The organism is Pseudomonas sp. MN1F (assembly GCF_009391885.1).
Taxonomy (GTDB): domain Bacteria; phylum Pseudomonadota; class Gammaproteobacteria; order Pseudomonadales; family Pseudomonadaceae; genus Aquipseudomonas.
The window spans coordinates 56,635-168,069 of the sequence record NZ_VZII01000041.1; the positions used below are offsets into that span (position 1 = coordinate 56,635).

107 protein-coding genes and 3 pseudogenes (2 of these 110 cut by a window edge) are annotated in these 111,435 nt (G+C 63.9%); 50 read left to right on the forward strand and 60 right to left on the reverse strand.

Going from position 1 to position 111,435, the window contains the following annotated elements:
• Together hemB and proP are read left to right on the forward strand one after the other, a co-directional pair.
• Positions 1–28, forward strand: partial view of a porphobilinogen synthase gene (gene hemB, locus F6X59_RS20330; RefSeq protein WP_060507473.1) — the final stretch only. It extends 947 nt beyond the left edge of the window; 28 of the gene's 975 nt are visible here — the last part of the coding sequence; its start codon lies beyond the left edge, outside the window; the stop codon is at positions 26–28.
• A 182-nt stretch (positions 29–210) separates the two neighbouring features.
• Complete coding sequence (gene proP, locus F6X59_RS20335; RefSeq protein WP_152957814.1) at positions 211–1,713, forward strand: glycine betaine/L-proline transporter ProP; 1,503 nt, start codon at positions 211–213, stop codon at positions 1,711–1,713.
• 3 nt (positions 1,714–1,716) lie between these two features.
• Here proP and F6X59_RS20340 read toward each other — a convergent pair.
• The 4 genes and pseudogenes from F6X59_RS20340 to F6X59_RS20355 form a co-directional block, all read right to left on the reverse strand.
• A pseudogene (locus F6X59_RS20340) lies at positions 1,717–2,398 on the reverse strand (YoaK family protein).
• 9 nt (positions 2,399–2,407) lie between these two features.
• A complete protein-coding gene (locus F6X59_RS20345) occupies positions 2,408–3,034 on the reverse strand; it encodes a riboflavin synthase subunit alpha (RefSeq protein ID WP_152957815.1) in 627 nt (208 codons plus the stop codon).
• An 81-nt stretch (positions 3,035–3,115) separates the two neighbouring features.
• Positions 3,116–5,182 (reverse strand): maltose alpha-D-glucosyltransferase, encoded by a 2,067-nt coding sequence (gene treS, locus F6X59_RS20350; RefSeq protein WP_152957816.1) that lies wholly within the window; start codon positions 5,180–5,182, stop codon positions 3,116–3,118.
• A gap of 88 nt (positions 5,183–5,270) precedes the next feature.
• Entirely contained in the window at positions 5,271–6,074 is an 804-nt protein-coding gene (locus F6X59_RS20355) for a DNA-binding transcriptional regulator (RefSeq protein ID WP_346653098.1), read from the reverse strand.
• 316 nt (positions 6,075–6,390) lie between these two features.
• Between F6X59_RS20355 and F6X59_RS20360 the strand changes: the two genes are divergently transcribed.
• From F6X59_RS20360 to F6X59_RS20395, 8 genes and pseudogenes are all read left to right on the forward strand, one after another.
• Positions 6,391–8,058, forward strand: a complete 1,668-nt coding sequence (locus F6X59_RS20360; RefSeq protein WP_152957817.1) for a bifunctional 3-(3-hydroxy-phenyl)propionate/3-hydroxycinnamic acid hydroxylase — start codon at positions 6,391–6,393, stop codon at positions 8,056–8,058.
• Position 8,059: 1 nt separating this feature from the next.
• Complete coding sequence (mhpB, locus tag F6X59_RS20365) at positions 8,060–9,004, forward strand: 3-carboxyethylcatechol 2,3-dioxygenase (RefSeq protein WP_152957818.1); 945 nt, start codon at positions 8,060–8,062, stop codon at positions 9,002–9,004.
• 19 nt (positions 9,005–9,023) lie between these two features.
• Positions 9,024–9,887, forward strand: a complete 864-nt coding sequence (locus F6X59_RS20370) for an alpha/beta fold hydrolase (RefSeq protein WP_152957819.1) — start codon at positions 9,024–9,026, stop codon at positions 9,885–9,887.
• Between the two features lie 15 nt (positions 9,888–9,902).
• On the forward strand, positions 9,903–10,697 hold the full coding sequence (gene mhpD / locus F6X59_RS20375) for a 2-keto-4-pentenoate hydratase (protein WP_152957820.1): 795 nt from the start codon (positions 9,903–9,905) through the stop codon (positions 10,695–10,697).
• Positions 10,698–10,708: 11 nt separating this feature from the next.
• Positions 10,709–11,641 (forward strand): acetaldehyde dehydrogenase (acetylating), encoded by a 933-nt coding sequence (locus F6X59_RS20380; protein WP_152957821.1) that lies wholly within the window; start codon positions 10,709–10,711, stop codon positions 11,639–11,641.
• Positions 11,638–12,648 carry a 4-hydroxy-2-oxovalerate aldolase gene (mhpE, locus tag F6X59_RS20385; protein WP_152957822.1) on the forward strand — a complete coding sequence of 337 codons (1,011 nt, stop codon included), beginning with the start codon at positions 11,638–11,640 and terminating at the stop codon, positions 12,646–12,648. The genes F6X59_RS20380 and mhpE overlap by 4 nt, the downstream gene beginning before the upstream one ends.
• Before the next feature lie 66 nt (positions 12,649–12,714).
• Positions 12,715–13,893, forward strand: a pseudogene (mhpT, locus tag F6X59_RS20390) (3-(3-hydroxy-phenyl)propionate transporter MhpT).
• 80 nt (positions 13,894–13,973) lie between these two features.
• Positions 13,974–15,239 (forward strand): OprD family porin, encoded by a 1,266-nt coding sequence (locus tag F6X59_RS20395; protein WP_152957823.1) that lies wholly within the window; start codon positions 13,974–13,976, stop codon positions 15,237–15,239.
• A 96-nt stretch (positions 15,240–15,335) separates the two neighbouring features.
• Here the strand turns inward: F6X59_RS20395 and F6X59_RS20400 are convergent, their stop codons facing one another.
• The 9 genes from F6X59_RS20400 to F6X59_RS20440 all read right to left on the reverse strand — a co-directional run bounded on the left by F6X59_RS20400 (position 15,336) and on the right by F6X59_RS20440 (position 25,614).
• On the reverse strand, positions 15,336–17,438 hold the full coding sequence (locus F6X59_RS20400; RefSeq protein WP_372240473.1) for a TonB-dependent siderophore receptor: 2,103 nt from the start codon (positions 17,436–17,438) through the stop codon (positions 15,336–15,338).
• Positions 17,439–17,615: 177 nt separating this feature from the next.
• A complete protein-coding gene (locus F6X59_RS20405; protein ID WP_372240462.1) occupies positions 17,616–18,455 on the reverse strand; it encodes a TIGR03915 family putative DNA repair protein in 840 nt (279 codons plus the stop codon).
• Positions 18,446–19,666: a putative DNA modification/repair radical SAM protein gene (locus F6X59_RS28745; RefSeq protein ID WP_152957826.1), complete on the reverse strand. Its 1,221-nt coding sequence runs from the start codon at positions 19,664–19,666 to the stop codon at positions 18,446–18,448. Before F6X59_RS28745 ends, F6X59_RS20405 begins: the two co-directional genes overlap by 10 nt.
• An 82-nt stretch (positions 19,667–19,748) precedes the next feature.
• Entirely contained in the window at positions 19,749–20,711 is a 963-nt protein-coding gene (locus F6X59_RS20415) for an SdiA-regulated domain-containing protein (RefSeq protein WP_152957827.1), read from the reverse strand.
• Complete coding sequence (locus F6X59_RS20420; protein WP_152957828.1) at positions 20,708–22,264, reverse strand: glycosyltransferase family 39 protein; 1,557 nt, start codon at positions 22,262–22,264, stop codon at positions 20,708–20,710. The genes F6X59_RS20415 and F6X59_RS20420 overlap by 4 nt, the downstream gene beginning before the upstream one ends.
• A gap of 3 nt (positions 22,265–22,267) precedes the next feature.
• Positions 22,268–22,540 carry a lipid-A-disaccharide synthase N-terminal domain-containing protein gene (locus F6X59_RS20425; protein WP_152957829.1) on the reverse strand — a complete coding sequence of 91 codons (273 nt, stop codon included), beginning with the start codon at positions 22,538–22,540 and terminating at the stop codon, positions 22,268–22,270.
• Positions 22,537–23,280 carry a glycosyltransferase family 2 protein gene (locus F6X59_RS20430; RefSeq protein ID WP_152957830.1) on the reverse strand — a complete coding sequence of 248 codons (744 nt, stop codon included), beginning with the start codon at positions 23,278–23,280 and terminating at the stop codon, positions 22,537–22,539. The genes F6X59_RS20425 and F6X59_RS20430 overlap by 4 nt, the downstream gene beginning before the upstream one ends.
• The gene (locus tag F6X59_RS20435; protein WP_152957831.1) at positions 23,273–24,289 is read right to left on the reverse strand and encodes an NAD-dependent epimerase; all 1,017 of its coding nucleotides are present in this window, start codon (positions 24,287–24,289) and stop codon (positions 23,273–23,275) included. The genes F6X59_RS20430 and F6X59_RS20435 overlap by 8 nt, the downstream gene beginning before the upstream one ends.
• 2 nt (positions 24,290–24,291) lie before the next feature.
• The gene (locus F6X59_RS20440; protein ID WP_152957832.1) at positions 24,292–25,614 is read right to left on the reverse strand and encodes a UDP-glucose/GDP-mannose dehydrogenase family protein; all 1,323 of its coding nucleotides are present in this window, start codon (positions 25,612–25,614) and stop codon (positions 24,292–24,294) included.
• A 580-nt stretch (positions 25,615–26,194) separates the two neighbouring features.
• Between F6X59_RS20440 and F6X59_RS20445 the strand changes: the two genes are divergently transcribed.
• Positions 26,195–27,241 carry a class I SAM-dependent methyltransferase gene (locus tag F6X59_RS20445; protein ID WP_152957833.1) on the forward strand — a complete coding sequence of 349 codons (1,047 nt, stop codon included), beginning with the start codon at positions 26,195–26,197 and terminating at the stop codon, positions 27,239–27,241.
• A 95-nt stretch (positions 27,242–27,336) separates the two neighbouring features.
• Here the strand turns inward: F6X59_RS20445 and F6X59_RS20450 are convergent, their stop codons facing one another.
• From F6X59_RS20450 to F6X59_RS20495, 10 genes are all read right to left on the reverse strand, one after another.
• Positions 27,337–27,816, reverse strand: a complete 480-nt coding sequence (locus F6X59_RS20450) for a hypothetical protein (RefSeq protein ID WP_152957834.1) — start codon at positions 27,814–27,816, stop codon at positions 27,337–27,339.
• 74 nt (positions 27,817–27,890) lie between these two features.
• Positions 27,891–28,397 (reverse strand): hypothetical protein, encoded by a 507-nt coding sequence (locus tag F6X59_RS20455; RefSeq protein WP_152957835.1) that lies wholly within the window; start codon positions 28,395–28,397, stop codon positions 27,891–27,893.
• 188 nt (positions 28,398–28,585) lie between these two features.
• Entirely contained in the window at positions 28,586–29,830 is a 1,245-nt protein-coding gene (locus tag F6X59_RS20460) for a saccharopine dehydrogenase family protein (RefSeq protein WP_054887353.1), read from the reverse strand.
• Between the two features lie 33 nt (positions 29,831–29,863).
• Positions 29,864–30,961, reverse strand: coding sequence for a carboxynorspermidine decarboxylase (locus tag F6X59_RS20465; protein ID WP_152957836.1), 1,098 nt, complete (start codon positions 30,959–30,961; stop codon positions 29,864–29,866).
• Positions 30,962–31,172: 211 nt separating this feature from the next.
• The gene (locus F6X59_RS20470; protein ID WP_152957837.1) at positions 31,173–32,090 is read right to left on the reverse strand and encodes a pyridoxal-phosphate dependent enzyme; all 918 of its coding nucleotides are present in this window, start codon (positions 32,088–32,090) and stop codon (positions 31,173–31,175) included.
• Between the two features lie 86 nt (positions 32,091–32,176).
• Positions 32,177–33,880, reverse strand: coding sequence for an amidase (locus F6X59_RS20475; protein ID WP_152957838.1), 1,704 nt, complete (start codon positions 33,878–33,880; stop codon positions 32,177–32,179).
• 136 nt (positions 33,881–34,016) lie between these two features.
• Positions 34,017–34,856, reverse strand: coding sequence for a glutathione-dependent disulfide-bond oxidoreductase (gene yghU / locus F6X59_RS20480; protein WP_152957839.1), 840 nt, complete (start codon positions 34,854–34,856; stop codon positions 34,017–34,019).
• A 132-nt stretch (positions 34,857–34,988) separates the two neighbouring features.
• Positions 34,989–35,273 (reverse strand): hypothetical protein, encoded by a 285-nt coding sequence (locus tag F6X59_RS20485; RefSeq protein WP_152957840.1) that lies wholly within the window; start codon positions 35,271–35,273, stop codon positions 34,989–34,991.
• Positions 35,274–35,355: 82 nt separating this feature from the next.
• A complete protein-coding gene (locus tag F6X59_RS20490) occupies positions 35,356–35,958 on the reverse strand; it encodes a helix-turn-helix domain-containing protein (protein WP_152957841.1) in 603 nt (200 codons plus the stop codon).
• 39 nt (positions 35,959–35,997) lie between these two features.
• Positions 35,998–37,950 (reverse strand): FAD-dependent oxidoreductase, encoded by a 1,953-nt coding sequence (locus F6X59_RS20495; protein ID WP_152957842.1) that lies wholly within the window; start codon positions 37,948–37,950, stop codon positions 35,998–36,000.
• 188 nt (positions 37,951–38,138) lie between these two features.
• Between F6X59_RS20495 and F6X59_RS20500 the strand changes: the two genes are divergently transcribed.
• Together F6X59_RS20500 and F6X59_RS20505 are read left to right on the forward strand one after the other, a co-directional pair.
• The gene (locus F6X59_RS20500) at positions 38,139–39,182 is read left to right on the forward strand and encodes an ABC transporter substrate-binding protein (protein WP_152957843.1); all 1,044 of its coding nucleotides are present in this window, start codon (positions 38,139–38,141) and stop codon (positions 39,180–39,182) included.
• The gene (locus F6X59_RS20505) at positions 39,163–39,990 is read left to right on the forward strand and encodes a class II aldolase/adducin family protein (protein WP_372240463.1); all 828 of its coding nucleotides are present in this window, start codon (positions 39,163–39,165) and stop codon (positions 39,988–39,990) included. Before F6X59_RS20500 ends, F6X59_RS20505 begins: the two co-directional genes overlap by 20 nt.
• Positions 39,991–40,011: 21 nt before the next feature.
• Here F6X59_RS20505 and F6X59_RS20510 read toward each other — a convergent pair whose 3' ends face one another.
• The gene (locus F6X59_RS20510; protein ID WP_152957845.1) at positions 40,012–41,409 is read right to left on the reverse strand and encodes a cytosine permease; all 1,398 of its coding nucleotides are present in this window, start codon (positions 41,407–41,409) and stop codon (positions 40,012–40,014) included.
• A 233-nt stretch (positions 41,410–41,642) separates the two neighbouring features.
• Between F6X59_RS20510 and F6X59_RS20515 the strand changes: the two genes are divergently transcribed.
• The 3 genes from F6X59_RS20515 to F6X59_RS20525 all read left to right on the forward strand — a co-directional run bounded on the left by F6X59_RS20515 (position 41,643) and on the right by F6X59_RS20525 (position 43,236).
• Positions 41,643–42,530, forward strand: coding sequence for an EamA family transporter (locus tag F6X59_RS20515; RefSeq protein WP_152957846.1), 888 nt, complete (start codon positions 41,643–41,645; stop codon positions 42,528–42,530).
• 59 nt (positions 42,531–42,589) lie between these two features.
• The gene (locus F6X59_RS20520; protein ID WP_152957847.1) at positions 42,590–42,910 is read left to right on the forward strand and encodes a YbjQ family protein; all 321 of its coding nucleotides are present in this window, start codon (positions 42,590–42,592) and stop codon (positions 42,908–42,910) included.
• Between the two features lie 137 nt (positions 42,911–43,047).
• Positions 43,048–43,236 carry a hypothetical protein gene (locus F6X59_RS20525; RefSeq protein WP_152957848.1) on the forward strand — a complete coding sequence of 63 codons (189 nt, stop codon included), beginning with the start codon at positions 43,048–43,050 and terminating at the stop codon, positions 43,234–43,236.
• A 277-nt stretch (positions 43,237–43,513) separates the two neighbouring features.
• Here F6X59_RS20525 and F6X59_RS20530 read toward each other — a convergent pair whose 3' ends face one another.
• Genes F6X59_RS20530 through F6X59_RS20540 form a run of 3 tightly spaced genes read right to left on the reverse strand, consistent with a single transcriptional unit; the run spans position 43,514 to position 45,174 of the window.
• On the reverse strand, positions 43,514–43,813 hold the full coding sequence (locus F6X59_RS20530; RefSeq protein ID WP_256669383.1) for a hypothetical protein: 300 nt from the start codon (positions 43,811–43,813) through the stop codon (positions 43,514–43,516).
• Between the two features lie 10 nt (positions 43,814–43,823).
• A complete protein-coding gene (locus F6X59_RS20535) occupies positions 43,824–44,669 on the reverse strand; it encodes an RNase A-like domain-containing protein (RefSeq protein ID WP_152957849.1) in 846 nt (281 codons plus the stop codon).
• Between the two features lie 10 nt (positions 44,670–44,679).
• Positions 44,680–45,174, reverse strand: a complete 495-nt coding sequence (locus tag F6X59_RS20540) for a type VI secretion system tube protein Hcp (RefSeq protein ID WP_152957850.1) — start codon at positions 45,172–45,174, stop codon at positions 44,680–44,682.
• Positions 45,175–45,433: 259 nt separating this feature from the next.
• Between F6X59_RS20540 and F6X59_RS20545 the strand changes: the two genes are divergently transcribed.
• Positions 45,434–45,658 (forward strand): hypothetical protein, encoded by a 225-nt coding sequence (locus F6X59_RS20545; protein ID WP_152957851.1) that lies wholly within the window; start codon positions 45,434–45,436, stop codon positions 45,656–45,658.
• A 92-nt stretch (positions 45,659–45,750) separates the two neighbouring features.
• On the forward strand, positions 45,751–46,053 hold the full coding sequence (locus F6X59_RS20550) for a hypothetical protein (protein ID WP_152957852.1): 303 nt from the start codon (positions 45,751–45,753) through the stop codon (positions 46,051–46,053).
• On the opposite strand, the gene F6X59_RS20555 is transcribed toward F6X59_RS20550, so the two are convergent.
• From F6X59_RS20555 to ampC, 3 genes are all read right to left on the reverse strand, one after another.
• The gene (locus tag F6X59_RS20555; RefSeq protein WP_152957853.1) at positions 46,044–46,466 is read right to left on the reverse strand and encodes a group II truncated hemoglobin; all 423 of its coding nucleotides are present in this window, start codon (positions 46,464–46,466) and stop codon (positions 46,044–46,046) included. The two genes, F6X59_RS20550 and F6X59_RS20555, sit on opposite strands and share 10 nt — an antisense overlap.
• A gap of 89 nt (positions 46,467–46,555) precedes the next feature.
• Complete coding sequence (locus F6X59_RS20560; protein WP_027916800.1) at positions 46,556–46,888, reverse strand: hypothetical protein; 333 nt, start codon at positions 46,886–46,888, stop codon at positions 46,556–46,558.
• A 304-nt stretch (positions 46,889–47,192) separates the two neighbouring features.
• Positions 47,193–48,329 (reverse strand): class C beta-lactamase, encoded by a 1,137-nt coding sequence (ampC, locus tag F6X59_RS20565; RefSeq protein ID WP_152957854.1) that lies wholly within the window; start codon positions 48,327–48,329, stop codon positions 47,193–47,195.
• A gap of 118 nt (positions 48,330–48,447) precedes the next feature.
• Between ampC and F6X59_RS20570 the strand changes: the two genes are divergently transcribed.
• Entirely contained in the window at positions 48,448–49,440 is a 993-nt protein-coding gene (locus tag F6X59_RS20570; protein ID WP_372240464.1) for a bile acid:sodium symporter family protein, read from the forward strand.
• A gap of 48 nt (positions 49,441–49,488) precedes the next feature.
• Here the strand turns inward: F6X59_RS20570 and F6X59_RS20575 are convergent, their stop codons facing one another.
• On the reverse strand, positions 49,489–50,079 hold the full coding sequence (locus F6X59_RS20575; protein WP_152957856.1) for a DUF4157 domain-containing protein: 591 nt from the start codon (positions 50,077–50,079) through the stop codon (positions 49,489–49,491).
• Positions 50,080–50,174: 95 nt separating this feature from the next.
• Between F6X59_RS20575 and F6X59_RS20580 the strand changes: the two genes are divergently transcribed.
• Together F6X59_RS20580 and F6X59_RS20585 are read left to right on the forward strand one after the other, a co-directional pair.
• Positions 50,175–50,906, forward strand: a complete 732-nt coding sequence (locus F6X59_RS20580; RefSeq protein WP_152957857.1) for an SDR family oxidoreductase — start codon at positions 50,175–50,177, stop codon at positions 50,904–50,906.
• 26 nt (positions 50,907–50,932) lie between these two features.
• The gene (locus tag F6X59_RS20585) at positions 50,933–51,526 is read left to right on the forward strand and encodes a 2-hydroxychromene-2-carboxylate isomerase (RefSeq protein ID WP_152957858.1); all 594 of its coding nucleotides are present in this window, start codon (positions 50,933–50,935) and stop codon (positions 51,524–51,526) included.
• Positions 51,527–51,564: 38 nt separating this feature from the next.
• On the opposite strand, the gene F6X59_RS20590 is transcribed toward F6X59_RS20585, so the two are convergent.
• The 4 genes from F6X59_RS20590 to F6X59_RS20605 all read right to left on the reverse strand — a co-directional run bounded on the left by F6X59_RS20590 (position 51,565) and on the right by F6X59_RS20605 (position 55,058).
• Positions 51,565–52,110 carry a cupin domain-containing protein gene (locus F6X59_RS20590; protein WP_012314247.1) on the reverse strand — a complete coding sequence of 182 codons (546 nt, stop codon included), beginning with the start codon at positions 52,108–52,110 and terminating at the stop codon, positions 51,565–51,567.
• 78 nt (positions 52,111–52,188) lie between these two features.
• Positions 52,189–53,394: an MFS transporter gene (locus F6X59_RS20595; protein WP_152957859.1), complete on the reverse strand. Its 1,206-nt coding sequence runs from the start codon at positions 53,392–53,394 to the stop codon at positions 52,189–52,191.
• Between the two features lie 87 nt (positions 53,395–53,481).
• Positions 53,482–54,015 carry a cytochrome b gene (locus F6X59_RS20600; protein WP_152957860.1) on the reverse strand — a complete coding sequence of 178 codons (534 nt, stop codon included), beginning with the start codon at positions 54,013–54,015 and terminating at the stop codon, positions 53,482–53,484.
• Positions 54,012–55,058 (reverse strand): catalase family peroxidase, encoded by a 1,047-nt coding sequence (locus F6X59_RS20605; protein ID WP_152957861.1) that lies wholly within the window; start codon positions 55,056–55,058, stop codon positions 54,012–54,014. The genes F6X59_RS20600 and F6X59_RS20605 overlap by 4 nt, the downstream gene beginning before the upstream one ends.
• Positions 55,059–55,188: 130 nt before the next feature.
• Between F6X59_RS20605 and F6X59_RS20610 the strand changes: the two genes are divergently transcribed.
• On the forward strand, positions 55,189–55,710 hold the full coding sequence (locus F6X59_RS20610; protein WP_152957862.1) for a sigma-70 family RNA polymerase sigma factor: 522 nt from the start codon (positions 55,189–55,191) through the stop codon (positions 55,708–55,710).
• A complete protein-coding gene (locus F6X59_RS20615; RefSeq protein ID WP_152957863.1) occupies positions 55,707–56,459 on the forward strand; it encodes an anti-sigma factor in 753 nt (250 codons plus the stop codon). The genes F6X59_RS20610 and F6X59_RS20615 overlap by 4 nt, the downstream gene beginning before the upstream one ends.
• A 107-nt stretch (positions 56,460–56,566) precedes the next feature.
• Here F6X59_RS20615 and xthA read toward each other — a convergent pair whose 3' ends face one another.
• Positions 56,567–57,379: an exodeoxyribonuclease III gene (xthA, locus tag F6X59_RS20620; RefSeq protein ID WP_152957864.1), complete on the reverse strand. Its 813-nt coding sequence runs from the start codon at positions 57,377–57,379 to the stop codon at positions 56,567–56,569.
• A 163-nt stretch (positions 57,380–57,542) separates the two neighbouring features.
• Here xthA and F6X59_RS20625 point away from each other — a divergent pair, with 163 nt between their 5' ends.
• Genes F6X59_RS20625 through F6X59_RS20635 form a run of 3 tightly spaced genes read left to right on the forward strand, consistent with a single transcriptional unit; the run spans position 57,543 to position 63,660 of the window.
• Positions 57,543–58,193, forward strand: coding sequence for an N-acetyltransferase (locus F6X59_RS20625; RefSeq protein WP_152957865.1), 651 nt, complete (start codon positions 57,543–57,545; stop codon positions 58,191–58,193).
• A gap of 53 nt (positions 58,194–58,246) precedes the next feature.
• Positions 58,247–59,989, forward strand: coding sequence for an autotransporter assembly complex family protein (locus tag F6X59_RS20630; RefSeq protein WP_152957929.1), 1,743 nt, complete (start codon positions 58,247–58,249; stop codon positions 59,987–59,989).
• The gene (locus tag F6X59_RS20635; protein WP_372240465.1) at positions 59,986–63,660 is read left to right on the forward strand and encodes a translocation/assembly module TamB domain-containing protein; all 3,675 of its coding nucleotides are present in this window, start codon (positions 59,986–59,988) and stop codon (positions 63,658–63,660) included. The genes F6X59_RS20630 and F6X59_RS20635 overlap by 4 nt, the downstream gene beginning before the upstream one ends.
• 7 nt (positions 63,661–63,667) lie before the next feature.
• Here the strand turns inward: F6X59_RS20635 and F6X59_RS20640 are convergent, their stop codons facing one another.
• The 4 genes from F6X59_RS20640 to F6X59_RS20655 all read right to left on the reverse strand — a co-directional run bounded on the left by F6X59_RS20640 (position 63,668) and on the right by F6X59_RS20655 (position 66,092).
• Positions 63,668–64,225, reverse strand: a complete 558-nt coding sequence (locus F6X59_RS20640) for a DUF2589 domain-containing protein (protein WP_256669384.1) — start codon at positions 64,223–64,225, stop codon at positions 63,668–63,670.
• Positions 64,226–64,298: 73 nt separating this feature from the next.
• Positions 64,299–64,961 (reverse strand): DUF2589 domain-containing protein, encoded by a 663-nt coding sequence (locus F6X59_RS20645; RefSeq protein WP_152957867.1) that lies wholly within the window; start codon positions 64,959–64,961, stop codon positions 64,299–64,301.
• Between the two features lie 62 nt (positions 64,962–65,023).
• On the reverse strand, positions 65,024–65,404 hold the full coding sequence (locus tag F6X59_RS20650) for a Mor transcription activator family protein (RefSeq protein ID WP_152957868.1): 381 nt from the start codon (positions 65,402–65,404) through the stop codon (positions 65,024–65,026).
• A gap of 232 nt (positions 65,405–65,636) precedes the next feature.
• Entirely contained in the window at positions 65,637–66,092 is a 456-nt protein-coding gene (locus F6X59_RS20655) for a hypothetical protein (RefSeq protein ID WP_152957869.1), read from the reverse strand.
• A gap of 148 nt (positions 66,093–66,240) precedes the next feature.
• Here F6X59_RS20655 and F6X59_RS20660 point away from each other — a divergent pair, with 148 nt between their 5' ends.
• The gene (locus F6X59_RS20660; protein ID WP_003248064.1) at positions 66,241–66,429 is read left to right on the forward strand and encodes a hypothetical protein; all 189 of its coding nucleotides are present in this window, start codon (positions 66,241–66,243) and stop codon (positions 66,427–66,429) included.
• Positions 66,430–66,464: 35 nt separating this feature from the next.
• Here F6X59_RS20660 and F6X59_RS20665 read toward each other — a convergent pair whose 3' ends face one another.
• Positions 66,465–66,839 carry a fe2+ zn2+ uptake regulation protein gene (locus F6X59_RS20665; RefSeq protein ID WP_152957870.1) on the reverse strand — a complete coding sequence of 125 codons (375 nt, stop codon included), beginning with the start codon at positions 66,837–66,839 and terminating at the stop codon, positions 66,465–66,467.
• A gap of 200 nt (positions 66,840–67,039) precedes the next feature.
• On the opposite strand from F6X59_RS20665, the gene F6X59_RS20670 reads away from it, so the two are divergent.
• Positions 67,040–69,352, forward strand: a complete 2,313-nt coding sequence (locus tag F6X59_RS20670; protein WP_372240466.1) for an acylase — start codon at positions 67,040–67,042, stop codon at positions 69,350–69,352.
• Positions 69,353–69,473: 121 nt separating this feature from the next.
• Here the strand turns inward: F6X59_RS20670 and F6X59_RS20675 are convergent, their stop codons facing one another.
• Together F6X59_RS20675 and F6X59_RS20680 are read right to left on the reverse strand one after the other, a co-directional pair.
• The gene (locus F6X59_RS20675; protein WP_372240467.1) at positions 69,474–70,196 is read right to left on the reverse strand and encodes a UDP-2,3-diacylglucosamine diphosphatase; all 723 of its coding nucleotides are present in this window, start codon (positions 70,194–70,196) and stop codon (positions 69,474–69,476) included.
• On the reverse strand, positions 70,193–70,696 hold the full coding sequence (locus tag F6X59_RS20680; RefSeq protein WP_152957872.1) for a peptidylprolyl isomerase: 504 nt from the start codon (positions 70,694–70,696) through the stop codon (positions 70,193–70,195). Before F6X59_RS20680 ends, F6X59_RS20675 begins: the two co-directional genes overlap by 4 nt.
• Before the next feature lie 248 nt (positions 70,697–70,944).
• Between F6X59_RS20680 and F6X59_RS20685 the strand changes: the two genes are divergently transcribed.
• Positions 70,945–72,648 carry a glutamine--tRNA ligase/YqeY domain fusion protein gene (locus tag F6X59_RS20685; protein WP_152957873.1) on the forward strand — a complete coding sequence of 568 codons (1,704 nt, stop codon included), beginning with the start codon at positions 70,945–70,947 and terminating at the stop codon, positions 72,646–72,648.
• 9 nt (positions 72,649–72,657) lie between these two features.
• Positions 72,658–74,040: a cysteine--tRNA ligase gene (cysS, locus tag F6X59_RS20690; protein WP_372240468.1), complete on the forward strand. Its 1,383-nt coding sequence runs from the start codon at positions 72,658–72,660 to the stop codon at positions 74,038–74,040.
• Between the two features lie 34 nt (positions 74,041–74,074).
• Here the strand turns inward: cysS and F6X59_RS20695 are convergent, their stop codons facing one another.
• The 4 genes from F6X59_RS20695 to F6X59_RS20710 form a co-directional block, all read right to left on the reverse strand.
• Positions 74,075–75,466, reverse strand: a complete 1,392-nt coding sequence (locus F6X59_RS20695) for a HAMP domain-containing sensor histidine kinase (RefSeq protein ID WP_152957874.1) — start codon at positions 75,464–75,466, stop codon at positions 74,075–74,077.
• A complete protein-coding gene (locus F6X59_RS20700) occupies positions 75,444–76,124 on the reverse strand; it encodes a response regulator transcription factor (protein WP_152957875.1) in 681 nt (226 codons plus the stop codon). Before F6X59_RS20700 ends, F6X59_RS20695 begins: the two co-directional genes overlap by 23 nt.
• Before the next feature lie 145 nt (positions 76,125–76,269).
• Positions 76,270–77,289 carry a branched-chain amino acid aminotransferase gene (locus F6X59_RS20705; RefSeq protein WP_060507415.1) on the reverse strand — a complete coding sequence of 340 codons (1,020 nt, stop codon included), beginning with the start codon at positions 77,287–77,289 and terminating at the stop codon, positions 76,270–76,272.
• Between the two features lie 202 nt (positions 77,290–77,491).
• Positions 77,492–77,842, reverse strand: a complete 351-nt coding sequence (locus F6X59_RS20710) for a hypothetical protein (protein ID WP_372240469.1) — start codon at positions 77,840–77,842, stop codon at positions 77,492–77,494.
• Positions 77,843–78,124: 282 nt separating this feature from the next.
• On the opposite strand from F6X59_RS20710, the gene F6X59_RS20715 reads away from it, so the two are divergent.
• The 8 genes from F6X59_RS20715 to ureG are packed head-to-tail and all read left to right on the forward strand — an operon-like array spanning position 78,125 to position 83,687.
• On the forward strand, positions 78,125–78,958 hold the full coding sequence (locus F6X59_RS20715; protein WP_152957877.1) for an urease accessory protein UreD: 834 nt from the start codon (positions 78,125–78,127) through the stop codon (positions 78,956–78,958).
• Positions 78,959–78,967: 9 nt separating this feature from the next.
• Positions 78,968–79,270 carry an urease subunit gamma gene (locus F6X59_RS20720; RefSeq protein ID WP_027916767.1) on the forward strand — a complete coding sequence of 101 codons (303 nt, stop codon included), beginning with the start codon at positions 78,968–78,970 and terminating at the stop codon, positions 79,268–79,270.
• A gap of 19 nt (positions 79,271–79,289) precedes the next feature.
• On the forward strand, positions 79,290–79,607 hold the full coding sequence (locus F6X59_RS20725) for an urease subunit beta (RefSeq protein ID WP_099813958.1): 318 nt from the start codon (positions 79,290–79,292) through the stop codon (positions 79,605–79,607).
• Positions 79,604–81,307, forward strand: a complete 1,704-nt coding sequence (gene ureC, locus F6X59_RS20730) for an urease subunit alpha (protein ID WP_152957878.1) — start codon at positions 79,604–79,606, stop codon at positions 81,305–81,307. The genes F6X59_RS20725 and ureC overlap by 4 nt, the downstream gene beginning before the upstream one ends.
• Positions 81,308–81,317: 10 nt before the next feature.
• Positions 81,318–81,809: an urease accessory protein UreE gene (gene ureE / locus F6X59_RS20735; protein WP_152957879.1), complete on the forward strand. Its 492-nt coding sequence runs from the start codon at positions 81,318–81,320 to the stop codon at positions 81,807–81,809.
• A 23-nt stretch (positions 81,810–81,832) separates the two neighbouring features.
• Complete coding sequence (locus F6X59_RS20740; protein ID WP_152957880.1) at positions 81,833–82,378, forward strand: HupE/UreJ family protein; 546 nt, start codon at positions 81,833–81,835, stop codon at positions 82,376–82,378.
• On the forward strand, positions 82,378–83,052 hold the full coding sequence (locus F6X59_RS20745) for an urease accessory protein UreF (protein WP_152957881.1): 675 nt from the start codon (positions 82,378–82,380) through the stop codon (positions 83,050–83,052). The genes F6X59_RS20740 and F6X59_RS20745 overlap by 1 nt, the downstream gene beginning before the upstream one ends.
• 11 nt (positions 83,053–83,063) lie before the next feature.
• Entirely contained in the window at positions 83,064–83,687 is a 624-nt protein-coding gene (gene ureG / locus F6X59_RS20750; protein WP_027916761.1) for an urease accessory protein UreG, read from the forward strand.
• Here the strand turns inward: ureG and F6X59_RS20755 are convergent.
• The 3 genes from F6X59_RS20755 to F6X59_RS20765 all read right to left on the reverse strand — a co-directional run bounded on the left by F6X59_RS20755 (position 83,650) and on the right by F6X59_RS20765 (position 86,936).
• The gene (locus tag F6X59_RS20755) at positions 83,650–85,230 is read right to left on the reverse strand and encodes a sensor domain-containing diguanylate cyclase (RefSeq protein WP_256669385.1); all 1,581 of its coding nucleotides are present in this window, start codon (positions 85,228–85,230) and stop codon (positions 83,650–83,652) included. The genes ureG and F6X59_RS20755 overlap by 38 nt on opposite strands.
• 123 nt (positions 85,231–85,353) lie before the next feature.
• Entirely contained in the window at positions 85,354–86,082 is a 729-nt protein-coding gene (locus F6X59_RS20760; protein WP_152957883.1) for a thioredoxin family protein, read from the reverse strand.
• A 194-nt stretch (positions 86,083–86,276) separates the two neighbouring features.
• Positions 86,277–86,936 (reverse strand): HAD family phosphatase, encoded by a 660-nt coding sequence (locus F6X59_RS20765; protein WP_152957884.1) that lies wholly within the window; start codon positions 86,934–86,936, stop codon positions 86,277–86,279.
• 95 nt (positions 86,937–87,031) lie between these two features.
• On the opposite strand from F6X59_RS20765, the gene lexA reads away from it, so the two are divergent.
• The 4 genes from lexA to F6X59_RS20785 are packed head-to-tail and all read left to right on the forward strand — an operon-like array spanning position 87,032 to position 92,771.
• On the forward strand, positions 87,032–87,649 hold the full coding sequence (lexA, locus tag F6X59_RS20770; RefSeq protein ID WP_178120119.1) for a transcriptional repressor LexA: 618 nt from the start codon (positions 87,032–87,034) through the stop codon (positions 87,647–87,649).
• A complete protein-coding gene (imuA, locus tag F6X59_RS20775; RefSeq protein WP_152957886.1) occupies positions 87,649–88,269 on the forward strand; it encodes a translesion DNA synthesis-associated protein ImuA in 621 nt (206 codons plus the stop codon). Before lexA ends, imuA begins: the two co-directional genes overlap by 1 nt.
• 6 nt (positions 88,270–88,275) lie before the next feature.
• Complete coding sequence (locus F6X59_RS20780) at positions 88,276–89,694, forward strand: DNA polymerase Y family protein (RefSeq protein WP_152957887.1); 1,419 nt, start codon at positions 88,276–88,278, stop codon at positions 89,692–89,694.
• A complete protein-coding gene (locus F6X59_RS20785; protein ID WP_152957888.1) occupies positions 89,691–92,771 on the forward strand; it encodes an error-prone DNA polymerase in 3,081 nt (1,026 codons plus the stop codon). The genes F6X59_RS20780 and F6X59_RS20785 overlap by 4 nt, the downstream gene beginning before the upstream one ends.
• A 13-nt stretch (positions 92,772–92,784) precedes the next feature.
• Here F6X59_RS20785 and F6X59_RS20790 read toward each other — a convergent pair whose 3' ends face one another.
• Positions 92,785–93,606 carry an aldo/keto reductase gene (locus F6X59_RS20790; RefSeq protein ID WP_152957889.1) on the reverse strand — a complete coding sequence of 274 codons (822 nt, stop codon included), beginning with the start codon at positions 93,604–93,606 and terminating at the stop codon, positions 92,785–92,787.
• Positions 93,594–94,499, reverse strand: a complete 906-nt coding sequence (locus F6X59_RS20795; protein WP_152957890.1) for a LysR family transcriptional regulator — start codon at positions 94,497–94,499, stop codon at positions 93,594–93,596. Before F6X59_RS20795 ends, F6X59_RS20790 begins: the two co-directional genes overlap by 13 nt.
• Before the next feature lie 140 nt (positions 94,500–94,639).
• Here F6X59_RS20795 and F6X59_RS20800 point away from each other — a divergent pair, with 140 nt between their 5' ends.
• The 3 genes from F6X59_RS20800 to F6X59_RS20810 all read left to right on the forward strand — a co-directional run bounded on the left by F6X59_RS20800 (position 94,640) and on the right by F6X59_RS20810 (position 97,598).
• Complete coding sequence (locus F6X59_RS20800; RefSeq protein WP_110635257.1) at positions 94,640–95,338, forward strand: CoA transferase subunit A; 699 nt, start codon at positions 94,640–94,642, stop codon at positions 95,336–95,338.
• A 35-nt stretch (positions 95,339–95,373) separates the two neighbouring features.
• A complete protein-coding gene (locus F6X59_RS20805; RefSeq protein ID WP_152957891.1) occupies positions 95,374–96,030 on the forward strand; it encodes a CoA transferase subunit B in 657 nt (218 codons plus the stop codon).
• A 149-nt stretch (positions 96,031–96,179) separates the two neighbouring features.
• Entirely contained in the window at positions 96,180–97,598 is a 1,419-nt protein-coding gene (locus tag F6X59_RS20810; protein ID WP_346653871.1) for a TIGR00366 family protein, read from the forward strand.
• A 64-nt stretch (positions 97,599–97,662) separates the two neighbouring features.
• Here F6X59_RS20810 and F6X59_RS20815 read toward each other — a convergent pair whose 3' ends face one another.
• Both F6X59_RS20815 and F6X59_RS20820 read right to left on the reverse strand, forming a co-directional pair.
• On the reverse strand, positions 97,663–98,550 hold the full coding sequence (locus F6X59_RS20815; RefSeq protein WP_152957892.1) for a dihydrodipicolinate synthase family protein: 888 nt from the start codon (positions 98,548–98,550) through the stop codon (positions 97,663–97,665).
• 33 nt (positions 98,551–98,583) lie between these two features.
• Positions 98,584–99,366 (reverse strand): aldolase, encoded by a 783-nt coding sequence (locus F6X59_RS20820; RefSeq protein WP_152957893.1) that lies wholly within the window; start codon positions 99,364–99,366, stop codon positions 98,584–98,586.
• Between the two features lie 152 nt (positions 99,367–99,518).
• On the opposite strand from F6X59_RS20820, the gene F6X59_RS20825 reads away from it, so the two are divergent.
• Both F6X59_RS20825 and F6X59_RS20830 read left to right on the forward strand, forming a co-directional pair.
• Positions 99,519–100,061, forward strand: coding sequence for a helix-turn-helix domain-containing protein (locus tag F6X59_RS20825; RefSeq protein WP_152957894.1), 543 nt, complete (start codon positions 99,519–99,521; stop codon positions 100,059–100,061).
• Positions 100,062–100,070: 9 nt separating this feature from the next.
• Complete coding sequence (locus tag F6X59_RS20830) at positions 100,071–100,850, forward strand: AraC family transcriptional regulator (protein ID WP_152957895.1); 780 nt, start codon at positions 100,071–100,073, stop codon at positions 100,848–100,850.
• Here F6X59_RS20830 and F6X59_RS20835 read toward each other — a convergent pair.
• Positions 100,835–101,416: a LysE family translocator gene (locus F6X59_RS20835; protein WP_152957896.1), complete on the reverse strand. Its 582-nt coding sequence runs from the start codon at positions 101,414–101,416 to the stop codon at positions 100,835–100,837. The two genes, F6X59_RS20830 and F6X59_RS20835, sit on opposite strands and share 16 nt — an antisense overlap.
• A gap of 260 nt (positions 101,417–101,676) precedes the next feature.
• Here F6X59_RS20835 and F6X59_RS20840 point away from each other — a divergent pair, with 260 nt between their 5' ends.
• The gene (locus tag F6X59_RS20840; protein ID WP_152957897.1) at positions 101,677–103,248 is read left to right on the forward strand and encodes a TerC family protein; all 1,572 of its coding nucleotides are present in this window, start codon (positions 101,677–101,679) and stop codon (positions 103,246–103,248) included.
• On the opposite strand, the gene rarD is transcribed toward F6X59_RS20840, so the two are convergent.
• Positions 103,211–104,098 (reverse strand): EamA family transporter RarD, encoded by an 888-nt coding sequence (gene rarD, locus F6X59_RS20845; RefSeq protein WP_346653875.1) that lies wholly within the window; start codon positions 104,096–104,098, stop codon positions 103,211–103,213. The two genes, F6X59_RS20840 and rarD, sit on opposite strands and share 38 nt — an antisense overlap.
• A gap of 32 nt (positions 104,099–104,130) precedes the next feature.
• Positions 104,131–105,717, reverse strand: a complete 1,587-nt coding sequence (locus F6X59_RS20850) for a cyclic diguanylate phosphodiesterase (RefSeq protein ID WP_152957899.1) — start codon at positions 105,715–105,717, stop codon at positions 104,131–104,133.
• A 301-nt stretch (positions 105,718–106,018) separates the two neighbouring features.
• Between F6X59_RS20850 and hppD the strand changes: the two genes are divergently transcribed.
• Entirely contained in the window at positions 106,019–107,095 is a 1,077-nt protein-coding gene (hppD, locus tag F6X59_RS20855; RefSeq protein ID WP_152957900.1) for a 4-hydroxyphenylpyruvate dioxygenase, read from the forward strand.
• 16 nt (positions 107,096–107,111) lie between these two features.
• Here the strand turns inward: hppD and F6X59_RS20860 are convergent, their stop codons facing one another.
• Positions 107,112–107,888 (reverse strand): CSS-motif domain-containing protein, encoded by a 777-nt coding sequence (locus F6X59_RS20860; protein WP_256669386.1) that lies wholly within the window; start codon positions 107,886–107,888, stop codon positions 107,112–107,114.
• A 162-nt stretch (positions 107,889–108,050) separates the two neighbouring features.
• Positions 108,051–108,737 carry a type 1 glutamine amidotransferase domain-containing protein gene (locus F6X59_RS20865; protein ID WP_152957902.1) on the reverse strand — a complete coding sequence of 229 codons (687 nt, stop codon included), beginning with the start codon at positions 108,735–108,737 and terminating at the stop codon, positions 108,051–108,053.
• A gap of 275 nt (positions 108,738–109,012) precedes the next feature.
• Between F6X59_RS20865 and F6X59_RS20870 the strand changes: the two are divergent.
• Positions 109,013–111,038: pseudogene (locus tag F6X59_RS20870) on the forward strand (response regulator).
• Between the two features lie 6 nt (positions 111,039–111,044).
• Here F6X59_RS20870 and F6X59_RS20875 read toward each other — a convergent pair.
• Positions 111,045–111,435, reverse strand: partial view of a response regulator gene (locus F6X59_RS20875; RefSeq protein ID WP_152957903.1) — the final stretch only. 1,214 nt of this gene lie beyond the right edge of the window; only the last 391 of its 1,605 coding nucleotides appear in the window; its start codon lies beyond the right edge, outside the window; it ends in the stop codon at positions 111,045–111,047.

Genomic DNA, 111,435 nt, shown 5'->3' on the forward strand with positions numbered 1-111,435 from the left:
CATGGACCTGGCCCGTGAAGGGATCTGATCGCCTCTAGAGGTTTGTCGCCGGTGAGATCGAGCGCCGCCCGCGCGGCGCTCGATTTCCGCATCGCCACAACACTCAAGACAGGCCCCCCTCAAATGTCGAGAAAAAATCAGTAAGCGCTGAATTATTTAGTGTCCCGTTGTATCTGATCCCTTAGAGCCTTCAGCGACAGGGATACGGGCATGAAATCTCGCAAGAAAAACGTCCAGCCGATCGGCCTCAAGGACATCACCATCGTCGACGACGCCAAGATGCGCAAGGCGATCACCGCCGCCGCACTGGGCAACGCCATGGAGTGGTTCGACTTCGGAGTGTATGGCTTCGTCGCCTTCGCCCTGGGCAAGGTGTTCTTCCCCAACGCAGACCCAAGCGTGCAGATGATCGCGGCGCTGGCCACGTTCTCGGTGCCGTTCCTGATCCGCCCGCTGGGCGGGCTGTTCTTCGGCGCCTTGGGCGACCGCTTCGGGCGGCAGAAGATTCTCGCCGCGACCATCGTGATCATGTCGCTCAGCACCTTTGCCATCGGCCTGATACCGTCCTACGCCTCGATCGGCATCTGGGCGCCGATCCTGCTGTTGCTGGCGAAGATGGCCCAGGGCTTCTCGGTGGGCGGGGAGTACACCGGGGCGTCGATCTTCGTTGCCGAGTACGCCCCGGACCGCAAGCGCGGCTTCCTCGGCAGCTGGCTGGACTTTGGCTCGATTGCCGGCTTCGTGCTGGGCGCGGGGGTGGTGGTGCTGATTTCCACCGTCCTCGGCGAACAGCAGTTCCTCGAATGGGGCTGGCGCCTGCCGTTCTTCCTGGCCTTGCCGCTGGGCATCATCGGCCTCTACCTGCGCCACGCGCTGGAGGAAACCCCGGCGTTCCAGCAGCATGTCGACCAGCTCGAACAGGGCGACCGCGAGGGCCTGGCCTCGGGGCCGAAAGTGTCGTTCAAGGAGGTCGCTACCCAGCACTGGCGCAGCCTGGTGACCTGCATTGGCGTGGTAATCGCCACCAACGTCACCTACTACATGCTGCTCACCTACATGCCCAGCTACCTGTCACACAACCTGCACTACAGCGAAGACCACGGCGTGCTGATCATCATCGCGATCATGGTCGGCATGCTGTTCGTGCAACCGATCATCGGCCTGCTGAGCGACAAGTACGGCCGCCGCCCGTTCATCGTCGTGGGCAGTGTCGGGCTGTTTGCCCTGGCCATCCCGGCGTTCATGCTGATCAACAGCGGCGCGCTCGGGCTGATCTTCTCCGGCCTGTTGATCATCGCCGTGCTGTTGAACTTCTTCATCGGCGTGATGGCCTCGACCTTGCCGGCAATGTTCCCCACGCACATCCGCTACAGCGCCCTGGCCAGCGCCTTCAATATTTCGGTGCTGATCGCTGGCCTGACCCCGACCCTCGCCGCCTGGCTGGTGGAGACCAGCGGCAACCTGTACATGCCGGCGTACTACCTGATGGTGATCGCCGTGGTCGGCCTGGCCACTGGCCTGACCATGAAGGAAACCGCCAACAAGCCGCTGCGTGGCGCCGCGCCTGCAGCGTCAGATATCGAAGAAGCACGCGAACTGTTGCAAGAGCACCACGACAACATCGAGCAGAAGATCGAAGACATTGACGCGCAGATCGCCGAACTTGAGGCCAAGCGCCAGGTGCTGGCACAGCAGCACCCGCGCATCGAGTGAGGCTCAGCGCGGCATGTAGCCGCGCTGCCACGAACGTGGAATGAACCGCGACACCAACGCCAGCAGGCAGGCCAGGGCGCAACCCCAGGCGCTGTTGCAGCCAGGCGCCGAGGGCGGCGCCCAGCAGCATGCCGGCCCAGGGCACCAGTTGCACCCGCCAGCCGTTGCGCCGCTCGCCCAGCAGCCAGCGGCCCAGGCCGCGACCGAAGCGCGACAGGGCGCCAGTGACGTAGGTCAGGCCGATGGGCAGGCCGTTTACCTGTTCCACCACCGCATTGATCATGCCCATCGCCAGGGTGGCCGCCAGCAGTGCCGGGAAGGTTGCGGCAAACGGCCACAACGCGGCGCCGGCAAGCAGGGCCGCGACCACCAGCAACACTGGCCAGGCCCGGCGTCGGAAACCGCGGGCCAGCAGCACGCCCAGCGCGTTGCCCGCGACAAAGCCCAGCACGGCACCGCTCAAGCGCAGCACCATGGCCAGGTCCGCCTCACTGATGGCCACGGCCAGGCGCGTGGTGTTTCCGCTCATGAACGAGACGAAATCGCCCAGCGCCAGCAGGCCGATGGCGTCGGTCATGCCGGCCAGCACCGACAACCCGGCCACCAGGCCAAGGCCGACGCGGCCACGCAGGACTTGCAGGCGCAAGCGCCTGGCCGTGCGCGCGGGGAGGGCGTTGGGCAGCATGGGCAGGCTTCAGCGCGGCATTTCGCGGGCGAGGGTGCTCTTGATCGTGCGCTCCACCACGTCCACCAGCACCATGGTCTGGTGGTCCACCTCGATGTTCAGCAGTTCGCCGGCCTGGTAGCGAGCGAAGGTGGTCTGGCGCAGGGTTTCCGGGATCAGGTTGATGGTCACCACGTTGTCCTCGACATCGGCCACGGTCAGGCTGCAGCCGTTGACCCCGATAAAGCCACGCGGGAACACGTACTTGCCCCATGGCGGTGGCATGCGGAAGGTGATGAAGGCGCCGGTTTCCTTGATCGACAGCTCGACGACCTCGGCGGTGGTGGCGATGTGGCCAGCCATCAGGTGGCCACCGACCTCGGCGTTCATTTTCGCCGAGCGCTCGATGTTAACCCCCTGGCCAGCCTTGAAACAGCGCAGGTTGGTGCGTTCGAGGGTGGCAGTCATGGCGTCGAACTTCACCTGGGTGCCGTCGATTTCGGTCACCGACAGGCAGGTGCCCTCGACACTGACGCTGGCGCCGATCTTCAGTTCGTCGAGCAGTGCCGGGGTGAGGTCGATGGTGAACTGGTTGTGGCCCGGGTAGCGGGTCACATCAAGCAGAGGGCGGACGGCCTGGACGATGCCGGTGTACATGGAGTTGCTCCTGGGCACAGAGAGGGAAAACATCAGGAAGCTATGCCCATGGCGCTGCAAATGCAAGTTGCCGTACTGGCCTCAGACATGCCCACTGCTGTTCACAATCCTCAAGCACAGTGCCTCGTAAGGGTCCAGGTTGATCATCAGCCGGCCATCTTCGCTCAGGTCGCCTTCGACCGTCTCGTTGATCATGTCCACCACCGGCCCCGGGGTGAAGCCGGTCAATTGCAGCGCCTCGGCAATCACCTCCTGGCCGAAGTTCAATGCGCTGATCTGGATACCACGCCCGGCCGGCAGCTCATGCACCATCACCAGCAGGCCCGGGCTGCTGACTTCGGGCACCAGCACCTGGCGGCTGGTGGCGATGCCATAGGCCTGGCGCACGGCCAGCAGTTTTTTCACCTGGCTGGCGAACGACTCGGGGTTGTCCAACTGGCTGTCGAGGCTGCCGTAAAGCGAGCGCGCGCGCGGCATGCCGCGCACCGAGGCTTGTGCCTGCGGGGCGAGCCCGGCCAGGTCGTAGCCGCCCCGGTGGATCCAGCGGGTATCACCGTCGACCATGCGCTCGGCCACCGCCTCGGCCGGCAGCGGCAGGGCGCCGACCAGGTCCCAGCCGGACAGCGCGACCACGCCCGGTTGCATGGCGTTGTACATCACCAGCAGCAAGTGCACCTTCTGGATCAGCGCGATGTCCTCCGGGCTGATCTGTTCGAGGTCGCGAATGCCCAGCGCTGCGGTGATCAGGCTGGCGCTGGTGCAGGCGATGCCGTTGGTGACGAAGCGCAGGTTGTACGGCGCATGCTCACCCGACAGGCGTTCGTAGATTTCCTCGCGAATGTGCTCGCGAAGGATGCTGCCGGGCAGGGTCTGGCCCTTGTACAGGTACATGTCGTGGGCGTGCAGGGTCCAGAAGTGCACCAGTTCGACGGTCAGCTCGTCGTGGTTCTGCAGGGCGTGGATCAACGACGCCGGGTCGATGCCGAAGGCGTGCATCTCCTTGAGCATCAGGCGCAGGAATTCGGTGTCGCCGGTCAGCAGGGCATGCTGGTAGGCGGGGCGGGTGATGAAGTCGTAGGACAGGTCGGCACCGCCCTTGGACATCTGCGCGATGTCGTCGAGGGTCAGGTTGAGCTCCTGGAAGCTGAAGCCGCCGGCCTTGCGGATCATGCCGCCGATCAGCTGGTTGCCGACGATCGACAGCGGGTGGCTCTCGGACCAGGCACTGCCGCTGGCACGGGTTTCCACGCCGAGAAAACCGTTGGCATCCAGGCGCAGGCCGCGGGCCCCCAGGCAATCCAGCGCGTGCAGGGCGTCGCCGATGATCATCTGCTGGGCGGCAAAGCTGGGGTCGAGCCAGTTCAGTGACGGCTGGCCTTCCTTGAAGTAGTGCAGGTACACCCAGCGCCGGGTCTTGCCGTCGACCCCGGTAATCGGCGCGGTGGCGCTCCAGTCGGTTTCCTTCACCCCAGGCTCGAAGAAGATCACCCGCTGCAGCTGGCCGACGATGTAGTGGCGCAGCTTGAGTTCGTCGCACAGCGCTGGCGCCAGGTTGACCGCATCACGGCCCGCAGGCACGTCGGGCAGCAGCGGCCAGTCCTCCTCGCGGATCTCGACCATGTGGTAGAGCCCGGGGTAGGCACCGTGGGCCAGTTCGGCCAGGCGAAAGTCCGCGCCCTTGCCGGTGTGCGAGGGGATCAGGTCGTCGATGGTCACGGCATTGTGCGCGGCGGCCAGGCGGCTCATCTGCACCAGCTCCTGCTCATTGCCGTAGAGCGGGTCGATGTCGAAGCTGATACGGTCGAAATTGCCGTCGATGCTGGGGGTGAAGTCACGCCCGCGCACGCCGCCAGACTGCTTGATCGGGCCGGTGTGGATGCCCTGTACGCCGATCTCCGACAGGCGCCTCCACAGCGCTTCGTGGCCGAGGGCCGCCAGTACCGAGCAGCCTTCGGGGGCGATGATCGCGTCGGGGTAGACCGTCAGCCACACCGAGGCGATCTCGGTGGCGCGGCGTGGCTGGGCTTCGGCGTAGGGGTTCTGCCACAGGCGTGACTGGCCGGAGTACAGGCGGGCCCGCTCCTGCGAGGCCTTGAGCATCGAGCGGTCTTCAAGCCATTTGAGGTATGACGGGTCGGGCTGGGTCATTTCGCGTCCTCTTTGCGTGGCGGCACCGGCCAAGGTTATGACGGCATGGCGAGCGGATCGTTCGGCTTGAGGCTAGCGTGGCCTGCAATCAATCATCTTTGCGCGCCTCGCTCAACAGCTGGTCAATCCGCCCGGCAAACCGCTGCAGCGCCGGCAGGTACTTCACCACCGCCTGATCGATACTCATCGCCTTGGCCACATACACCAGGTTCAGGCACCCCAGCAGCCGCCCACCCGCGTGCAAGGGCACGGCGATCGAGGCGATCTTCTCTTCCTGGTTCCAGGCCATGAAATTCTCCGCATAGCCCCGGTGGCGCACCTTGCGCAGCAGGTTGTCGAGCGTCACAGGGTCACGCGCCAAGCGGTATTCGGGCCCTTCACGGCTGGCCAGCAGGGCGATGATCTGCTCGCGCTCGGCGTCATCGCAGAACGCCAGGTAGGCCTGCCCGGTAGCCGTTGCCAGCAGCGGCAGGCGGCGCCCGACCATGGAGCGGTGGAATGACAGCCGGCTGAAGCGGTGGGTGGTTTCACGGACCACCATGGCATCGACGTCCAGGGTGCTGATGTCGGTCGGCCATACCACTTCCTGCAACAGCTCGGCCAGCAACGGCGCCGCCGTGGCGCTGATCCACTGCTCATCGCGGAACCCTTCGCTCAACTCGCGCACCTTGAGGGCCAGGCGGAAGCTGTCGTCGGACTCGCTGCGGCGCACGTAACCTTCCTCCTGCAGGGTCTCCAGCAGGCGCCGCACGGTGGTGCGGTGCAGGCCGGTGAGCTCGGCCAGGCGGGTCGGGCTGGCACCGCCGTCGAGGCGGTTGAGGGCATTGAGCAAGGCCAGGCCACGGCTCAGCCCACGCACGTTCTTGTACTCGGAGTCTCGGTCGATATTCACAAAAAATCCTTATAAAACAATGATGTGCACTAAGTGCACAGCAGGGCGTTTTTTCATTGTAGGGCAATCCGCAGCATTCCTATACTCGCCCCAACAACTACAAATGCCCTGACAGGGGAATACACCATGCGCCATGCCTGCCTGCCGTCCTTACCCGTTGCCTGCGCCTTCCCATACCCAAGCGTAGCGTCGCGCCGCTAATACCCGTACCAGCCATAACGCCCGTTCAACTGCCTTGCGCCTGCCTGCGCGATGGCGGTAGCGGCTTGCCTGGAGTTACCGGGAGCGCCGTCGGGCCGTGTCGAGGATTACAACAATGAACACGTCACATCCAGATCACCCACAGGCCGACTACGCCGCTGACGTGGTGGTCATCGGTGCCGGCCCGGTCGGGCTGGCGATCGCCAACTACCTGGGCCAGGCCGGCGTGCAGGTGCTGCAGATCGAGAAGCTCGACCAGCTGATCGACTACCCGCGCGCCATCGGTATCGACGACGAGTCGCTGCGCACCGTGCAGGCCATCGGCCTGGTCGAGCAGGTGCTGCCGCACACCACGCCGTGGCACGCCATGCGCTTCCTGACGCCCAAGGGCCGCTGCTTCGCCGACATCCAGCCAATGACCGACGAGTTCGGCTGGTCGCGCCGCAATGCCTTCATCCAGCCCCAGGTCGATGCCGTGCTGTACCAGGGCCTGGCGCGCTTTGCCAATGTGCGCACGCTGTTCTCCCGCGATGTGGTCGAGTTCCAGCAGGACGAGCACGGCGTGAACCTGCGCATGAACGGCCCTGAAGGCCGGCAGGAGACTGTGCGTGCCCGTTACCTGGTGGCCTGTGACGGCGGCAACAGCCTGATCCGCCGCAGCCTCGATATTTCCTTCGAAGGCAAGACCGCGCCCAACCAGTGGATCGTCATCGACATCGCCAACGACCCGCTGGGCACGCCGAACGTGTACCTGTGCTGCGACCCGGTGCGCCCGTACGTGTCGGCTGCATTGCCCCATGGCGTGCGGCGCTTCGAGTTCATGGTGATGCCGGGCGAGACCGAGGCGCAGTTGAGCCAGCCGCAAAACCTGCGCAAGCTGCTGGCCAAGGTGCTGCCGGACCCGGACCGGGTCGAGCTGATCCGCAAGCGCGTCTACACCCACAACGCCCGCCTGGCCGGCCAGTTCCGGGTCAAGCGGGTGCTGCTGGCCGGCGACGCCGCGCACATCATGCCGGTGTGGCAGGGCCAGGGTTACAACAGCGGCATGCGCGATGCCAGCAACCTTGGCTGGAAGCTGGCGCTGGTGGCCAAGGGCCTGGCAGGCGAGGCGCTGCTCGACACCTACGAGCAGGAGCGGCGCGACCATGCCAAGGCAATGATCGACCTGTCGGTGCTCGCCGGCCACGTGCTGGCGCCGCCCAAGCGCTGGCAGGGCGCCCTGCGTGATGGCGTGTCGTGGGCGTTGAACTACCTGCCGGCGGTCAAACGCTACTTCCTCGAAATGCGTTTCAAGCCCATGCCGCAGTACGCCAAGGGCGCGCTGGTGGCCGAGGTGAACAGCAAGGCATCGCCAGTCGGGCGCATGTTCATCCAGCCCAAGGTGGTTACCGAAGCGGGTGAGACGCGCCTGCTGGACGACGTGATCGGCAGCAACTTCGCCTTCATCGCCTGGGGCAACGATCCGCTCTGGGGCCTGAGCGCCGAGCAGGTGCGGGCCTGGCGTGCCCTGGGCGCGTGCTTCATCCAGGTGCTGCCGGAGGTGCAACTCAAGGCCGGGCGCGAGGTACCGGACGGGGTGATTCGCGTGGGCGACTGCAGTGGCCGCCTCAAGGCGTGGTTCGGCAGCTACCCGGTGTCCATCGCGCTGCTGCGCCCTGACCGCTTCGTGGGCGCGGTGGCCATTCCGCAAACCGTCGGCCAGGCCAGCGATGCCCTGTTGCAGGCGTTGGCCGCTCGCCCTCAGGCCAACCAGCAGGCGCCGTTGGCGTCCAAGGTGGCCTGAAATGAGTGCCTACCTGCATTGCCTGTCGCACACCCCGCTGGTGGGCTACGTCGACCCGGCGCAAGCCGTGCTGGCGGAAGTGGACGAGGTGGTCGCCGCTGCCCGTGCGCGCATCGCCGCGTTCGGCCCGGAGCTGGTGTTCCTGTTCGCTCCGGACCATTACAACGGTTTTTTTTACGATGTGATGCCGGCCTTCTGCCTCGGCATGGGCGCCACCGCCATCGGCGATTTCAACAGTGCCGCTGGCCCGCTGGATGTGCCGCGTGACATCGCCGAGGCCTGTGCCGATGCGGTACTGCAGGCGGGTGTGGACGCCGCCGTGTCCTACCGCATGCAGGTCGACCACGGTTTCGCCCAGCCGTTGGAGCTGTTGCTCGGCGGCCTGGCGCACAAGCCGGTGATCCCGGTCTTCATCAACAGTGTGGCGGTTCCGCTGCCGAGCTTTGCCCGTGCCCGGCTGCTTGGCGAGGCCATTGGCCGTTTCGCCCGCAGCACCGGCAAGCGCGTGCTGTTCCTTGGTTCCGGTGGCTTGTCGCACCAGCCGCCGGTGCCGGAACTGGCCCATGTCGATGCGCGCATGGCCGACCGCCTGATGGGCAGTGGCCGCGACCTGCCGGCTAACGAGCGCCAGGCCCGCCAGCAACGGGTGATCAGCGCCGCCGAAGGTTTTGTACGTGACCAGCACAGCCTGCACCCGCTCAACCCGGCCTGGGACAACCACTTTCTCGACCTGCTGGAGCAACGCCGCTTCGCCGAACTCGATGGCATGGCCAATGCCGAGCTGTCGGCGCTGGCCGGCAAGTCGACCCACGAGGTCAAGACCTGGGTAGCCGCCTTTGCCGCGCTGGCCGCATTCGGCGACTACCAGGCCAGTGCGCGCTACTACCGACCGATCCCCGAATGGATCGCCGGTTTCGGCTCGCTCAGCGCCCATTCCCTTACCTGATCAACGGAGGACTCCCTTCATGACCCGCAGCTCCATCAACGAAGCCGACAGCAGCCGTTTTGCCCGCATCCGCGAGGGCGAGCTCGACCTGCAAGTGCACTACAACGACCTCGGCGAAGGCGCCGAGACCGTGGTCATGCTGCACGGCTCCGGCCCGGGCGCCAGTGGCTGGGCCAACTTCAACCGCAACATCGAACCGCTGCTGGCCGCCGGCTATCGCGTGCTGCTGATGGATTGCCCGGGCTGGAGCAAGAGCGACCCGATCATCTGCCGTGGCTCGCGTTCAGACCTCAACGCCACCGCACTCAAGGGGTTGCTCGATGTGCTCGGCCTTGAGCGTGTGCACATCCTCGGCAACTCCATGGGCGGCCACAGTGCCGTGGCCTTTGCCCTGAGCCACCCGCAGCGCGTCGGCAAGCTGGTGCTGATGGGCGGGGGCACCGGTGGCGCCAGTCCGTTCGTGCCGATGCCCACCGAGGGCATCAAGTTGATCAACGCGCTGTACCGCGAGCCGACCATCGACAACCTGAAGAAGATGATGAACGTCTTCGTCTACGACCCCAGCGACCTCACCGAGGCGCTGTTCCAGACCCGCCTGGACAACATGCTCAGCCGCCGCGACCACCTCGACAACTTCGTCGCCAGCCTGGCCGCCAACCCCAAGCAGTTCCCCGACTTTGGCGCGCGCCTGGGCGAGATCAAGGCCAGGACCCTGGTGATCTGGGGCCGCAACGACCGCTTTGTGCCGCTGGATGTCGGCCTGCGCCTGATCGCCGGCATCGCCGACGCCGAACTGCACGTGTTCAACAACTGCGGCCACTGGGCCCAGTGGGAGCACGCCGCCACCTTCAACCGCCTGGTGCTGGACTTCCTCCAGCACTGATTTGAGGTACACCCCATGAACATCGACTCGCCAACCCTCGAACGGCTGGCCGCCGACCTGCGGCGCGCGCAACAGCAGGGCGAAGCCATTACCCCGCTGCGCGACGCCATCGGTGCGGAAAACGCCGAGGCCGCCTATGCCATCCAGCGCCTGAACGTGGCCCACGCCCTGGCCGCCGGCCGCCGCCTGGTCGGTCGCAAGATCGGCCTGACCAACCCCAAGGTACAGGCTCAGCTTGGCGTCGATCAGCCCGACTTCGGCAGCCTGTTCGCCGACATGTGCTACGGCGACAACGAAACCGTGCCCCATACCGGCGTGATGCAGCCGAAGATCGAGGCCGAGATCGCTCTGGTACTGGCCCATGACCTGCCCAGTGCCCAGACCACCTTCGCCGATGTGATCGGCGCCACGGCCTATGCCTTGCCAGCACTGGAAATCGTCGGCAGCCGCATCCAGGGCTGGAACATCCGCTTTGCCGACACCGTGGCCGACAACGCCTCCAGTGGCTGCTTCGTGCTGGGCGGCCCGGCGCGCCAGCTGCATGACCTTGACCTGCGCGGCGCGGCCATGCGCATGACCCGCAACGGTGAGCTGGTGTCCAGCGGCAGTGGCGCCGAATGCCTCGGCCATCCGCTCAATGCTGCGGTGTGGCTGGCCCGCACCATGGCCCGCCTGGGCGAGCCGCTGCGTGCTGGCGACATCATCCTCACCGGTGCCCTCGGGCCGATGGTAGCGGTGGCGCCGGGCGACCATTTCGAAGCCGAGATCGACGGCCTAGGCCGCGTCGGCGTGACCTTCAGCGGCGAATGACGGAGACCCCCATGAGCCACAAACGCAAAGTTGCCATCATCGGTTCCGGCAACATCGGCACCGACCTGATGATCAAGATCCTGCGCAATGCCAAACACCTGGAGATGGCCGCCATGGTCGGTATCGACCCGGCGTCCGACGGCCTGGCCCGTGCCGCCCGCCTGGGCGTGGCCACCACCCACGAAGGGGTGGAAGGGCTGACCCGCCTGCCGGTGTTCAACGACATCGATTTCGTCTTCGACGCCACCAGCGCTGGCGCCCACGTGAACAACGACGCCTTCTTGCGCCAGCACAAGGCCGACCTGCGCATGATCGACCTGACCCCGGCCGCCATCGGCCCGTACTGCGTGCCGGTGGTCAACCTGGAGCAGCACCTGCAGGCGACCAACGTCAACATGGTCACCTGCGGTGGCCAGGCGACCATCCCCATGGTCGCGGCGGTATCGCGGGTGGCGAAGGTGCATTACGCCGAGATCGTCGCCTCGATCGCCAGCAAGTCCGCCGGCCCCGGCACCCGCGCCAACATTGACGAATTCACCGAGACCACCAGCAAGGCCATCGAAGTGATCGGCGGTGCGACCAAGGGCAAGGCGATCATCATCATGAACCCGGCCGAGCCACCACTGATGATGCGCGACACCGTGTACGTGCTCAGCGAAGCTGCCGATCAGCAGCAGGTGGCAGCGAGCATCGAAGAGATGGCCGCTGCGGTGCAGGCCTATGTGCCGGGCTACCGGCTCAAGCAGCAGGTGCAATTCGAACAGGTGCGTGACCTGAAACTGCCGGGGCAAGGGACTTTCAGCGGCCTCAAGACCTCGGTGTTTCTTGAGGTCGAAGGCGCCGCCCACTACCTGCCGGCCTATGCCGGCAACCTCGACATCATGACCTCCGCCGCGCTGGCTACCGCCGAGCGCATGGCCCTGGCGATGGGAGCCCCGGCATGAACGGCAAACAGCTCTATATCAGTGACGTGACCCTGCGTGACGGCATGCATGCCATCCGCCATCAGTATTCGCTGGACGACGTGCGCGCCATCGCCGGTGCCCTTGACCGGGCCAAGGTCGACTCGATCGAGGTGGCCCATGGCGATGGCCTGCAGGGTTCCAGTTTCAACTACGGTTTTGGTGCCCACACCGACCTCGAATGGATCGAAGCAGCGGCCGACGCGGTGAGCCACGCCAAAATCGCCACGCTGCTGCTGCCAGGGATCGGCACCCTCCATGACCTGAAAAACGCCTACGACGCCGGTGCCCGCATCGTCCGTGTGGCCACCCACTGCACCGAGGCGGACGTCTCGCGCCAGCACATCGAGTATGCCCGTGAGCTGGGCATGGACACCGTCGGCTTCCTGATGATGAGCCACATGCAGACGCCCGAAGGGCTGGCGCAGCAGGCCAAGTTGATGGAGGGCTACGGCGCCACCTGCATCTACGTGGTGGACTCGGGCGGGGCAATGAACATGGATGACATCCGTGCGCGCTTGCGTGCCGTCAAGGCGGTGCTCGACCCCGCGACCCAGACCGGCATCCACGCCCACCACAACCTCAGCCTCGGCGTGGCCAACTCCATTGCCGCCGTGGAGGAGGGCTGCGACCGCATCGATGCCAGCCTCGCCGGCATGGGCGCGGGGGCGGGCAACGCGCCGCTGGAAGTGTTCATCGCTGCCGCCGACAAGCTGGGCTGGCAGCACGGTACCGACCTGTACGCGCTGATGGACGCCGCCGACGACCTGGTGCGCCCGCTGCAAGACCGCCCGGTGCGGGTGGACCGGGAAACCTTGGCCCTGGGTTATGCCGGGGTCTACTCCAGCTTCCTGCGCCATGCCGAAGTGGCCGCGGCCCGCTATGGCATCAAGGCAGTGGACATCCTCGTCGAGCTGGGCAAGCGGCGCATGGTCGGTGGCCAGGAAGACATGATCGTCGATGTGGCACTGGACCTGCTCAAGCGCTGATCCTTCGAAACGGGGCTGCGCAGCAGCCCCCTCTGGCCCCAATACAAAAACAAGACGGGTAACCTCATGACTTCTCCTGCAATCAACTCGCCGCGCGTGGCGATCACCATCGGCCTGTGCTTCCTCGTCGCACTGCTCGAAGGCCTCGACCTGCAAGCCGCCGGTATCGCCGCCCCGGGCATGGCCAGTGCCTTCGCACTGGGCAAGCTGCAAATGGGCTGGGTGTTCAGTGCCGGTATCCTCGGCCTGCTGCCCGGTGCCCTGGTCGGCGGCTGGCTGGCCGACCGCGTTGGCCGCAAGCGCGTGCTGATCGGCTCGGTTGCGCTGTTCGGCGTGTTCTCCCTGGCCACTGCCCACGCCTGGAGCCTGCCCAGCCTGTTGACGGCGCGCCTGCTGACCGGTGTGGGCCTGGGCGCGGCACTGCCCAACCTTATCGCGCTCACCTCCGAAGCCGCCGGCCAGCGCCTGCGCGGCAGCGCGGTGAGCCTGATGTACTGCGGCGTGCCGCTGGGTGCGGCGCTGGCTGCGGGTATCGGTATTGCCGGCTACAGCGGCGACTGGCAACGGGTGTTCCATGTCGGAGGTGCCGGGCCGTTGCTGATCCTGCCGTTGCTGCTGCGCTACCTGCCCGAGTCCAACCAGTTTCGCGCCACCGCCGAAGCCACGCCGAACCTGCGCCGCGAGCTGTTTGGCCAGGGGGCGACCTGGCTGCTGTGGCTGAGCTACTTCTTCACCTTGATGGTGGTGTACATCCTGATCAACTGGCTGCCGAGCCTGCTGGTCGGCCAGGGCTTCAGCAGCCATGACGCCAGCTGAGTGATGTTTGCCCTGCAGATCGGCGCCGCCATCGGCACCCTGGCCCTGGGCCTGCTGCTCGAACGCCTGCCAGCCTGGGCTACGGCGGCGCTGGTGTACCTGGGCATTCTGGCCGCACTGGCCGGCCTGGGGTTGGCCAGCGAACTGACCGGCATGCTGGTCGCCGGCTTCAGTGCGGGCTTCTTCGCCACCGGTGGGCAGGGTGTGCTGTATGCCCTGGCGCCGCATTTTTACCCCGTACGCGTACGCGCCACTGGCGTTGGCGCAGCCGTTGCCGTCGGGCGCCTGGGGGCGATGAGCGGGCCGCTGGTGGCAGGCCAGATGCTTGCCCTTGGCGCCGGTTCCGCCGGCGTGCTGCTGGCCTCGGCGCCGGGTGTGGTGATTGCTGCGCTGGCGCTGTTCCGCCTGATCGGCCGCCGCCCCGCCTGACTTAAGCGTTGTTCAACCTTGCGTGCTCCCTGCTGCGTCTGCGGCAGGGCTTCCTACAACTACAAGAAAGTGAAGTGATCATGCTCAAGGCCCCGAAAACCTGCCTGGCCGCTAGCCTGCTCTGCAGCAGTGCTGCCCATGCCGCTGGCTTCGTCGAAGACAGTCACGCCGAACTGGTGCTGCGCAACTACTACTTCGACCGCAACTACCTGGGCAGCACGCCACAGGCCGCCGCCCGCGAATGGGCCCAGGGTTTCATTCTCAATGTCAGCTCCGGTTTCAGCGAGGGGCCGGTCGGTTTCGGCCTGGATGCCAAGGGCATGCTCGGGGTGAAGCTGGATTCCTCACCCGACCGCGCAGGCACCGGGCTGCTGCCGTTCGACCGGACAACCCGTGAACCTGCCGATGAATATTCCGAACTGGGCCTGACCGGCAAGATGCGCATTTCGCACACTGAGCTGCAAGGCGGCACCATCAGCACTTTCCTGCCAATTGCCTTCGCCAGCCCGACTCGGCTGTTGCCGCAAACCTTCCGTGGCGCCTACCTGCGCTCCACCGATATCGACCGCTTCAGCTTGCACGCCGGCTGGCTCGACCGCATCAACCTGCGCGACTCCACCGACTATCAGAAGATGAGCATTGGCGCGCCCAATGGTCGTTTCAACGGCGCCGCCACCTCCGACCGCTTCACCTTCCTCGGGGGTGACTATGCCTGGTCGGACGCGCTGACCTTGCGCTACTACCATGCCGAGCTGGACCAGCTGTACCGCAAGGACTACTTCGGTTTCGTCGACGACCGCGCGGTCGGGGCGGGGCGCCTGAAGAGCGATTTCCGCCTGTTCGTTGCCGGTGAGGACGGCGCTGCCAAGGCCGGCAAGGTCGACAACCGCAACACCGCGCTGATGCTGACCTACGCCTGGGCCAGTCACAGCCTCGGTGCGGGCTACATGCGCCTGGATGGCGACACGGCTATGCCCTACCTGTATGGCACCGAGCCGCTGGTGATCACCGAGGGCACGTTGAGTTCGGAGTTTCTCAACCCCAAAGAGCGCAGTTGGCAGGTGAAGTTCGACCAGGACTTCGCCGCGTTCGGCATGCCGGGACTCAAGGGCATGCTGCGCTATGTGCGTGGCGACAACATCGAGCTGGCGCATTTTGGTGGCAGTGGGCTGAGCGAGAGCGAGAAGGATATCGAGCTGTCATATGCCGTGCAGCAGGGCACGTTCAAAGGGGTAACGCTGCGCCTGCGCCATGCCTGGTACCGCAATGACTTCGCGGCGGGGGCGACCCACCGCGATGACAACGAACTGCGGGTGAACCTGGACTACACCGTCAGGCTCTGGTGATTCAGTTGGCGGGTTGCCTGTAGGAGCGGATTTATCCGCGATGCGCCGCGCAGGCGGCGCTCGGTCTCACAGGCACCAAAATGTAACGCCGAACAATCAGAAACTGTACTTGGCCGTCATCATCAGGTTACGCGGCGCCCCCCAGGTATCGCCCGCGTAATCCACCGAACTGGCAACGGCCGAATAGTACTTGCGATCGAACACGTTGTTGGCATTGAGCTGCAGGTCGAGGTGCTGGTTGACCCGGTAACCCGCCATCAGGTCGGTGACGGCATAGGCGCCCTGGACCAGCCGGTACTCGCTGCCATCGGCCACGGTGAAGTCGTTGTAGATGCGGCTCTGCCAGGCGATGTTGCCACCGACGCGCAGCTTCTCCAGCGGGCCCTGGAAGTGGTACACGGTGTTCAGCTTGAACAGGTGCTCCGGGGTGTCGGTGTCGAAACGCTGGTTGACCTTGGCGGGGTTGGCGGCGTCCTTGATGGTGTGCGCGCGGGCGTAGGTGTAGCCACCCCCGACCTGCCAGTTCTCGGTCAGTGCACCTTGCAGCTCCATGTCGACACCCTGGCTGCGTACCTCGCCCGAGGCTTCGTAGCAGGACGTTTGCGGGCAGTTCGCGACGAATACCTGGGTGGCGCGGTTTTCCTGGTCGATGCGGAACAGCGCGATGCTGGCATTGAGCGCGCCGTCGAAGTATTCGCCCTTGATGCCGACCTCGTAGTTCTTGCCCACGATCGGCTTCACCGGGGTACCGGAAGTGTCCTTGGAACTCTGCGGGGTGAAAATGTCGCTGTAGCTGACGTACACCGAGTGATGGTCGTCGAGGTCGTAGATCAGGCCTGCATATTTGGTGACGTTGCGGGTGACCTTGTAGTCGCCGTCGCCATCGCGGTTGTCGTAGTCGTACCAGTCCAGGCGCCCGCCGAGGATCAGCTTGAGCGGGTCGGCCAGGTTCAGGCGAGTGGTGAGGTACACGCCGTCCTGGGTGGTGACTTCGCGCTGGTTGCCGGTGTGCACGAAGTTCGGCTTGCTGCCGTTGAGCGGCCAGTGCATGTCGTACGGGCTGTAGTTGCGCGTGTCCATGTCGTAGATGCGCTTGCTGGCGCCGACCACCAGTTCGTGGCTACGGCCAAGCAAGTCGAACGGCCCGCTGACGAAGGCATCCAGGCCAGCCTGGTTTTCCTGGTGCCTGGACTGGTACACCGTGCGTTCAAGCGGCGCCTGCAGCCCGGCCCAGCGCGACTGGTAGGACCCGGTGAAGGTAGCTTGCTGCTGCGCATAGTTGGCATTGACCTGCAGCTTCCAGTCATTGGCCAGGCGCTGACGCAGTTCGGCGAACACCGTATCGATCTGCTGGTCCTTGTTCTCCCAGTCGCTGCCGGGGTTGTAGGAACGCGAGAAACCCATGTGATGGCCGTCGAGGGCGGTGGGCATGGCGCCCCAGAAATTATTGGTCTTGTCCTTCTGGTGCGAGAAACCGAGCATCAGGCTGGTGTCATCGGACAGGTCCGCCTCGGTCACCGCATAGAACAGGCCGTGGTCTTCCTCGACGTCATCGATGTAGCTGTTGGCGTCACGGTAGGATGCCACCACGCGTCCGCGCAGGGTGCCGCTGTCATTGAGCGGGCTGGAGGCATCCACCTCGCCGCGGTAGTCGTCCCAGCTGCCAGCGGCGCCGGTCAGGGTGACCTTCTGCTCTGCCAGCGGCCGCTTGCGCACCAGGTTGATCGCCGCCGACGGGTTGCCGGCACCGGTGACCAGGCCGGTGGCGCCGCGCACCACCTCGACCCGGTCGAACATCGCCAGGTTCGGTTGGGCACCGACCACGTAGCCGGTGTAGCCGCTGGGGATACCGTCGTACATCAGGTTGTCGATGTCGAAGCCGCGAGCCGTGTAGGTCTGCCGGCCCGGGCCGCTGGAGTAGTCGAGGAACAGGCCAGGCGTGGCCTTGACAACGTCGTTGATGCTGGTCATGGCCTGGTCGTCCATGCGCTGACGGGTGATCACGGTCACCGCCTGGGGCGTTTCGCGCATGCTCAGCGGCAGCTTGGTGGCAGTGGACATGGAGCCGGTGGTGTAGGAGCCCGAGCCCTCGGTGGTGCTGCCCAGCGTGTCCGAGCTGATTTCGGTGGCGCCCAGTTCCAGCGTGGTGGGGGCGTCCTCGGCCAGGGCGGGCGTGGCGATGGCCATGTATACGGCCATGGTGAGCAGGTTACGGGCGGCGAGGGGGCGCGTGTGCGCGAGGGGCGACAACATGATGAATAGGCTCCTGACTTCTACTAATGCAACTAATTATGAGAATGATTAGCAGTCAGTTTGTCAGGATGTGTCGTGCCTTGGGAAGGTGGTATGCCAGATCCATTACAAAATTTTCACAAGTCACCCGGAGCGGGTGATCTTCTTGCCACGCTGGCTGGCCACTTCCAGTGCCTGCCCATCGCGCTGTTTGCCTTGCCGCGCCAGGCCTTCCAGTTGCGGGATCAGCATGCCTTCCGGCAGATGGCGCCAGAACCGTCCGGGCATGTGCAGGCGCAGGGCATCGGGATTTAGCCGGGCCGGGTTGAAGGTATGGCGGTAATAGGTACGCCACAGTTCGGCACCGGGATCTTCGGCATTTTGTGCCCATTGCCGCCAATCATTAGGGCAACGGCGATGATATTCAAAAGCCTGGCCGTCGAAGCGAATGCCATCCTGTGGCGTTGCGATCAGCCAGCGCTGGCGCCCAAGGCGGTCGGCGAAGTGCGCGCTGGCGCTTTCCAGGATGTCGTGCGCAGGTTCGTGGTAGGCCACCAGGTCCAGCTGCAACTGGCCGGCCAGCGCCTCTGGCAGCGGCACGAAGCGCACGAACGCATGCAGGTGGTGCGCCTCGCGGCTGACCTGCTTGATGCGCCGCTGCAATTCGCTGCCCAGGCGGTCACCGGCCAGCATGGCGGTGCGGTCGCCGTGGGCCACGCGCCAGAGCACTTCGTACAATAGGTTCCAGCGTTGCTCGCCACGGTAGCGGGCCGCCTGCTGCAGCTGCGACAGCAACGCGGCAGGCACCTTGGCGCGAAACGGGCCGGGGCCTTCGGGCAGGGGCGTGGGCAGCGCCAGCAGGTCCTGGATCGGGCCTTGTGCCCAGGTCACGTCGGCGGGGTCGATGCCATGGCCAAGCAGGGTACGGGCCTGGTTGCGCCAGGTAGCGAACTGGTCATCGCAGTCGAGCGCAATCACCCCCACAGGCCCATCTGCTGCGGCGCCTGGGGTTCGCGCAGGCGTGCCCTGAGCAAGCCACTGCGCAGCTCGCCATCGGCGGGGCGGTAATCGCTGGTGACGATGAATGGTCGCGCCTTGTCCAGCACGCAGCGCAGCTGGATCAGGTCGTCGTAGCGCACGCGCCGCTCGCGGCGCAGTGCCACCAGCCGTTGCACGCTGCGCAGGCCAATGCCGGGTATGCGCGCCAGCATCGCAGGTTCGGCACGGTTCACATCCAGCGGGAACACCTCGCGGTTGGCCAGCGCCCAGGCAAGCTTGGGGTCGATGTCCAGCGCCAGGTTGCCGGCCTGGCCGAGCAGTTCGCCGGCCTTGTAGCCATAGCCGCGCAGCAGGAAGTCGGCCTGGTACAGGCGGTGTTCGCGTAGCAGTGGCGGGGCCGCCAGCGGCACGCTGCCAGGGCTGTCGGGGATCGGGCTGAAGGCCGAGTAGTAGACGCGCTTGAGCCCATAGCCCTGGTACAGCGATTCGGCGTTGCGCAGCAAGGTGCTGTCGTCGGTGGCGTCGGCGCCGACGATGACCTGGGTACTCTGCCCGGCCGGGGTGAAGCGTGGTGCTTTCGGCTCACCGGCCACTGCCTGCTGGCCCTGCTGGATCACGCCCATCGCCTGGCGAATGGTATGCGCCTGCTTTTCCGGGGCCAGGCGCTTGAAGCTGGCTTCGGTGGGCAGTTCGATGTTGACGCTGAGGCGGTCGGCCAGGCGCCCGGCTTCCTCGATCAGCAACGGGTCGGCATCGGGGATGGTCTTGAGGTGGATGTAGCCACGGAAGTTGTGTTCTTCGCGCAGCAGGCGCGCTACCCGGATCAGCTGCTCCATGGTGTAGTCGGCCGAGCGGATGATGCCGGAGCTGAGGAACAGGCCGCTGATGCAGTTGCGCCGGTAGAAATCCAGTGTCAGGCGCACCACTTCCTCGGGGCTGAAACGGGCCCGTGGCACGTTGCTGGAGCGGCGGTTGACGCAGTAGTGGCAGTCATACAGGCAGAAGTTGGTGAGCAGCACCTTGAGCAGCGACACGCAGCGGCCATCGGGGGTATAGCTGTGGCAGATGCCCATGCCGTCGGTCGCGCCCAGGCCATCGCTGCCGCGCGAACTGCGTTTCGGCGCGCCGCTGCTGGCGCATGAGGCATCGTATTTGGCGGCATCGGCGAGAATGCCGAGTTTGGCGATGAGCTGCATGAGGATGTCTCGAAATACTGATTATTCATACAGTATTTCGAGACTTGTCCAATTGCAAGGGCCCAGAGCCGGATGGGCGAGGTCAGGGCTTGCTGAAGCGGTAGAACAGGTTGGGCTCGCTGACGACATACAGGTTGCCGGCGCTGTCCATGGTCATGCCTTCGGGCTGCGGGGCGTCACGGTGCAGCCCACCCAGCCAGGTACGCAGCGAACGGATGCTGACGAAGCGGCCATCACCATCGAGCTCGGTGATGTTCTTTGACTGGTCGCTGAGCACCAGCAGGTGGCCGGTCCGCGGGTCGTAGTAGCCGTCGGACAGGTCGGTGGCATATATGCTGCGCTTGACCCAGTCGCGGCGGTCGGCGACGGTCAACTGCAGGGGCCCACCACTGAGCGCGGTGAGCATGCCGGTCACGGTGAACAGCTGCCGTGGGTCACGCTCCTTGATGGCGAACAGGCGGTCATGCTGGCGGTCGTAAGCCACCCCCTCGAAGCCCTTGTTGCGGTGGGTCGGGTTGATGTCGAGGGTGACCCACTGGGCCTCGCTGGCATGGATCGGCTGCGGGTGGTCGGGCAGGGTGATCACGTCCAGCCGTTGCATCTGCTCGTCGCTGATGGCCAGGCGGCCGTTACCCATGTAGGCCAGGCCCTCGGTGTCTTCGAAGTCCACCAGCGGGTAGCGGGCCACGATGTCGCCGGTCTTGCTCAACTCCAGCAATTCCATGGGCACACCATTGGTGATTGCCAGCAGGCGGTCGCGGTCGTAGTCGTAGGTGATGCCGGAGAGGTTGGTCAGGCTTGGCTCCACCACCTTGGCATCGATCGTGACCTTGAAGTCCGGCAGCCAGACGTTCTTGCCGGGCGCGGTGTCGCCGGTCCAGCGGTTGCTCAGGTGCGCGTAGATCTGTTGCGGCCAGAACGAGCGGGCGGCTTCGATGCCCACCAGGGCCATGGCCAGCAGTACGCTGACTGCGCCGATCTGGCCCCAACGGTTCAAGCGTCGCCACAGATGCCGGCGTGGGGCTGGCAGGGTCTGGGTAGTCATTGTGCGTGCCCCTGTGCTGCGGTTTGCAGGTTTGCGGGCGTGTTGGCCCAGGCGAAGTGGTAGACCTGTTCAGGTTCGGCTGGCTGGCATTGGCCGTTGTCGGCATCGGCACCAACCACGTACCACTCCGCGCGCGAGGTATCGCCCAGCCGGTGGGCCTTGTCGGGGTTGAAGCAGCGGCCCAGTTCGGTCTCCGGAACCAGGGCGAAGGCCGTGGGGTTGTGGCGTAACCAGTACACCGCCGTTTCCGGCTTGGACTGGTTGGCAAAACCGAAATGAACGATGGGTTGACGGGCGAACAGCCAGTGCCCTTCACGCCAGTTGACCAGCACCAGTTCGGCGCCACCGGTGGCGCGTGCGGCGTCGGCCATCAACGTTTCGTGGGGGTTGCGGCCTTCCTTGAGCGGCTCGACGAAGCCGCGGGCGAACCACAGGCAGAACCACGCCACGGCAATGGCCGTGAACGCCTTGCGCCAGCCGGGGCGGCGCTGCAACCAGCGCTTGAGCAGCCACGGCACCAGCGGGGCGATGGCCAGTACCAGGCCGGGCAGGGCCGGGAAGATGTACAGCTTGCGCTTGCCGCTGCTGAGGCTGAAGAACAGCAGCACCAGGGCCACCCAGCCGAGCAGCAGGAGGAAGCGCCCATCGCGTTTTTGCAGCTGCCGGCGCCAGGCCGGGACCAGCCACGGCAAGGCCAGGATCAGTGGCAGCCAGTACTGCGGGATGACCTTGACGAAGAAGTACCAGAACGGCTCGCGATGGTCCCAGGCATTGGTATAGCGGTTGGCGGTCTGGCGCAGCAGAATCTCTTTCAGATAGGCCAGTTCCGCCGCGCCGCCGCCATGGGCAATGGAGACCAGCAGTGGCAGCAGCCACACCGAGCAGCCTGCCAGCAGCCAGACGAAACCCAGGCTCCAGCGCCAACCCTGGCCGGGATACGCCACTACGCCGCGCCAACCTTTGCGCACGGCCCAGGCATAAGGCAGCAACATCAATGCCGGGACAAACCCCACGCCCTTGCTGATGATGCCCAGGCCCATGGCTGCGCAGGCCAGGTAGAACCAGCCCCAGGCAGGCCCGAGCAACAGGTGGCGGACCATGCCGTACAGGCCCAGCGCCACCCACAGGCACAGGTAGCTGTCGATCTGCCCGGTACGCAGGATGCTGTAGCTCTGGTAGGTCGCCAGGAACAGCAGCGCGGCAATCACGCCGATGCGCCGGGTCCACAGGCGCCGCCCCAGGTCATGCAGCACCAGGGTAATGGTTGCTGCGGACATCAGCCCCGGCAGGTACAGGGCCACCTTGGGCGAGCCGGTCAGGTAGCTGAACAGGGCCACGGTCCACATGAACAACGGGGGCTTGTCGCCGTAGATTTCCGCTGCGCGGTGGGGGATGAACCAGTTGCCGCTCTGGAGCATTTCCAGGGCAACGCCGAGAAAGCGCTCTTCATCGACGTTCATCGGCTGGCGCCAGCCGATACCGGCCCCCACCAGCAATACCGCGAGTACAACCAGGGCCAGGCGTTCGGCCCCAAGCGTCTTGAACCTTGGCAAGGGCTATTCCTTCTGCTCTTTGTGTCGGGCAATCAATTGCAGGTTGCGTAGGTAGACCAGCAGGCCGAACGACTGGCCGATGATGAACACCGGGTCTTCGCGGTAGATGGCGTAGACCAGCAGCAGGGCGCTGCCGAGCATGCTCAGGTACCAGAAGCCCACCGGGATCACGCTGCGTTTCTTGAATTCGCTGTACAGCCACTGCAGGACGAAGCGGCCGGTGAACACGACCTGACCGGCGAAGCCGACGATCAGCCAGAGGGTTTCGCGGGTCATCCTTCGAGCTCCTGGGGTTGGCTGTCGAGGCGCGTGCGGCGGATCAGCCACCAGACCCCGACCAGGTCGAGAATGCCGACCAGGGCGCGGTCCAGGTTGCCGTACTTGGACACCCCGGCATGGCGCGGGCGATGGTTCACCGGGTGCACCAGCATGCGGCCCTTGTGGCGCAGGATCAGCGCCGGAATGTAGCGGTGCATGTGGTCGAAATAGGGCAGGCGCAGGAAGGCGTCGCGGTCGATCAGTTTCAGGCCGCAGCCGGTGTCTGGCGTGGCGTCCTTGAGCAGGCGGCTGCGCAGGCCGTTGGCAAAGCGCGAGGCCCAGCGCTTGCTGGCGGTATCGCGGCGGTTGACGCGGTGCCCGGCGACCAGCTTGATGCCGCCGCCGAGGTCTTGGTTGCCGCGTACCAGGGCGAGCATGCCGGGGATGTCGGCCGGGTCGTTCTGCCCGTCGCCGTCGAGGGTGGCCAGCCAGCGGCCGCGGGCAGCCTGGGCGGCGTGCCAGATGGAAGTGCTCTGCCCCAGCGAGCGGTCGTGGCGCAGGATGCGCAATTGGGTGAAACCTTGCTGCTTGAGTTGGCGCAGCATGTTGAGCGTCTGGTCAGTGCTGCCGTCGTCGACCACCAGCACTTCGTAATTTTCATTGGCCAGTGCCGTGCTAATTTCCGCCAGCAATGCCGGCAGGTTGTCGACCTCATTCTTGGCGGGGATCAGTACCGAGAGGTCAAGTGGATCAGTCATTGAGGCTACCTGTGTTCTTGTATTGATTGCGTGGTCGGGCCCGGTAGAAGTCCCGGTACCAGCCAACGAAAGCGGCGACGCCGTGCTCCAGCGGGGTGCTCGGCGAAAAATCGATCCAGCGTGTCAGTGAGTCCACATCCGCCCAGGTTTCCAGCACGTCACCCGCCTGCAGGGGCAGGTACTTGCGGCGGGCCTTGATGCCCAGCGCGTTCTCCAGGCACTCGACGAACTCCAGCAACCGTACCGGCTGGCCGCGGCCGATGTTGAACAACTGGCAGGGCGGCTGCCCGGCATCCGGCTGTGGTGGTTTCAGGCGCAGGCGCAGGATGCTTTCGACGATGTCGTCGATGTAGGTGAAGTCGCGCGCCATCTGGCCGTGGTTGTAGATCTCGATCGGCTGGCCGTCGAGCATCGCCCGGGTGAACTTGAACAGCGCCATGTCGGGGCGGCCCCACGGGCCATAGACGGTGAAGAAGCGCAGGCCGGTGATCGGCAGCTGGTACAGGTGCGCGTAGCTGTGCGCCATCAGCTCGTTGGCGCGCTTGCTCGCGGCATACAGCGAAATCGGCTGTTCGACCGGGTCTTCGATGCTGAACGGCTGCTTGGTATTGGCACCGTACACCGAACTGCTGGAGGCATAGATCAGGTGGCGCGGTGGATGCTGGCGGCAGGCTTCGAGCAGGTTGAGAAAACCGGTCAGGTTGGACTGCCCATAGACTGCGGGGTTGTCCAGCGAGTAGCGCACCCCCGCCTGTGCCGCTAGGTGGATCACTTCGCTGAACGGCTGCCCGGCGAACAGTTGCTGCATGTCGGCGGCGTTGGCGATGTCGACGGTCTGGAAGCGGAAATTGGGGTAGGCGAGCAACTGTTGCAGGCGCGCCAGTTTGAGCTCGACGCTGTAGTAGGCGTTGAGGTTGTCGATGCCCATCACTTCGATGCCCGCTTCGCACAGGCGGCGGGCCAGGTGGAAACCAATGAATCCGGCTGCGCCGGTGATCAGTACGGGCATGGTCATTGCACCTGGCCACGGCCAATGCCGTAATAGGTGAGGCCGGCGGCGGCCATGTGCTCGGGTTCGAACAGGTTGCGGCCGTCGAACACCACGCGGTCAGCCAGTTGCTGCGGGACCTTGTCCAGGTTCAGTACCCGGTAGTCCTGCCACTCGGTGACGATCACCAGGGCGTCGGCACCCAGCAGGGCGTCGTCCTTGCACGGCACCAGTTTCAGGTCGGGGCGAGCGCCGTAGTGCCGCTGGATCTCTTCCATGGCTTGCGGGTCGTGGGCCTGGACGCTGGCGCCAGCGGCCCACAGTGCTTCGAGCAGCACCAGGCTGGAGGCTTCGCGGATGTCATCGGTGTTGGGCTTGAACGATAGCCCCCACAAGGCGAAGACCTTGCCGTGCAGGCCACCGGGGTAGTGGCGCTGGATCTTGCTGAACAGCCGGCTCTTCTGCCGCTGGTTGACCGCCTCGACCGCGCCCAGCAGCAGCGGGTCGAAGCCTTCGGTCTCGGCTGTCCTGCGCAGCGCCTGCAGGTCCTTGGGGAAGCACGAGCCACCGAAGCCGCAGCCGGGGTAGATGAAGTCGTAGCCGATGCGCGGGTCCGAGCCGATGCCGCGGCGGACCATTTCGATGTCGGCGCCCAGGTGCTCGGCCAGGTTGGCCATTTCATTGATGAAGGAAATCTTGGTTGCCAGCATGCAGTTGGCGGCGTACTTGGTCAGCTCGGCGCTGCGCGCGTCCATGACCATGATTTTCTCGCGGTTGCGGCTGAACGGCTGGTACAGCTCGCGCAGCAGTTCGACCTCGGCCGGTGCGGCACCGCCGATGATGATGCGGTCCGGGCGCAGGCAGTCATCGACTGCCGAGCCTTCCTTGAGGAACTCGGGGTTGCTGATCACCTGGTAGCGTTCCGCGTCGGCCACCGCCTGGCTGATCCGCGCCTTGATGCGCTCTACCGTGCCGACCGGCGAGGTGGACTTGTTGACGATGACCTTGGGGCCATCGGCATGTTCGAGGATGCTGTCGATCACGCGGAATACATAGCGCATGTCGGCGCTGCCATCGGCCTGTGGCGGGGTGCCGACGGCGATGAACTGCAACCTGGCGTACTGCGCCGCTTCAGCGGCATCGGTGGTGAAACGCAGGCGGCCGCAGGCCAGGTTCTTCTCCAGCAGGGGCGCAAGGCCGGGCTCGAAGATCGGGCAATGCCCCTCGCTGAGCGCCGCCACCCGCTCGGCGTTGATATCCATGCATAGCACCGAGTGCCCCACCTGAGCCAGGCATACTGCCTGGGTAAGGCCGACATAGCCGGTACCGAAAACCGTAACCTTCATTCAAAGCTCCATGGTGTGAACCTGTACGGGCAGTACCCCTGCTCGCGCAGGTGCCTGGGATGTGGCCGCAGAGATCCTTGGCGAAAAAGCTGAAAAAAATGTCACATTTTTGTTTAAATTTTGTTACTTGAGCCCGGTTCAGAAGGCCTCTTGCGTGTGCACACGTTTGCTTTGCAAATGGCAAGCAAACTCATCTTCTTGGCGCACAAAAAAAGCGCCTGGCGCAGGCCAGGAAGTTGAGGGAAGTTACAACCGAATAAACATGACGTGTGGAAACCCCGGAAGGGTCGGCACAATGCCAGAGCATAGACAGCTACTAGCGAAGCGCCAGAATATGCCTTGGGTTTCTTAGGACAAGTTGCACTAAGAGATGTCAGTTGTATGACACTCGATGCCTATAAGTTTGCTTGTTGCGGGTTTCATGCACTGTTTGCCTGCTTCAGTTAGTTCGCCTTGCCCGCGAAATACGTCGAGGGGCTAGACTCATAACGGATATACATCCATTCATCCTACTGACCACCGCTCCCCTCGAACCGGATTTCCTCGTCGACGGTGGCCTTCTTGCAGAGGAGGGCAGGTCATGGACGAGGCAAGGCTTCACGAATTCATGGGCAAGCTGGTGGGTGACATGGGCGCTGCGGCGACCCTGGCCAATGTCATCCTCGGCGATGAACTGGGGCTGTACCGGGCCATGGCCGATAGCCAGCCGACTAGCCCCGAGGCACTGGCGGCAAAGACTGGCTGCCACCCACGGCTGGTGCGCGAGTGGCTCAACGCCCAGGCAGCCTCCGGCTACATGGTGCATGACAAGGGCACGTTCGTTCTGCCTGAAGAGCAGGCCATGGCCCTGGCCCTGGAAGACTCGCCGGCCTACATGGCCGGTGGTGCCGCGGTGATCGCAGCGCTGTTCCATGACAAGGACAAGCTGGTAGCGGCCATGCGCGGCGACGGCGGGCTGGCCTGGGGCGATCACCACCCATGCATGTTCAGTGGCACCGAGCGGTTCTTCAGGCCCGGTTACCGCACCTTTCTCGTGGCGGACTGGCTGCCGGCGCTGGAAGGCGTGGTGGCCAAGCTGCAGGCCGGGGCCAAGGTGGCGGACGTCGGTTGCGGCCATGGCGCTTCGACCCTGGTCCTGGCCGAGGCGTTTCCGGCTTCTACTTTTACGGGCTACGACTATCACGCGCCGTCCATTGCCACGGCCAGCGAACGTGCGCGCGAGGCTGGGCTGGCGGGGCGTGTGAGCTTCGAGCAGGCATCGGCCAAGGACTATCCAGGGCATGACCATGACCTGGTGTGCTTCTTCGATTGCCTGCATGACATGGGCGACCCGGTGGGTGCGGCGAAGCATGCCTACCGGGCGTTGAAGGCGGATGGCACGGTGATGCTGGTGGAGCCTTATGCCGAGGATTCGCTGGAAGGCAACCTGACGCCTGTCGGGCGCTTGTTCTATGCGGCGTCGACGTTCATCTGCACGCCCAATTCGCTGTCCCAGGAAGTGGGGCTGGGGTTAGGGGCGCAGGCTGGGGAGGCGCGGTTGCGGGCGGTGTTCGAGGAGGCGGGGTTCACACGGTTCCGGCGGGCAACGCAGACGCCGTTCAACCTGATCCTGGAGGCTCGTAAATAAGGCATTTCCAGGTACGGCCCGGTAACCTGGGATCGAGGTGGGGTAACCCACCTCGAAGCCAACCAACGGCAGATAAGGCCAGAGCGGGTCAAGCGTCAGTTTGTGCGAACAACAAGGAATTCATGCTGGGTTCCAGCAGCAACGGTCAGATAGGCGGCTTCTGCCAGGTTGCCGGGGGCACCTGCGATGCGTTTGATGGGGTTGTCCTGTTGATCGCGAAAATAACACTTCAGGGTATCTTTACTCCATTCGCGGGGCTGGAGCTTGAAGATGGCCTGCTTGTCCTGATTCGTATAGAACCCGAGGTAGTTGTTTCGGCTGACATCCAGCGTTGCAACACGCTTGTCGAAAAGCGAGACCGTGACATTGATTCGGTCGGGCGATTCAGAGTGATAGTGGAACAGCATGGCCGGGGAGTCACTGGATCCCCCAGCCTGCAGCCAGTCATTGGCAGCGAACTCCAACAGCCCTGCGGTGGTCAGGGAAAGAGGTATACGCTTGCTTTGATCAAGCAAATAGAGCTTGCCGATGAATGAGGAGCGTTGAATCCAGTGTGCGGGTTGTACTACAGGCATAAGAAACTCCTGGGATACACGGGTCGGCTATTCAGTAGCGTAACGGTGGAGGTAGGACTAGGCGTCTGCATGCTTCAACAGCGCTCGATCACGAATTCGCAGGCAGCGCCGACGTTGAGCCTCAGCACTTCTACCTGTCGTGGCCTAGGCCTCGTGAACGCGTAACGGAAAAGCCTTATCTTCTGGTTATTGCTGTACATGATGCAGCGCAGCGAATTGGCCTGTGCTGAAAGCACTTCAAGTTCAAAGGTGGTCTGTTGTGCGCCGCTGAGTATGATGTGGCCGTGTTCGTCAAGCGTACAACAGGCCGGGCCAGCCGCATCCAGCAACTGATAGCTGAAGCGATTCGACGACTTGCTGCTGAACTTGAAGACGAGCTTGAATGCTTCCTGAGTGCCAGGCATGAGCAAGGGGATGGGAGTAGGGGGTGGAGTTGGGCCCCTTAACGAATCTTCGTTTTCAGCAGCTATTGAAGGTTCGTTGCCTACATTAATAGCGGCTTTTTGGTTTTGTACCTGGACGTACAATTTTCCAATAAACGTCTGTTCTGCCCAATACGGGGAAACTGTTTCACTGTTCATAGCGCTTCCTGTGGCAAAGATCAGAAACGGTGGGTCTCCGAGCAGGGCCACCCTAGCGATAACAGGCGGGAGTGAACGATTCGGTAGTATTTCCTGGCAGCAGGAAATGAAGGCAACCTGCACCGGCATTCATTTCGGGCCTGAAATGCAGAAGGGGCGCCCTGTTGGCACCCCTTCTGGTTTACTGCTTAGGCTTCAGCGTCCCAGGGACGGTCGCCATTTTCATCTTTCACGCGGGTCGGCAGGCCCATCACGTCCAGCGCCTTGAGGAATGGCTCGGCTGGCAGTTCCTCGACGTTGACCATGCGCTTGGCATCCCACTCGCCACGGGCGACCAGCAGGGCCGCGGCCACTGGCGGTACACCGGCGGTGTAGGAAATGCCCTGGCTGTCGGTCTCGGCGTAGGCTTCTTCGTGGTCGGCCACGTTGTAGATGAACACTTCGCGCGGCTTACCGTCCTTGGTGCCCTTGACCAGGTCACCGATGCAGGTCTTGCCGGTGTAGCCCGGGGCCAGCGAGGCCGGGTCAGGCAGCACGGCCTTGACCACTTTCAGCGGGACCACTTCCAGGCCTTCGGCAGTTTTTACCGGTTGCTCGGAGAGCAGGCCAAGGTTCTTCAGCACGGTGAACACATTGATGTAGTGCTCGCCGAAGCTCATCCAGAAACGCACGTTCGGCACGTTGAGGTTCTTCGAGATCGAATGAACTTCGTCATGGCCAGTCAGGTACAGGTTCTGCGAACCTACTACCGGCAGGTCGTCGGTACGCTTGACTTCGAACATGGTGTTGCTGGTCCACTGGCTGTTCTGCCAGCTCCACACTTGCCCGGTAAACTCGCGGAAGTTGATTTCCGGGTCGAAGTTGGTGGCGAAGTACTTGCCGTGCGAACCGGCATTGACGTCGAGAATGTCGATCGAATCAATGCTGTCGAAGTATTGCTGCTGCGCAAGTTTTGCGTAGCTGTTCACCACACCCGGGTCGAAACCGACGCCGAGAATGGCGGTAATGTTCTTTTGTTGGCACTCTTCGAGGTGTTTCCACTCGTAGTTGCCGTACCACGGCGGGGTCTCGCAGATCTTGCCCGGCTCTTCGTGGATGGCGGTGTCCAGGTAGGCGACACCGGTATCGATGCAGGCACGCAGCACCGACATGTTAAGGAAAGCGGAACCGACGTTGATCACGATCTGCGATTCGGTCTCGCGGATCAGTGCCTTGGTCGCCTCGACATCGAGGGCGTTGAGTGAGAAGGCCTGGATGTCGGCGGGTACCTTGAGGCTACCCTTGGCCTTGACGCTGTCGATGATGGCCTGGCATTTGGAGATGTTCCGTGACGCGATAGCGATACGACCCAGTTCGTCGTTATGCTGCGCGCACTTGTGGGCCACCACCTTGGCGACACCTCCTGCACCAATGATAAGAACGTTCTTCTTCAATTTACCTTTTGCTCCTTACTTGGAAAGCCGGTCTTACGACAGGCTGGAAACGTAGTCTTCGAAACCGAAATCGCGGACCACCTCGACGCTGCCGTCGAGCTGCTTGACCACGATCGATGGCATCTTCAGGCCGTTGAACCAGTTTTTCTTGACCATGGTGTAGCCGGCCGTGTCGATGAACGACAGGCGGTCGCCGATGGCCAGCGGACGATCGAATTGGTACTCGCCGAAGATGTCACCGGCCAGGCACGACTTGCCGCAGACCATGTAGGTGTGCTCGCCGTCGTTGGGGGCCATCTTGGCGTTGAGGCGGTAGATCAGCAGGTCGAGCAGGTGTGCTTCGATCGAGCTGTCGACCACGGCCAGGTGCTTGCCGTTGTACAGGGTGTCGAGCACGGTCACTTCCAGCGAGGCGCTGTTGGTGATGGCCGCTTCGCCCGGCTCCAGGTAGACCTGCACGCCGTAGTGCTCGGAGAAGGCTTTCAGGCGCGCGCAGAAGGCGTCCACTGCATAGCCTTCGCCGGTGAAGTGGATGCCGCCACCGAGGCTGACCCACTCGACCTTGTGCAGCAGGTGGCCGAAGCGTTCTTCGATGTGCGACAGCATCTTGTCGAACAGGCCGAAATCACCGTTCTCGCAGTTGTTGTGGAACATGAAGCCGGAGATCTGTTCGATCACCTGTTCGATCTTCACCGGGTCCCATTCGCCGAGGCGGCTGAACGGGCGTGCCGGGTCGGCCAGCAGGTAGTCGGAGCTGCTCACCTGCGGGTTGACGCGCAGGCCGCGGACCTTGCCTTCGGACTGTTCGGCGAAGCGCTGCAGTTGGCCGATCGAGTTGAAGATGATCTTGTCGCAGTTCTCGAGCATTTCCTCGATTTCGTCATCGGCCCAGGCCACGCTGTAGGCGTGGGTTTCGCCAGCGAATTTCTGGCGGCCGAGCTTGAGCTCGAACAGCGAGGACGAAGTGGTGCCGTCCATGTACTGCTGCATCAGGTCGAACACCGACCAGGTAGCGAAGCACTTGAGGGCGAGCAGCGCCTTGGCACCGGAGTTTTCGCGCACGTAGGCGATCTTCTCCATGTTGCTCAGGAGCTTGGTTTTGTCGATGAGGTAGTACGGCGTCTTGATCATTTAAAGGCCCCCGGCCAGGCCGGCCAAAAAAAAGACCCGCATTGTGCCTTCACTTGCCGCAGATCGAAAGGGCGGATGGTGTATTTCGTCTGCGTGGCGGTGGTTGCAGGTGAAATGTTTCGGCAGTGGCGGGTTCAGTAGTACAGGGGGAAATGAACATCCTGATGACAGCGACGTTCAATTTCCTGTTCCGGCCCTTTCGCGGGGCGCGTCAATCGACCTGCTTAAGCCAGGCCTGAATCTGCTCCAGCGTAGCAGTGGCCCCGCCACAAACCACTACCAGCACGTGCTGGTAGCTGGCCAGGGCAGCGGCTTCATAAGCCAGTGCCAATGCGGCGCCACATGCCGGCTCCACCAGCACCCGATGGTCCAGCAGGAACCGCTCGCAGGCCTCCAGCGCTGCCCGATCACTGACCAGGTGGCTTTGCACCGGATGCTGTCGGGTACAGGCCAGCGCCTGTTCGGCCACGCGCTTGGCGCCCAGCGAACTGGCCACCGAGGCGATGCGTGGCAGCTCAACCGTGTGCCCGGCCTGCATGGCGGCATGCAGCGAAGCGGCCCCGGTGGTTTCCACCGCCAGCACCGGCACATCGCCCCAGCCATTGCGCTGCAAGCCCTCGACCACACCGCTGAGCAGGCCGCCGCCGCCCACCGACAGCACCACCGCACCCGGTTTGAACCCGCTCGCCGCCACTTCGTCGACCAGGCTGGCATGCCCGGCCCACAGCAGCGGGTCGTCGAACGGGTGGATGAAGGCATCGCCCGCACCGACCAGCGTCAGTGCCAACTCGTTGGCCTCTTGCCATGAGCTGCCATGCACCACCACCTTGGCGTCTTCCAGGCGCAGCAGTTCCTTGGCCCGCTCGGTAGTGGTCTCAGGCACCACCACGGTCACCGGCACCCCCAGCTTGCGCCCGGCATAGGCCACGGCCAGCCCGGCATTGCCGCCCGACGAGGAGACGAAATGGCGCGCACCACGGGCGTGGTGCACCTCGCAGGCATGGCCGACCCCGCGCAGCTTGAACGAGCCGCACGGCTGCAGGGCATCGAGCTTGAGCCACACCGAACGGCCAACGGCCAGCGAAAGGGGGCGGGATTCGACGAGGGGCGTCTGGATATGGAGGGGCATGAAAACCTTCTGATTGCGCAACACAAAGGAAGGATGTCATACCAGCTGGCCCCAGCGTCGGCAAGCCAACGATGGGGCCAGGATGCTCAGCCCAGGGGCGGCGTGCGCGGCGGTACCTTGCGGCGCGAGCCGGTCGCTTCAAAGGCCGCAGCAAAGCTCAGCAGCGCATTGTCGCTATAGGCCTTGCCGGCAAAGGTCAGCCCCACCGGCATGCCGATGTCGGCCATCACGCCCATCGGCACGGTCACGGTCGGCACGCCCAGGTGGCGGATGGCCAGGTTGCCGTTGGCCACCCAGATGCCGTTGCTCCAGGCGATGTCGGCCGAGGCCGGGTTGACGTCGGCATCGGCCGGGCCCACATCGGCCACGGTCGGGAACAGCACGGCGTCCAGGCCTTGCGCATCCATCCAGTCTTCGAGGTCCATCTTGCGGGTCTTTTCCAGCCCGCGCAGGCCATCGGGCAGGGTCTCGATCTGGTCCCAGGTCTTCAGGCCGCGCTTGGCCATGTTGACGTATTCGTCCATGCCGGCGGCCAGGTCGTCCTCACGGTTGGGCAGGGTGCCCGGGTCGTGCGGGAAGATCTGCGGGCCATCGACATCGGCCAGGCGGTTGAGCTGGGGGTCATCGTTGGCGCGCAGGAAGTCGTCGAAGGCCCAGCCCGACAGCTCCCACAGTTCGTCATGGAGGAATTCCTTGCTGACGATGCCACGGTTGTAGACAGTCGGCGCGCCTGGGCGGTCGCCCTCGCAGTTGGACACCAGCGGGAAGTCGACTTCCAGTACTTCGGCGCCGGCCGCTTCCAGGGCCTGGCGGGCCTGCTGCCACAGGGCGATGACGCTGTCACGGGTGATGATGCGCTGGCCGGTCGGGCCGCCAATGCCTGGCTTCTCGGCGGTGCCGGCTTGGGCGTCGGCATTGATGTACATGCGCGGTACGCCAAAGCGCTTGCCCTTGAGCGAGCTGGCATCGACGGCCAGGTCCAGGTAGGAAGCCGGGCGCACGGAGGAGGCGGCCGGGATCGGTACCCACGGCTGCAGGCGCCACAGGTCGCCGCGCTTGTCGGCATCGTCGGCGACTACCACGTCGAGGATTTCCAGCAGGTCGGCCATGGTCCGGGCATAGGGCACCACCACGTCCATGGTCGGGGTCAGCGGCCAGTTGCCACGTACCGAGATCACGCCACGCGACGGGGTGTAGGCGCACAGACCGTTGTTCGAGGCAGGGCCACGACCACTCGACCAGGTTTCCTCGGCCAGGCCGAAGGCGCTGAAACTGGCGGCGGTGGCGGTACCGGCGCCGTTGGACGAGCCAGAGGCAAATGGTGCGGTCAGGTACTGGGCGTTGTACGGGCTTTCGGCGCGGCCGTAGACACCACGCTGCATGCCGCCATTGGCCATCGGTGGCATGTTGGTCTTGCCCAGGCACACGGCCCCGGCGGCGCGCAGGCGCTCGATGGTGAAGGCGTCGCGCTGGGCGACCAGGTCCTTGAACGCCGGGCTGCCGGAGGCGGCAGTCAGGCCCTTGACCAGGTAGCTGTCCTTGGCGGTGTAGGGGATGCCGTCCAGCGGGCTCAGGGTCTGGCCCTTGGCGCGGCGGGCGTCGGAGGCCTCGGCCTCCTTGAGCGCTTCAGGGTTGCGCACGACCACGGCGTTCAGCGCGGTGGCGGTGTCGGCTCCATCGTAGGCATCGATGCGCGCCAGGTAGGCCTTGACCAGCTCGACTGCCGTCGTGCGGCCCGTTTCGAGTGCGTCGCGCAGCTCGGCAATGGAAACCTCGGTTACCTCGATCATGCTTTCACCAAAATTTGTGCAGGTTGGGGCTAGTGCGAGGAGTGTACAAGAAGGGATCAGGGCTGGGAGGTTTGCGCGGGAGAAATGGTTTTTTGCAACGGGGCATTGTCGGGGCCGCGCAGCGGCCCCGATAGCCTCAATCCAGGTCGGCCGCCGAGTGCCGCTCGGGCACCTGGCTGGCTTCATCGCCCCAGGTGCGGTTGACCCGGGTGCCACGCTGCACGGCCGGGCGCTGGGCAATTTCTTCGGCCCAGCGCTGCACCTGTGGGTATTCATCCACCGCCAGGAACTCGGCCGCACCATACAGGTTGCCGCGCACCAGTTGGCCATACCACGGCCATACGGCGATATCGGCGATGCTGTATTCGTCGCCTCCAAGGTAGCGGCTGACCGCCAGGCGGCGCTCCAGCACGTCGAGTTGGCGCTTGGCTTCCATGGTGAAGCGGTTGATGGCGTATTCGAACTTCTCCGGCGCGTACACATAGAAGTGGCCGAAGCCGCCGCCCAGGTAAGGCGCGGAGCCCATCTGCCAGAACAGCCAGTTCAGGGTTTCGGTGCGTGCGGCCGCTGCCTTGGGCAGGAAGGCGCCGAACTTTTCCGCCAGGTGCAGCAGGATCGAACCAGACTCGAACACCCGCACTGGCGGCTCGACGCTGCGGTCGAGCAGGGCGGGGATCTTCGAGTTGGGGTTGACCTCGACGAAGCCACTGGAGAACTGCTCGCCGTCACCGATGCGGATCAGCCAGGCATCGTATTCGGCGCCGCTGTGGCCCTGAGCGAGCAGTTCTTCGAGCAGGATGGTGACCTTGACGCCGTTGGGGGTGGCCAGGGAGTACAGCTGCAGCGGGTGCTTGCCGACGGGCAGGTCCTTGTCATGGGTCGGCCCGGCGATCGGCCGGTTGATGCTGGCGAACTGGCCACCGGACGCGGCTTCGTTGCGCCAGACCTTGGGCGGGATGTAGGGGGGCTTGCTCATGCAGAGGTTCTCCTTGGAAAGCGCGAAAGCGTCCACGCAAAGGCGTGGACTTGCATCTATGCCATGGGTTCGGAGAAAAGCGCAAATGCATTGGGCGCGGGCGTCAGCTGCAAGGTGCGTTGGCCAAGTGGCTCACCAGGGCCACAGTTGCGCTGCGATCAGGCGGTCGTATGAAAGGCTGCAGCGGGTGCCGGAAGGGGTGCGGTAGTGGACGCGTCGGTCGGCGGCATCGACATGCGAGGTGGTGCCTTGGACCAGGCACAGGTTGCCGTGATCGAACGGCTGCTGCAGGCCAGTCTGGGGGGCCAGCAAGGTCACCTGGGCACCCTTCTGGCCTTGCAGGTTCAGTTGCCGAATGGCGCTCAGTGCGCTCCATGGGCCGGCGATGCCGGTGCCAATGATCAGGATATTGTTCAACGTTGTGCTCCTGGAAAGTCCGAAAGACACAGTAGACCGTAATTGCAGGCAACGATGTTACGGGGCCAGCTGGCAGATCTTTTCAAAATGTTGGCGGGGTGATGACCCAGATCACCACGGCATCCACTTCGCCAGGGTTGCCGTAACGGTGCGGCTCCTGGCTGGAGAAACTGAAACTGTCGCCTTCGCCCAGCAGGAAGTGGCGTTCACCCACCCACACCTCGAAGCTACCCGAGAGCACATAGCCCGCTTCGTCACCTTCATGGCTATAGCTCTGCTGGCTGTAGGTGCCTGGCGGAAAGCGCGAGTGCAGCATCTCGAGCTGGCGGTTGGGTTGCGGGGTCAGCAACTGGTCGACGATGCCGTCCTCGTAATGCACGCTCAGCCGGCTGTTGCGCCGCACCACGTAACCCTGGTCTTCGGGGGCGGTGGTGGCTTCGCTGGCGAAGAACCACTGGATAGTCACACCGAGGCTGCGGGCAATGTTGAACAGCGCCGGGATCGACGGGTATGACAGGTTGCGCTCCAGCTGGCTGATGTAGCCGGCGGTCAGCTCGCTGTGCGCCGCCAGCTCCGCCAGGGTCATGCCGCGGCGCTTGCGCAGGCCGCGGATGCGGCCACCGAGAAACTGCGGCGCGCTGCCGCCGTCTTCGGCGGCGGGCGGTAACTGGGGTTGTTGGCTCATGCGCTTCGGTCCATCGGGAAAGCCGCAGTATGGCCAGGCTCAGAGCGCCCAGGCAACAGTCAGGCCGTCGTGGATGGCCTCTTCGGCTGTGCGTGGGGCCAGGCAGTCACCGATGCGCCGCACCTCCACCAGGCCTGCCAGTTCTGCTGCCAGGGTGTCCTGAGGTTGGTGGCCGAGGCACAGCACCAGGGTGTCGATACCTTCGAAGATCATCGGCTCGCCGCTGGCGGTGTGTTGCAGGTAGACGGTGTTGTCGTCGCAGCCGTACAGGCGGGCATACGGCGTGATGGGGATGCCCAGACGGTGCAGTTCGCCGGCCATCTGGTCGCGGACGTACAGCGGCAAGGTTTCGCCGCAGTGGGTGCCGTTCACCGCCAGTTGCACCTGGTGGCCGGCGCGCACCAGGCGCTCGGCGATGCCGGGGCCGATCCAGTCGCAGCGCCAGTCGATCACCAGCACCGAGCGGCCGAGGATGGCCTCATTGCGCAGGACCTGCCAGGCATCCACCACCTGCAGCTCGCCGCTGCGTTCGAACGATGGCCAGTAGGGCGTGGCGCCGGTGGCGGCAATCACCAGGTCGGGGTGTTCGCGTTCGACCAGGGCGCGGTCGACACGCGTATTACGTACTACGCGTACGCCGGCCAGTTCCATCTCACGCTGCAGGTTGGTGCTGGCGCCGCCGAATTCGCTGCGCCGGGGCAGCAGCTGGGCGAGCTGTATCTGGCCGCCGAGTTGTGTACTGGCTTCGTACAGCGTGACCTCATGCCCACGGGCGGCGGCAACGGCTGCAGCCTTCATGCCGGCGGGCCCACCACCCGCGACCAGGATGCGCTTGCGCGCGGTAGCGGGGGCAGCGTGTTGGTACTGCAATTCGCGCCCGGTTTCCGGGTGTTGGATACAGGAGATCGGCAGCCCCCGATGGAAGTGGCCGATGCAGGCCTGGTTGCAGGCAATGCAGGCGCGCACGTCCTCGACCTGGCCACGCTCGGTCTTGGCTGGCATCTGCGGGTCGCAGATCAGCGCGCGGGTCATGCCACACACATCGGCCTGGCCACGGGCCAGGATCAGCTCGGCTTCCTGCGGCTGGTTGATGCGCCCGGTGACGAACAGCGGGATGTCCAGGTGCTGCTTGAAGGTGCCGGCCTCGCGCGCCAGGTAGGCCGGAGCGATGGCCATTGGCGGCACGATATGCACGGCGCCGCCCAGCGACGCCGAGGTGCCGGCGACGATGTGCAGGTAGTCGACCTGGTCTTGCAGGGCCTGGGCGGCGGCGAGCGATTCGTCTTCGCTCAGGCCGTCGCTGTCGCGCTCATCGGCGCTGATGCGCAGGCCGACGATGAACTGCTCGTCGGTGGCCGCCCTGACTGCTGCCAGCACTTCACGCAAAAAGCGCAGGCGCTGTTCCAGTTCGCCGTTGTAGCCGTCGTTGCGCTGGTTGACCCGCGGGTTGAGGAACTGCGCCGGCAGGTAGCCATGGCTGGCCACCACCTCGACACCGTCCAGGCCGGCCTGGTGCAGGCGCCGGGCGGCGCTGGCATAGCCCTGGACGATCTCGTCGATCATCGCCTGGTCCAGCGCCCGCGGCATCACCCGGAAGCGCTCGTTGGGCACCGACGAGGCCGAGTAAGCGACCGCCAGCAGGCCGTCCGCCGACTCCATGATCTCCCGCCCTGGGTGGAACAATTGCGACAGCACTACCGTGTCATGGGCATGGCAGGCCTCGGCCAGGCGCCGGTAGCCGTCTATGCAGGCGTCGTCGGTGGCCATCAGCACATGCGAGGTGTAGCGCGCACTGTCATGCACCCCGGCCACCTGCAGCACGATCAGGCCGACGCCGCCGGCGGCGCGGGCGCGCTGGTAGGCGATGAGCTTGTCGTTGACCAGGTTGTCGGTGGGCAGGCAGGTGTCGTGGCCGGTCGACATGATGCGGTTCTTCAGGCGTTTGCCGCGGATCTGCAGCGGTTCGAAGAGGTGGGCGAAGGCGGTCGTCATGCGGGCGGCTCCGGTGCGGTGCTGTTCTTGTTTTTCTCATGAAAGTGTAGCGCTAGTAAAAAATCAACTTGTTTTTTTACTGGTGCCCAACTAGCTTTTTCCCAGCCACGGCAGTGGCGCGTGACCTCACTACAACAAGAAACGGGCCTTCGAGCTAACGCGCGGCGGTACCGACAGGAGGCAACTCGATGCAGGCATTCCCTCGCAGTACCGGCCTTTGCGCAGCGCTGCTGGCCTTGGGCCTGGGCAGTGCGCAAGCGGCGCCGCAGATGGTCGTGGTCGGCTATGGCGGCGCCGGTCAGAAAGCCCAGGATGTGGCGATCTTCCAGCCTTTCAGCGCCCAGGACGGCAGCCAGTTGATCCAGAGCGAATACAACGGCGAGATGGCGCGCATCCAGGTGATGGCCGATACCGGCAATGTCGACTGGGACGTGGTGCAGATAGAGGGGCCGGACCTGATGCGCGGCTGCGACGAAGGCATCTACGAGCACCTCGACTGGCAGCGCCTGGGGCATGCCGCCGAACTGATCCCCGCTGCCGCCCAGGATTGCGGCTCGGCGGCGCTGGTGTGGAGCGTGGCGATTGCCTACGACCGTGACAAGCTGGCCCAGGCGCCGACCTCATGGGCCGACTTCTGGAACGTGCAGAAGTACCCGGGCAAGCGCGGCCTGCGCAAGCGCGCGGTGTACAACCTGGAATTTGCCTTGCTGGCCGACGGGGTCAAGGTCGATGACGTGTACAAGGTGCTGTCGACCCCGGCGGGTGTCGAGCGCGCCTTTGCCAAGCTCACCGAACTCAAGCCGTATATCCAGTGGTGGGATGCCGGCGCGCAACCGGCGCAGTGGCTGACGGCGGGCGATGTGGTGATGACCTCGACCTACAGCGGCCGCATCGCCGTGGCCGCGCAGCAAGGCAGCCCGCTGGCGGTGGTCTGGCCTGGCAGCCTGTATGGCATGGACTACTGGGCGATCATCAAGGGCTCGAAGCATGTCGATCAGGCCAAACGCTTGATCAGCTACGCCAACCAGCCGGATACCCAGGTGCGTTACGTCGAGCAGATCCCTTATGGGCCGACCAATACCCAGGCGGCGGCAAGGCTTGACCCGTCGCTGGCCAGCTGGGTGCCGACCTCGCCGGAGAACCTGCAGGGCGCTTTGGCGATGAATGTGGAGTTCTGGGTCGATCACGGCGAAGAGCTGGAACAGCGCTTCAATGCCTGGGCCAGCAAATGATGTAGTTTGTCGGGGCCGCAAAGCGGCCCCGAATGCCAACAGGAGAACAACAATGACTGCCACGGAACAGACCCTGCGCCAGCAACTGGCCGCCTGCTATCGGCTGATTGCCCATTTCCGCATGTCGGACCTGATCTTCACCCATATTTCCCTGCGCCTGCCGGGCCCCGAGCACCATTTCCTGATCAATCCCTATGGGCTGCTGTTCGATGAAATCACCGCCTCCAGCCTGGTGAAAATCGACCTGCAAGGCCGGCCGGTGGCGCCCAGCGAATACCCGGTCAACCCGGCCGGCTTCGTCATCCACAGCGCCATCCATGCCGCCCGGGAGGACGCCCAGTGCGTGTTGCACACCCACACCCGCGCCGGTTGCGCGGTGGCGGCGCTGGAGTGCGGGTTGCTGCCGGTCAACCAGATGTCGATGGAATTCCATGGCAAGGTCGCCTACCACGCCTATGAAGGCATCGCGCTTGACCTGGACGAGCAGCAGCGGCTGGTGGCCGACCTGGGCGACAAGCCGGTGATGATCCTGCGTAACCATGGCTTGCTGACCACCGGGCGCTCGGTGGCCGAGGCGTTCCTGCGCATGTATTACCTGGAAAAGGCCTGTGACATTCAGCTGGCGGCGCAGAGTGCTGGGCAGCTGGTGTTGCCGTCGGAGGCGGTGTGCGCGCATACCGAGCGGCAGTTCAATGAACCGATGCGCGGGCTAAAGCCGGGCGAGCTGAGCGACCCGGATGCGCTGCAGCTGGCGTGGGCGGCTTTGTTGCGAATGCTGGAGCGAGTCGCCCCTGGCTATCGCGACTGACAGCCGCCCGCCTGGCGGCAATCAGCGCGCCTGCGGCACGATCATGCTGGCCGGTGCCTCGGCGGCACGCCTGCGCGCCACGCAGTAGTACAGAACGCTCGGCACCACCAAGCCGATCAGCCATGACACATCCACGCCACCCAGGTGCGCGACCATGGGGCCGGTGTACAGCTTGGTGTCGATGAACGGCATCTGCACCAGCACGCCGAGGGTGTAGACGCTGATGCCAGGCCAGTTCCAGCGGCCATAGCGGCCCTCCGGGTCGGCCAGGGCAGGGATGTCGTAGCGCTCCTTGGTGATGAAGTAGTAATCCACCAGGTTGACCGCGCTCCAGGGCACGAAGAAGGTCAGCAGGAACAGGATGAACGACTTGAACGCACTGAGGAACGAGTGCTGGCCGAGCAGGGCCACCAGGGTGGCAGCGCCGACGATGGCCAGCACGAACACCAGGCGTTGTACGCGGCTGATTGCCAGGTGGCCACGAAAGCCGCTGATGATGGTGGCGATGCACATGAAGCTGCCATAGGAGTTCAGCGTCGAGATGGTCACCTTGCCGAAGGCGATGCAGAAGTACAGCAGCGCGGCGGTGGTACCGGCGCCACCGAGGCCGACGATGTAGGCCACTTCACGCCCGCTGAACTGCCCGCCGGCGATCGCCGCGGCGAACACGCCGAGGATCATCGACGCCTGTGCGCCGATGACCGAACCGAGGCCGGCGGCGAGGAAGGTCTTCACCGGCGAGGTGCTGCTCGGCAGGTAGCGCGAATAATCCGCCACGTAGGGGCCAAAGGCGATCTGCCAGGACGCCGCCAGCGACACCGCGAGCAGGAAGGTGGCCCAGCTGAAGTGGCGGTTCTCCAGCAACTGGCCGATGTCGGCGAGCATCAGGATGCGGCTGAACAGGTAGACGAAGGCAATGATCCCCAGCACGCTGGCGACCCGGCCGATCCAGTGGATCACCCGGTAGCCGGCCAGGGTGGCAAGCACGATGACCGAGGCGAAGATGAGGATGCCGGTGCTGTCGCTGACGCTCAGCAACTGGCCAATGGCCTGCCCGGACAGCACCGTGCCGGTGGCGGTGAAACCCAGGTACATCAGGCACACCAGCACCATCGGGATGGCCGCGCCGTACACCCCGAACTGCACACGGCTGGAGATCATCTGCGGCAGGCCCAGGCGCGGGCCCTGGGCCGCATGCAGGGCCATGACCGCGCCGCCAATCAACTGGCCCAACAGCAGGCCGATCAGCGACCAGAACACGTCACCGCCGAGCACTACGGCCAGGGCGCCGGTGACGATGGCGGTAATCTGCAGGTTGGCGCCGAGCCAGAGGGTGAACTGGCTATACAGCTTGCCATGGCGCTCGGCTTCGGGAATGTAGTCGATAGAGCGCCGTTCGAGCACGGATTTGCGAGACATTGAGGGCTCCACTTCATTGTTTTTGTGTCAGGGGAGGGCCATCGCCGGTGCGTGGCGCGGATGGCGTCTGCCTGATATCAGCATGTATATACAAGTAGGGTCAAGTGAAGTCTGCAGGGCATAACAGCCAATCTGTTGCGCAAGGGTTAGCCACAACTGTGCTGGTCCCAGCCCGAAAAATGGCCTTATGCTGTAACGAAATATGTCTAGAACGCCTGAAGAAGGAAGCTGCAATGCCGCTCAAGGACCTGCTGATCGCCCTGGTGGTGATCGTCGCCTGGGGAGTCAATTTCGTGGTCATCAAGGTCGGCCTCGATGGCTTGCCGCCGATGCTGCTGGGGGCATTGCGCTTTCTGCTGGTGGCGTTCCCGGCCGTGCTCCTGGTCAGGCGACCGAAGCTGCCTTGGCGCTGGCTGATCGCCTATGGCGCGACCATCTCCCTGGGCCAGTTCGCCTTTCTCTTCCAGGCCATGTACAGCGGCATGCCTCCGGGCCTGGCTTCGCTGGTGCTGCAGTCGCAGGCGTTCTTCACCCTCGGCTTTGCCGCGCTGTTCCTCGGTGAACGCCTGCGCCTGGCCAGCGTGCTCGGCCTGATGGTGGCGGCCAGCGGCCTGGCGCTGATCGGCAGCGAGGACAGCGGCCATGTGCCGCTGGTGGCGCTGCTGCTGACCTTGTGCGGCGGGGCCATGTGGGGCATGGGCAACATCATCACCCGCCGCTTCGGCTCGGTGGACCTGGTGGCACTGGTGATCTGGGGCGGGTTGATTCCGCCGCTGCCGTTCCTGGCCTTGTCGTGGTGGCTGGAAGGGCCGGAGCGGATCGGCCATGCGCTGGCCAATATCAGCTGGAGCTCGGTGCTGGCGCTGGCGTATCTGGCATTCGTCGCCACCATGATCGGCTACAGCCTGTGGAGCAAGCTGCTGTCGCGCCACCCGGCGGGCAAGGTGGCGCCGTTTTCGCTGCTGGTGCCGGTGATCGGCCTGAGCTCGTCGGTCTGGTTGCTCGGTGAGCGGCTGACAGCGGTGCAGGGCTGGGGCGCATTACTGGTGATGCTTGGCTTGCTGGTCAACGTGTTCGGGCCGAAGCTGGGGCAGCGCTTGCGCGCGGCGAGCGCGCAATAGCGGAAGCGGCCGGCGCATTTGTTAGACTTGGCCTTTTTTGCAAGGCCAAGGAGCTCTACATGATCATCTCCACCACCAGCCAGCTCGAAGGCCGCCCGATCGCCGAGTACCTTGGCGTGGTCAGCTCCGAATCGGTGCAGGGCATCAACTTCGTGCGCGATTTCTTCACACGCTTTCGCGACTTCTTCGGTGGCCGTTCGCAGACCCTGGAAAGCGCCCTGCGCGAGGCCCGCGAGCAGGCCACCGATGAGCTCGTGGCGCGGGCACGGCAGTTGCAAGCCGATGCCGTGGTAGGCGTGGACTTCGAGATCAGCATGCCGTCGGTGCAAGGCGGCATGGTCGTGGTGTTCGCCACCGGTACTGCCGTGCGGCTGAAGTAGCCAAGTGCCACTGGTCGGGTCTGCAGGTTTCGTCCAGGCAGTCCGCTTGTGACCGGCTAGTCTCACTGGCATAGGTTGCGTTTTTCAGGTCAGCCCATTTGCTGGCTGACGCGGTCGCCACTGAATGGAGCTAGGGCATGAGCGAGTCCTTTTTCGAAGACATGAACGATGCATACCCGATCAACAGCCAGGTGCGTTGCGGTCAGGCGGCGTTCCGCCTGGGCTTCGCCCACATGACCCTGGATGAATCGGAAGACCTCAAGCCTGCACATCTGCAGCGCAGCAAGAAGGGCCGTTTCACGCCACGGGTGCCTGCCAGGAAGTAAGCCTCGAAAAAGTGAACCTGCTCACATAAACCCGCCCGACGGTGAAGATACTGTTCGCTCAAGCAATTGAGTTGAGTCGGCCTGCTTAAAATCCGGTGCTCGTTAGCGGGTGTCGGATTTTATGTCAATTTACTCATTCGTGCAGTGCGCTCAAACGTTCGGCTCTATTCCATTGACGTGATCAGTACATTTTCTGGTGCAGGATTTCATCGGTAACCTAGCCACCCGAAATAATGGATGAGAAGAGCCTTTTTCTTTTTGGCGATGTGTGAGTCAATCATCCCAAGGATGCCGGTGAAGAATATATTTTCTTCAACGCCGAATCTTCAGGTATAAAAGAGAGATCGTACCATGACAATATCTCATCCACGGTGAAGTTTCCAGACTTCTGAAGTGCAATATAGGTTGCAATGTCCCTTTTTAAAGCGAGCGCCGAGAAATACGATTTTTTAGCCATCCATTGTTCAATTACACCTTCGACGCTGAGTTGCTTCGTTCGCTGGTCTTCGGGCAGATAATCGAGTATGCCATCGCCCAGCTCCTTCATGAAGTCTACTAATTGCATGTAGCCACGCATTGAAACTGCCTCATGGTATGGGGAATGCAGTAAGAATGTACCTTGGCATGTAGTTGTATTCGACGAATTCTACCACAACCCTTACTTTTGTCATGCTGACTGGCGTGCTCTGGGCTGATCGGTAAATGCCCCATCCTACAATCTGTTTGGTGTCAAAATCCAAAACCAGGCGATTGCTGTTGCGAATAAATTTGGTTTTGGAGAACATTAATATACGAAGCCGATTGGCTTTCAGTGCTTGGCTAACCGCACGTTCTGCAATGTCCATTTTCTCGAAGGTAGACATTACACTGGCTGATCTTACTTTCTTTAGTCGCCACTGCAATGCCGCAATGTCTTTTTGAAAATGATGCTTCTCAGTATGGCCGCCGATGCTTCGGTTCGGTGCGTGGAGCGGCTTTTCGCTTGTAGCAATACTTATTCTGCCGGCGCGTACTGAGGAAACCCGGAATGCGTTGTAGATAGATGCAGTGGATAACGGTACTGCAAATTCAGTAGCAAGGCCAATAACTCGGCCGGTTGATCGTGATGCGCCAATTGCTTCTGCGGCTGTAGCTCCAGCTTTGAACGCGTAACTATCAGTTTCTTTGCCTGTCATAATCTGTGTGGATGCAGCTGAAAGTTGATCAGATGCGTGTACGCCCATAGCGATGCAACCCGCCTTTGAAATCATGGTTGGTTCTGGTAGCGCACACAATACGCTTGCACCAGCAAGCTCAATAATTCCGCCAACGAGTCGAAAGCTGCCAAATATGCGATTGGACGCCATTTCTGCAGGCGTGAGGGATTCATGGGAGAGTACTGCGGCCATTTGTGCAAAATTAAGAATTACGCGAAAATTTCCATCATCCGTCATCACGCGATTCCTACGCAAATGGCTTGTTGGTTGTCCTGTCCCAGCCACCAGAGACGATGCCGGCACTCCCTCCATCCACGCGCCGTTGCTGAGTGTATTCGAATCTAATGCGACCGTAATTGAGTGTTACCACTTCGACAGGTAAGCCCGATTGTTCTGCGGCTTGCCCGCTTACCAGTGCAATGAGTACCTCTTCAAGCACAATGTCTAGATACTTGAATTTCTCAGCTCCTGCACGATGGACGCGAATGGTTACGGTTTTTATATGAAGGCCCCTGCAGCAAAGCTCAAATAGTTTAGGGGTTGCACGGTCGATGTACTTGCCGATTTGAAAATCCCCAAGGGTAACACCTCCCGCGGAGGCACCGCCGCTTGAACTGGCGGTATGGCTAATAGACTGCATGGCGTCGTAGTGATAGGACAGCAGTTCTATCCAACCTTTGTGCCCCTCATCAAGCGACTCACCCTCAATACCATCAACCTTCATAAATGCATCAAACGACATAGTAGTTCCTTACTATTGATCAAAACTCGAACTAAAGATCTTTGGCGAGTTTGCGTTCAGCTTTCCTGCCTGAGGCGTCGCAGCATCCTCCAACTTCTGGATAAGCGCCGCCGTCTTGCAGGTTCCACTCGACTTGATGACCTCTGCGATTTCGCAGGCGTAATTGAGCTGAATCAACCTGCCAGAATCAACATTCTAGAGGTCTAAATTGCATTGGTGGTGTAAGACCAGTTCGCAAGGACTTGTAGGAAAAGTCGCCATGTGGTCACCTTTCCATATCAATAGGGGCATTCTGGGTGAAAGTACTGAAGGCGGAAAAATTGAAGAGATCGCCGATGTGGAGCAATTACCGATGAAAGGGCAAAAAAAGTCCCCAGCCAGAAGGCTGGCATCGAGCTTTCTACAAAGCCCAGCCCAGCCTAGACTCGAGTGCTTGAGTGAACAGCAACACGCCCAACGGCCGGTTTTTCTTGGTATTGCTTGATCCTGCTCAAGGTAACCGCGGGTTGCCCTCGCGATGGCGGCGCAGTTGTGGTCTTCTGGCGCGGCATCTAGGAAAGAGAGGATTGATTTTTCATGCGAGTCAGGGACGAGACCTATTGGCAGTGGGCCGACGCACAGTTGCACAGCCGCTGCCATGACGAAGTGCTCAGCGACGGCACTTCGCTGGATATCCAGGTGCGCCTGTCGCGGCTCGGTGCAACGCAGCTGTTCCTCGGCCTCTACGGTAAGGATGGCAAGGCACTGTTGGAGGAGTACTACCCGGCGCGGCCCGGCGAAACCATGACCCGTGCGCTGGTATGGGGTGTGGACCGGGCTCGGGCGCTGGCCACCGGTGCGTTGCCGTTGCCCGTGCTGCAGCGGCGCCTTCAGGCCTGAGGGTGGCGGGCGCTGGCAGCCTGGACGATGCGCTGGGCTGGCACTGCTAGTTGGCGCAGCAGGTAGTCGGCGAACGCCGGTTCCCAGGGCTGCAGGGCAATCGCGTCGCGCATGCAGGTCAGCCAGATCGCTGCGTGCTGTGCGTCGATTGGCCATTGTGCATGGAATGATGGAATACCGATCGAGCCATAGCGCTCGGCGTACAGCCGTGGCCCGCCCAGCCAGCCACTGAGGAAGCACGCCAGCTTGTCGCGCGAACCGGCGAGGTCGGCCGGGTGCATCTGCCGCACCGGGGCGGCTGCCGGGTCCTGGTCCATCAGCCGATAGAAGTCGTCGACCAGACGGCGCAGGCCGTCGATGCCGCCAGCGGCCTGGTACGAAGCATCGCCAGTGCCATATGCAGGGGTAGTCATGCTGGGTTCCACAATCACGGGCCGGCATTGTAGCAGGCATGAAAAAGCCCGGCCTATGCAGGCCGGGCTCCATAAGTGGTGGCGAACCCTCAGTTCAGCGGTTCGATCACCTTGACTGCCTGCCGCTCACGGGCGGCGGGCCATTCTTGTTGCAGGGTCTGTAGCACGCGGCCGACGAACTCGGTATCGGCGGCGGCCTTCTTGCCGACGTAGCCCTGGCCACGGCGGTAGACCTTAAAGCGGGCGCGCATGCTGGGCAGGTGCGCTTCGAATTCATCTTCGACCGTGTTCGGCGGCAGGCGGTCGATGCGCACCTCGCCGGTCTGGCTGACCCACAGCAGATGGTCGTCGAGGCTGTCCTTGCGTACCGCGAACAGCTGGGCCAATTGGTCGATAGTCGGATTGTTGTTCAAGTTCATCATAAAGCCCCCATCACCTATTTGTTTTTGATTGTCACAGTTGGCACTACAGGTTGTAGCGCACTACCAAGGCTGCTACAGCAGCATCGCAACAGGGGCTTTCTCACGCTGCCTTTTGGACAGATTCCCTCTCCACGGACGGCCTGCGTTACCGCGCAAGCCGTCTGGAACACCCTTGCCACCGCTCCCGATCAGGGAGACGGCTTCATCATGCACAAGGCTGAGGAACGGCGTCAATGGTTTTGTAGTGAATATTTTTAGTCACTACATTTTTGTCATATTGTCTGGCAATCCGTTCGGCGGTGACTCAGCGGTCGAGCCCGGAAAGAATCTGGAACGCCGCACGCACACGGGCTTCATTGGGGTAATTGCGGTTGGCAAGCAGGGCAATGGCCTTGCCTTCGGACGGGATGAAGGCGGCGTAGACGCCGAAACCGTTGGTGGATCCGGTCTTGTTGTACCAGGCTGCAGGCAGGGCCGGGAGCGCCGGGTTCAGGCGCTGGGTGGGCTGCGGCTCACGAATCAGGCGCGGGCTGTTGCCATCGACCAGCGTGTCCAGCGCGACCGGGTACGGGTAGCGCTCCCAGCCCAGGCCCTGGGTCATGGCACCAACCTTGAAGTAGCCGGCCTGGGTGATTTCGGTCGCCTTGCGCAGTGCCGGCGGCAGTGCGGCAGGCTGCATGTGCAGGCGCACGTAGCGCAGCAGGTCGCTGGCGCTGGTCTTGATGCCGTAGGCTTCGTCGGCGTAGGGGCCGGGGCTGACCCGCACCGGGCGGTTCTGCGCGTCATAGCCCTGTGCGTACAGTGCCTGTGCAGCCTGCGGCACCTGCAGGTAGGTATGCTGCAGGCCCATCTGCGGTAGCAACTGCTGGGTCATGACGGTCGCGAATGGCTTGTGTTGCGCACGTGCCGCGAGGTCGCCGAACAGCCCCAGGCTCGGGTTGGAATAGCAGCGCTGAGTGCCATGCGCGGTGCGCGGCTTCCAGTTGCGGAAGAACGCCAGCGTCTGCTCCGGCGTCTGTACTTCATCGGGGAACTGCAATGGCAGGCAATCGGCGCTGTAGGCGCCGAGCTCCAGCACGCTGGCTTCGCCCAACGGTGCACCGGCGAGGGCCGGTTCGTAGCGCCGGGCAGGGGCGTCGAGGTCGAGCTTGCCTTCAGCACTGGCTAGCGCCACGAGGGTGGCAGTGTAGGTCTTGCTCAGCGAACCGATTTCGAACAGGGTGTCGGCGGTCACCGGCTTGCCGTCGGCCTTGCTGGCCACGCCATAGCTGAAGTAGTGGGCCTGGCCGTTGGCGTAGACCGCCACCGCCATGCCGGCGATGTCCTGTTCTTTCATCAGCGGCCTGATGACCCCGTCCACCTGTGCTTGCAACGGCTCGCCAGCGTGCGCGCAGGCGACGCCGAACAGGATGATCAGTGGAGCAAGACGTACGAGCGGCATGTAAGGTCCTTTTCGTGGGTGTGTCCGTTGAGCGACACCAATGGGGGTTCCGGCGTTAGCGGGAAAAAACCCAAGACCTTATCGTCTGCCCTTGCACAACGACAAGATGGAAACTGTTATGAAGTATTTGCGCATGTTGTTCGACAACTTCACCCTATGCCTGCTCGGGGTGGTGCTGATCGCCACCGTGCTGCCTTGCTCGGGCGACGGCGCGGTGTATTTCGGCTGGCTGACCAACCTGGCGATAGGCCTGCTGTTCTTCCTGCACGGTGCCAAGTTGTCGCGCGAGGCGATCATCGCCGGTGCTGGCCACTGGCGCCTGCACCTGCTGGTGTTCTCCTGCACCTTCGTGATGTTCCCGCTGCTGGGCCTGGCGTTCAAGCCGCTGTTCGTACCATTGGTGGGTAACGAGTTGTACCTCGGCGTGCTGTACTTGTGCGCGCTGCCTGCCACCGTACAGTCGGCCATCGCCTTCACCTCGCTGGCCCGCGGCAACGTGCCGGCAGCCATCTGCAGCGCGGCGGCTTCCAGCCTGATCGGCATCTTCCTTACCCCGCTGCTGGTGGTGATGCTGCTGGGCGCCAGTGGCGATACCGGTTCAGGGCTGGACGCCGTGTTGAAGATCACCCTGCAGTTGCTGGTGCCGTTCGTGGCCGGGCAGATCGCACGGCGTTGGATCGGCGCCTGGGTCAAGAAGAATGCCCGCTGGCTGAAGATCGTCGACCAGGGCTCGATTCTGCTGGTGGTGTACACCGCGTTCAGCGAGGCGGTGGTCACCGGCCTGTGGCACACCGTGTCGCCGCAGCACCTGGCCGGGCTGTTCGCCGTCTGCGGGATCCTGTTGGCGCTGGTGCTGTTCGGTACGCGTATGCTGGGCAAGGTGCTGGGCTTCAGCCTGGAAGACCGCATCACCATCCTGTTCGCCGGTTCCAAGAAGAGCCTGGCCACCGGGGTGCCTATGGCCCAGGTGCTGTTCGTGGGAAGTGGCATCGGCGCGATGATTCTGCCGTTGATGCTGTTCCACCAGATCCAGTTGATGGTATGTGCGGTGCTGGCGCAGCGTTATGCCAGCCGTGAGCAGGTGGGTGAGGGGGCTACTGCTTCTTCCTGATAGCTGCATGGTGCCTGTACCGGCCGCTCCCACAGCGGCCGGTACAGGCTATCGAGCCTGCCCGGAACTGCGCTCGCGCAATGCCTTGCCCACCTCGGCCTCGATCTTGTAGGCCGGCCCTTCCAGCTCTTCGTAGTTGCGCGTATAGCGCCGGGCAAACTCATTCACGCCCAGTTGCTGATACTGCTGCACATGCTTCAGTTCATGGGCCCACAACGCTACGTTGTCCTCGGCATCGCTGGCATGGCGGAAGATGATGGTGTCGATCAGCGTCACCGCGTTCACGTCCGGGTTCTGCAGCATGGCGTTGGCCGCCGTGACCTGCTGCTCGTTACCGACCCGGTAGCGCGCGGCATCGAGCACGGCAAAGTCATACCAGGGCTCCAGTTGCGCGCGGATGTGCAAAGGGATCGGTTGACTGCCGCTGGCGGTGGCCTCGTCGCGAGCCTGTTGCAAGGCAAACGCCAGGCTACTTGACGCCACGGTCTCGACATCCTTGAGAATCTGCCCGGCCTGGCCGGGGTCGATCGGCGCGCAGAAGCAGCCCATCAGGCACACCTGATACTGCCCGGGCGGGCAGGCCTGTTCGGCCAGCGCGGGGGTTGCCAGCAGCGCGAGCAGAAGGAGGAATGGCTTCATTATGGAGGCAGTTCTGGCCGAGATGAGCTTTGACGGGGCGCGTGATCATAACATAGCGTTCGTTGGCCAGATGATCATTCACTCGGGAGGCAGGCATGGCAGAACAACAAAAAGTGGTGCTGGTGATCGGTGCCGGGGACGCCACCGGTGGCGCGATCGCCAAGCGCTTTGCCCGTGAGGGTTATGTCGCGTGTGTCACCCGCCGTCAGGCCGAAAAGCTGCAGCCGCTGATCGACGAAATCCGTGCTGAAGGGGGCCAGGCCCATGGCTTCGGCTCGGATGCGCGCAAGGAACAGGAGGTTACCGAGCTGGTCGAAACCATCGAGCGTGATATCGGCCCGATCGAAGCCTTTGTCTTCAATATCGGCGCCAATGTGCCGTGCAGTATCCTGGAGGAGACACCGCGCAAATACTTCAAGATCTGGGAAATGGCCTGCTTCGCGGGCTTCCTGACCGCCCAGGCCGTGGCCCGGCGCATGGTCACCCGTGAGCGCGGCACCATCCTTTTCACAGGCGCCACCGCAGGCACGCGCGGTGCTGCCGGTTTCGCCGCCTTCGCCGGGGCCAAGCATGGCCTGCGTGCCCTGGCCCAGAGCATGGCGCGGGAGCTTGGCCCGCGAAACATCCACGTTGCCCATGTGCTGGTGGATGGTGCCATCGACACCGCGTTCATCCGCGACACGTTCCCCGAACGCTACGCGTTGAAGGACCAGGACGGCATTCTCGACCCGGCGCACATCGCCGACAGCTACTGGTTCCTGCATGCCCAGCCCCGTGATGCCTGGACCTTCGAACTGGACCTGCGCCCGTGGATGGAGCGCTGGTAAGCCTTACTGACCAAGGAGCGTGACGTATGAGCAAGACCGTGGAGTTCTACTTCGACCTGGGCAGCCCGGCCAGTTATCTGGCCTGGACCCAGCTGCCTGCACTTTGCGCCAGGCAGGGTGCGGCTTTGATTTACCGGCCCATGCTGCTGGGTGGGGTGTTCCAGGCCACCGGCAACGCGTCGCCGGCGATGATCCCTGCCAAGGGCCGCTACATGACCACCGACCTTGGCCGTTACGCCCGCCGCTATGGCGTGCCGTTCGGGCTGCCGCCGGGGTTCCCGGTGAACACGCTGACCCTGATGCGCGGCGCCATCGGCATGCAGCTACGTGCGCCAGCGCAATTCGAAGCATTGTTGGCCGTGCTGTTCAAAGGGCTTTGGCAACACCGGCGTAACTTGAGCGATGGCCCGACACTGGATGAAACGCTGCGCCAGGCCGGCTTCGACCCGGAGGCATTTCATGCGCTGGCGGCGGATGGCGAGGTAAAGGCCGAACTCAAGCGAGTGACCGAGGAGGCGGTTGCGCGGGGCGTGTTCGGTGCGCCGACCTGCTTTGTCGACGGGGAGATGTTCTTCGGCCAGGATCGCCTGGATTTCGTCGAAGAAGCGTTGAGCCGTTGAGGCTGGATGGCCTCGCCATGGGCGAGGCCAAACCTGGCTCAGAAATTCGCCGGGGTGTTGGCGCTGATGATTTCCGCCTCGTCCTGGCCAATGTTCTTGAAACTGTGCGGCAGGGTAGTGGGGATATAGTAGCCATCGCCCGAGTTGAGGACGCTCACCTGGCCATCGACCCACAGTTCCACGGTGCCACGGGTAACCAGGCCACATTCTTCGCCTTCGGCATGCACGATCGGCTCGCCCGAATCGGCACCCGGGGCATACAGCTCGCGCAGCATGCGCATCTGCCGGGCCTCGACGCTGGCGCCGACCAGCAGCATGCGCAGGCCATTGCGGCCCAGGTCCGGCTGCTCGCTGGCGCGGAACACGAAGCGCTCTTCGCGCACCGGCTCGTCGAAGCTGAAGAACTCAGCCAGGGTCATGGGGATCCCTTCGAGGAGTTTTTTCAGGGAGCTGACCGATGGGCTGACACGGTTCTGTTCGATCTGCGAGATCGTCGAGTTGGTCAACCCGCTGCGGCGGGCCAGTTCCCGTTGGGAGAGGTTGTTGCGTTCACGCACCAGTTTGAGTCGCGTCCCCGTGTCCATAGCCGCCTTGTAATCAGAGGTGTTTAAAATAATTAGCGACGCATTAAAACATACTCTGCACGCTTGCGCGCTGTGCTTTCAGGCACGTTGGTCACGCGGCAGCGGCCACAGCCCAACCAGCAGCAACAGCAGTGCAACTGCCAGGAACGGCAGGCGTGGGTCCAGGGCATAGACCAGCGTTCCGGCCAGCGGGCCGATCACCGCGCCCATGCCCTGGGCTGCGCCAATCGAGCCTGCGGTGGCGCCTTGCTCCGAGGCCTGCATGGCATTGGCCGCCAGCGCGGAAAACGCCGGGAACACAAAGCCCATGCCGGCCGCAGCGACAAAGTAGCAACTCCACAGCCAGGGCGCCGTGGTGGCCAGCGCGCCACAGGCGAAACCCAGCGACGACACGCTGGCGCCGACCCGGATCATCTTCAACGGCGGCCACTCCAGCTGGCGCAGCAATACCTGCGACAGGATCAGCGCCACGCCGACGGTGGTCAGGGCGATACCGGCAGCCTGCGCGGCATCGGTCGGCGCCAGTTGCAGGCGGTCGAGGGCGAAGAAGCCGACGACGATCTGTGACACCGTGACGCTGAGCATGGCGCTGAACGCCACCAGCAGCGGCCGGCGCAAGCGCGGGTCGCTGAGCCGGACGGGGCTGGGCGCATGGCTTTGCGCCAGGGGCTGGGGTTTGAGCTTGAACAGCAATACCAGGAAGGCGCTGGCTGGCAGCAACGACATGATGTGAAACGGCAGGCTGAGGCTGTGCTGTGCCAGCACCGCTGCCAGCGCCGGCCCCACCACCAGGCCGACGGCATTCGCCGCGCCCAGCGAAGCCATGGCCCGCGCCCGCCGCTGCGGCTCGACATGGTCGGCGATCAGCGCATTGCAGCCCACCGGGATGGCGGCGTAGAAGGCACCGATGCAGCCGCGTGCCAGCATCAGCCCGACGAAGGCCAGGCCCGCCCCTGGCAACCAGCGCAGCGCCCCTTCTACAAAGAGGCACAGCAGCCAGTAGGCCAGGGTGAAGCCGGCGCTGCCCATCAGCAGGATCCGGCGGCGCCCCAGGCGGTCGGACAACCGCCCCCAGGGGCGCGCCAATAGCACCCAGACCACGCCGGCCACGGTCACCGCCGCGCCGGCCTGCCAGGTGGCCATGCCGAGCAGGCGCGAGATCGGCCCGATCAGCGCGACAAAGGCCATCATCGACATGGTGCAGGCCATGTTGGCCAGCAGCAGCGGGCGCATGTCCAGCGTGTTGGCGGGTGTCAGTAATGCAGGATCCTTTGCGACGTTCATCAGGCAGTCCAAGGCAGGGCGACAAGAGAGCTGTCGAGCTTAATGAGAATAATTGTTGTTTGTCGAGCCCGCCCGGGCATCAGCCTGTCATTCGCTGCGCCGCACGGGGCCTGGCCACATGCTACGCAACACGCCGTCCCGGCGCACCAGGGCATGCATCAATGCCGCGCCCAAATGCACCAGCACAGTGGCGAACAGCAGGTAACCGGCCCAGCCATGGGCCTGGCGCAGCACGGCATACAGTTGCAGGTCGTGCGGGGCGATCGCCGGCAGTTGCAGGGGGCGTGGGTAGCCGCCCGCCGACAGCATCGCCCAGCCCAGCAGCGGCATGGCCAGCATCAGGCCGTAGAGCAGCAGATGCGAGGCGCCAGCAGCAAAACGCTGAAACGCGGGCAGGTCGGCTGGCAACGGCGGGTGTGGCAAGGTCAGGCGCAGGCCTATGCGCACGATGACCAGCACCAGCAATGCCAGGCCGGTGGCCTTGTGCAGTTCGATCAGCAGCGGGTGGCGCGGTGACAGGTCGCCGATCATGCTCACGCCGATGAACAGCATGCTGATGATCAGGATCGCCATCAGCCAGTGCACCAGGCGCGCCAAGGGGTGGAAGACTTCAGGTTTCATCGCTGTGCTCCTGCGCCGAGAGTCTCGCGGCTGCGGCGGTTGAAGGATTCCGAATAGGCCGCCGAACGGGCGGCGAGGATCGGGTCGGCGGAGGGCTCTATGCCGCTGGGCAGGATCAATGGGTCGAAGTTCAGGTCACGGCAGGCGCCTTGTTCGGGGGCGTCGACCTGTTCGACCACCAGGGTGCCGGCATCGACACTACGGCGCTCGGCCGGCCAAGGGCGGGCCGGGTCGTCCACCGCATCGCCCTGGTCGGCCAGCACCAGGCGCAGGGTCCAGCGCAGTGGCCCTTGGGCCAGGCGCTGTTGCAAGTCGTGCTGGAGGAACTGCTTGTCGTCGACCTGGCCGGGCAGGGCGGTGAATGGCGTTTGCGGTTCGAGCTGCCAACGTACCGGGTGCGCCGTGCCGCTGGCATCGATCAGGCGGAAGGCGTTGATGCTGTGATACTGGGTGCTGGCGAAGCTGTCGCTGGGCTTGTAGCCCGCCGCCCACTGGCGAAACGCTGCGCTTTCCGGGTGGGCGGCGAAAAATGCCTGCAGCTTTGCCGGGTCCGGTTTGCCGGTGGCCGGGTCTGGCGCGCCTGCCAGCACCTGGTCGTAGAAGCCTTGCGGGTTACTCACCGCCAGCACCGGTGGGTTGTTCATGCCGGTACGCCAGATCTGGCCGTCATCGGTACTCAGCTGGATTGCCAGGCTGCGCACCGGTACGCCAGTGTCCGGGGCGAACGGGTTGGCACCGCCGATGGCGAAGCGGCCGATCACCGGCACCCGGGCCTGGCTGAAGGCCCGTGCAGTGGACAAGGTCGCGGCCTGCCCGCTGGGCTGGAAGTAGCCGCTGATGCACAGGCCCTTGGCGTGGTTCTTGCGGTAGCCCGGATGGTGGCCGGCCTGGGCCTCGAAGGTGTCGATGATGCGTTGCGGGGTCAGTTGCGGCCCGCCGATCCAGCCGGCCGCATAGGCGAAGCCGGCCCCCAGCGCCAGCATCACGGCGCCTATGCCGGCCAGGCGCAGCGCCTTGGCGGGGCCTTGCAAGGGTGAGTTCATGGTAGTCATCCGGTTCAGTGAAGGTGCCGGTACGACGGGTCAGGGAAAAACTTATTCCAGCGGCGGGAATAGATTTTCTTGCCAGGCGTCTGCCCCATACACTGACAACCCCAGCGCCCGGTACCTGACCATGCACGATCTGGACGAACAGCAATGGCGTGAGCTGTTGCAGCGCCTGCGCCGCTTTGCCGTGTGGCTGACCCGTGAGCCCGGTAGCGCCGATGACCTGGTTCAGGCCACGGTCGAGCGCGCCTTGAGCCGCCGTGGCCAGCAACGCGAAGCCGAGGCCCTGCGCGCCTGGCTGTTCACCATTCTTTATCGGTTGTTTCTCGATGGTAAGCGCCGCGAGCGCCTGCATGCCCGCTGGCTGTCGTGGTTCGGCCGCGGCGCCGTTGAACACGAAGCGGTGGGCGACAATACCGAGGACATCGTCATGGCCCAGGCCGACTTGCAGGCCTTCGCCCACCTGTCGACCGAGCAGCGGGCGTTGCTGTTGCTGGTCAGCATCGAGGGGCTGAGTTACAAGGAAGCGGCCCAGGCCCTGCAAATTCCTATTGGCACGGTGATGTCGCGCCTGTCGCGTGCCCGTGCTGCCTTGCGAGAACTGACCGAGGGCAACCCCCAGCCGCCGGCCTTGCGGAGACTCAAATGACACGCCTGATTCCCGGTGAAGACGAGCTGCACGCCTATATCGACGACCGCCTGGCGCCCGCGCGGCGCGCCGAGGTACAGGCCTGGCTGGCGGCCAACCCGCAGCAAGCAGCGCGGGTCGAGGCCTGGCGCAACGATGCCCGGCGCTTGCGTGCGGCCTTGGCAGGGTTTGCCGAGCAGCCTGGGGCGGCCACCCTCGATTTGCGTCAGGTGCAGCAGCGGGTGCGCCAGCGCCGGCAGCGGCGGCTGGCTTCGGCGGCGGTGTTGTTGCTGGCCATGGGGGTCGGCGGAGTGGGGGGGTGGCAGGCGCGGCAGGTGACCTTGGCCAGCCATGACTTGCCCATGGCCGATGCGGTGCAGGCTCATCGGTTGTTCGCTGGCAGTGAGGCACTGGATATCCAGGCCAGTGACCCGGCGCAGCTGCGCGACTGGCTGGGCCGGCATTTCAGCCGCGTGGGGCAGTTGCCGGACCTGGCGGGTTACGGTTTTCAACCGGTGGGCGCGCGGTTGCTTAGCAACGAGCAGGGGCCGGCGGCGCTGCTGGTGTTCCAGGATCGCAACGGCCAGCGCATCAGCCTGTTCCTGCGCTCGCCGGGTGATCGCTATGAGCGCATGCCGCAGGGGCAACGGGTCGATGGGCAGCTGGAGGCGCGGTACTGGTCGCACGGGGCGTACAACTTTGCCCTGGTCAGTGCGGCGGACGATGGGCGTGGGGCGGGTGTGGGGGAGGCGTTGCGGTTGGGGTTGTAGCGGGTGTTTCTGGCTTGAGGCATGCAGGGGATTTGAGGTCGAGCGCCGCCCGCGCGGCGCTCGGTCTCACCGGCGACACATCCCTGACGGCATGCACCACGGACAACTCATCCCAGTTCGAGCCAGATCGGCGCATGGTCCGAAGGCTTTTCCATCCCCCGCAACTCATAGTCCACGCCGCCCGCCTTGATCCGCGGCACCAGGGCCTGGGAGGCCATGATCAGGTCGATGCGCAGCCCGCGCTTGGGTTCGTCCTCGAAGCCGCGGCTGCGGTAGTCGAACCAGCTGAAGCGGTCTGCCACCTCCGGGTACAGGTGGCGGAAGCTGTCCACCAGGCCCCAGCCCTTGAGGCGCTCCATCCACTCGCGCTCTTCCGGCAGGAAGCTGCACTTGCCAGTTTTCAGCCAGCGCTTGGCGTTGTCCGGGCCGATACCGATATCGCAGTCCTGGGGCGAGATGTTCATGTCGCCCATCACCAACACCGGTTGGTCGTTCTTGAACTGCCCTTCGAGCAGCGCCTGCAGGTCGCTGTAGAAGCGCTGCTTGGCCGGGAACTTGGTGGGGTGGTCACGGCTTTCACCTTGCGGGAAGTAGCCGTTCATGATGGTGATCGGGGTGCCGTCGGCATCGGCGAAGGTGCCCCAGATGAAGCGGCGCTGGGCATCTTCTTCATCGGTGGCAAAGCCCTTGAACAGGCTCAGCGGCGCCTGGCGCGAGAGCAGGGCGACCCCGTAGTGGCCCTTCTGGCCGTGGTAGTGCACGTGGTAGCCCAGCGCCTGGACATCGGCCAGCGGGAACTGATCGTCGCTGACCTTGGTTTCCTGCAGGCCGATCACGTCCGGCTGGTGCTTTTCGATCAGCGCCGCCAGTTGGTGCGGGCGGGCCCGCAGGCCGTTGATGTTGAAACAGACGATCTTCATGGAAAGACAATCCTGGTAAAAGGCCGGATGCTAGCCGACATCGGCATTCATCACCAGCGTGGCAGCTTGGTCCGGGCACTGCTAACGTGCTGGATGAGGTGAACGATGCGCAGTGGAGCACCTCCAAGGCATTGACATGCCCTTTCCAGGAGGACTACCCGCCATGCTCGAAGCCCCTGCCGCCCAGGCGCGTATCTGCACCCTCGATGACGGCTACAGCCGTGAGGCACGCTCGCTGTTGTACAACGCCTACCGTCACGAACCGACCTTCGCCTATATCTTCGAAGCCCAGCGCCCAGGCTACGAGCGCCGGCTGCGGGTAATGGTGCGCGAGTGGGTACGCCAGCACTTTTATCTGCAATTGCCGGCCATCGGCCTGCTGCTCGACGACCGCCTGATCGCCCTGGCCCTGATCGTGCCGCCGCAACGTCGCCTGGGTGTGGCCGACAGCTGGGCCTGGCGTTTGCGCATGCTGCTGGGCACCGGCCAGCGCTGCACCCGGCGTTACATGGATTACCAGGCGGCGCTGGCCAGCTGTCTGCCGACCGGGCAGGTGCACATGCTGCCATTGCTGGGGGTGCATCCACAATTTCGCGGCTGCCACTACGGCGAACAATTGTTACAAGCGGTTCACGACTGGTGCGCGGAAGACCCCAATACCCAGGGCGTGGTGCTGGACTCTGGCAACGAGCATTACCTGGCCTTTTACGCGCGCCAGGGCTATGAAGAGATAGGCGAGGTCGCTGTAGGGCCAATCCGAGAAAGAGTGTTCTTTCATCCCAATCCAGTGTCATCCATACCATCAATTGCTTGAAGTGGGCCGCCAGGCGCCTCCCTTGAGCGCCTGGCTCTGGTAGCATGCGCCGCATGACGTATTCAGGAAGACTAACCTGGGGCCTGGTTTTCTGGGCCGCCAGTTTTGCAGCATGGGGCCAGAGCGAGTTGCTGGTGAAGGTTAAACCCGCCAACAAGGAGCTCAAGACCAATGTCGAAGGCTATATCGGTACCCTCGGAGACCGCGATGAAGAAGCGCTGCTGCGTTTCAGTCGTGGGGCCGAGGAGCAGGCGCGCAAGGCTGCGCAGGCACTTGGCTACTATCAGGCGCAGATCGATACCGAGGTCAAGCCGCCAGCCAAGGCCGACCAGCCCCCCCAACTGATCATCAAGATCGACCCCGGCGAGCCGGTGCGCCTGCGCAACGTGACCGTGCGCGTCGAAGGGCCGGCCAGCGAGATGAAAGCCTTTCGCGTGCCTGACAGCAGGGCCCTGAGGGCGGGCGAACAACTCAACCATGGCCTGTATGAAGATGCCAAGCGGCTGATCCAGAACCAGGCTTCGCGCTATGGCTTCTTCAATGGCCACTTCACGCGCCAGCGCCTGGCGGTCGACCCTCAGGCCGGTGTGGCGGATATCGAGCTGGTTTACCAGAGCGGTCCGCGTTATCGCCTCGGGGCGGTGAAATTCACGGGTGACACGCCGCTCGACGAAGACCTGCTGCAGCGCATGGTCTCGTTCAAGCCTGGCACACCCTACGACTCCGAACTGATCGCCCAACTCAACAACGACCTGCAATCGAGCGGCTATTTCGAAGGCGTGCGGGTCGATGCCGCGCCTACTGCGGCGGTGGGCGAAGACATCCCGGTGGACGTCCGCCTCGACACCCGCAAGCCCCGCACCATGGGCCTGGGCCTGGGCTTCTCGACTGACGTGGGGCCGCGTGGCAAGGCCAACTGGACACGGCACTGGGTCAACCCGCAAGGCCACAGTTATGGCTGGGAAACCGAGATTTCGGCGCCGCGGCAGAACGTCGGCTTGTGGTACGACGTGCCGCTGGATCCTCCCCTGACCGACAAGCTGCGCTTCGCCGGCGGCTACCAGAACGAAGAAATCGCCGGCACCGACACCCTCAGCAAGCTGCTGACCGTCGGCCCGGAGTGGCACAGCAAGCTGGCCAGTGGCTGGCAGCGGGTGATCTCGCTCAAGTACCAGCGCGAAGAGTATCGCCTGGGCGATGATTCGGGGCTGAGCAATCTGCTGATGCCAGGCGTGAGCTTTTCCTACCTGCGCAGTGACAACCGCATCGACCCGCACAACGGTTACCGCTTGCAGTTCGACACCCAGGTAGCCAAGGAAGGGCTGATGTCCGACACCAACCTGTTGCACGGCAATGTGCTGCTCAAGGGCCTGACCACCGTCGGCCACAATCACCGTTTCCTTGGGCGGGTGCAGTTCGGTGGCAGCGCCACCAACGGCTACAAGAACAACATTCCGCCGTCGCTGCGTTTCTTTGCCGGTGGCGACCAGAGCGTGCGCGGCTACGACTACCAGACCTTGTCGCCGAAGAACAGCGACGGCGACCGCATCGGCGGCCGCTATCTGGTCGCGGGCAGTGTCGAGTACCAGTATTCGCTGGCCGAAAAATGGCGCGTGGCAACCTTCATCGACCAGGGCAACGCGTTCAACACGTTGGAGCTGCCCAGCCTCAAGACCGGGGTCGGTTTCGGCGTGCGCTGGGTCTCGCCGGTAGGGCCGTTGCGCCTGGACCTGGCCAAGGCACTCGATGACGACGGCGGTATTCGCCTGCACTTCTCCATGGGGCCTGAGCTGTGATGCGTGTGTTGAAATTCATTCTGCTGGGCGTGCTCGGCAGTGTGCTACTGGTGGCCCTGGCCCTGGGCCTGTTGCTGGGTACCGAAGCTGGCAGCCGCTGGGCACTCGGCCGGGTGCCAGGGCTGACGATCGACGATTTCCAGGGGCGCCTGGCGGGTACCTGGCAGGCCAGCCATTTGAGCTGGATCGACGGCGGCAACACGGTGCACGTGGAGGCGCCGCTACTGAGCTGGTCCCCGGCTTGCCTGATGCGCGCCACGCTGTGTATCGACCGGTTGCATGCCCAGCGGGTCGACATGGCCTTCGCGCCAAGCGATCAACCAGCCGAAAGCGGTCCGCTGCAGTTACCTGCACTGCGCTTGCCAGTGGCGATCGAGGTGGGCGAGGTGAAGGTAGGGCAGTTGCGCCTGGATGGCAGTGATCTGCTCGGCGATCTGCAACTGGCGGCGCATTGGACAGCGAGCGGCCTGCGCATCGACAGCCTGCAGTTGCAACGTGACGATTTGCACGTGCAAGTGCAGGGCGATCTACAGCCTGAAGGCGATTGGCCGCTACAACTTCAAGGCCAGGTGCAGTTGCCTGAGGTAGAGGGCAAGGCATGGCAACTGGCGCTGAACGCCAAGGGTGAATTGCAGAAAACCCTTACCCTCGATGCCACCAGCAGCGGCTACCTTGATGCACGCCTGAGCGGGACGGTACAGGCCCTTGCCGAACACCTGCCGGCGCACCTGCAGATTCGCGCCGAGGCCTTCAAGCCAGCGGCTTCGTTGCCCGACACGTTGCAGCTCGATCAGCTCGTGCTGGATGCCCGGGGCGACCTGCTCAAAGGCTATCAACTGTCGGGTAGCGCCAGCCTGCCGGCCGAGCAGGCACCGATCGCACTGGCGCTGACCGGCAAGGTGGACGCCAAGGGCGCCAAGCTGGATGCCCTGGACCTGACCGCCAGTGACACCCAGCGCGTCAAGCTGCAGGCCAGCGCCGACTGGCAGCAGGCGCTGAAGGCCGATGCCCAACTGGATTGGCAGGACTTTCCGTGGTTGCGCCTGTATCCGCTGGAAACACCGCCGCAGGTTACCCTCAAGCGTTTCAATGCCCAGGTTCAATACCAGGATGGCAATTACCAAGGCACCTTCAACGGTGACCTCGATGGCCCGGCCGGGGCGTTCACCCTGGCCAGCCCGTTCGAAGGTGACCTGGGCCAGGTGCGCCTGCCGCAACTGGCGCTGACGGCCGGGCAGGGCAAGGCGGCGGGCAGCGTCGCGGTGCGCTTCGCCGATACCCTGGCCTGGGACGTCGACCTGCAGTTGTCGGCCCTGGACCCTGCCTACTGGCTCGCCGAGCTGCCCGGCACCCTGGCCGGGCCGTTGCGCAGCAAGGGTGAAATGAAAGGTGAGCAGCTCAGCCTGAATGCCCAGCTCGACCTCAAGGGGCGCCTGCGCGGGCAGCCGGCGGTGCTCAAGGTCGAGGCACAAGGGGCCGGGCAGAACTGGACGCTCGGCGCCCTGGCCGTGCAATTGGGCGATAACCGGATCAACGGCAGTGGCAGCCTGCAGCAGCGCCTGGCCGGGCGTGTCGACCTCGACCTGCCGCGGCTCGGCCAGCTGTGGCCGAGGCTGCAAGGGCAGGTAAAAGGGCGCCTGGACGTCAGCGGCACGCTAAATGCGCCGCAGGGCAACCTGACCCTGCAGGGCCAGCAACTGGCACAGGAAGAAAACCGCCTCCAGCGGCTCGAACTGGAGGCCCGCCTGGACAGCGCTCAACGGGGCGTGATCGACCTCAAGGCCAGCGGCATCCGCCTGGGCGACACGCTGCTGGGCACCTTGCAGGCCAATGGCAAGGGCGACATCCGTCAGCAGGCACTGACCCTGGCGCTGGACGGCCCACAGCTCAAGCTCGACCTGGGTCTGGATGGTCAACTGAACAAGGGCGACTGGCGTGGTCGCCTGGCCAGCGGCAGGATCCAGGCCGGCGGCCAGGACTGGCAACTGCAGGCTCCGGCCCGCCTGCAGCGGCTGGCCAGTGGCCAGATAGATTTCGCTGCTCATTGCTGGCGCTCCGGTCAGGCCAGCCTGTGCGGCGAGGACCAACGCCTGGCGCCTGAGCCGCGTCTGCGCTATCACCTCAAGCAGTTCCCGCTGGATAGCCTGGCGCAATGGCTGCCGAAGGACTTTGCCTGGCAGGGCATGCTCAACGCCGACGTGAACCTGGATATTCCGGCCAGCGGCCCGAAAGGCAACGTGCGTATCGATGCCAGTGGCGGTACGTTGCGCGTTCGCGACAAGGGCCGCTGGATCGACTTCCCATACCAGGCCCTGCGCCTGGACAGCACCCTGGCGCCACGCAGGGTCGACACACGCCTGGATTTTCGCGGTGAACGCCTGGGTGAACTGAGCCTGAACACGCGCCTCGATCCGTTGGGCAAGAACAAGCCGCTGTCGGGCGACTTCCGCCTGGCCGGGCTGGACCTGTCGATCGCCCGTCCGTTTGTGCCAATGGTCGAGCGCCTGGCCGGGCAGTTGAATGGCAGCGGGCGCTTGACCGGCACCTTGCTGGCGCCACAGGTCAACGGCAACCTGATGCTCAGTGGTGGCGAGGTCAGTGGTGCCGAGTTGCCGGTCAGCCTGCAGGATCTGTCGCTACAGGCCTTGATCGCCGGTGAGCAGGTGCAGATCAATGGCGGCTGGCGCAGCGGGGAAGCCGGGCGCGGCCAGCTCAACGGTCACCTGACCTGGGGCCAGGCCCTGGGCATGGACCTGCGTCTGCAGGGCCAGCAGCTGCCCGTGACCGTGGAGCCATACGCCACATTGGAAGTTGCACCAGACCTGAACCTGCGCCTGATCGACGACAAGCTGGCGGTGACCGGCAAGGTGCTGGTGCCCAAAGGCAAGATCGTTGTGCGCGAGCTGCCACCCTCTACCGTCAAGGTCTCGGACGACACGGTCATTGTTGGCCACCAGACCGAAGAGGGTAAACCGCCCATGGCGATGGCCATGGACATCGACGTGGTCGTGGGGCAGGACACGCTGTCGTTCAGCGGCTTCGGCCTGACCGCCAACTTGCTTGGCCATGTGCACATTGGCGACAACATGGACACCCGAGGCGAGTTGAGCCTGGCCGATGGCCGCTACCGTGCCTACGGCCAGCGCCTGATCATTCGCCGCGCACGGCTGCTGTTCGCCGGGCCGATCGACCAGCCCTACCTGGACATCGAGGCCATCCGCAAGGTCGACGATGTGATTGCCGGTATCCGCCTGAGTGGCAGTGCCGAGCAGCCGACTACCACGGTGTTCTCGGAACCGGCCATGAGCCAGGAGCAGGCGTTGTCCTATCTGGTGCTCGGGCGCCCGCTGGGGACCTCTGGTGAGGACAACAACATGCTCGCCGAAGCGGCATTGGGCCTGGGCCTGGCGGGCAGTGCCGGGATTACCGGCAGCCTGGCATCGGGCCTGGGGATCGATGACTTCCAGCTGGACACCGAAGGCTCCGGTAACAGCACCAGCGTGGTAGCCAGTGGCAACCTGTCCGAGAAGCTCAGCTTGCGCTACGGGGTCGGGGTGTTCGAGCCGGCCAACACCATTGCGCTGCGTTACAAACTCAGCAAGAAGGTGTATCTCGAAGCCGCCAGCGGGCTGGCAAGCTCGTTGGATATTTTCTACAAGCGAGACTTCTGAGGGCGCGTCAGCGTACGGTGGCGGCCTCGATGAATTCGTTGGTTTCGGCGGGGGCAGGCGTGTCGGGCTTGCGGATGGGGGTGATCAGCTTGGTGTACTCCTCGATCAGGCGGTTGAGTGCCTCGGGTGGTTCGCTGGCATGAAACTGCATGCGGATCTGCACTTCGTCAGGGTCCCGGGCTTCAGCCTGGCGGCCCTGTGCGCCGATCGTCACCTTGAAGCTGGCGGCACCGGCCTGTTCACTTGCCTCGCGTAAGGCATGCAGCCCCTCGGTGGCCTTTACCCGCACCGACAGGTCTACCTGCATGCGCTCCAGGGTCAGGCCCTTGGGTGCCACCAGGGCGAACAGAGGCACGCGCATGAGGTGGCGGTCGTCCATGGCAACCTCGACCATCTTCGCCTTCATCGGGCTACCAAGCGCCTGGGTGTCGCAGTCGAAAAATTGATCGAACAGGTTGATGTACTGCTGGGCTATCAGGCTGTTGGTGGCCGCAGCGGCCTCCTGGAGACCGCGGGTGATATCGCACAGGTCGATGGCGGTCATCGGGGCTGGTGGGTTGTCCAAGATGTTGGCTCCTGAGGCAGGAAGAGGCCCCGCTGGCACGCGCAGGGCAACCGGTCAAACAACGAGCGGACCATCAAGGGGTAGTGGCACCTGCGGCTGCGTTGTTGGTGATGGCAGGGGAGTTTTTGAGGGTGTCGCCCTGCGAAATTGCATCCTGGCTTTCCAGGGTTGAAGTCTTGACCACTGTAGGCTTGGTGGCGGCCTCGGTGAGGAAGTCGATCACCCGCATCATGGCTTCTGGCGGATCCTGGCGGCGCAGCGAGGTATTGAACGCATAGCGTGCCCGGGTATCGGTCTTGCGGGTTTGCGTGGACTTGCTGCTGATACTGCCTTTCACATCCAGCTTGAAAGGCCCCCAACCCAGTGAGGCCGCCAGCTCGCCGCTTTTGCTGGACTCGCTGAAGTCCTCGGCCATCTGGCTGATGGTCAGTTCGAACTCGACGTTACCTTCTTCGATGGTGATGTTCGGGTGGGTGATGGCTGCCAGCAGTGGCACCTTCATGGACTTGCTGACGACGCCTTTGTACTCGCCTTGTTCGTCAACGATGGTTTCGTCGTAGTCGAACTGGATGGCAACGGCTTTGCCATCTTGCACGCAGACCTGCATGAGGAAGTCTGCATAGGATTTGCTGGCTGTGACCTGCGCCTGCACCATGGCTTGCAGCGGTGCGGCGATCATGCGGTCCATGGGCAAGGCATTGATGACCGAGCCGATGAGGCTGTTGTCGATGGACATATGCGTCTTCTCTTTTTTTCAGGGTTGAGGGTGCGGCCACTATTGGGGGCCGCAGCGGGGCGTCAGCGTGAACAATGTTCCTGCCGACGGATGTTGCCGATCTGGCGCAGGCTCAAGCCGTACTTGTCGGCCAGCAGGCTGCGTGACAGGCCGTTGGCGCTTTCTTTCTGGATTTGCAGGTTGCGCAGCTGGCGCACAAAGTGGTCTGCCTTGGGGATTTCCAGGGCCACGCCGGCAAAGCGCTTGATCAAGGCATCAAGTGCGTCTGCCGGGAGTACATCAGCGAGCTTGGTGCGTTCGCGATGCTTGGGTATGTATTTGGGCCTGCCGCCGTAGGCGCAGGTCAGCTGGTAGGCGTTTTCAAGGCCGATGCATTCGATCAGGGCCTGCAACGAATGCGGTAACTGGCCGATGTCGATGGATGTGAGATCTGGCAGTTCCATATGAGACTTCCTCGCGGTGGTTGGGGCGCGATGCCTATCGTTGGCATGGGGGAATTCTCGGTGAGTGTCGAATGTTGCCGCTAGGCGCCAAGTGGGCTGGCAGTTGTAGTTTTGGTGAGCAGGGCTTGCAGGCAACGGTGTCGTGCGATGTAGGAAGTTGCCTATATGCTGCCGTGCAGGCCCGATTTCTCGTAGAGTTGCTTTTCCATGGAGCTAGTAAGTTCCAGCCCCCTTATTCACAGGGATAACTGTTCAGCAGGCTTGCACCGGCAAGGTAGGCATGCGCTTTAGTTGGCTGCACTTGTGGCAAAGTGCGCCAGTCGATGACCAGGCAAAGGCTGTTCAATGGCTGGTTATCGAGCATGCCTATGACCCTGTCGAAGGTCCGCCGATAGCGGGCGACGGTGTTGCCCAAGGGCTCGACCTGGTCTGCCTGGGCCAACGCCTGGCGAGCCAGTTCTGGCAGCAGCGGGTGCGGGACGGTGAAGTAGGCATGGCCGGGCCTGGCGTGCAGGTGCCCGGCTGCGCGGGTTCTTTGCCACAGTTGTTGCCATTGACTGCTGCCAGCATGGGCAGCCAGCTGGCCACCTAGCTCGAGCAATTGCTCAGGCGGCGCCTGGCGGGTGTCCAGGGCCTGGATGGGAAGTGACGGAGCGAACAGTATGATGAACAGCGCGAACCTGCGCATGGTGCCTCCAGCATGGATTGGGGAAAGCCGATGCTTTCAGGCCTGACATGCCACGCTAAGCAGGAAATACAGCGCTGCAAGGCGTCAGCGTTGTATCATTGTTGCCGCTCGTTGTGAGCAAACACCCCCGATGTTGAAGGATTTTTCGATGACACACGTGCAGCGCCTCAAATACTCGCTTCTGATCATCCTGGTGGTGCTGGGCCTCATGCTGGGCCTGTCGCATCTGCAGAAGCAAGGCACGATCAGTGAACAGACCTTCCAGATGCTGGCCATTGCCATTGCCGTGGTCGTGGTGGTGATCAACGGGATTCTGCGGCGCAAGGTCAAACCCTGACGCTTGCCGGCCGGCCGCGTCTGGCCGGCCTTCAGTCAGCGCGACAAGGGCTGTGCGAGTACGGCGCGTGCTTCGGGCTTGAGGCTGTAGCACTTGTCGCTGCCAAGGCTGATCACCCCCTCCGTGCACAGCCGTTTGAGCACCTCGCGCACGCTCAGGAACGACAACGGTATGTCCAGTTGCTCCAGTTGCGCATGCACGCCGCGCACGCCAATGCTGCGCCCGGTGCGGTCTGCGGTGTACAGCGCATCGATCACCTTCAGGCGAATGAGGCTGGTGCGCAGGCCGTAGTTGCGCAGCAGTTCGCGTATCTGCTCGTTGCCGGTACGCTCGTCCACGCAGGCGGCCGCTCCATTGGCTGCCTTGCCCGGCACGCACCCGGTCTGCAATGTGGGTTGCGGGTTGTACATGTGAATGCTCCTTTTCGTGGACTGTCCCGAAATATGGGTGCCTCACTGATTAGGACGAATGAGAACGGAAAATCTGCAGCTTCTGCCTGAAAAAATGCTGCCGGTGTTTCTTGAAGACGGTTCGCGGCGCCTGTGTGCGTAAAATTTTCATCCAGCCATTCGTTTGATCGGGAATGACCCCCTGAATCCGAGGAATGCCCGTGTTGCCAATTTCGCGTCCCTTGACCTGTGCCAGCCTGGCGGCTGCCCTGGTCGCCTCCAGCGTAGCCGTGCAGGCTCGGGAAACCAGCGCTGATGCCAGTGCGCAGATTCGCCGCACCAGTTTTGGCGTGCCGCATATCGTCGCCAAGGACGAGCGCGGTCTGGGATATGGCATTGGCTATGCCTATGCTCAGGACAACCTGTGCCTGCTGGCCAATGAAGTACTGACGGTCAACGGTGAGCGCTCGCGTTATTTCGGCGCCCAGGCCAAAACCCTCGAGCAACGCGACAACCTGGCCAGCGACCTGTTCTTCACTTGGCTCAACACGCCGGCAGCAGTCAGTGGCTTCCTGCAGGCCCAGCCAGCGCAGGTGCGCGAGCTGCTGGAGGGTTATGCCAGCGGTTTCAACCGCGCCCTGGCCGAGCGGCGTAGCCAAGGCCTGCCAGCGGAGTGTGGCGATGGCCAGTGGGTGCGCCCGATCGCCAGCCAGGACCTGGTCAAACTGACCCGTCGCCTGCTGGCCGAAGGCGGCGTGGGCCAGTTTGCCGAAGCGCTGGCGGGCGCTCAGCCCCCCAAGCTGGCAGCCCAGCGAGCAACCCCGGGCTTTGACGTGGCGCTGGCCCAGCAGCAGCGCTTTGCCTCCGAGCGCGGCAGCAACGCGGTGGCTGTGGGGGCGCAACGCTCGGCCAATGGCCGTGGCCTGTTGCTGGCCAACCCGCACTTCCCGTGGATGGGTGGCATGCGTTTCTACCAGATGCAGTTGACCATTCCAGGCAAGCTGGATGTCATGGGGGCCGCCTTGCCCGGCCTGCCTGTGGTGAACATCGGCTTCAACCGCCACCTGGCCTGGACCCACACGGTGGATACCTCGAAGCACTTCACCCTGTATCGCTTGCAGTTGGACCCCAAGGATCCGACCCATTACCTGCAGGATGGCAAGTCCATCCCCATGGTACGGCAAACCGTGAGCGTCACGGTCAAGGCCGCCGATGGCACCCTCAGCCAGATCGAGCGCCAGGTCTACAGCTCCAGTTTCGGGCCGGTGGTGCAGTGGCCAGGTCGACTGGACTGGGACACCCAGGCAGCCTATAGCCTGCGCGATGCCAACCTGGACAACACGCGCGTGCTGCAACAGTGGTACCGCATCAACCGTGCCGACAGCCTGGAGGCCCTGAAGGGGTCCATCGAACAGTTGCAGGGCATCCCCTGGGTCAACACCCTGGCGGTCGATGCTGCAGGCACGGCGCTGTACCTGAACCAGTCGGTGGTGCCCTATGTCGATCAGCAACTGCTGAGCGAATGCAGCAACCCGGCGGCGCAAGGCCCGCTGGTAGTGCTGGACGGGTCGCGCAGCGCCTGCCAGTGGAAGGTCGATGCCCAGGCCGCGCAGCCTGGCATCTTCCCGGCACGGATGCTGCCCAGCCTGGAGCGCAACGACTTTGTGCAGAACTCCAACGACCCAGCCTGGATGGCCAACCCGGCCCAGCCGTTGACCGGCTTCTCGCCGTTGATCAGCCGCAGCGACCAGCCACTGGGCATGCGCGGCCGCTTTGCCCTCGAGCGCCTGCAAGGCAGCGCCAAGCTGAGCGTCGACGACTTGCAGCGCATGGTGCTGGATGACGACGTGTACCTGGCCAGCCTGGTACTGCCCGACCTGCTGCAGTGGTGCAAAGGGGTTGAGGCCGACCTGCAGGCCGTGTGCGCCAGCCTCGCCGCCTGGAATGGCAAGGCCGATCTGAACAGTGGTATCGGCCTGGTGCATTTCCAGAACATGGTCGAGGCCCTGGCCAAGCACCCGCAAAGCTGGCGTGTGGCCTTCGACCCGGCAGACCCGCAGCACACCCCGCGTGGCCTGGCGGTGGAGCAGGCGGCAGTGCGCAAGCTGTTGCGCGAAGCGGCCTTGACGTCATTGCAGCAAGTAGCCAAGGCCGGTGTGGAGGAGGGCAGCCGTTGGGGGCAGATCCAGCAAGCCGCCGATGGCACGCCGGTACCGGGCGGGCCGCAGCAGCTGGGGGTCTACAACGCGATGTTCAGCGTGCCGCACGGGCCGGGTAAGCGCCTGGTGGTCAGTGGTACCAGCTACCTGCAGGTGGTGAATTTCACTGAAGATGGGCCACAGGCGCGCGGGCTGCTGGCGTTCTCGCAGTCCAGCGAGGCCGGCTCGGCGCACTTCAGTGACCAGACCAAGGTGTTCTCGGCCAAGCAGCTGGCAGCGATACCGTTTACCGAGGCGCAGATCAAGGCGGACCCGGAGTATCGGCAGTATGTGATCAGTGAGCGGGACAAGGGGGCCGTGGCCAGCCGGCCTTGAGGCGAGAGCCTGTCATGGCCTATTCGCGGGTAAACCCGCTCCCACAGGGACTGCACCAAGGCTACATGCGGTGCAATTCCTGTGGGAGCGGGTTTACCCGCGAAGAAGACAGCTCAATCCGTCAGGAGAACTCGAACGGTTCCAGGGCAAAGCCTTGCCCATCAACCTGCAAGGTCCAGCCCCGTCGGTCCCAATCTCCCAGCACGATGCGCCGTGCCGGTTCGCCATCCACCACCAGCTTGTGGATCGCCGGACGGTGGGTGTGGCCATGCACCAGCGTGCGTACGCCGTGCGCTGCCATCACTTTCGGTACTTCTTCCGGCGTAACGTCGACGATTTCGGTAGCCTTCATGCGGGTCTGCGCACGGCTTTCGCTGCGCAGCTTGCGTGCCAGTTTCTGCCGGGTGGTCAGCGGCAGGTGCCGGAGGATCCACAGGCTCACCGGGTTACGCAGGTAGCGGCGCATCTTCATGTAGGCCAGGTCACGGGTGCACAGGGTGTCGCCATGCATCAGCAGCACCTGTTCACCGCCCAGTTCGATCACGCTCGGGTCGGCCAGCAGCGTGCAGCCGGCGGCCGCGCAGAAGTCCTGGCCAATCAGGAAGTCGCGGTTGCCATGCATCAGGTAGATCGCCGTGCCGCTGTCGCTGAGCTGGCGCAAGGCCTGGCAGATCGACTGCTGGAACGGGGTCATGGCATCGTCGCCGATCCATGCTTCGAAGAAGTCACCGAGGATGTACAACGCCTTGGCGTGACGGGCGCGGCCGTCGAGCAGATCAAGAAACGCCCGGGTAATGTCCGGGCGTTCTTCTTGCAAGTGCAGATCGGAGATCAGCAGGATCACTCAATGATCTCGGCTTTCTCGATGATCACGTCTTCTTTCGGCACGTCCTGGTGGCCAGCTTTGGAACCGGTGGCAACTTTCTCGATAGCGTCGACAACCTCACGGCCTTCGATCACTTCGCCGAACACGGCGTAGCCCCAGCCCTGGGTGTTCTTGCCGCTGTGGTTGAGGAAGTCATTGTTGGAGGCGTTGATGAAGAACTGCGCGGAAGCGGAGTGCGGATCCATGGTACGGGCCATGGCGATGGTGTACTTGTCGTTCTTCAGGCCATTGTCGGCTTCGTTCTGGATGCTGGGACGCTTGTCACGCTTTTCGTTCATGCCTGGCTCGAAACCGCCGCCCTGGATCATGAAGCCCTTGATCACGCGGTGGAAGACGACGTTGCTGTAATGGCCGGCCTTGACGTACTCAATGAAGTTGGCCACGGTCACAGGGGCTTTTTCAGCGTTCAGTTGCAGGACGATGTCGCCGTGGTTGGTGCTCAGTTTGACTTTGGACATGCTGAAATTCGCTCTTTCAAGGCATTCGGGAATAGGGTGCGCAGGGCGCGTGTAGTCACCTGACGCAGGATCGGGCAAACGCGACACATGTTCATGGCTCATGCCGCGCAGCGGCCATTTTGCACGGATCGCGATAAATCGCGCCAGTTTGTCGGTGCCCGGCTGTCAGCAGCTTGACTGCTTCGGCTATGATAGGCCCTTTGATTCAATCGGCCTACCCAGGCCGGACACGTGCATTCAAGGATCCTATGAGCAAGCCCACTGCCGACAACGCGCCCAACGCCGCTGCCAAAGGCGCCCCCGCTGTCCCTGCGAACTTCCTGCGGCCGATCATCCAGGCCGACCTGGACTCGGGCAAGCACAGCAGCATCGTCACCCGTTTCCCGCCGGAGCCCAACGGCTACCTGCACATCGGCCACGCCAAGTCGATCTGCGTCAACTTCGGCCTGGCCAAGGAGTTCGGCGGCGTCTGCCACCTGCGCTTCGACGACACCAACCCGGCCAAGGAAGACCAGGAATACATCGACGCCATCCAGAGCGACGTCAAATGGCTGGGCTTCGACTGGGCCGGCGACGTGCGTTATGCCTCCAACTACTTCGACCAGCTGCACGACTGGGCCGTTGAACTGATCAAGCGTGGCAAGGCCTATGTCTGCGACCTGACCCCTGATCAGGCCAAGGAATACCGTGGCAGCCTGACCGAGCCCGGCAAGAACAGCCCGTTCCGCGAGCGCAGCGTCGAGGAAAACCTCGACCTGTTCGCCCGCATGAAGGCCGGCGAGTTCAAGGACGGCGAGCGTGTGCTGCGTGCCAAGATCGACATGGCCTCGCCGAACATGAACCTGCGCGACCCGATCCTGTACCGCATCCGCCATGCCCACCACCACCAGACCGGTGACAAGTGGTGCATCTACCCCAACTACGACTTCACCCACGGGCAGTCGGACGCCATCGAAGGCATCACCCACTCGATCTGCACCCTCGAGTTCGAAGGCCACCGCCCGCTGTACGACTGGTTCCTCGACAACCTGCCGGTACCGGCGCACCCGCGCCAGTACGAGTTCAGCCGCCTGAACCTGAACTACACCATCACCTCCAAGCGCAAGCTCAAGCAGCTGGTCGACGAAAAGCACGTCAGCGCCTGGGACGACCCGCGCATGTCGACCCTGTCGGGCTTCCGCCGCCGCGGCTATACCCCGGCGTCGATCCGCAACTTCTGCGAAATGATCGGCACCAACCGTTCCGATGGCGTGGTCGACATGTCGATGCTCGAGTTCAGCATCCGTGACGACCTCGACCGCACCGCGCCACGCGCCATGTGCGTGCTGCGCCCGTTGAAGGTGGTCATCACCAACTACCCGCAAGGCCAGGTCGAGCAGCTTGAACTGCCGCGCCACCCGAAGGAAGACATGGGCGTGCGCGTGTTGCCGTTCGCCCGCGAGCTGTACATCGACCGTGACGACTTCATGGAAGAGCCGCCGAAGGGCTACAAGCGCCTGGAGCCAGCCGGTGAAGTGCGCTTGCGCGGCAGCTACGTGATCCGCGCCGACGAGGCGATCAAGGATGCCGACGGCAACATCGTCGAGCTGCGCTGCTCGTACGACCCGGACACCTTGGGCAAGAACCCCGAAGGCCGCAAGGTCAAGGGCGTGATCCACTGGGTGCCGGCCGAAGGCAGCATCGAGTGCGAAGTACGCCTGTACGACCGCCTGTTCCGCTCCGCCAACCCGGAGAAGACCGAAGATGGCGGCAGCTTCCTCGACAACATCAACCCGGATTCGCTGCAAGTGCTGACGGGCTGCCGCGCCGAGCCTTCGCTGGGCCAGGCACAGCCTGAGGACCGCTTCCAGTTCGAGCGCGAAGGCTACTTCTGCGCCGACCTCAAGGACAGCCAGCCGGGTCGCCCGGTGTTCAACCGCACCGTCACCCTGCGTGACTCCTGGGGCAGCTAAGGAATCGCCGTGCTTACCATCTACAACACGCTGAGCAAGACCAAGGAAGCCTTCAAGCCGCTCGAAGGCAACAAGGTGCGCATGTACGTGTGCGGCATGACCGTGTACGACTACTGCCACCTTGGCCACGGCCGCAGCATGGTGGCGTTCGACCTGGTCACCCGTTGGCTGCGTAAAAGCGGCTACGACCTGACCTACGTGCGCAACATCACCGACATCGACGACAAGATCATCAACCGCGCCAACGAAAACGGCGAGGCGTTCGACGCCCTGACCGCGCGCATGATCGACGCGATGCACGAAGACGAGCGCCGGCTGAACATCCTCAAGCCGGACCTGGAACCGCGTGCCACCGACCACATCGCCGGCATGCACGCGATGATCCAGACCCTGATCGACAAAGGCTACGCCTACGCGCCGGGCAACGGCGACGTGTACTACCGGGTCGGCAAGTTCGTCGGCTACGGCAAGCTGTCGCGCAAGAAGATCGAAGACCTGCGCATCGGTGCCCGCATCGAGGTCGACGAGGCCAAGCAGGATCCACTGGACTTCGTCCTGTGGAAAGGCGTCAAGCCGGGCGAGCCAAGCTGGGAGTCGCCGTGGGGCCCGGGCCGTCCGGGCTGGCACATCGAGTGCTCGGTGATGTCCACCTGCTGCCTGGGCGAGAGCTTCGACATCCACGGTGGCGGCAGCGACCTGGAGTTCCCGCACCACGAGAACGAGATCGCGCAGAGCGAGGCGGCCACTGGCAAGCAGTACGCCAACAGCTGGATGCACTGCGGCATGATCCGTATCAATGGCGAGAAGATGTCCAAGTCGTTGAACAACTTCTTCACCATCCGCGACGTGCTCGACAAGTACCACCCCGAGGTAGTGCGCTACCTGCTGGTGGCCAGCCACTACCGCAGCGCCATCAACTACTCCGAAGACAGCCTGCGCGATGCCAAGGGCGCCCTGGAGCGCTTCTACCACGCACTGCGCGGCCTGCCGCGGGTTGCCGCCAAGGGGGGCGAGGCGTTCGTCGAGCGCTTCAGCGTGGCGATGAACGACGACTTCGGTACGCCGGAAGCCTGCGCCGTGCTGTTTGACCTGGTGCGCGAGATCAACCGCCTGCGTGACAGCGATGTCGACGCGGCGGCGGGCCTGGCCGGTCGCCTGCGTGAGCTGGGTGATGTGCTGGGTGTACTGCAGCTGGAGGCCGATGACTTCCTGCGTGCCGGGGCCGAAGGCAAGGTCGATGCGGCTGAGGTGGAAGCCTTGATTCAGGCGCGCCTGCAGGCGCGTGCAGACAAGAACTGGGCTGAGTCCGACCGTATCCGTGATCAGATCACGGCCATGGGCGTGGTGCTGGAAGACAGCAAGGGTGCAACCACCTGGCGCCTGGCTGACTGATCGATGTAATTGGGGCCGCGAAGCGGCCCCAGCTTTACTTGGCCAAACCGGCCAGCGGGCAGTGCAACACCAGTTTCGCCCCACCCAGCTCGCTCTCGCCGATCTCCAACCCAAACCCGTGCAGGTCGACGATCGCCGCAACGATCGACAACCCCAGCCCGAAGCCGGAATGGCGGTGGCCTTCCTCGCTGCGATAGAACCGCTTCAGCACCGCAGTCCGCTCCTCTTCGGCAATCCCTGGCCCGCTGTCTTCGATAGCAATGTGCACACCTAGCTCATCCTGAGTCGCCTTGATGGCAACCCGGCCGTCTTCGGGCGTGAACTTGATGGCATTGCCCACCAGGTTGGCCAGCGCTTCGAACAGCAACTCGCGATCACCATGCAGCGCCGGCAACTGGGCAGGCTGTTCGAGATTCAGGCGGATGCCGCCATCCTCGGCCAGTGGCAGATAGAAGTCATGCAGTTCCACCAGCAAGTCGTGCGGATCAAGCTGAACGAAGCCGGCGCGGCGCTGGCGGTCTTCCAGCTCGCTGATACGCAGCAAGCCACGGAAGCGTGCCATCAAGGTGTCGGTTTCACCGATCGCCTGGTCCAGCGCTTCGGCTTGTGGTGAATCGTGCGCGCTTTGCTGACGAATACGGTACAGCTGCGCCCGCAGGCGGGTGAGGGGCGTGCGCAGGTCGTGGGCGATGTTGTCGCAGACGCCTTTGACCTCATGCATCAGCCGCTCGATGCGGTCAAGCATGGCGTTGACGATATCGGCGAGCATGTCCAGCTCATCGCGGCGTGCTGACAGCGGCAAACGGTGGGTGAGGTCGCCGGCGACGATCAGCTCGGCCTGCGCCTGTATCGCACGAATGCGCTTGAGCGGGCGGCGACGCAGCAGGTACCAACCGGCAAACCCCGGAATCAGGGTCAGCGAGATACCCCACATCAAGGCATGCAGGATGATGCGGGTGACCACGAACAACGAGCCATTGTCGCGGAACAGCACCAGCCAACGGCCATCCTGCACCTTGATCGCCACCGCATCGCAGCTGTCACGTGGCATGTGCGGGTCGTCGGCGTCCAGGCAGTGCTTGAGCTCGTGCACCTTGCCGTCCAGGCCAAGGTCAGGCGGGATCGCGCGAATACGCCCGCCCACCGGGTTGAGCTGGGCATCGAACAGGCCATAGGCATCGAAACTGCGCTCTTCGAATGCCTGGCTGGCGATCAGGGCGTCGTCCAGCTGCTTGCCACTCATGTGTGCGAACAGGTGCTGGCGCTGCAGCATGGAGTGGCGGGTGAGCTTGTTCAGGTAGCTGGAAACCTCGAAGTACAGCACGCCCATGAGGATGCTGCTCCAGGCCACGAACAGGAAACTGTACAGCGCCAGCAGGCGGCTGGTGGACGAACTCCAGCCCTTAGACGGGTTCAGCAATGGCATAGCCCGAGCCCCGTACCGTACGGATCAGCGGCGACTGGCCGGGGGCGTCGATCTTCTTGCGCAGGCGGCCGATGTGCACGTCGATCAGGTTGGTGCCCGGGTCGAAGTGGTAACCCCAGACTTCCTCGAAGATCATCATCCGCGTGATCACCTGGCCGCTGTGGCGCATCAGGTATTCCAGCAGCTTGTACTCGGTGGGCAGCAGGTTGAGGGTGTGCTCGCCACGGCGGGCCTCGTGGCTGATCAGGTCCAGCTGCAGGTCGGCGACCTGCAGGCGGGTCTGGGTCATGGGCACGCTGTTGCGCCGCAGCAGCACTTCGACCCGTGCCGCCATCTCGTCGGAGGCGAACGGTTTGGTCAGGTAGTCGTCGCCACCGGCGCGCAGGCCGCGCACGCGCTCATCCACGTCGGAGAGGGCGCTGATCATCAGGATCGGCGTGGCGATTTTCAGGTTGCGCAGGGTGGTGACGATCGTCAGGCCATCGACCTCGGGCAGCATGCGGTCGACGGTGATCAGGTCGTAACCGCCGGCGATGGCCTTGGCCAGGCCCTCGCGGCCGTTGTCGGCCCAATCCACTTCCAGGCCGTGGCTGGAGAGTTCGGCGACGATTTCCTGGCCGGTGACGGCGTCGTCTTCGATGGTCAGTACGCGTGGCATGCTCGATCCTGGGCGTCTAATGGAGACTTGATTGTGCCAAAGAATAGCCAAACGGCGATTTAAGAAAAATTCATCTACGGCGCGTGAAACAAAACGGGGCATGCCAGTGTCTGGCATGCCCCGTCGATCAGCGTGGTGCAGCGGCTCAGGCGACCTTGACGATCCAGCCGGCTGGCGCTTCGACGTCGCCGCTCTGGATACCGGTCAGCTCGTTGTAGAGCTTCTGGGTGACCGGGCCGACTTTTTCCAGGTCGTGGAACACGTGCAGCTTGCCGTTGTACTCGATGCCACCGATCGGGGTGATCACCGCAGCGGTGCCGCAAGCGCCGGCTTCGATGAAGCGGTCGAGCTTGCTGATTTCGACGTCGCCTTCGATCACGGTCAGGCCCAGGCGCGATTGTGCCAGTTCCATCAGCGACAGGCGGGTGATGCCTGGCAGTACCGAGGCCGATTTCGGGGTGACGAATTCGTTGTTGGCGGTGATGCCGAAGAAGTTGGCCGAACCGACTTCCTCGATCTTGGTGTGGGTCAGCGGATCGAGGTAGATGGCGTCGGCGAAGTTGGCCTTCTTGGCTTCAGCGCCCGGCTGCAGGCTGGCAGCGTAGTTGCCACCGACCTTGGCTGCGCCAGTGCCCTGAGGGGCGGCACGGTCGAAGCTGGAGATCTGGAAGTTGTGCGGCTTCATGCCGCCTTTGAAGTACGAGCCGACCGGGATGGCGAAGATCGAGAAGATGAACTCGGGGGCGGTGCGCACGCCGATGTTGTCGCCAGTGCCGATCACGAACGGGCGCAGGTACAGGGCGCCTTTGCCGTGCGGCGGGACGAACTTCTCGTTGGCCTTGACCACTTGCTTGCACGCTTCGATGAACACATCGGTTGGCACCTGCGGCATCAGCAGGCGCGCGCAGCTGCGCTGCATGCGGGCGGCGTTCTGGTCTGGGCGGAACAGGTTGATCGAGCCGTCCTTGCAACGGTAGGCCTTGAGGCCCTCGAAGCATTGTTGACCATAGTGCAGGGCGGTGGAGCCTTCACTGATGTGCAGCACGTTGTCTTCGGTCAGGGTGCCTTTGTCCCACTCACCGTTGCGCCATACGGACAGGTAGCGCTTGTCGGTCTTGATGTAGTCGAAACCCAGCTTGTCCCAGTTAATGCTTTCGTTACTCATGACACCCTCGATTGTCTTGCAAGTGCCCGATCGCTCGGGCTGCTGTTATATGCGCACCTCGCCACGATAATACATCCATCGCGGATCGGGAACGGCCAGTCACGAATTGGCCATTATCTGAACGTTCTCGATTGCCTGGGCCGGCCTCTTCGCGGGTTTACCCGCGAAGAGGCCAGTCCAGAAAAACAAGGTCCGGCTGACTTCAGGGGTGCTTCAGGCGCCGGTTCCAGTCCCCAGCGTGGTTGCGCACGCAAGCTTCCTCGCTGTCAAAGCGTACATGCCAGGCCACGTGGTCCAACTGCACGCCCGCCTCATCGAGCGCCTGGGCCGTCAGCGCCAGCATGCGTGCCTTGGCCTCCCCAGCCAACGCTGCTGCTTTTTCGGCCTCACGCTCGAACACCCAGGTAATGCGCAAGCTAGCCGGAAAGTCATCCGGATCCAGCCGATGGGTCAGCCAGCTGAACCCCACGATCTCTGCCTTGGCGCTTTCGCAAGCGTCAGTCAGGCAGGCGACCAATTCGCGCTCCAGGCGCGCCAGGTCACGTTTGCTCATGTTTTTCAAAACCGGTTCCCATACCGAAGGCTAGTGAAAGACTTTAGCGCAGCACCGAAACAGGGCCAAGTGCCGCCCCTGCAATGTGCGCTGCAACCCCGTATGCCCCATGCCAGAGCCATCGCCGTGAAGGTTTCATCTTCGTTCACCTGCGAAGTTGGCCCGCAACCTGCTATATCCAGGCAACGAAATTTGATCGAGTGGTCAGTCTGCAGTTGCCCGAAAAGGCCACGCATGACCCTCTAAACGGCCGCCAGGCCACGGATATCAAGGGGCCGCAGGATGTCGCTCGCGGAGCAGATCGAATCATCTGAACAGGACGCCGGCTGGAGCGCCCATCTGCATCTACGCTTCGTCGAGCGCGATGGTGTGACCCGCCTTGGTGCGCGTCGGCATTTCGGCCCGCTTTTGGTGCAGCGCCCGTTCTACCCAGAGGGTGCACCGTGCCACGTTTATGTGCTGCACCCACCCGGCGGCATCGTCGCGGGTGACCGCCTGGAACTGGACATCCACCTCGAACCCGGCAGCCATGCGCTGCTGACCATGCCTGGTGCCAGCAAGTTCTACCGCAGCATCGGCCCCACCGCGCGGCTGGCCCAGCGCTTCCACCTGCAGGCCGGCAGCACCCTGGAATGGCTGCCGCAAGACAGCATCTTCTTCAACGGCGCCCGCGCCAGCCTCGACAGCCGCTTCAGCCTGGAGCCGGGTGCCAAGTTGCTGGCCTGGGAAACCCTGTGCCTGGGCCGGCCCGTGATGAATGAGCGCTTCGAGCAAGGCGCCCTGGACAGCCGCCTGTGCATCGAGCTGCCCGGCGAGCCCGGCCTGCATGAGCGCTTGCGCATTGCCGACGGGCACTTGGCCAAGGTCGGCGGCTACCCGCTGGTCGCGACCTTCTGCGCAGCGCCCGCGACCCCGGCCGTGCTGGAGCAGGTGCGCGCGCTGCTCGACCCACTCGACACCCCCGCAGGCGCGACCTTGCTTGGCTCGCTGCTGGTGATCCGCCTGCTCGATCACGACAACCAACACCTGCAACACACCCTGCAGCGCCTCTGGCATGCCCTGCGCCCGGCCGTTCTTGGCCTGGCCGCATGCCCGCCGCGCATCTGGGCCACTTGAGAGAGCGCCATGGAGCTGACCCCGAGAGAGAAAGACAAACTGCTGCTGTTCACCGCCGCGCTGCTGGCCGAACGGCGCCTGGCCCGTGGCTTGAAGCTCAACTACCCGGAGGCGGTGGCGCTGATCAGCGCCGCGGTGCTCGAAGGCGCCCGCGATGGCCGCACGGTGGCCGAGCTGATGAGCCTGGGCCGCGAAGTGATCGGCCGTGAGCAGGTCATGGAGGGCGTCGCCGAGATGCTGCATGACGTGCAGGTCGAGGCGACCTTCCCCGACGGCACCAAGCTGGTGACCGTGCACGACCCTATCGTCTGACCTGGAGCAGGAGCCCAGCATGATCCCAGGTGAAATTCAGGTCGCCGCTGGCGACATCGAACTCAACGTTGGCCGTGACACGGTCAGCGTCAGCGTGGCCAACCATGGCGACCGGCCGGTGCAGGTCGGCTCGCACTACCACTTCTATGAGGTCAACGATGCGCTGGTGTTCGAGCGTGAGCCGACCCGTGGTTTTCGCCTCGATATCCCGGCCGGCACCGCCGTGCGCTTCGAGCCGGGCCAGGCGCGCACCGTGCAACTGGTGGCTTATGCCGGCAAGCGTGAAGTGTATGGCTTCCAAGGCAAGGTAAATGGCGCACTGGAGGGCAGGGCATGAGCCGTATTTCCCGTCGGGCCTACGCCGACATGTTCGGCCCCACCGTAGGCGACCGCGTGCGCCTGGCCGACACCGCGTTGTGGGTTGAAGTCGAAAAGGACTTCACGATCTATGGCGAAGAGGTCAAGTTCGGTGGCGGCAAGGTCATCCGCGACGGCATGGGCCAGGGCCAGATGCTCGCCGCCGAGGCCATGGACCTGGTGCTGACCAATGCCCTGATCATCGACCACTGGGGCATCGTCAAGGCCGATATCGGTGTCAAGCACGGGCGTATCGCCGTCATCGGCAAGGCCGGCAACCCCGACGTGCAGCCGGGCGTGAACGTGCCAGTCGGCCCAGGTACCGAAGTGATCGCCGCCGAGGGCAAGATCGTCACCGCCGGTGGCATCGACTCGCATATCCACTTCATCTGCCCGCAGCAGGTGGAAGAAGCGCTGACCAGCGGCGTCACCACCTTCATTGGCGGCGGCACTGGCCCGGCCACCGGCACCAATGCCACCACCTGCACGCCGGGGCCCTGGTACCTGGCGCGGATGCTCCAGGCCGCCGATTGCCTGCCGATCAACATCGGCTTGCTGGGCAAGGGCAACGCCTCGCGCCCTGAAGCGCTGCGCGAGCAGATCGCCGCCGGCGCCGTGGGCCTGAAGCTGCACGAGGACTGGGGCTCGACCCCGGCCGCCATCGACTGCTGCCTGGGCGTGGCCGAGGAAATGGACATCCAGGTGGCGATCCACACCGACACCTTGAACGAGTCGGGCTGCATCGAAGACACCCTGGCCGCCATCGGTGACCGCACCATCCATACCTTCCATACCGAAGGTGCCGGTGGCGGCCACGCGCCGGACATCATTCGCGCGGCGGGGCAGGCCAACGTGCTGCCGTCCTCGACCAACCCGACCCTGCCGTACACGGTCAACACCGTCGACGAGCACCTCGACATGCTGATGGTGTGCCACCACCTGGACCCGAGCATTGCCGAGGACGTGGCCTTCGCCGAGTCGCGCATCCGCCGCGAGACCATCGCTGCCGAGGACATCCTCCACGACATGGGCGCCTTCGCCATGACCTCGTCCGACTCCCAGGCCATGGGCCGGGTCGGCGAAGTGGTGCTGCGCACCTGGCAGGTGGCGCACCAGATGAAGCTGCGCCGCGGCCCGCTGGCGCCGGACACCGCTTACAGCGACAACTTCCGGGTCAAGCGCTACATCGCCAAGTACACCATCAACCCCGCACTGACCCACGGCATCGCCCATGAAGTCGGCTCGCTGGAGGTGGGCAAGCTGGCCGACCTGGTGCTGTGGTCGCCGGCGTTCTTCGCGGTCAAGCCGGCCCTGGTGATCAAGGGCGGGATGATCGCCACCGCGCCAATGGGTGACATCAACGGTTCGATTCCGACCCCGCAGCCCGTGCACTACCGGCCGATGTTCGGCGCCCTGGGCGCGGCCCGTCACGCCACGCGCATGACCTTCCTGTCCCAGGCTGCCATGGCGCGTGGCCTGCACCAGGAACTGGGGCTGCAGAGCCTGATCGGTGTGGCCCACGGCTGCCGCCGGGTGCGCAAGGCCGACATGCTCCACAACACCTTGCAGCCGGTGATCGAAGTCGATGCGCAGACCTACCAGGTGCGTGCCGACGGCGAGTTGCTGGTGTGCGAGCCGGCCAGCGAACTGCCGCTGGCCCAGCGTTATTTCCTGTTCTGAAGGAGTAAAGATGATTGTCCTGACCCGCCGGATCGAGGCATCCGACAGCGTTACCGCAAGCGTGACCCTGGACGTCGACAGCCGCATCAAGAGCCGCCTGCGCGTGACCCTCGACGACGGTCGCGAAGCCGGCCTGATGCTCGAACGTGGCCACCTGCTGCGCGGCGGCGAGCTGCTCGCCGATGCCGCAGGCAGCTATGTGATCCGCGTGCTGGCTGCGCCTGAAGCGGTGTCGACGGTGCGCTGCGACGACCCACATCTGCTGGCCCGTGCCGCCTACCATCTGGGTAACCGCCATGTGCCGTTGCAGATCGAGCCAGGCCTGCTGCGTTACCAGCACGATTATGTGCTCGACGAGATGCTGCGCGGCCTGGGCCTGACGGTGGAAGCCGAGCAGGCACCGTTCGAGCCTGAGGCCGGTGCCTACCAGAGCGCCCCGCACAGCCACAGTCACAGCCATGGCAACGACCATCCGTTCGTGCGCCTGTCAGCCCATTCCTGAATCCCTCATATAAGGAGCCCACCATGAAAAAGATTTTCGCCCTTGCCTTGCTGATGGTCGCACTGCCGGCCTTCGCCCACCCCGGCCACGACGGCAGCCCGCTGCACGACGGCCTGCTGCACCCGCTGACCGGCCTCGACCACTTGCTGATGCTGCTGGGTACCGGTGTGCTGGCCGCACTGACCCGGCGCAACCTGGCCCTGCCGCTGGCGACGCTGGCGTCGATGTTTGCCGGTGCCGTGTGCGGCCACCTGTTCGGTGACGTGCTGGGCATGGAGGCCATGATTGCCGTGTCGGTGCTGGTGGCTGGCGCCGCCGTGCTGCTGCCGAGCCGTCAGTTGCTGCTGGCCTTGGCCATGCCGGTGTTCGCCCTGTTCCACGGCTGGGCCCACGGTGTGGAGGCCACGCCAAGCGCGTTCTGGCTGTTCAGCGCCGGCTTCGTCACCGTCAGCGGGCTGCTGCTGGCCGTTGGCTTCGGCGTCGGTTGCCTGCTGCGCCGCCACAGCGGCCTGCAGAAGGCCTTTGGCGGCGGCATGCTGGCCGGCGCCGCACTGGTGCTGGCCGGTTGATGAACAGCGACCTGGCACTGCTGCGCCTGCTGCAGCTGGCCAGCCCCGGCCTGCCGGTGGGTGGTTTCACCTACTCGCAAGGGTTGGAGTGGGCCGTCGAGGCTGGCTGGGTGCAAGACACTGCCAGCTTCAGCGCCTGGCAACGCGAGCAGCTGCACGACACCCTGGGGTGTCTGGACTGGCCAGTGCTGGCGCGCCTGTATCGCGCCTGCGAGGCGGGCGATGCAGCAGCATTCGCGCACTGGAGCGGCTTCCTGCTGGCCAATCGCGAAACGGCCGAACTGCGCCTTGAAGAACAACAGCGCGGCGCGGCCCTGGCACGCCTGCTCGATGGTTGGCAGCTGGGCCAGGACCCGGCCTGGCGTGCCAGCCTCGAACTCAGCCAGCTCGGCGGCATGGCCTGGCTTGCCGCGCACTGGCAGATCCCGCTGCGTCAGCTCGCCCTCGGCCATGCCTTCGCCTGGCTCGAAGGCGCGGTGATGGCCGGGGTCAAGCTGGTGCCGTTCGGCCAGCAGGCGGCGCAGACCCTGCTACGCGACCTGGGCGCTGAACTGCCGGGCGTGCTGGACCAGGCCCTGGCATTGGCCGATGACCAGCTCGGCGGTGGCCTGCCGTTGCTGGCAATCGCTTCTTCGCGTCACGAAACCCAATACACCCGTTTGTTCCGTTCCTGAGGACTGCCTACATGCAAAGCTATCAGCAACCCCTGCGCGTCGGTGTCGGCGGCCCGGTCGGCTCTGGCAAGACCGCGCTGCTCGAATGCCTGTGCAAGGCCATGCGCGATCACTACCAGATCGCCGTGGTCACCAATGACATCTACACCAAGGAAGACCAGCGCATCCTCACCGAGGCCGGTGCCCTGGAGCCTGAGCGTATCGTTGGCGTCGAGACCGGTGGCTGCCCGCACACCGCCATCCGCGAGGATGCCTCGATGAACCTGGCGGCCGTCGAAGCGCTGGCGCGCAAGTTCGGCAACCTTGAAGTGATCTTCGTCGAAAGCGGTGGCGACAACCTCAGCGCTACCTTCAGCCCGGAGCTGGCCGACCTGACCATCTACGTCATCGACGTGGCCGAGGGCGAGAAGATCCCGCGCAAGGGCGGCCCCGGCATCACCAAGTCAGACTTCCTGGTGATCAACAAGACCGACCTGGCGCCCTATGTGGGCGCCTCGCTGGAAGTGATGGAGCGTGACACCCAGCGCATGCGCCCGCAGCGCCCCTGGACCTTCAGCAACCTGAAGAAGGGTGAGGGCCTGCAGGCGGTGATCGATTTCATCGTGGAGCGGGGGATGCTGGGTGTGAGGGGCTGAAGTCCAGCACCTCGACGCGGTTGCGGCCATTCTGCTTGGCCTTGTAGAGCATCTCGTCGACCTGCTTGAGCAGGGTCTCGGCCAGCTCGGTATCGGGCTGGCGGCAGGCCACGCCGACCGATAGGGTGAGTTTGCCGCAGTGGGGCGTGTCGGCCTGTTCGACCGCCTCACGGATGCGCTCGGCGATACGCCGGGCATCGGCCAGGGTGGTGTCCGGCAACAGCATGGTGAACTCTTCGCCGCCAACCCGGCAGGGCAGGTCATGCAGGCGGGAGTTCTGCCGCAGCAGTTCGCTCAGATGCTTGAGCACGTCATCGCCGGCGTCATGGCCATAAGTGTCGTTGACCCGCTTGAAGAAGTCGATGTCCAACGCCAGCACGGCGAATGCCCGTTCGCTTTCCATCAAGGTAGCCAGTGCCAGTTGCAGCGCCCGGCGGTTGGCCAGGCCGGTGAGGGCGTCGCTCTGGGCTTCCTGGCGCAGCTTGCCGAACTTTTCCTGCATCAGGCGCTCGGCCGTGAGCAGGGCGCGGCGGATGGCGGCAGCCTCCACGTACCAGGCGTCGATGCCGCGCAGTTCATCGGCGGTCTCGCTGGACGACAGGTGCGTGGCGCTGTGTGCCAGCTGGCGCAGTGGCTTGATCAGCCGGTAGGTCATCCACAGCATCAGCAGGAAACCGATCAGGCTGGTCGGCAGAATGTACAACAGCACCTTACGCATCAGCTCATGCAGGGGCGCCAGGGCCAGTTCACGCGGTTGCTGGGCGACCACCGCCCAGTGTGTTTCAGGTACCGGGGCGAAGCCGGCGAGCATGGGGATGGCGAGGTAGTTGGGCGCTTCCAGGTTGCCGGTTTCGCCGCGCAGGGCTGCCTTGATGGTCGGGCTGCCGGTGGCCACGGTACCGATGCGCTGATGGTTGGGGTGGTAGAGCAGGCGTTCGTTGGCGTCGGCAACGAAGGCAAAGGTGCCGTCATTCTGGTAGTGCTGGCCGATCACCTCGTGCAGTTCGCTTTCTTTCTTGAGGAACACCGAGCCACCGACAATACCCAGATAACGACCGTCCGCCGCGAAGATCGGCTCCGAGATGAACACCACCAGCTCGCCACCTCGTGAGGTGTACGCAGGGCTGACCATCGGCTTGCGGGCATCGACGGCCTGCTGAATCTCCGACGAACGCTGGCGGTGGCTGGCGATCTGGCGAATATCCGGGTACGCCATCCGCACTTGCCCCTGGGCATCGACGATGACGATGGAGTTGAAGTCATCATCCTGGGCTTGCAGGCGCTTGGCTTCGGCTTGCAGTAACGCCGGGTCGTCCAGGCCGCCGGCAAGTTGCCGGGCGCTGTAGGTCAGGTGGCTGCGGGCCGAGCGCAGGAACTCGGTGATGCTCGAAGCCACTTTGCTGGCATACGCCTGGTTGGCCTGCAGGGAAAACTGCACCAAGGTGTTGTGCTGCACCCGGTAGGCGACATACAGGACATTGCCCAGCGTCGCCAGGCACGCCAGCACGACGATGCCGAGCACCAGGGTTCGCAGGTTGATCATGGGCAAGCGCTTGGGCATGGCGGGCCTGTCTGGCAAGGGCGACGGGCTCAAGTATGGCCGGTTTCTGCCCGGCTGCTGCCCCAAGTGCCGCCACCTTGCGGCAGGCGGCACTTGGGCGATGGGTCACTCATGGCAGCAATGGGGCTTGCCAGGCTGGCCCTCGTAGCGATCGTGGTGCCGTACCCAGTCCATGGTCCCGGCCTCGTTGCGCCCCAGCGGCGCGATGTCGAGGAAGTTGTAAGTGTTGACCAGGATGTCCAGGCCACGGGCGTAGGTGGAGTAGGTATGGTAGAGCGTGCCTTCCGGGTCCTTGTAGAACGCGCTCAGGCCCGGCAGCTCGGCCTCATTGCCGGTGTACGGCGCGTAGTTGTACTGGCGTTGGCCCTCGGTGCCGACGCTGACGCCGAAGTCTTCGTTGAAACCGCTGCCGTGGGACGAATACCAGGGGAAGCGCCAGCCCATGCGCTGGCGGAAAGCCTGGAATTCGGGGTAGGGCGCACGTGACACGGCGACCAGCGAGACGTCGTGGTGGGCCAGATGCAGGTTGGCGCCATCGAAATGGTCGGCAAGGAACGAGCAGCCTGGGCAGCCTTCGCTCCAGCCCTCGGCAAACATGAAGTGATAGACCAGCAGCTGGCTACGCCCGGCGAACAGGTCGGTCAGGCTCAGTTCGCCGTCCGGGCCGTGGAAGCGGTAGGGCTGTTCGACCTTGACCCAGGGCAGGGCACGGCGGGCGGCGGCCAGTTCGTCGCGTTGGTGGGTGAAGGCTTTTTCGTGTAGCCACAGTTGGCGGCGGGCGGCCAGCCATTGCTCGCGTGAGGTGACCGGGTGTTTCTGATCGGGGGGGCTCATGGTGCTGACTCCGCTTGGGGGATTCAGCTTTTGGTCGATTTGAGGGGACGGGAATCGACAGTCAGGGCAGGTGGGCGATGAGTGGTTCGGGGAGGTTAGGCGGGAGAGGTGTGGCGCCCGTGAGACCGAGCGCCGCCCGCGCGGCGCTCGGTCTCACGGGCGCTGAATGCCTCGCGGCGGGCGCCTGGTGGCCCTCACCCGTGCATGGTCTCGATCAACTCCCACAGCGCTGGATCATTGAAATCCTTCACCACCAGCCTGGCCCCTGCAGCCAGCAATCGCTCCGGCGTCTGCGTCGTGGCAACCCCCACGGTAAAGATCCCGGCCCCACTCGCAGCCGTCACCCCCGGCAACGAATCCTCGAACGCCAGCGCCTCGCCAGCCACCGCTTCCAGGCGCTGCAGCCCGGTCAGATAAGGCAGCGGATCAGGCTTGGGCCGCGCCAGCTCCTCGGCCACCAATACATGTTCGAAGCGATCGCCAAGCCCCATGGCCGTGAGCATATGCTCGGCATTCAGCCGCGGCGCATTGGTCACCACGCACATGCCGATGTCCCAGGCCCGCGCATGGTCCATCAGGCGCAGCAGGCCGGGCAGGGGTTGCAGCACAGGTGACAGTTTACGGAAAAGCGCTTCCTTGCGATCGGCCAGCGCTTGGCACTCGGCCGTATCGGCATGTGGAAACAATTCGGCAAACAGTTCGCCATTGGCCCGGCCACTGACCTGGGCATCGAATTGTTCCTGGGTCAGCTCGCGGCCGTCATGGTCGTGAAGTAGTTGGCGGAAGGCCTGCAAATGCAGGGTGTCGGTGTCGGTCAAGGTTCCATCGAGATCGAACAGCAGGGCAGTCAGCATCAGGTATCCAAGGTCTTCAAAAAACAAAAGCCTGGGGATGATAACCAAACCTGACGACAAAGGGGGCTGTTCAGCGCACGCCGAAAAGAGTACAAATGTACTCCATGGACAATCTCACCCCAAAACGCCGTGCAATCCTCGACTACATTCGCGAGCGCATTGCCGACCACGGCCAGCCACCGAGCCTGGCCGATATCGCCAGCCGCTTCGGTTTTGCTTCGCGTAGCGTCGCGCGCAAGCACATCACCGCGTTGTGCCAGGCCGGCTACATCGACGTCACGCCCAACCAGGCGCGGGGTATTCGCCTGGCCGAGCCGCTGCGCCGGCCGGAAATCCTCGAAATTCCCGTGCTGGGGCAGGTGGCAGCCGGTGCGCCGATCGGCCCGGACCTGGGTATTCACGAGCAATTGCTGCTCGACCCCAGCCTGTTCCGCCGCACTCCGGATTACCTGCTCAAGGTGCGCGGCGATTCGATGATCGAGGACGGCATCTTCGACGGTGACCTGGTCGGCATCCTCCAGCAGGGTGAGGCACGTGATGGCCAGATCGTGGTCGCGCGCCTGGACGGCGAGGTCACCATCAAGCGCCTGCAGCGCCAGCCCGGCGGTTACCGGCTGTTGCCGCGCAATCCGGCTTATGCGCCGATCGACGTGGGGCCTGAGCGCGAGTTCTTCATCGAAGGCGTGTTCTGTGGCCTGTTGAGGCGCGACTGATGGGCGCGGTGGTCGATCTCGATCGGCTGCTCGACCAGCGCCAGGTCTGGCGTGGGCGGCAGGGCCAGGTGCGCCCTGCCGGTTTGCAGCCCACTGGCCACGCGATGCTCGACCAACGCCTGCCGGATGGCGGCTGGCCGGCCGCAGCCCTCAGCGAGCTGCTGTTGGCCAGCCCGGGCTGTGGCGAGTTGCAACTGCTCTGGCCATCCCTGTCACGCCTGACGGCTGAAGGCGGGCGGGTGGTGCTGGTGGCGCCGCCGTTCATTCCTTATGCGCCGGCCTGGCAGGCCGCAGGTGTGGATATGCGCTGGCTGGTGCAGGTCGATGCCGGGCAGGCCGATGCCCTGTGGGCAGCCGAACAGTGCTTGCGCTCTGGCAGCTGCGCAGCGGTGCTGTGCTGGCCGGAGCGTGCCGATGACCGCGCCCTGCGCCGCCTGCAGGTGGCCGCCGAAACAGGGCAGGCACTGGCCTTCGCCTGTCGGCCGCAACAGGCTGCGCACAACCCGTCGCCCGCTGCGCTGCGTATTGCCGTGGATACGCGCCCGGCGCAGTGGCGGGTGCTCAAGTGCCGTGGCGGCATGCCACCGGCCATGCCAATCGCCTGCCCAGGGCGGGGCTGATGCACCATGCTCTGGGCCTGCATTCTCCTGCCCCAGCTGGCGCTGGACTCGATCCTGCGCGAGCGTGACGACGCCGATAAGCCTCTGGTACTGATCGGCGGGCCGGTTCAGCGTCGCCTGCTGCAAGCCGTCAACCCCGCGGCGGCGGCGCTTGGCCTGCGGGCGGGGCAAACGCTGACGGCGGCGCGGGCCCTGGCCGATGGTTTCCACTGTGTCGAGGCTGACCCGGCCCGCATCGAGCAGTTGCAGCAATTGCTGGCGGCCTGGGCCTACCGGTTCAGTGCCCAGGTGAGCCTTCACTACCCCCGTGCCCTGTTGCTAGAAGTCGGCTCCAGCTTGCAGCTGTTCGGCCCATGGCTGCTGTTCGAGGCTCGCCTGCGCGAGGAACTGGCTGCACTGGGCCTGCGCCAGCGCATCGTGCTTGCGACCAACCCGGTAGCGGCCCGCATGCTTGCCAACGGCCATGACGGCCTGGCACTGACCTGCGCCGACCAGACCCGGGCGGCGCTGGCGCGTATGCCGATCGAGCGGGTCGGGTTGCCAGCGGACGCTGCCCAAGCCTTTGCCCGCATGGGCCTGCGCCAGCTGGGCCAGGTGCTGGCCTTGCCGCGTGATGCGCTGGCCAGGCGCTTCTCCGCCCAGGTGCAGTTGCACCTGGACCAATTGCTTGGGCTACGTTCCATGGGGCTGGACTTCTACCAGCCACCGGACCGCTTCGAATCGCGCCTGGAACTCAACTTCGACGTCGAATCGCATCAGGCCTTGCTGTTCCCGTTGCGGCGCATGCTCAATGACCTGGCGGCCTTCCTCGCCGGGCGCGACTGCGGTGTGCAGCGCTTTAGCCTGTACCTGGAGCACGTCGAAGGGCCGGACACCCTGCTGCACGTTGGGCTGCTGGCCGCTGAACGGGACGCCGCCATGCTGTTCGAGCTGGCCCGCGGGCGCCTTGAACCGCTGCGCATCCCGGCACCGGTACGCAACCTGCGGCTTGTCGCCGATGACCTGCCGCCCTTCGTGCCCCAGCACCAGGCACTGTTCGACCCCCGCGCCAAGCAGGCACAGCCCTGGGAGCAACTGCGCGAACGCCTGCGTGCGCGCCTGGGTGATGAAGCCGTCAAGGGGCTGCGCGCCGAGGCCGACCACCGCCCAGAATACGCTTGGCAGCAGGCGGAGCAGGGCGCCCAGGGCAGCCTGCCGGCCTTGCCAGGTAGCCGCCCAGGCTGGTTGCTGCCCACGCCGCAGGCCTTGGGTGCAGCTGACCACCGGCTGCTTGGCCAGGCCGAGCGCATCGAGTCGGGCTGGTGGGACGGTGGCGACGTACGCCGTGACTATTACCGCATCGAAACCCGCGATGGCCTGCGTGGCTGGGCCTATCACGACCTGGCCCAACCCGGCCCACTGTGGCTGCAGGGCTGGTTCGCATGAGTACACCGGGCTACGCCGAGTTGCATTGCCTGTCCAACTTCAGTTTCCAGCGCGGTGCCTCCAGCGCCGAAGAGCTGTTCCGCCGCGCCCGCGAGCAGGGCTACCAGGCCCTGGCGATCACTGACGAGTGCACCCTGGCCGGTATCGTGCGAGCCTGGCAGGCCGCCAAAGAACAGCAGTTGCGCCTGATCGTCGGCAGCGAAGTGCGCCTGCAGGATGGCCCCAAACTGGTGTTGCTGGTGCAGAACCTCACGGGTTATCAGAACCTCTGTGCCTTGATCACCCGTGCCCGACGGCGGGCCGAAAAGGGTGAGTACCAGTTGTTCGCTGACGATCTGCAGCCACACCATGAGGGTTTGCTGGCGCTGTGGATTGTCGATGATGGCGACGACCAGGCGACAGGCCGATGGCTGAGCGATGTGTACGCCGAGCGCTTGTGGCTGGGCGTGCACCTGCACCGTGGCAGCGATGATGACCGGCGCCTGGCCCGCTTGCGCGAACTGGCGGCGCAGCTGGGCATCCGCGCTGTGGCCTGTGGTGACGTGCACATGCACGTGCGCGGCCGGCGCGCCCTTCAGGACTGCATGACCGCCATCCGCCAGCACTGCAACGTGGCCGAGGCAGGGCGCCATCTGTTCGCCAATGGCGAGCGCCACCTGCGTTCGCGGGAGCAACTGGCCGAGCTGTACCCGGCAGACCTGCTGGCCGAGAGTCTGGGCATTGCCGAGCGTTGCCAGTTCGACCTGGGCGAACTGCGCTACCAGTACCCACGCGAGCTGGTACCCGAGGGCCAGACCCCCGCCAGCTGGCTGCGCGCCTTGTGCGAGCAGGGCTTGCCGCAGCGCTGGCCGGCCGGGCCGAGCAGCAAGGTGCGCGCGGTGCTGGACAAGGAACTGACGCTGATCGAGGCGCTGGGCTACGAAAGCTATTTCCTGACGGTGCATGACATCGTCGCCTTTGCCCGCAGCCAGCACATTCTTTGCCAGGGCCGCGGTTCGGCAGCCAACTCGGTGGTGTGCTTCGTGCTGGGCATTACCGAGCTCGACCCGATGGAGCATCGCCTGTTGTTCGAGCGCTTCCTGTCGCGCGAGCGTAACGAGCCGCCCGACATCGACGTGGACTTCGAGCATGACCGGCGCGAAGAGGTGATTCAGTACGTGTTTCGCCGTTACGGCCGGCACCGCGCTGCGTTGACCGCCGTGGTCAATACCTATCACGCTGCCGGCGCTGTGCGTGATGTGGCCAGGGTGCTGGGCCTGCCGGCCGACCAGGTGGATGCCCTGGCCAAGTGCTGCGGCCGCTGGAGCGACCGTATCCCGGACGATCAACGGCTCTCTGAGGCCGGTTTCGAACCCGGCAGCCCGTCGCTGCGGCGCATCCTGGTGCTGGCGGGTGAACTGATCGGTTTCCCCCGTCACCTGTCCCAGCACCCAGGTGGCTTCGTCATTTCCGAACAGCCGCTGGACCAGCTGGTGCCGGTGGAAAACGCCGCCATGGCTGAGCGCACGGTGATCCAGTGGGACAAGGACGACCTGGACATGGTCGGCCTGCTCAAGGTCGATGTGCTGGCCTTGGGCATGCTCAGCGCCTTGCGCCGTTGTTTCGACCTGCTGCAGCGGCACCGCGGTCGGCAGTTGACCCTGGCGACCATCCCCAGTGAAGACCCGGCGACCTACGCAATGATCAGCCGCGCCGAAACCATGGGTGTGTTCCAGATCGAGTCGCGGGCGCAGATGGCCATGTTGCCGCGGCTCAGGCCCAATACCTTCTATGACCTGGTGATCGAGGTCGCCATCGTGCGCCCCGGGCCGATTCAGGGCGACATGGTGCATCCTTACCTGCGTCGGCGCCTCAAGCAGGAACCGGTGACCTACCCCTCGGAAAAGCTCAAGGAAGTGTTCGAGCGTACCCTCGGCGTGCCGTTGTTCCAGGAGCAGGTGATGGAACTGGCCATGGTCGCCGCCGACTACAGCCCCGGCGAGGCCGACCAGCTGCGCCGCAGCATGGCGGCCTGGAAGCGCCATGGCGGGCTGGAGCCCCATCGCCAGCGGCTGGTCGAGGGCATGCTGCGCAACGGTTACGACCTGGCGTTCGCCGAGCGCATCTTCGAGCAGATCAAAGGCTTTGGCAGTTACGGCTTCCCCGAGTCGCACGCCGCCAGCTTCGCCTTGCTCTGCTATGCCAGCAGCTGGCTCAAGTGCCATGAGCCGGCGATCTTCACCTGCGCGCTGGTCAACAGCTGGCCGATGGGGTTCTACAGCCCGGATCAGCTGTTGCAGGAGGCGCGGCGGCAAGGGATCGAAGTCCGTCCGGTGGATGTGTTCCATAGCGAATGGGACTGCACGCTGGAGCCCGATCATCAGGGTGTTCTGGCCATCCGCCTTGGGCTGCGGCAGATTCGCGGTTTCAGCGAGGCGGATGCCCGTCGGCTGGTGCAGGCGAGGGCGCAGCGCCCTTGGCGGGATGTCGAAGACCTGTGCCTGCGCGCCGGGCTCGACAGCCGTGCCCGCGCCCGGCTGGCCGATGCGGGGGCACTGCGAGCCCTGGCCCGCGACCGCCATCAGGCGCGCTGGCAGGTGGCGGCGGTGCAGGCGCAGTTGCCGCTGTTCGCCGAGGTGCTGGCCGTGCCGGAAGCGCAGGTTGCGTTGCCCGCACCCACGGTTGGCGAAGACCTGGTTGCTGATTACACCACCTTGGGCACAACCCTGGGCCCGCATCCGCTCAGGCTGTTGCGTTCACGGCTCCGGGCGTTGGGCTGTCGCAGTTGCGCCGAGCTGGTGGGGGTGGAGCATGGCGATGCGATTGCCGTGGCCGGGCTGGTGGTGGGGCGGCAGCGGCCGCAGACTGCCAGCGGGGTGACCTTCGTTACGCTGGAAGATGAGTTCGGCATGGTTAACGTGGTGGTCTGGCGTGACCTGGCCGAGCGGCAGCGGCGGGCACTGGTGGGATCGCAGCTGCTCAAGGTGAGCGGGCGGCTGGAGCAGGAGAACGGCGTGCGGCATTTGATTGCCCGGCGGCTGGAGGACATCAGCCCCTTGCTACAGGGGCTGGATGTACAGAGCCGGGACTTCCACTGACCTTGATGGCCCGTCAGACCATCGCCAGATGCTGCTTGCGCGTCGGCGCTGGAAACGCCCGGTCGATCGCCCGCACGTCTTCACTGGTCAGGGTCAACGCCCCGGCCGCCGCATTCAGCCGCACATGTTCCGATGACACCGCCTTGGGGATGGCAATCACATCATTCTGCCGCGTCACCCAGGCCAGGCTGACCTGTGCCGGCGTCGCGCCATGGCGCTCGGCAATCTCGCTCAGCACCGGGTGCTGCAACAGCCGCCCGGCCTGGGCCAGCGGGCAGTAGGCCATGGTCGGCAAACCGCGCTGGCGGCTCCACGGCAACAGGTCGAATTCGATGCCACGCTGCGCCGGGTTGTACAGCACCTGATTGGTGGCGCAATCCGGGTTGTGCAGTTCGCGCAAGTCGTCGACATCGAAGTTGGACACCCCCCAGTGGCGGATCTTGCCCTGCTCGCGCAAGCGCTCGAACGCTTCGACCGTTTCCTCCAGCGGATACTGGCCACGCCAGTGCAGCAGGTAGAGGTCGATGACCTCGCTACCCAGGCGCTTCAGGCTGCGTTCACAGGCGTCAGGCACGCCACGGCGGCTGGCGTTGTGCGGGTAGACCTTGCTGACCAGGAACACCTGGTCACGGCGCCCGGCAATGGCCTGGCCAACCACTTCCTCGGCGCCACCTTCGGCATACATCTCGGCGGTGTCGATCAGGGTCAGGCCCTGTTCGATACCCTGTTGCAGGGCCGCCACTTCGGCCGCCCTGTGCGCCGGGTCTTCGCCCATGTACCAGGTGCCCTGGCCAATGGCCGGCACGCTGCAACCTGCCAGTTTCACGTAACGCATGTCACCTCCGGAGTCTGGGTATGGGAAAGCAGTACCTCGAGCAGCGCCTGGGCTGCGGTGGAAAGCTTGTGGTCGGCCAGGGCGATCACGCTGATGCGCCGTTCGACGGCGGGTTCGACCAGCGTCACGCAACGTGCGCCAAGTTCCTGCATCTGGTTGATGCACAACGCGGGGACCGCGCTGACGCCAAGACCGCTGGCAACCATGCGGCCGATGGTCGACAGCTGGTGGCTTTCGAATGCCACCGCCAGTTTGCCGTGGCGCGCCGCGACGTTCTGTTCCAGCAGCAGGCGCACCGCCGACGGGCGTTGCAAGGCAATGAAGTCTTCCGCCAGCAACTGCGCCCAGGTGACCTGGGTTTGCAAGGCCAGTGGTGAGTCGGCCGGCACCACGGCGACGAAGCGGTCCATGTACAGCGGGTGGAAATTCAAACCTTCGCTGTTATCCGGCTCGAAACCGATGCCCAGTTCGACGCGGCGATGGCGCACCAGTTCCAGCACTTGTTCGTTGATCACGTCGTGCACCGTGACGTTGACCTTGGGGTAACGCTGGCGGAACACCTTGAGCGATTGCGGCAGCAGGTTGCCGGCAAAGGCCGGCATGGCCGCCACCGAGACGCGGCCAAGCTGCAGGGTGAAGCGCTGGCGCAGCATCTCTTCGGTGTCGTCCCAGTCGGCCAGCAGGCGCCGGGCCAGCGGCAGCAGCACCTCACCCTCGGCGGTCAGGCTGACACTGCGGGTGGTGCGGGTGAGCAGGGCGCCGCCGAGGTTGTCCTCCAGTGCCTTGATGGTCAGGCTCAGGGCCGGTTGTGACACATGCAGGTGTTCACCGGCCTGGGCGAAGCTCTGGTATTTGGCGACGGCAACGAAGGCGCGCAGTTGCTTGACGTTCATGACAGCCTCGATCGCTGTTTTGGAAAAGTTATCAATCGATGATGAAAACAAAATTAACAAATCAGTCGCCAGCGGTGAAGATGGCTGCACACGCTCACCGACAGCCTCGTCGGTTCAACAACTACAAAAGGCGGATCAGCATGGCCGGACTGGACAAGCGCGTAGCAACCTATGAAGAGGCCCTGGCAGGCCTGACCGACAACATGACGGTACTGGCCGGCGGCTTCGGCCTGTGTGGCATCCCCGAAAACCTCATTGCCGAAATCAAGCGCCTTGGCGTCAAGGGCCTGACCGTGGTCTCCAACAACTGCGGCGTCGACGGCTTCGGCCTGGGTGTGCTGCTGGAAGACCGGCAGATCCGCAAGATGATCGCCTCCTACGTCGGCGAGAACGCCGAATTCGAACGCCAGCTGCTCAGTGGCGAGCTGGAAGTCGAACTGACCCCGCAAGGCACCCTGGCCGAGAAGATGCGCGCTGGCGGCGCCGGTATCCCGGCCTTCTACACCGCCACCGGCTATGGCACCCCGGTTGCCGACGGCAAGGAAGTGCGCGAGTTCAAGGGCCGCAAGTACATCCTCGAAGAGTCCATCACCGGCGACTTCGCCATCGTCAAGGGCTGGAAGGCCGACCACTACGGCAACGTGGTGTACCGCAACACTGCGCAGAACTTCAACCCGCTGGCGGCCACCGCTGGCAAGATCACCGTGGTCGAAGTGGAAGAAATCGTCGAGCCTGGCGTGTTGCTGCCCAGCGAAATCCACACCCCGGGCATCTACGTCGACCGGGTGATCGTCGGCACCTTCGAAAAACGCATCGAAAAGCGCACCGTCAAGGCCTGAGCGCCGTCCATCAGAACAACAAAGAGATCCTGACCATGGCACTGACCCGCGAACAGATGGCGCAACGCGTCGCCCGTGAACTGAAGGACGGCTACTACGTCAACCTCGGCATTGGCATCCCGACCCTGGTGGCCAACTATGTACCGGCCGAGATGGACGTGATGCTGCAGTCCGAAAACGGCCTGCTCGGCATGGGCGAATTCCCCACCGAAAGCACTATCGATGCCGACATGATCAACGCCGGCAAACAGACCGTCACCGCCCGCCGTGGCGCGTCGATCTTCGACTCGGCGCAATCGTTCGCCATGATCCGTGGCGGCCACGTCGACCTCACCGTACTGGGCGCTTTCGAGGTGGACGTGGAAGGCAACATCGCCTCGTGGATGATCCCCGGCAAGCTGGTCAAGGGCATGGGCGGCGCCATGGACCTGGTGGCCGGTGCCGAGAACATCATCGTCACCATGACCCACGCCTCGAAGGATGGCGAGTCCAAGCTGCTGCCACGCTGCAGCCTGCCGCTGACCGGTGCCGGCTGTATCCGCAAGGTGCTGACCGACCTGGCCTACCTGGAGATTAAAGACGGCGCCTTCATCCTGCGCGAGACCGCGCCGGGGGTGAGCGTTGAAGAAATCATCGAGAAAACCGCCGGCAAGCTGATCGTGCCGGACGATGTAAAGGAAATGACCTTCTAAAGCATCACACTGTCCCTGTGGGTGCGGGCTCTCCCGCGAAAGCGTCGGTACTTTCACCGCCGCCTTCGCGGGTGAACCCGCTGCCACAGGGTTTTGCATTGCCAATGCAAAACTGCTCCGCCTCATAAAACCAATAAAAGGAAGTAACCGTGGCCGCTGAAATCCAAGACAGCCGCTCCGCCCGCTTTGCCCTGCGCTGTTCCAACTGGGCGGAACGCTGGTTCCCCGACTCCTGGGTATTCGCCGCCCTTGCCGTGTTGCTGGTGTGCATCGGCGCCCTGGCCATGGGCGCCAAACCGACTGACACTGCCAAAGCCTTTGGCGATGGCTTCTGGAGCCTGATCCCGTTCACCATGCAAATGGCCTTCGTGGTCATCGGCGGCTACGTCGTGGCCAGCTCGCCACCTGCTGCCCGCCTGATCGACCGCCTGGCGCGTATCCCCAAGAATGGTCGCTCGGCGGTGTGCTGGGTTGCACTGATCTCGATGCTGGCCTCGCTGCTCAACTGGGGCCTGTCGCTGGTGTTTGGCGGCCTGCTGGTCCGTGCCCTGGCCCGTCGCACTGAACTGAAGATGGACTACCGCGCCGCCGGTGCCGCCGCTTATCTGGGCCTGGGTGCTGTGTGGGCGCTGGGCCTGTCGTCGTCGGCTGCGCAGTTGCAGGCCAACCCGGCCAGCCTGCCGCCATCGATCCTGTCCATCACTGGCGTGATCCCGTTCACCGAAACCATTTTCCTCTGGCAGTCCGGTGTGATGCTGGCGGCCCTGGTGGTTGTCTCGCTGGTGATCGCCTACGCCACCGCGCCGGGCCCGAACAGTGCGCGCAGCGCCGAAGACTGTGGCGTCGACCCCAGCTTCACCGCGCCACCGGCACCCAAGCGTACCCGCCCGGGTGAGTGGCTGGAGCACAGCCCGATCCTGATCCTGATGCTGGTGGCCCTGGCCGGTGGCTGGCTGTACCAGGAGTTCGCCACCAAGCCGGCGATCACCGCGATTTCCGGGCTGAACACCTACAACCTGCTGTTCATCATGCTCGGTGCCTTGCTCCACTGGCGCCCGCGCAGCTTCCTGGATGCCGTGGCCCGCGCCGTGCCGACCACCACCGGGGTGCTGATCCAGTTCCCGTTGTACGGCTCGATTGCAGCGATCCTCACCCAGGTCAAGGGTGTGGATGAACAGACCCTGGCCCACCACATCTCGCTGTTCTTCACCCAGATCGCCACCCACGACACCTACGCGCTGTTGATGGGTGTGTACTCCGCCGTGCTGGGCTTCTTCATCCCGTCGGGTGGTGGCAAGTGGATCATCGAGGCGCCGTACGTGATGCTGGTGGCCAACGACCTGCAATACCACCTGGGTTGGGCGGTGCAGATCTACAACGCCGCCGAAGCGCTGCCGAACCTGATCAACCCCTTCTACATGCTGCCGCTGCTGGGCGTGCTAGGGCTCAAGGCACGTGACCTGATCGGCTTCTCGTTCGTGCAGTTGCTGGTGCATGTGCCACTGGTGCTGGTGCTGTTGTGGGCACTGGGAAGCACATTGCAGTATGTGCCGCCGGTGATGCCTTGAAGTAGTCGGGTTGCCTGCACCGGCTTCTTCTCGGTTGAACTCGCGAAGAAGCCGGTGCAGGTTTTCAATCAGCCAGCGTTGCCAGCAATGCCGCCAGGGTCGCTCGACCGTTCTCATCCAGCCCGAACACCGGCTTGCGTGGCTCACCCACCGGCAACCCGGTCAGCCCCAGGCCCGCCTTGATGGTCGCAGGCAACCCGCCCTTGAGAATGAAGTCGAGCAACGGCAGCTGCTGATAGAACAACGCCCTGGCCCGCGCCAGGTCGCCCCCTAGAACAGCCTGGTAGAGCGCCTGGTTCAACGCTGGAATCAAGTTCGGCGCCGCCGTGCACCAGCCCTTGGCCCCGGCCACGAACGCTTCCAGCGCCAGCGGGTTGCAGCCGTTGTAGAACGGTACCTGGCCTTCACCCAGCAACTGCAGCTTGTGCATGCGCTGGATGTCGCCGGTGCTCTCCTTGACCATGGTCACATTGGCCACTTCGCGGACGATGCGCAGGATCAGCTCCACCGACATGTCGGTGCCGCTGGTGGCGGGGTTGTTGTAGAGCATGATCGGGATATCGATGGCGTCACCGATAGCGCGGTAGTGCTGGAGGATCTCGGCCTCGCTGAGCTTCCAGTAGGCGGTCGGGAGCACCATCACCGCAATGGCGCCATGGGCCTGGGCAAAGCGCGCACGGCGCACGGCGCCGGCAGTGGTCAGGTCGGAGACGCTGACGATGCTTGGCACCCGCTTGTCGATCTGGGCAAGGCTGTACTCGGCCACCTGCTGCCATTCGCTGTCGCTCAGGTAGGCGCCTTCGCCGGTACTGCCCAGCGGCGCGATGGCCTGCACGCCACCGTCGATCAAGCGTTCGATGGACAGGCCAAGTGCAGGCAGGTCGAGCTGTTCGCCGCCCGCGCGGAAGGGGGTGATGGTGTAGCCGATGATGCCGTGGAATTCAGTGTTCATGGTGATAGGCTCCGCAAGCAAGGCAATCAGGGGTCAGTTCAGGCAGTCGGCGTGGGCGCGCAGGCTCTGCCGGGCAAAATAGTTGAAGGCAGCGGCGTGGCGCTTGGGCCGGTCGATCCAGTCGTGGGCTTCGCGGCCCAGTGCCGGGGCGATGGGCTTGACGGTGCCGGCCGACATCGCCAGCAGTTGCAGGCGCGCTGCGCGCTCGATCAGCTGGGCATACACGCAGGCCTGTTCGATGCTGGTGCCGGTGGACAATTGGCCATGGTGCGAGAGCAGGATGGCGCGCTTGTCCCCCAGTGCGGCGCTGATGATTGCGCCTTCCTCATTGCCCACCGGCACGCCTGGCCAGGCTTCGAGGAAGGCGCAATCGTCGTACAGCGGGCACAGGTCCATGTGCGAGACCTGCAGCGGGACTTCCAGCATCGACAGGGCGGCGACATGGGTCGGGTGGGTGTGGATGATGCAGTTCACATCCGGCCGGGCGCGGTACACCCAGCTGTGGAAGCGATTGGCCGGGTTGGGCATGCCCTGGCCCTCGAGCACTTCGAGGTCCTCGTTGACCAACAACAGGTTGCTGGCGCTGATTTCATCAAAACCCAGGCCCAGTTGTTGGGTGTAGAAGGTGCCAGGTTGCGGGCCGCGGGCGCTGATCTGCCCGGCCAGACCGGAGTCGTGGCCGTGGTCGAAAAGAATTCGGCAGGTCAGGGCCAGCTTTTCCCGCACAGTCCACGTATTATCGGCTAGCGAGCCTTGCATCTGCGTCAGCGCCTGCTGGACCAGTTGGTCCTTGCTGTGTGTCAGGGTCTTGGCCATGGGGTTTTCCTCTGTGGCGTGATGAGCGATGTCAGCGCTGGCCGGTTCCAAAGCTTTGGTCGGTCGAGGAACCTGTCAGTGCGTGACACAAATAATCCTATATGACACAAAGTGTCATAGACAAGCCTTTGGACCCGGGAAAATCGCGTCGCATGTCTAACCGATTGAAAGTGTTGAGAAAAAAACTTGGCGTCACGCTTGAGGCGCTGGCCGAAAAATCCGGCATGACCAAGAGCTACCTGTCCAAGGTCGAGCGTGGGCTGAACACGCCGTCAATTGCTGCTGCGCTAAAGCTGGCGCGGGCGCTGAATGTCAATGTCGAAGAGTTGTTCGCCGAAGAGCAGGCCGGGCAGAGCCGTTACAGCCTGGTCCGCCAGGGCGAGCGCCAGCCGTTGGTGGGCGATGGCCACGGGCCGGGCTACGCAGCGTTGACCCGCCAGTTCGGGCAGCACAGCTTGTTGCCGTTCCTGATCCAGCCGCCGACCGAGTTCAGCGACCCGACCTTCAAGGAGCATGAGGGTGAGGAGTTTTTGTTCGTCCACGCCGGCCAGGTGGAGGTCGACTTCATGAATGAGCGGGTGTTGCTGGAACAGGGCGATGCGCTGCACTTCAATGCTCAGACCCCGCACCGCTTGCGCTCGGTCGGCGAGCAGCCGGCGCAGCTGCTGGTGGTGGTGCAGCACAGCGGCGAATGAGGGCAGGCGATGATCGAGGTATCGCGGTTCTGGCGGGATCCGGCATTGCCCTTCGTCGAAGCGCGGCGCGTGGGGGATGGGCGCAAGGTCTGTTATGCCGCCCATTCCCATGAGAGCTTTTCCATCGGCGTGATCACTGGTGGTTGCAGTACCTACCTGAGCGGCGCCAGCCAGGTCGAGGTGATGGCCGGGACCACGGTATTGATGAACCCAGGTGTGGTACACACCTGCAACCCGATTGCCGGGCAGCCTTGGTCATACCTGATGCTGTTCGTCGACATGCCGTGGTTGCAGGCTCGGGGCTTCGTATTGCCAACGCAGACCTTCACCCATTGCGCTGGGTTGTACAGCCGGTTGCTGCAACTGTTTGCCGACTTGTTCGACGCTGAACTGAGTGATCGAGAAGCACGCTTGGCCGCTTTTTTCGCCGATCTTCCCGGCTATCTGCAGCCCAGTGCGCACAAGGTGGCAAGCGAACATCCACAATTGGATGCCGCGGCGGCGTTCATGCGAGCGCACCGCGGCGACCCGTTGTGCCTGGCAGATATCTGCGCCGCTTGCGGCCTGTCCCGGTCCTACCTGATCCGTGCGTTCCACCAGCGCTTCGGCCTGACGCCTCACGGTTACCTGCTGGATCAGCGGGTGCAGCTTGCACGGGCGCAATTGCGCAAGGGCCGGGCGATCGCCGAGGTGGCACTGGAGGCGGGCTTCGCCGACCAGGCGCATCTGCAGCGGGCGTTCAAGCAGCACCTGGCGGCGACCCCCGGGCATTATCAAACCAGCAGATAAACCGCGCTGCCCACCAGCAATACTGCCAGCCCCCGATTCAGCCACTGCAGATACCGCGGCTCGCGCAGATACTGGCGAATCACACTGCCAGCCCAGGCCCAGCAGGCCACCGAAACGAAACAGATCGGCCCGTAGATCCAGGTGAACAACCACAGCAGTTGCTGTTCGCCACCGGTATAGGCACCCACCCCTGCCACCGCCGCAAGCCAGGCCTTGGGGTTCAGCCATTGCATCGCCGCGCCATGCCAGGCCGAAGGTGCGCGCTGCTGATCGGCGCCACCCAGCTGGCCATCATCGCTGGCCAGCTTCCACGCCATGTACAGCAGAAACGCCACGCCTCCCCAGTGCAGCACCACCCCCAGCAGCGGCCAGCGCAACAGCAGTTCGTGCAGCCCCAGGCCAACCAGCACCAGCAGCAGGCAAAAGCCCAACGTCGCGCCTGTCACGTGCCACAGGCTCGCCCGCAGGCCATGACGGGCACCGCTGCCGAGGGCGACGACATTGACCGGCCCGGGAGAGATCGATGCGGCAAGGGCAAAGGCGGCCATGGAAAGGGAAAGGCTCATGTTCCGTAACTCCGTGTGTTGGACGATGGCGCCATCCTGGGGCCTCTGGCAGCGGGTGTATTGAAGAAAAGTCTCCTACAAGGTTGTTACAGGTTTTGTAATAGTTTCGCGCTATCAGAAAAACCTGCTGTGCTTGTAGGATCGTCGTCCCTGTTTTCAATCAAGGTCTATATGAGCACCTTCGCGGAACCCCCCAGTCCCCGGCCATCCCGGCCATCCCCCCTCCGTCCCCGTGACGCCTTCTTCGTGAGTACCCGCTAATGGAATGGCTAGCCGATCCCACGGCCTGGCTAGGCCTGTTGACGCTTATCGTCCTCGAGCTGGTGCTGGGTATCGACAACCTGGTGTTCATCGCCATCCTCGCCGACAAGCTGCCGCCGCATCAGCGCGACCGCGCCCGGGTCATTGGCCTGAGCCTGGCGCTGATCATGCGCCTGGGCCTGCTCGCCAGTATCTCGTGGATGGTCACCCTGACCGCGCCGTTGTTCGAGGTATTCGGCAAGAGCTTCTCCGGCCGTGACCTGATCATGCTGTTTGGTGGTGTGTTCCTGCTGTTCAAGGCCACCATGGAACTGCACGAGCGCCTGGAAGGGCATGTCACCCAGGCCAGTGGCGCGGTGCGCCATGCCGCGTTCTGGCCCATCGTGGCGCAGATTGTCGTGCTCGACGCGGTGTTCTCGCTGGATGCGGTGATTACCGCCGTGGGCATGGTCGAAGAGTTGTCGGTGATGATGATCGCGGTGATCTTCTCGATCGGCATCATGATCGTCGCCAGCAAGCCGCTGACCCGCTTCGTCAACGCCCACCCGACAGTGATCATGCTGTGTCTGGGCTTCCTGATGATGATCGGTTTCAGCCTGACCGCTGAAGGCCTGGGCTTCCACATCCCGAAAGGCTACCTGTATGCGGCCATCGGCTTCTCGATCCTCATCGAGCTGTTCAACCAGCTGGCCCGTGCCCGCCGCAAGCGCAGCCTGCAGCAGCACCGGCCACTGCGTGAACGCACCGCGCATGCCGTGCTGCGCCTGCTGGGTGGCCGCCGGGTCGAGGCTGACGAGGTGGGTGAGGAAATCGCCGACCTGGTCGAAGGGGGTGAGGAGCAGGTGCTGTTCGACCGCCGTGAGCGCGTGATGATCAGCGGCGTGCTGAACCTGGCCGAGCGGCCGATCCGCACGGTGATGACCGCGCGTGCCGAAGTCGACGTGATCGACCTGGCGCAACCTGCGCACGCCATTACCGAGGCGCTGGCCAACTCGCCGTACTCGCGCCTGCCGCTGATTCGCGACGGCCATATCGAGGAACCGCTGGGCTTCGTGCACAAGAAAGAGCTGCTCAAGGAGCTGTTGACCGGCAGCCAGCCGGACCTTGAACGCATGGCCCGAGCGCCGTTGAACCTGCTGGAGAGTTTCAGCATCCTCAACGCCCTGGAGCAAATGCGCAGCCAGTCGACGCACATCGCCTTCGTGATCAACGAGTTCGGTGATTTCACCGGCCTGCTGACCATGACCGACATCCTCGAATCGATCGCCGGTGAGCTGCCGGATGCCAGCGAGGTGGAAGGCCCGGCGATCGTCGAAGAAGGCGGCAGCTTTGTCGTCAGTGGCGCGCTGAACCTGAGCCAGGTCCAGGCGCGTACAGGCTTCAGCGCCCGCGCCACCGAGGACTACCAGACCCTGGCGGGCCTGGTGATGAGCTTGCTGGACCGCCTGCCGATGGTGGGTGATCAGCTGGCCTGGAACGGCTGGAGCATGACCGTGGTGGCGGTGGAGGAGCGCCGGGTGCGCCAGGTGCGCCTTACACCGAGCGCCGACGCTGACGCAGCAGGTGCTTGAAGCCTTCGAGCACCAGCACCAGCACTGCGGCCCAGATCGGCAGGTAGGTCAGCCACTGATCCGGGCCAATGGTTTCGCCCAGCAGCAGGGCCACGCCCACCAGCAACACCGGCTCGACGTAGCTGAGCAGGCCGAACAGGCTGAACGGCAACAGGCGGCTGGCCAGTACGTAGGCGATCAGTGCGCAGGCGCTGATCGCCCCCAGCAGCGGGATCAGCCCGTAGAGGCCTGGGTGTTCGTGCAGGTCGGCGGTCGACAACGGCCCTTGGGTCACGAAGTACACCGCCCAGGGCAGCAACAGGCACATGTCGCACCACAGGCCACCGAGGTGGTCGGTGCGGCAGCGTCGCCGCAAGACGAAGTAGATCGGGTAGCCGATCGTCACCAACAAGGTTTCCCAGGCGAAGCTGCCATTCTGGTACAACTCGTGCCCGACACCCAGCGCGGCGCAGCTGACCGCCACTTTCTGCAGGCGTGACAGGCGCTCGCCATAAACCACGCGCCCGGTCAGCACCATCGCCAGCGGCAGGAGGAAATAGCCCATCGACACTTCCAGGCTGCGCCCGTGCAGCGGCGCCCAGAGAAACAGCCACAGCTGCACCCCCATCAACCACGAAGTACCGAGCATGCCCAGCAGCAGGGCCGGCGTCTGGCGCACGCGGGCGAGCAGTTCGCCAACGCGCTTCCAGTCTTTGCTGAGCCACATGAACAGGGTCAGGCAGGGCAGGGTCAACAGCGTGCGCCAGCCAAAGATCTCTTCGCCATCGAGCGGCGACAGCAAGGAGGTATAGAAATACATCACGGCGAACAGACAGGACGCCATGACCGACGAAATAATGCCTTTTGACACGAATGCCTCTGATGGGGGAGTGAGCGGGTGGATCAGCCGCGCATGATCTCAGGGGGCGCGTCCTGCGGCAACCGCGCGACACCTGGGTGGGTGGCGAGTGCCTTGAGGAAGTCGGCCGCCGGCATCGGCCGGGCAAACAGATAGCCTTGCTGGAAGTCCACCCCGCTGCGAGCCAGGTAGTCACGCTGGACGTCGGTTTCCACCCCCTCGGCAACGATGCCCAGGCCCAGCTTGGCGGACAGTTCGATGATGCTGTCGAGAATGTGCTGCGACAACGCGTCGCCACCGATCATGGCGACGAAGCTCTGGTCGATCTTCAGGTAATCGACCTTGAACTGGCGCAGGTAGCTGAGGCTCGACTGGCCGGTGCCGAAGTCATCCAGGGCGATCATTACCCCCATGTCATGCAGTTTGGCGAACAGTTCGAGGGCTACCGGGGTGGCTTCGAGCAGCTTGCGCTCGGTCAGCTCCAGGGTCAGCCGGACTCGCCCGGGGGGAAAGTGCTGGAGGAAGGTGCGGCAGTCGTCGAGCAGGCTCAGGTCGCGGCAGTGGTCGGCGGTAATGTTGATGCCGATGTGAAAACCGTCTTCCAGCAGTGCGGTGTAGGGCGCAAGGCTCTGCGCAGTGTGCAGCATCAGGGCCCGGGTCATGGCAACGATCTGGCCGCTGTGTTCGGCGTAAGGGATGAACAGGTCCGGGCGTACCAGGCCTTCACGGGGGTGGTTCCAGCGCATCAGCACTTCAGCCCCGGCCCAGCGGTAGTCACCCTTGCGCACCACCGGCTGGAAGTAGGGCAGAAATTCGTCCGCCTCCAGGGCGCGGCGCAGTTCGGCACGCGGTGAACTGGCCCGGCGAATCTGCCAGCGGCAGGCGCAACCGGCCACCACGCCGAGCGCCAGCAGCAGGCTGAGCAGGGCGGGGTAGTGGCTGCGCAGCACCTCACCTTGTTTGCCTGCTGCGTAGCCGCCGTGCACGCTGAACGGGTAGCGGGTCGAGCCCAGGGTTACATCGGCGGCGGCGGCTGCCGGTGGGACACCGGGATGCACCACGCCGTCCTTGCCCATCCAGGCATTGCCGACGCGGATCTGCAGGGCTTCCTCCGGGCCGATCAGGCGCAAGGCGGTGAGCAGATGGTCGCCATCCACGGTGGCGATCGCGCCGCGGTCACCATCACTGGCCCGATAGACGAGCAGGGCATGGCCAGGCGTTACCGAGTTGCCATCCATCAGCCATAGCCGGCCATCGGTGTAGTCATTGGCCTCTACCTGTTCCTCGAAGTCGCCGAACAGCGAACTGCAGTACAGGTTATGGTGCTGGATGAGGTTGGTCGAACGCACGAAGGCATTGCGCGTGACCTCGCTGCGCAAGGCCAGCTGGGCGTCCGCGCAGGGCTTGCCAGCCAGCGGCAGCAGGGCCTGCGCGGCACTGGCCAGGTTGTCTAGAATGTGATCGACATGCTCGACCACCTGGCGTGTGGTCGCCTCGCTGCGGGTGCGCAGTTCGCGTTCGATTTGCCAGTTCATCACCGCCAGGCCACAGGCAAGCGGCACCACGCCGACGATCCAGGGCAGTAGCGTGCGCCAGCTCCAGCGAGCGGGACGTTTGACCGTGAGGGGCATGCTGGGGTGATCTTCCTGATGACTGACGTGCTGAGGATAGCCGTTTGTCGGCGCAGGTGGCGAACTAAAGCGCGACAAAGCTATTTACGCAATGTAGAATCGATTTACGAATACAACAATAAAGTCCTTCGTTCTTGAAGGATCACCCCCGCCGAGAATGGGTCCATATGACATACCATGGGTTCAAGCTGATCATTGGTGACTTCCTCGCCCGCAGCGTGCGTGGTATCCCGTGCTCTCCACCATTGCCGTTCCACATCCTACGCATTCATTAATTTTCGCTGCAGATGAGGGTACGAACATGGCTGATATCTTTGACAATCCAATGGGCCTGATGGGCTTCGAGTTCATCGAACTGGCTTCGCCGACGCCGGGCGTACTGGAGCCGGTATTCCAGATACTCGGTTTCACCAAGGTGGCCACTCACCGCTCCAAGGACGTGCACCTGTATCGCCAGGGCGGCATCAACCTGATCCTCAACAACGAACCCAAGAGCATCGCCTCCTACTTCGCTGCCGAGCATGGCCCGTCGGTGTGCGGCATGGCGTTCCGCGTGCGCAACGCCCATGAAGCCTATGCCCGGGCCCTGGAGCTGGGCGCCCAGCCAGTCGAGATCGAAACCGGCCCGATGGAGTTGCGCCTGCCGGCCATCAAGGGCATCGGTGGGGCACCGCTTTACCTGATCGACCGTTTCGATGAAGGCAGCTCGATCTATGACATCGACTTCAATTTCATCGAAGGCGTTGACCGCAACCCGCCGGGTGCAGGCCTGAAGATCATCGATCACCTGACCCACAACGTCTATCGCGGGCGCATGGCTTACTGGGCCGGCTTCTACGAGAAACTGTTCAACTTCCGCGAGATTCGCTACTTCGACATCAAGGGCGAGTACACCGGCCTGACTTCCAAGGCCATGACTGCGCCTGATGGCATGATCCGCATTCCGCTCAACGAAGAGTCTTCCAAGGGCGCCGGGCAGATCGAAGAGTTCCTCATGCAGTTCAATGGCGAGGGCATCCAGCATGTGGCCTTCCTCACCGATGACCTGCTCAAGACCTGGGATGCGCTGAAGGGGTTGGGCATGCGTTTCATGACCCCGCCGCCACAGACCTACTACGAAATGCTCGAAGAACGTCTGCCGGGGCATGGCGAGCCGGTCGACCAGCTGCAAGCCCGCGGCATCCTGCTGGATGGCGCATCCGAGCCGGGCGACAAGCGCCTGTTGCTGCAGATTTTCTCGGAAACGCTGCTCGGCCCGGTGTTCTTCGAATTCATCCAGCGCAAAGGGGATGACGGCTTCGGTGAAGGCAACTTCAAGGCGTTGTTCGAGTCCATCGAACGTGATCAGGTGCGCCGTGGCGTGCTCAATGCCGAATAAGTGAAGCGCAGCGCCGTCAGCCCTGGCTGGCGGCGCTACGAACACGCTGGTTACGTTGCCTGAACAAACCCCAGTAAGTGATCGAGCCGGTAATGATCCCGACCAGTGCCAGGGAGGGGAAAAGCTGTTTCATCGTCTGGCGCGTCTCTCGTGCCGAGTAACCTGCTGCATAGCCCGCCTTGACGGTATAGCCATACTTGGTCGAGACACCCTCGCTGAAAAATTCATCTTGCGATGGCCGCGCCGGATCGCGACTGTCGCCATCGGTCCAGATGTATAAATCTCCGAATTCGAGCAACAACGTCAGCCCTGTCTGAAACGCACGCAGTTCATTGCGCAGCAACATGCCATAGGATGTGGCAATAACGCCCAGATTCTGCTCAGTAAGTTGATAGGCGAGCAGGACGGCATTGGGTGTTGCGGGCGGGTCCAGCGCCAGACGAAATTGCGATTGTGCATCTGGGAACATGTGATCCGGTGGAAACGGCGTTTTCAAGGTATTGCAATACGTACTGCCGTCAACGGTCAATGCCAGCGAGCGCAAGTGCGGTGCTTTCGCTATCTGATCGAGCAATTGCGGTTCGGCGCTCTCGCAGGTAGCCCCTGCCAACATCAGTGCTGCCGAAGCCGATGCGTGTATTCGGTCGAGTGCCAGGTCCACGGAATAGATCGCTTCGTTGACTGAAATACGTGCGGTTTCTTCAAGTTTCTTGTCATGCTGATAGAACAAGATCATCAGCCCGCTGAGAACGGGCAGCAAACTGATTGCCAATGCCAGCAACAACTCTACCAAGCTGTGCCCTGCAGTTCTGCTCTTTGACATAAGTGGTCAGCCCCAAATTCACTGGGCTACCCGACATGGCTAGCCCAATGCAGAGCCTATGAATCAATGACCCTTCCTGCTGTAATCTAACGCCATGCCTGCTTTGCGAATTTGGCCACTAAGGTGTAGGACTCATTTCGGCTTGAGTGCAGCGATGACCTTTTCGGCCAGTAGGCCAGTCGAGGCGGGGTTCTGCCCGGTGATCAGCCGGCCGTCGCAAACCACGAACGGCTTCCACGGGTCATCGTCCTTGCTGTAGATGCCGCCCCTGGCAACCAGTTCGTTCTCAGTGAGAAAGGGCACCACCTTGTCCAGCTCTGCCAGTTTTTCTTCGGTGTTGGAAAACCCGGTAATCTGCCGGTCCTTGAGCAACAGGCTGTTGTCGCTGAGCTTGATGTTCAACAGCCCCACGACACCATGACAGACGGCGGCGATGATGCCATTGTTCTCGTAGATCTTGCGTGCCAGTTCCTGTAACGGTTGGTTGTCCGGGAAGTCGTACATCACCCCGTGCCCACCGGTGTAGTAGATGGCGCAGTAATCGCCAGCCCTGACCTTGCCCGGGCTGGACGACGCGCCCAGACGGCTCATGAACGACTTGTCGTCGTACCATTGCCAGTCCAGCTCGGGGGCCATTTGCAGGCTGTGCGGGTCGACTGGCACATAGCCGCCATCGGGGCTCACGTAATCGACTTCATACCCGGCTTTCTGCACGACCTCGACAAAATGCACCGCTTCACCCAGCCACAGGCCGGTGGCCCGCTTCAGGGTCGGGTATTTGGCGGTATTGGTCAGTACTACCAGAATCTTCTTGCTCATCACCACGCTCCCTGGTTTGTCGTTGAAGGGCAATGCGTTGCTTGGCGCGGGGAAAACCTATTGAGCATAGCTCCCGTTTGCGAAGGCGCCATTCTGGTAATGGCTCTATGCTAGTGCCTGCGCGGTGCGCCTGATGTGAAGCTGTGATACGTGCAACTATTGCAGCGGCAAGCCGTCGGGCCGATGATGCGCAAACGGAATTTTTACCCAAGAGCAATGATGGAATCCCGACAGTGTTCGTAAACGACACACCGCGCAACCCTTCTGCGCAAGGCATGGAGTTCGCCACTCGGTCGTCAACGGCTCAGGGCATGGCTGAGCAGGTCACGCGGTTCGACTGGTCATACAGCGCTCTTGGGCCGCTGCCGCATTGGCAGGCCCCCCTGCGCATCGCTGTCGACATGATGGTGCTTTCGCCGTTTCCCTGCGCGGTGGTCTGGGGCGCCCAGATGACCGTGATTCACAACGATGCTTACGCGAAATTGCTCGAGTGTGACGGCCACGCCTTGGGGCAGGCGTTCGACAAACTATGGGCTAAAGCCTGGAAGGCCATCGGCCCCTGGGTGTTCAACGTGCTTGAAGGTGGCTCCAACTTTGTCGAAGACCAGCCGCTAACGCTAACCAACAAGCAAACGGGTGCTCAAGCCCGCTACGCCTTCAGCTACACGCCGTTACGCGATGAGCAGCATGAGGTGGTGGGGTTCCTGCACACGGTGATCGAAACCAGTGCCAGTGGCGATGCACATGCTGTATGGCGTGAGCAGGCGTTGGCGTTCGAACGCAAGCTCGAGCGCATCATGGCCGATCGTGATCACATCTGGCAGCTGTCTCGCGATGCCATGATCATCGTGACCCGCGATTTGCGCCTGCATGCGGTCAATCCGACCTGGCAGCGCGTTCTGGGCTGGACTGAAGACGAGGTGCGCGGTGAATCGGTCCTGGAGCTTGTCCATCCTGGCGACAGGGCCGAGGTGGAAGTTGCGGTCATGGAGTTCATTAACGACCGCGGGGCCGAGCAGCTCGAGACGCGCTTGCGCCACAAGGACGGGCACTATTGCATATTCTGCTGGACGGCGAGTTTCGACGGCACGCTGCTGACGGCCGTAGGCCGAGACATTTTCACAGGATCATGAAGAGGCCTTGCGCCAATCCGAAACCCTGATGCGGACAACCCAGCGCCTGGATGCGGTTAGCCACCTGGCAGGCGGCATGGCCCACGAAATGAACAACCTGCTGTCGGGTATCGGCGGCAGCCTGGAGCTGTTGCAGCGCCGCATGGAGCAAGGGCGCCTGGAGCACATCGACCGTTATGTGACGCTGGCCAGCGATTCTGTGCAAAGTGCCATGCGGCTCACACACCGACTGCTGGCGTTCTCCCGTCATCAGCCGTTGTCACCCAAACCGCTGGACATCAATCGCCAGCTGACCGCCATGGAGCCGCTGTTGCGTCAGGTGCTGGGGACTGAAATGCGGGTGAGTTGGGAACTGGACATAGAACCCTGGACCACCTGCCTGGATGTTGCACAGCTGGAGAATGCCCTGGTCAACCTGTTCGCCAACGCACGTGAGGCATGCCTTGGGCGTGGCCTGGTGACACTGCACACGATCAACAAGCGCCTGGATGCGCCATTCCCCGACGAGCAAGGCGTCCCGCCTGGTGATTATGTCGCCTTGTATGTCACGGACGATGGCCATGGTATGCCCGAAATGGATATGGCTCGTGCATTCGAGCCGTTCTTCACCACCAAACCCTTGGGGCATGGCGCCGGGTTGGGGCTGGCGATGGTTTATGGCTTCGTCGGCCAGTCGGGTGGCCACGTGTGGCTCGAGCCAGCGCCTGATCACGGCCTCAAGGTCTGTATGTTGTTCCCGCGTAGCCTTGAACACATCGTGCAAGCCCCCCCTCAGCCGGTACCGGCCGTGACAGGGGCCAGTGGCCAACGCGTGCTGCTGGTCGATGACGAGGTAAACCTGCGTTCGGTGATGAAGGAATACCTGCAGGAGCGTGGCTTCGTCGTGTGCGATGTGGGCGACGCGAATTCGGCGCTGGATCGCTTCCGCCACCACGGTCCTTTCGATCTGGTGATTACCGACATCGGCCTGCCGGGTGGTTTCAGTGGGCGGCAGGTCGCCAGGGCGATGCGCATGTTCAAGCCCGATCAGAAGATTCTGCTCATTACCGGGTTCAACGACCAACCGCTGGACCCGCAACTGTCCGAGACACCAGGCACGGCCTTGATGCTCAAACCGTTCGCGTTGGCCAGCCTGATGGACCAGGCCCTGCTGATGCTGAGCGACTGAACGGGTTCAGGGCTTGCCCAGCATGTTGGCAACCTGTGCCCGCAACTGCTTGAGCTCGAACGGCTTGCAGATCAGTTGCATGCCCGGCGCGAGAAACCCTTCGCGCGCTACCGCGGTCTCGGCGTAGCCGGTGATGAACAGCACCGGAAGGTGCGGGCGCAGCGTGCGGGCGATCTCGGCCAGTTGCCGGCCGTTCATGCCCGGCAGCCCGACGTCGCTGAGCAGCAGGTCGATCGCCTGCGCTGAACGCAGCAACTGCAAGGCTTCGCTGGCGTTGCTGACGCTGTGGCAGGGGTAACCCTCGTCCTGCAACGACTGGCAAAGCAGGTCGCGGACATGGGGATCATCCTCGACCACCAGCACATTCCGGCTTTTGCCTGCAGGGGATGGGTGCGGT

Excerpts from the sequence above, each read along its gene's own strand:
- proP (WP_152957814.1), top strand. The coding sequence starts at position 211 with ATGAAATCTCGCAAGAAAAACGTCCAGCCGATCGGCCTCAAGGACATC.
- F6X59_RS20345 (WP_152957815.1), bottom strand. The coding sequence starts at position 3,034 with ATGTACACCGGCATCGTCCAGGCCGTCCGCCCTCTGCTTGATGTGACC.
- treS (WP_152957816.1), bottom strand. The coding sequence starts at position 5,182 with ATGACCCAGCCCGACCCGTCATACCTCAAATGGCTTGAAGACCGCTCG.
- F6X59_RS20360 (WP_152957817.1), top strand. The coding sequence starts at position 6,391 with ATGAACACGTCACATCCAGATCACCCACAGGCCGACTACGCCGCTGAC.
- mhpB (WP_152957818.1), top strand. The coding sequence starts at position 8,060 with ATGAGTGCCTACCTGCATTGCCTGTCGCACACCCCGCTGGTGGGCTAC.
- F6X59_RS20370 (WP_152957819.1), top strand. The coding sequence starts at position 9,024 with ATGACCCGCAGCTCCATCAACGAAGCCGACAGCAGCCGTTTTGCCCGC.
- mhpD (WP_152957820.1), top strand. The coding sequence starts at position 9,903 with ATGAACATCGACTCGCCAACCCTCGAACGGCTGGCCGCCGACCTGCGG.
- F6X59_RS20380 (WP_152957821.1), top strand. The coding sequence starts at position 10,709 with ATGAGCCACAAACGCAAAGTTGCCATCATCGGTTCCGGCAACATCGGC.
- mhpE (WP_152957822.1), top strand. The coding sequence starts at position 11,638 with ATGAACGGCAAACAGCTCTATATCAGTGACGTGACCCTGCGTGACGGC.
- F6X59_RS20395 (WP_152957823.1), top strand. The coding sequence starts at position 13,974 with ATGCTCAAGGCCCCGAAAACCTGCCTGGCCGCTAGCCTGCTCTGCAGC.
- F6X59_RS20400 (WP_372240473.1), bottom strand. The coding sequence starts at position 17,438 with ATGGCCGTATACATGGCCATCGCCACGCCCGCCCTGGCCGAGGACGCC.
- F6X59_RS28745 (WP_152957826.1), bottom strand. The coding sequence starts at position 19,666 with ATGCAGCTCATCGCCAAACTCGGCATTCTCGCCGATGCCGCCAAATAC.
- F6X59_RS20415 (WP_152957827.1), bottom strand. The coding sequence starts at position 20,711 with ATGACTACCCAGACCCTGCCAGCCCCACGCCGGCATCTGTGGCGACGC.
- F6X59_RS20425 (WP_152957829.1), bottom strand. The coding sequence starts at position 22,540 with ATGACCCGCGAAACCCTCTGGCTGATCGTCGGCTTCGCCGGTCAGGTC.
- F6X59_RS20430 (WP_152957830.1), bottom strand. The coding sequence starts at position 23,280 with ATGACTGATCCACTTGACCTCTCGGTACTGATCCCCGCCAAGAATGAG.
- F6X59_RS20435 (WP_152957831.1), bottom strand. The coding sequence starts at position 24,289 with ATGCCCGTACTGATCACCGGCGCAGCCGGATTCATTGGTTTCCACCTG.
- F6X59_RS20440 (WP_152957832.1), bottom strand. The coding sequence starts at position 25,614 with ATGAAGGTTACGGTTTTCGGTACCGGCTATGTCGGCCTTACCCAGGCA.
- F6X59_RS20445 (WP_152957833.1), top strand. The coding sequence starts at position 26,195 with ATGGACGAGGCAAGGCTTCACGAATTCATGGGCAAGCTGGTGGGTGAC.
- F6X59_RS20450 (WP_152957834.1), bottom strand. The coding sequence starts at position 27,816 with ATGCCTGTAGTACAACCCGCACACTGGATTCAACGCTCCTCATTCATC.
- F6X59_RS20455 (WP_152957835.1), bottom strand. The coding sequence starts at position 28,397 with ATGAACAGTGAAACAGTTTCCCCGTATTGGGCAGAACAGACGTTTATT.
- F6X59_RS20465 (WP_152957836.1), bottom strand. The coding sequence starts at position 30,961 with ATGATCAAGACGCCGTACTACCTCATCGACAAAACCAAGCTCCTGAGC.
- F6X59_RS20470 (WP_152957837.1), bottom strand. The coding sequence starts at position 32,090 with ATGCCCCTCCATATCCAGACGCCCCTCGTCGAATCCCGCCCCCTTTCG.
- F6X59_RS20475 (WP_152957838.1), bottom strand. The coding sequence starts at position 33,880 with ATGATCGAGGTAACCGAGGTTTCCATTGCCGAGCTGCGCGACGCACTC.
- yghU (WP_152957839.1), bottom strand. The coding sequence starts at position 34,856 with ATGAGCAAGCCCCCCTACATCCCGCCCAAGGTCTGGCGCAACGAAGCC.
- F6X59_RS20490 (WP_152957841.1), bottom strand. The coding sequence starts at position 35,958 with ATGAGCCAACAACCCCAGTTACCGCCCGCCGCCGAAGACGGCGGCAGC.
- F6X59_RS20495 (WP_152957842.1), bottom strand. The coding sequence starts at position 37,950 with ATGACGACCGCCTTCGCCCACCTCTTCGAACCGCTGCAGATCCGCGGC.
- F6X59_RS20500 (WP_152957843.1), top strand. The coding sequence starts at position 38,139 with ATGCAGGCATTCCCTCGCAGTACCGGCCTTTGCGCAGCGCTGCTGGCC.
- F6X59_RS20505 (WP_372240463.1), top strand. The coding sequence starts at position 39,163 with ATGCCTGGGCCAGCAAATGATGTAGTTTGTCGGGGCCGCAAAGCGGCC.
- F6X59_RS20510 (WP_152957845.1), bottom strand. The coding sequence starts at position 41,409 with ATGTCTCGCAAATCCGTGCTCGAACGGCGCTCTATCGACTACATTCCC.
- F6X59_RS20515 (WP_152957846.1), top strand. The coding sequence starts at position 41,643 with ATGCCGCTCAAGGACCTGCTGATCGCCCTGGTGGTGATCGTCGCCTGG.
- F6X59_RS20520 (WP_152957847.1), top strand. The coding sequence starts at position 42,590 with ATGATCATCTCCACCACCAGCCAGCTCGAAGGCCGCCCGATCGCCGAG.
- F6X59_RS20525 (WP_152957848.1), top strand. The coding sequence starts at position 43,048 with ATGAGCGAGTCCTTTTTCGAAGACATGAACGATGCATACCCGATCAAC.
- F6X59_RS20530 (WP_256669383.1), bottom strand. The coding sequence starts at position 43,813 with ATGCGTGGCTACATGCAATTAGTAGACTTCATGAAGGAGCTGGGCGAT.
- F6X59_RS20535 (WP_152957849.1), bottom strand. The coding sequence starts at position 44,669 with ATGACGGATGATGGAAATTTTCGCGTAATTCTTAATTTTGCACAAATG.
- F6X59_RS20540 (WP_152957850.1), bottom strand. The coding sequence starts at position 45,174 with ATGTCGTTTGATGCATTTATGAAGGTTGATGGTATTGAGGGTGAGTCG.
- F6X59_RS20545 (WP_152957851.1), top strand. The coding sequence starts at position 45,434 with ATGTGGTCACCTTTCCATATCAATAGGGGCATTCTGGGTGAAAGTACT.
- F6X59_RS20550 (WP_152957852.1), top strand. The coding sequence starts at position 45,751 with ATGCGAGTCAGGGACGAGACCTATTGGCAGTGGGCCGACGCACAGTTG.
- F6X59_RS20555 (WP_152957853.1), bottom strand. The coding sequence starts at position 46,466 with ATGACTACCCCTGCATATGGCACTGGCGATGCTTCGTACCAGGCCGCT.
- F6X59_RS20560 (WP_027916800.1), bottom strand. The coding sequence starts at position 46,888 with ATGATGAACTTGAACAACAATCCGACTATCGACCAATTGGCCCAGCTG.
- ampC (WP_152957854.1), bottom strand. The coding sequence starts at position 48,329 with ATGCCGCTCGTACGTCTTGCTCCACTGATCATCCTGTTCGGCGTCGCC.
- F6X59_RS20570 (WP_372240464.1), top strand. The coding sequence starts at position 48,448 with ATGAAGTATTTGCGCATGTTGTTCGACAACTTCACCCTATGCCTGCTC.
- F6X59_RS20575 (WP_152957856.1), bottom strand. The coding sequence starts at position 50,079 with ATGAAGCCATTCCTCCTTCTGCTCGCGCTGCTGGCAACCCCCGCGCTG.
- F6X59_RS20580 (WP_152957857.1), top strand. The coding sequence starts at position 50,175 with ATGGCAGAACAACAAAAAGTGGTGCTGGTGATCGGTGCCGGGGACGCC.
- F6X59_RS20585 (WP_152957858.1), top strand. The coding sequence starts at position 50,933 with ATGAGCAAGACCGTGGAGTTCTACTTCGACCTGGGCAGCCCGGCCAGT.
- F6X59_RS20590 (WP_012314247.1), bottom strand. The coding sequence starts at position 52,110 with ATGGACACGGGGACGCGACTCAAACTGGTGCGTGAACGCAACAACCTC.
- F6X59_RS20595 (WP_152957859.1), bottom strand. The coding sequence starts at position 53,394 with ATGAACGTCGCAAAGGATCCTGCATTACTGACACCCGCCAACACGCTG.
- F6X59_RS20600 (WP_152957860.1), bottom strand. The coding sequence starts at position 54,015 with ATGAAACCTGAAGTCTTCCACCCCTTGGCGCGCCTGGTGCACTGGCTG.
- F6X59_RS20605 (WP_152957861.1), bottom strand. The coding sequence starts at position 55,058 with ATGAACTCACCCTTGCAAGGCCCCGCCAAGGCGCTGCGCCTGGCCGGC.
- F6X59_RS20610 (WP_152957862.1), top strand. The coding sequence starts at position 55,189 with ATGCACGATCTGGACGAACAGCAATGGCGTGAGCTGTTGCAGCGCCTG.
- F6X59_RS20615 (WP_152957863.1), top strand. The coding sequence starts at position 55,707 with ATGACACGCCTGATTCCCGGTGAAGACGAGCTGCACGCCTATATCGAC.
- xthA (WP_152957864.1), bottom strand. The coding sequence starts at position 57,379 with ATGAAGATCGTCTGTTTCAACATCAACGGCCTGCGGGCCCGCCCGCAC.
- F6X59_RS20625 (WP_152957865.1), top strand. The coding sequence starts at position 57,543 with ATGCTCGAAGCCCCTGCCGCCCAGGCGCGTATCTGCACCCTCGATGAC.
- F6X59_RS20630 (WP_152957929.1), top strand. The coding sequence starts at position 58,247 with ATGACGTATTCAGGAAGACTAACCTGGGGCCTGGTTTTCTGGGCCGCC.
- F6X59_RS20645 (WP_152957867.1), bottom strand. The coding sequence starts at position 64,961 with ATGTCCATCGACAACAGCCTCATCGGCTCGGTCATCAATGCCTTGCCC.
- F6X59_RS20650 (WP_152957868.1), bottom strand. The coding sequence starts at position 65,404 with ATGGAACTGCCAGATCTCACATCCATCGACATCGGCCAGTTACCGCAT.
- F6X59_RS20655 (WP_152957869.1), bottom strand. The coding sequence starts at position 66,092 with ATGCGCAGGTTCGCGCTGTTCATCATACTGTTCGCTCCGTCACTTCCC.
- F6X59_RS20660 (WP_003248064.1), top strand. The coding sequence starts at position 66,241 with ATGACACACGTGCAGCGCCTCAAATACTCGCTTCTGATCATCCTGGTG.
- F6X59_RS20665 (WP_152957870.1), bottom strand. The coding sequence starts at position 66,839 with ATGTACAACCCGCAACCCACATTGCAGACCGGGTGCGTGCCGGGCAAG.
- F6X59_RS20680 (WP_152957872.1), bottom strand. The coding sequence starts at position 70,696 with ATGTCCAAAGTCAAACTGAGCACCAACCACGGCGACATCGTCCTGCAA.
- F6X59_RS20685 (WP_152957873.1), top strand. The coding sequence starts at position 70,945 with ATGAGCAAGCCCACTGCCGACAACGCGCCCAACGCCGCTGCCAAAGGC.
- F6X59_RS20695 (WP_152957874.1), bottom strand. The coding sequence starts at position 75,466 with ATGCCATTGCTGAACCCGTCTAAGGGCTGGAGTTCGTCCACCAGCCGC.
- F6X59_RS20700 (WP_152957875.1), bottom strand. The coding sequence starts at position 76,124 with ATGCCACGCGTACTGACCATCGAAGACGACGCCGTCACCGGCCAGGAA.
- F6X59_RS20705 (WP_060507415.1), bottom strand. The coding sequence starts at position 77,289 with ATGAGTAACGAAAGCATTAACTGGGACAAGCTGGGTTTCGACTACATC.
- F6X59_RS20710 (WP_372240469.1), bottom strand. The coding sequence starts at position 77,842 with ATGAGCAAACGTGACCTGGCGCGCCTGGAGCGCGAATTGGTCGCCTGC.
- F6X59_RS20715 (WP_152957877.1), top strand. The coding sequence starts at position 78,125 with ATGTCGCTCGCGGAGCAGATCGAATCATCTGAACAGGACGCCGGCTGG.
- F6X59_RS20720 (WP_027916767.1), top strand. The coding sequence starts at position 78,968 with ATGGAGCTGACCCCGAGAGAGAAAGACAAACTGCTGCTGTTCACCGCC.
- F6X59_RS20725 (WP_099813958.1), top strand. The coding sequence starts at position 79,290 with ATGATCCCAGGTGAAATTCAGGTCGCCGCTGGCGACATCGAACTCAAC.
- ureC (WP_152957878.1), top strand. The coding sequence starts at position 79,604 with ATGAGCCGTATTTCCCGTCGGGCCTACGCCGACATGTTCGGCCCCACC.
- ureE (WP_152957879.1), top strand. The coding sequence starts at position 81,318 with ATGATTGTCCTGACCCGCCGGATCGAGGCATCCGACAGCGTTACCGCA.
- F6X59_RS20740 (WP_152957880.1), top strand. The coding sequence starts at position 81,833 with ATGAAAAAGATTTTCGCCCTTGCCTTGCTGATGGTCGCACTGCCGGCC.
- F6X59_RS20745 (WP_152957881.1), top strand. The coding sequence starts at position 82,378 with ATGAACAGCGACCTGGCACTGCTGCGCCTGCTGCAGCTGGCCAGCCCC.
- ureG (WP_027916761.1), top strand. The coding sequence starts at position 83,064 with ATGCAAAGCTATCAGCAACCCCTGCGCGTCGGTGTCGGCGGCCCGGTC.
- F6X59_RS20755 (WP_256669385.1), bottom strand. The coding sequence starts at position 85,230 with ATGATCAACCTGCGAACCCTGGTGCTCGGCATCGTCGTGCTGGCGTGC.
- F6X59_RS20760 (WP_152957883.1), bottom strand. The coding sequence starts at position 86,082 with ATGAGCCCCCCCGATCAGAAACACCCGGTCACCTCACGCGAGCAATGG.
- F6X59_RS20765 (WP_152957884.1), bottom strand. The coding sequence starts at position 86,936 with ATGCTGACTGCCCTGCTGTTCGATCTCGATGGAACCTTGACCGACACC.
- lexA (WP_178120119.1), top strand. The coding sequence starts at position 87,032 with ATGTACTCCATGGACAATCTCACCCCAAAACGCCGTGCAATCCTCGAC.
- imuA (WP_152957886.1), top strand. The coding sequence starts at position 87,649 with ATGGGCGCGGTGGTCGATCTCGATCGGCTGCTCGACCAGCGCCAGGTC.
- F6X59_RS20780 (WP_152957887.1), top strand. The coding sequence starts at position 88,276 with ATGCTCTGGGCCTGCATTCTCCTGCCCCAGCTGGCGCTGGACTCGATC.
- F6X59_RS20785 (WP_152957888.1), top strand. The coding sequence starts at position 89,691 with ATGAGTACACCGGGCTACGCCGAGTTGCATTGCCTGTCCAACTTCAGT.
- F6X59_RS20790 (WP_152957889.1), bottom strand. The coding sequence starts at position 93,606 with ATGCGTTACGTGAAACTGGCAGGTTGCAGCGTGCCGGCCATTGGCCAG.
- F6X59_RS20795 (WP_152957890.1), bottom strand. The coding sequence starts at position 94,499 with ATGAACGTCAAGCAACTGCGCGCCTTCGTTGCCGTCGCCAAATACCAG.
- F6X59_RS20800 (WP_110635257.1), top strand. The coding sequence starts at position 94,640 with ATGGCCGGACTGGACAAGCGCGTAGCAACCTATGAAGAGGCCCTGGCA.
- F6X59_RS20805 (WP_152957891.1), top strand. The coding sequence starts at position 95,374 with ATGGCACTGACCCGCGAACAGATGGCGCAACGCGTCGCCCGTGAACTG.
- F6X59_RS20815 (WP_152957892.1), bottom strand. The coding sequence starts at position 98,550 with ATGAACACTGAATTCCACGGCATCATCGGCTACACCATCACCCCCTTC.
- F6X59_RS20820 (WP_152957893.1), bottom strand. The coding sequence starts at position 99,366 with ATGGCCAAGACCCTGACACACAGCAAGGACCAACTGGTCCAGCAGGCG.
- F6X59_RS20825 (WP_152957894.1), top strand. The coding sequence starts at position 99,519 with ATGTCTAACCGATTGAAAGTGTTGAGAAAAAAACTTGGCGTCACGCTT.
- F6X59_RS20830 (WP_152957895.1), top strand. The coding sequence starts at position 100,071 with ATGATCGAGGTATCGCGGTTCTGGCGGGATCCGGCATTGCCCTTCGTC.
- F6X59_RS20835 (WP_152957896.1), bottom strand. The coding sequence starts at position 101,416 with ATGAGCCTTTCCCTTTCCATGGCCGCCTTTGCCCTTGCCGCATCGATC.
- F6X59_RS20840 (WP_152957897.1), top strand. The coding sequence starts at position 101,677 with ATGGAATGGCTAGCCGATCCCACGGCCTGGCTAGGCCTGTTGACGCTT.
- F6X59_RS20850 (WP_152957899.1), bottom strand. The coding sequence starts at position 105,717 with ATGCCCCTCACGGTCAAACGTCCCGCTCGCTGGAGCTGGCGCACGCTA.
- hppD (WP_152957900.1), top strand. The coding sequence starts at position 106,019 with ATGGCTGATATCTTTGACAATCCAATGGGCCTGATGGGCTTCGAGTTC.
- F6X59_RS20865 (WP_152957902.1), bottom strand. The coding sequence starts at position 108,737 with ATGAGCAAGAAGATTCTGGTAGTACTGACCAATACCGCCAAATACCCG.